A 107,114-nucleotide genomic window follows, 5' to 3' on the forward strand; every position below is an offset into this window, starting at 1 on the left:
TGGCGGCGATCCGCGGTGCCGCCGAGCTGCTGCAGGAGCCGCTGCCGGAGGCCGACCGCGTGCATTTTGCACGCAGCATCGTCGATCAGCAGGAACGGCTGACCGAGACCATCGACAAGCTGCTGGCGCTGGCCGAAGTGGAACAGCACGGCTGGCTGCAGACCCGCGATCCGATCGCGCTGCCAACCCTGCTGGCCGATGCGGCGGCGGCCGCGCAGGTGCGTGCGCAGGCGGCCGGCGTGCAGGTGCGCATCGGCAGCGTACCCGACATGCGCGTGCAGGGTGATGCCTATCTGCTGCGGCAGGCGTTGCACAACCTGATCGACAACGCCATTGCCTTCTCACCGCCCGGCGCGGACATCGCGCTGCAGGCCGAGGTGGACGGGCAGGGCGTACGCCTGCAGGTAGCGGATCGCGGTGCCGGCATTCCCGACTACGCGCGCGAACGGGTGTTCGAACGCTTCTATTCGCTGGCCCGCCCCGGCAGCGGCCGGCGCAGTTCCGGCCTGGGCCTGCCGTTCGTGCAGGAGGTCGCGCGCCTGCACGATGGTCGCGCCAGCCTCGACGCGCGCGACGGCGGTGGCACCGTCGCCAGCCTGTGGCTGCCGTTGTCAGTGCCGGGCCAGCGCCCCCGCCGCTGACTTCACATTCGCTTCAAATTCGCCACAAACCCCGCTCACCGTGGCGGTCCATCCTGCAGTCCTCTCCAACGAGGATGGACCATGAAATCCCTGAAGATGCTGCTGCGCTTCGCCATTGTCGGCGGCCTGATCCTGCTGCTGCTGGTTCCGCTGACGATGATCCGCAGTGTCATCAACGAACGCAGTGCGTACCGCGACGAGGCTTTCTCGCGGGTGGCCGACAGCCGCGCCGGCGCACAGCAGCTGGTGGGCCCGGTGCGGGTGGTGCCATGGGTGGAACGCAAGCAGGTTGAACTGGTCGACCCGCTGGGCGTCAAGAAGACCGAAGTGCAGGTCACCGAGGGGCACTGGCTGCAGATGCCGGCATCGCTGGAGGTGGGCGGCGAAATGCTGCCGAGCCAGCGTGAGGTGGGGCTGTTCAAGGTGCCGGTGTACAGCTGGAACGGCCAGATGAAGGCGACCTTCGCCGCAGACGATTACCCGGTGAAGGCGGGCCGCAGTTACGGCCAGCCGTATGTGGCGGTGGGGGTTTCCGATGTCCGTGGCCTGGTCGGCACGCCGAACCTGCGCGTGGATGGCAAGCAGCTGCGTTTGCTGCCGGGTGTTGGTGCGGCCAGCGAGATCGGGCGGGGCCTGCATGCACCGGTGGCCGGTTTCGATGCGGATCAGGGCGGCACGCTGGCCGCCAGCACCGTTGAACTGGAGCTGCGCCTGGATGGCAGTCGCATGCTGTCGGTGGTGCCGGTGGGCGATGACACCCACATCGCGCTGCGTTCGAGCTGGCCGCATCCGTCGTTCAGCGGAGCTTTCCTGCCCAACGAGCGCCGCGTTGATGCGCAGGGATTCGATGCGCGCTGGGCGGTGTCCTCGCTGGCCTCCGACGCGCAGCGGCAGCTGCGCAATGACGGTTCGGTGGACTCGCAGGCGGTGACGGTGTCGCTGGTCGATCCGGTCGATACCTACACCCAGGCCGACCGTGCCTCGAAGTACGGCGTGCTGTTCGTGCTGCTGACCTTCCTCGGCTTCATCCTGTTCGAGCTGATCAAGTCGCTGCGCATCCACCCGCTGCAGTACCTGATGGTCGGCCTGGCGCTGGCGATCTTCTTCCTGCTGCTGATCAGCCTGTCCGAGCACATCGCGTTCTGGAAGGCCTACCTGGTTTCGGCGGTGGCCTGCATCGGCCTGCAGGCGGTGTACCTGGCCAATGTGCTGGGCCACTGGAAGCGCGGCTTCGGCTTCGCGGCGCTGCTGACCGTGCTGTACGGCGCGCTGTATGGCCTGCTGGTGTCGGAGAACAATGCGCTGCTGATGGGTTCGCTGCTGCTGTTCGTGATCCTGGCGCTGGCGATGTGGGTGACCCGTCGGGTGGACTGGTACGCGCTCGGCGCGGACCTGAAGTAAGGAGCAGGCCATGAGTTGGCGCCAGGGATTGCGGCAACGGGCACGGCAGGGCATTCCGGCCCTGTTGGAAGTGGATGCACTGCTGCAGGCACATGGCGTGCTGGCGGCCCTGCCGGGGGCACGGATCGCCCCCGGCCTGGTCCGCTTCCAGCTGGCGGCGGCGACCTGCCAAGGACTGCGGGGCAAGGGGCTGGGCTGGTTGCAGGGTGCGCGGCAGGGACGTGGCGCAGTGGCCGGACGGGTGCCGCGCTACCGGCCATGGAAGGCCGGGGCGGAAGCGCTGGCCGAAATCGGCATCGACGGCCTGCCCGATGACTGGCCCGCGCATGCGGCGGTGTACGGCTGCTGCAGCGTCGACCGGCGGCACTGGTTGTTGTTGCTGCCGGAGCGGGCGCAGTTGTGGTTGGGGTGGAGGGGGTGATCGGGTTGTTCATCCACGCATGGCGTGGATCTACTGCTGTCCATGACCGATGGGACGGTATCGGCGCGCCCCTGCTGGCTAGACTCGATGGGTTGAAGATCGAGCCGAAGGGCAGGGGTGCGATGTGTTGAAGTGGGGCGTGCTGGCCGCAGCGCTGGTGATGGGTGGCAATGCAGGGGCGCAGCAGCGCGAGACGGTGGACCTGGACATGGTCAGCCGCATCCGCCAGGAGGCCTTCCACCGGTCGCAGGTAATGGACACCTTCAGTTACCTCACCGAACGCATTGGACCGCGGTTGACCAACTCGCCGGCGATGGGCCGCGCCAATGCGTGGACCCGCAGCAAGTTCAACGAATGGAAGCTGGACAACGTCCACGACGAGGCCTTCGATGATTTCGGCCGTGGCTGGGAATTCACCTCGGCGAGCGTGGAAATGCTGGGTGACCGCGTGCAGCCGCTGCATGCGCTGCCCAAGGCCTGGACCCCCGGTACGAAGGGCCCGGTCGAAGGCGAGCTGGTGCAGGTCGACATCAAGAAGCCCGAAGACATAGAGAAGTACCGCGGCAAGCTGCGTGGCAAGATCCTCCTGCTGGGCGAGGCACGCGAATACAAGCGGGGCACCGAGCCCGATTCGCACCGCCACGACGCCACCTCGCTGGAGGGCCTGCAGGAGTTCACCCTGCCCAAGGACAAGGACGCCACCGCCGAGCGCGCCAAGCGGGTCAAGGAATACCAGGAACGCCAGCAGCTGGCGGCCAAGGTCAATGCCTTCTTCGTGGAAGAGGGCGCGCTGGCCTCGATCGGCATCAGCAGCTGGGACAACGGCATCATCCGCGTTGCCGGTGGTGGTTCGCGCAAGGCCGGTGAGTCGGTGGGCATTCCCGAGCTGGCGATGATCAGCGAGCACTTCAATCCGCTGGTACGCGCGCTGGAGGCCAGGCAGACCGTGCGCCTGCGCGTGGATGTGGCCGCACGCTTCACCGACGAGGCCGACCAGCCCGGCTACAACACGCTGGCCGAGATCCGTGGCAGCAGCAGGCCCGATGAAGTGGTGATGATCGGCGCGCACCTGGATTCCTGGCACAGCGGCACCGGTGCGGCCGACAACGCCGCCGGCGTGGCGGTGATGATGGAGGCGATGCGCATCCTCAAGGCCACCGGCGCCAAGCCCAGGCGCACCATCCGCGTGGCGCTGTGGAGCGGCGAGGAGCAGGGCCTGATCGGCTCGCAGGCCTATGTGGCCAAGCACTTCGGCAAGTTCCCGGAGCCGACCGACCCGGCGCAGAAGGCGCTGCCGGCGTCGCTGCGCGAGCCGACCGGCGCACTGCAGAAGACCCGCGACTACGGCAAGTTCCAGGTCTACTTCAACATGGACAACGGCTCGGGCCGCTTCCGTGGCATCTACGCTCAGGAAAACCTGGCGGCCATGCCCATCTTCGAAGCCTGGCTGGCGCCGTTCCATGACGTGGGCGCCACCACCGTGGCCACCCGCAACACTGGCAGCACCGACCACATCAGCTTCGACCGCATCGGCCTGCCGGGCTTCCAGTTCATCCAGGACCGGCTGGACTACTTCACCAATGTCCACCACAGCCACCTGGACACCTGGGACCACGCCGAACCGGAAGACCTGAAGCAGGCCGCCGCCATCGTCGCCTCGTTCGCCTACAACGCCGCGATGCGCGAGCCGTCCTTCCCGCGAAAGGTGGAACCGTAAAAGGGGACGGAGGGGATTAAGTCGTATCTCCCCTCCTTTTCCCGGTTGCAGCACCCATGGGCTGGGCAATCGCGACTTAATCCCCTCCGTCCCCTTTTTCCGTCGGGGGCGGAGGGCTGGTAAAATCGGGGGATTCCCGTTCCTCGAGCCGTCCATGACCTGCCGCACCCGTTTCGCCCCCAGTCCCACCGGCTACCTGCACATCGGTGGTGCCCGCACCGCGCTGTACTGCTGGCTGGAGGCCCGCCACCGTGGCGGCGAGTTCGTGCTGCGCATCGAGGACACCGACCGTGAACGCAGCACCCACGGCGCGATCGACGCCATCCTGGAAGCGATGGAGTGGCTGGGGCTGGACTACGACGAAGGCCCGATCTACCAGACCGACCGCGTTGCCCGTTACCAGGAAGTGGCCGAGCAGCTGATCGCCGAGGGCAAGGCGTACTACGCCTACGAGACCCGCGAAGAGCTGGACGCGATGCGCGAGGCTGCCATGGCCAGGCAGGAGAAGCCGCGCTACAACGGCGCCGCGCGCGATCTGGGCCTGCCCTACAGGGACGACCCGAACCGCGTCATCCGCTTCAAGAATCCGCTGGAAGGCACGGTGGTGTTCGACGACCTGATCAAGGGCCGCATCGAGATCGCCAACAGCGAGCTGGATGACATGGTGATCTTCCGCCCGGACGGCTACCCCACCTACAACTTCGCGGTGGTGGTGGACGACTGGGACATGGGCATCACCGAGGTCATCCGCGGCGACGACCACATCAACAACACCCCGCGCCAGATCAACCTGTACGAAGGCATTGGTGCGCCGGTGCCGAAGTTCGGCCACATGCCGATGATCCTGGACGAGCAGGGCGCCAAGTTGTCCAAGCGCACCGGCGCGGCCGACGTGATGCAGTACAAGGACGCCGGCTACCTGCCCGATGCGCTGCTGAGCTACCTTGCCCGCCTCGGCTGGTCGCACGGTGACCAGGAGCTGTTCAGCCGCCAGGAGCTGATCGAGCTGTTCGACGTGAAGGACTGCAACTCCAAAGCCTCGCGACTGGACATGGCCAAGCTGGGCTGGGTCAACCAGCACTTCCTGAAGACCGAGGATGTGGCCGCGATCGTGCCGCACCTGGTCTACCAGCTGCAGAAGCTGGGGCTGGACGTGGCTGCCGGACCGGCACCGGAGGACGTGGTGATCGCCCTGCGTGAACGCGTGCAGACCCTGAAGGAAATGGCCGAAAAGGCCGTGGTCTGGTACCAGCCGCTGACCGAGTACGACGAAGCGGCGGTGGCCAAGCACTTCAAGGCCGGTGCCGAGGTGGCGCTGGGCAAGGCCCGCGAGCTGCTGGCAGCCCTGCCGGAATGGACCGCCGAGTCGGTGGGCGTGGCCCTGCACGACGTCGCCGCCGCGCTGGAGATCGGCATGGGCAAGGTCGCCCAGCCGTTGCGCGTGGCCATCACCGGTACCCAGGTCAGTCCTGACATTTCCCATACCGTGTACCTGGCTGGCCGCGAGCAGGCCTTGAAACGCATCGATGTGGCCATCACCAAGGTAGCAACGGCCTGAGGCATCCTTGCCAGGCCCGAACCGGAGAACACGCATGCCCGCCAAGACCGCCACTGCCTGTACCGCCCCGCACCACCACGTCCACGACGCATCGGATTTCGTGGCGGTGGTCGAGCGTGTCTCGCGCGAACGCGGGCTGCGCCTGACCCCGATCCGCGCCAATGTGCTGAAGCTGATCGCCGAGGCCGGCAAGCCGGTCAAGGCCTACGAGCTGCTGGAATGGGTGCGCAACGGCAAGGGCGTGGGCGCTGATGCCCCGCCCACCGTGTACCGCGCGCTGGACTTCCTGATGGCCAATGGCTTTGTGCACAAGCTGGAGTCGGTGAATGCCTTCGTGGCCTGCCATCATCCAAGCAGCGCTGCGCATTCGGTGCCATTCCTGATCTGCAACAGCTGCCACAGCGCGGTGGAGCTGGAAGACCGCGAGATCGTCAGCCAGCTGGAGAAGCGGGCCAAGGAACTGGGCTTCCAGCCGCAGGCACAGACCCTGGAAGTGCACGGTCTCTGCGCGCGCTGCGCGGGGTAATGCAATGGTAGTGCCGGCCGCTGGCCGGCATCCTGAGTGGGGTCAGATCCCGTTGCCATTGGCAAAAGGGATCTGACCCCGTTTCATGACAAGGGCTAGTCCTTCGGTTTGCCTGCCGTATCCACCCGCACGATCACCGACATGCCGGGCCGTAGCCGCGCGGCCAGCTTCTGGCCTTCATTGATCGAGATCCGCACCGGCAGCCGCTGCACCACCTTGGTGAAGTTGCCGCTGGCATTGTCCGGGCGCAACACGCTGAACTCCGACCCGGTGGCGGGCGCGATCTCTTCGACACGGCCCTTCAGCACCTGCCCCTGGAACGCGTCCACCGAGAACGTGGCCGGCTGGCCGATCGCCATCCCCCAGGTCTGGCCTTCCTTGTAGTTGGCCACCACCCACAGCGTGTCAGGTACCAGGAACAGCAGCTGCGAGCCGGCCGCGACGTACTGGCCCACGCGTACGCTGGCTTCACTGATCTGGCCGTCGCGCGGTGCGTGGATCACCGTATTGGCCAGATCGATGCGGGCCAGTTCCAGCTGCGCCTGTGCGCTTTCCACCTGGGCCTCCAGGCTTTTGCGCGCGACCTGGGTCGACACCAGAGTTTCCTCGGCGATGCGGATCTGCGCCTGCGACTGCTGTACGCTGGCCTGCGCCGAGGCCTGGCTGGTGCGGAACTTGTCGCGGTCATTGATCGACACGAGTTGCTGTGCGGCCAGTTCCTCGTAGCGCTTCAGCTCGTTGCGCGAGCGCTGCAGTTCGGCCTGGCCGGCCGAGAGCGTGGCGCGCGCCGAGGCGATCTGCGCACGGTTCTGCGCCTGCGACTGGTCGGAGTTGGCCAGCGCCGCACGCGCGCTGTCCAGCGTTGCCTGCGCCTGGGCGACACGCTGCGCATAGATGCGGTCATCGATGCGCAGCAGCGGCTCGCCTTCCTTCACGTGCTGGAAGTCCTTCACCAGCACCTCGGTCACATAGCCGTTCACCTGCGGCGCCATCACCGTGATCTGGCCGCGCACATAGGCGTTGTCGGTCACCATCACGCTGCTGGTGAACGGCCACAGGTGCCAGGCACGCAGGATCAGCGCAATGCCCAGCAGGGCGACAATCACCATCACCGCCACGCTGCGCGCGCTGGGCTTGAGGTACTTCGGCGCGACCGCGGGTTCTACCGGCGTGGACGCGGGCGCCGCGTCGGTGGGCGGCGGCGGGGTGACGTTGTCGGCGTCGTCGGGTCGGGGCGGCACGGGAGGCATGGGGGGACTCAACGGGATGCGGCCGGCGTGGCCGCGGTGGAAACGGGTGGGTGGCGCTTGCGCCATTGCTTCAGTACGGCGGTACGCAGCGACAGCAGCAGCAACCAGCACAGGAAACCGATCGCCAGCCAGCCGCTGAGGGTGAACACATCGTTGAAACCACGCACGTTGGCTTCTCGGCGCGTGGTCTGTGCGAGCTGCGCGCTGCCCTGTGCGCTGCGCAGGACCGGGTCGGTGATCTGGGCGCTGTACAGCTGCTGCTGGAGACGCAGGCGTTGCGCCACCACCGGATCGGCCGGATCGAGCTGGCTGGTCAGCGCGCTGGAATACAGTTGCTCGCGATGCAGCTGGAAGGTGCCCAGCACCGCCGAGCCGGCCAGGCCGCCCAGCGTCTGCGTGATCGACAGCGTCACCAGGAAGGTGATCATGTGGTCCACGCCCTGTTTCAGCGCAGCAGAGATGCCAAGCATGATCAGGGGCCCCATGAACATGCCGGCACCGACCGAGGCCAGGAACTGGCTGGCGTAGAAGTCGTGCGGCCGATCCATGCTGGTGCGGTGCTGGTCGAAGAACGCGGCGGCGCCCAGCAGCAGGATCGCCATCAGCAGCTGGGCGATCAGCCGCTTAGGGCCGAAGGTAAGCGAGGCACCGGCGATTCCGGTGATCACCCCGGCCAGGATCACCACGAACAGCGGCCGCATCTGGTCCGGTCCCATGCCCAGCGTGCGCATCAGGTTGACCACGCCGTAGGACTGCTCGGTGGTCAGGAAGCGGATCAGGAAGGCGCCGACGATGAAATGCAGCACCGGCAGCGTCGACAGCCAGCGGATCTGCAGCAGTGGATTGCGCCGGTAGTGCTCGATGATCAAGGCGGTGGTGGACAGCACGATCGAGGCGATCAGCGCCCAGCCCAGCCACGCTGTGTTGAGCCACCAGCGCGTGTAGCCCTGCGCCAGCACGATCACCAGCAGGGCGACGGCCGGGGCGAGCAGCGCGAACGTGAGGAAGTCTAGTGGCTCGAACGCCTTCACCTGGATGCCTGGCGGCAGCTTCAGCACTACCACCGCGGCGAAGGCGCACAGGGCCAGGCCGGCTTCGAAGGAATACAGCTGGTGCCATTGCCCGGTGTCGACCAGGCCCGGGGAGACGATCCAGGCGATCGGCACCGCCAGCTGGGAAAGGCCGACGCCGACCACCAGCAGATTGCCGGTGAAGCGCCGCGGCAGCGCCTGCAGCATGTACAGCGTGCCCAGCGTTGAACAGGCCGCGCCGGCGAAGCCGCTGGCGGCACGGGTCAGCATCGTGGTCTCGAAGCTGCCGACGAACAGGTGCAGCACCGCCAGCGCCGCATACAGCCCCAGCCCGATTTCGGCGAACAGGCGGATGCCGTACTGCTGGCGGAACTTGAAGGCCAGCAGGTTGGCGGTGACGTTGACCATGGCATAGGCCGCTACCAGCCAGCTGCCCTGGGTCGGGGTCAGCGCCAGCTGGCCCTGCAGGAACGGCAGGTTGGCGGTGACCAGCGCATTGCCGAGGCCGCCGGTGATCGCTACCAGCAACGATACCAGCGCATAGGCCGCACGCCGGTACGGCGGGTGCCAGGGCATCGACGCCGAGCCGGGCATGGTCGGCTTCTCATGCTCCTCCCAATCCGGAACCGGCTTCAGATACGGCTGGACCATCAACGGGCCTCGCTGGCAGCTCCCTGGAGACCCCCACGCAACAGCTGCAGGGCGCGCCCGGCCAACTGGGCGCGCTCGTCGCGGGTCTTGCCGCGCAGGGCCGCACCCAGCATGCCCGAGATCAGTGAAATATCCGTCTTTTCCAGGTCGGCACGGCACAGTCCGGCGGCCTTGGCGCGCGCGATCGGTTCCTCCAGCAGGTCGCGCACGGTCTCGCGCGCAGCGCGCATGGACGGCACGTCCGAATCGACCGCACGCCAGTAATCGGCCAGCGCTGGCGAATCGATGATGCGCTGGGCCATGCCCTCGAACACCTCGAACAGGGCGTCGTCGCGGTCACCGAGCTGTTCGACCTGGCGCCGGATGCGGTCGACCGTGCGCTGCAGCAGCGCCTGGATCAGTGCGGTGCGGTCGGGGAAGTTGCGGTACAGGGTGGCGCGGCCCACCTGGGCACGTTCGACCACCAGGTCCAGCGGGGCGGTGACGCCATGTTGGCCGAACACATGATCGGCGGCATCGAGGATGAGGGCACGGCGGGCAGCAGCATCGGCACGTTGAGCGGTCATGGATTGATTTTCGGACAAGATTGTCCGTTTGGCGAGACAGTGAGTGACGGGATTGTCCGGTTGTTGTCGTACGCACATCTTTGTGATGGATGCGTGATGGTGGCGGAACGCTATGTAGAAAGCCCATGGCTCCCGGAGGGGGCCGTAGATCCACGCCATGCGTGGATGAGTATCTGGAGCGGATGGGAGCCGGCTAGCGGCTCACTGATCCACCTTTCCAGTTTTCTTCCTGCTCTTGATGAAATCAATGAACTCCTTCTTATGGCCCTCAAAAACACGACGGCCGTACTTCCGGTACTGCGGTTCAAATAGTGTGTAGGCCCCATCCAGGTCTCCGGCCTCGAACTCAATCGTTGCAAGGAGCTCGTCCATGTACTCGCTTGAGGCTTCTCCTTGTCCATAAATGCCTCTGGCGACCATCGCCCACGCTCTGGCCTTCTCAAACTGAGCGGTATCGCGATAGAAGACAGCTATTCCATACGAGGTAATCTGGCCGTAGTCATAAGCAGATTTCGCTCTGGAATCATGTCCCGGCTTTCAAGGAAGCGACGCTCTGTCTCCGCAATGTCGCCGGCCAGCCAAGCGGTTCTCCCGCATTTGGCGATTGCAAGGAAGCGTTCTTCCAGTTCGGCATCGAGACTCGGGGCCATGCAAGTCTTTCCGCTCAGTTTGTCTATTGGATTGACACCGGGCTGAGTCTAGTCGTGTAGCAGATGGTGACGCGTCGGTAGTGCGCCGCGTTCACCAGTTCATGCCATATACGACAAAAAAAGGGGGCCTTTCGGCCCCTCAGGTGATGTTCCGACGGCGCAGGCCGATCAGAAGAACGCGCGGATGCCGAATGCGACGCCACGGCCCGGCAGCGGCGAGTAGTCGCGCAGCAGCGAGGTGTGCGGACGCACTTCGCGGTTGGTCAGGTTGCTGCCATCCAGGAACACCTCGTAGCTGTTGCTGGCGTTGCGGTCCCAGCGGTAGGCCAGGTGGGCGTCGGCCAGGGTGTAGCCATCGCTCGGCTCCTCGTTCTGCGCCACGTCCTTCTGGCGGCTGTAGCGCACCGCACCGACCGAGGCGCGCCAGCCGTCCTTCGACCAGCGCAGGTCGGCGCCAACGCGGGCCGGGGCAATACGCGGCAGGTAGCCGGTGTTGGCCAGTTCCACGTTGTAATTGTGGTTGTGGTCGCCGTGCGGCACGGCGATGTCGAGGTTGCGGCTGCCGCTGCCATCCAGCTTGGCCTTCACGTAGTCACCGAACAGGCGCAGATCCCAGTCACCGGCGCCACCTTCGAACAGGTGCACCAGCGCTTCGGCCTCGGCACCGCGGAACACCGCGTCCTGCTGGGTCCAGGCGCGGACCGGCAGGCCTTCGGTAACACCGGTGTCGGCCAGGTAGATGAAGTCCTTGAACCTGGTCTGGTAGACCGACGCGGAGAAGTCCAGGCGCTCACTGTGAGTGTGGATACCCAGTTCCACGCGCTGGCCGCGCTCGGTCTTCAGGTTGGCGTCGCCGATCTCCAGCGAACGGGTGGCGATGTGGGCGCCGGCGGCATACAGCTCCTCGTTGGTGGGTGCACGCTCGGAGCTGTCCACGCCGATACGCAGGTCAACGGCGTCGTTGAGCTTCCAGATGCCGGCGGCAGACAGGTTGGTGGCGCCGAACGTGCGGCGCCGGTAATCACCGGTCGGGTCCAGCTTGACCTGGTCGTGGCGGCCGCCCAGTTCCAGCTTGAACGGTCCGAACTGCTTTTCCTGCAGCACGAACAGGCCGATGTTCTTCGTGCCTGTATCCGGAACGAACGCCTCTTCGCCCTTGGCACCGAAATCACTGTTGCCGAACTGCAGGCCGAAGGCACCGTCCCAGCCACCGATCTGCTGCTGCACCGCTTCCAGGCGCGCTTCGATGCCACGGTTGGTGAAGCGGGTCGACGGCGTGCCGGCCTCCAGCTCCACGTGCTCGTAGTCGGTATAGGCCACGCGTGCGTTGATGTTCTTCAGGAACGAGACCGGGTCGTAGATGCCGGCCTTGGTCTCGAAGCGGTTCTGCACCATGTCGATGCGCACGTCATGCTCGTCGCCGCCTTCCTCTTCGTCGCCATGGTCGTGGCCGTGGTCATGGCCGTGATCGTCGCCATCGGCGTGCACGTGCGCGCCATTGGGAATGCCGTAGTTGGTACGGTAGGTGCTGGCCGATACGCCGAAGTAGCCGCCGTCGCCCAGCCAGGTTGCGCCGACGCCGCCGGCGCGGGTACGGATCGAGCTGTTGTCGAGGCGACCGCGACGCGGCTCTTCACCCTCGGCCGCGTGGTCATGGTCGTGGTCGTCGTGGTGGTCTTCCAGGCTGTCGATCACCGCGTAGCCAGGGATACGGTAGTCGTCGCCATTGCGCACCAGGCCGTCCACATGAAGCACGACATTGCCGCTGACGCCATCGAGGCGGAACATGCCGCTGCGCTCGTTGTTCACCGAATTGCCACGCAGCTCGGCGCGGCCGCTGAGCGGGCGCTCGGGCAGCTCGCGCGCGATGCGGCCGTCGACCACATTGACCGCACCACCAATGGCGCCGCTGCCGAACAGCAGCGTGGCCGGGCCCTTCAGCACTTCGATCTGGTCAGCCAGGAACGGCTCGATGCTGGTGGCATGGTCCGCACTGACGGTGGAGGCATCCATGTTGCCCATGCCGTTGGACAGCACGGCCACACGCGGGCCTTCCTGGCCGCGGATGATCGGGCGGCCGACGCCGGGCCCGAAGAAGGTGCTCTGTACGCCGGGCAGCTTGGCCACGGTATCGCCGAGGGTGCCGGCCTTCTGCTCGTCCAGGCGGTCACCGGCCAGAACCTCCACCGGGCGGGCCAGCGATTCGGCATCGCCCTGCAGTGGCGACGCGGTGACCTGCACCGACGACAGTTCAGTCAGGTGGCGGTCACGATGGGAATCGTCTTCGCTGGCGGCGAAGGCAACGGTCGGAAGCAGGGCGGCGAGGGCCAGGGCCAGGGAATGCGGCTTGAGCAGTGGGGTGTGGGCAGGCATGGATCGGTCCTTTGTTACAATGTATCAATCGCAGGGCGCACGAATCCCGCCGATGGGAGAGGGGGAGGGGAAACCGTGCGGTTCGGGAAGGGATGTTATATTATTCCATAACGATTCGCCGACCCTGCTGGAAGTCATGTCCCTGTCCTCACGCCTGCGCCATCTGCTCGACCGTTTCGGCGCTACCGGTTCGATGCTGTGCGCGGTGCACTGCGCGGTGATTCCCGTACTGCTGGCGGCGGCGCCTTCGCTGGGCCTGTCGTTCTGGCTGAGCGATGGCGTGGAGCAGGCGCTGGTGGTGTTCGTGACCCTGCTCGGGCTGTTCAGCCTGGTATGGGGCTACCGCCGCCACGGCGCGCTGCGCGCGCTGGGCTTCCTGATTCCCGGCCTGGTCGCGTTGTGGGCCGGTGTGCTGTACGACCCGCTGCACCACAACGCCGTGCCGCATGCGGTGGTGATGACCATCGGCGGCCTGCTGGTGGGGGTGGCCCACCTGGTCAATCTTCGCCTCAACCACGGCCACGTGCACGACGCCAGCTGCGCGCACTAGGCGCTCCGTGATAGGATTTTCGATCGTGCGCGGGGGCGCCCAGCAAGGCGGCCCCGCCGAACCCGTGTCAGTACGGGGTAACCAGATTTCACACTTGAGGAGTTGAAGACATGGGTAAGGGTGACCGCAAGACCGCCAAGGGCAAGCGCTACAACGCCAGCTACGGCAACGCCCGTTCGCACACCGCGAGCAAGGTCGCCGTAGGCGCCGCCGCCCCGGTTGCCAAGAAGACCGTGGCCAAGGCTCCGGCGAAGAAGGCTGTGGCGAAGAAGGCCGTCGCCAAGGCCTGATCCGGCCGACCGACCGGTCCAAAGAAAAACGCGGCGCCTGGCGCCGCGTTTTTTTTATGCACGTTTCTGTAGAGCCGAGCCCATGCTCGGCGCAATGCAGCCGAGCGTGGGCTCGGCTCTACAATCGGATCAGCGCAGGGTCTTCTTCAGCGTTTCCGGATTTCCGTCGTTCGGCGCGACCGGCACCCGCAGCAGGTGCGCCAGCAGCGGGTAGACGTCGACATTGTCGAAGCCATCGATCACCAAACCCTGTCGGAATGACGGGCCGCTGGCCACGAACACGGCACGCATGGAGGGCAGGGCATTGTCGTAGCCATGCGAGCCGCGATCCTGATGGTCGCGTTTGGCGATTTTCTCCTGATGCAGGGCATCCCAGCCTTCATCCATGGCACAGACGATGGCCGGAACCCGCGGATGCGTGCCATAGTGCCAGCGTGCCGGCAGGTTCTCCTTCTTCCAGCATTCGTAGTGCGCGTGGCGTCCGAGCAGGGCGCGTTCGGCTTCCGCTTCGCGGCCGGCGACCGGCGCAAAACCCACCGACTGGCCCTGGCTGATATTGCGTGCAATGGCCGGGGCGGCCATCGACTCGGTGGAGATCACCTGGCCGACCGGCACGCTGGCCATGCCATGGTCAGAGACCACGATCACGTTGGTGGTCGCGGCCAGGCCGCGCTGCTGCAGCCCATCGAGCACCTGGCCGACGATCTGGTCGGCGCGCACGATGGCGTCGGCATACTGCTTCGACTCGGGGCCGTAGTTGTGGCCGGCCTTGTCCACGTGTTCCATGTACAGCGTGGTCAGGCGCGGTGCATCGGCGTCGGTCTGCGCCAGCCAGTCGAGCACGATGCCGGCGCGCTGCTCCAGCGGTTCCTTGCCGTCGTAGATGCGCCACTGGCTGGGGCGTACGCCTCGGATCTCCGATTCGCTGCCCGGCCACGACGTGGTGGCCGAACGTACGCCAGCGTTCTCGGCACTGACCCAGATCGGTTCGCCACCCCACCAGCCGCTGGTGGTGACCGCGTCGCGGTTGCTCAGTTCGAAACGGCCCAGGGTTGCATCGTCCATGCTGTTGTTGACGATGCCGTGGTGGTCCGGACGCAGGCCGGTGACGATGGTGTAGTGGTTGGGGAAGGTCAGCGAGGGATAGGACGGCGTCATCCAGCGTGCACGCACGCCGCCGTCGATCAGTCGCTGCAGGTTCGGGGTCAGGCCGCGGTCCAGCGCGTCGGCACGCAGGCCATCGATGGAGATCAGCAGCAGCTTGGGCGGCGCAGCCGCAGCGACGGGTGTGGGAACGGAGGCGGAAGGGGCGGGCGCGGTGGTGCAGGCGGCCAATGGCAGCAGCAGCGCCAGCGCGCAGGTCAGGCGTACGGAAGTCATCCGCGCATGATAGTGCGAGGTAATGACGCGCCCAAGACACGGCGCACTATTGCGCGCGGTGTCCGCGCATTTTCCTTATCCCCGCGCCTGTCGGCGCGCCCCCTTCAACAAGAAGGGGGCTTTCTCCAGACATGTCCCTGATGCTTCCATCCACGCATGGGGTGGATCTACCGTGTCGACCAAGGTCGACACCTACCAACAGTTGCGCAGAATGACGTTCGGACAGATCGCCGGAACCTGTCGAAGGCGGGGTGGCTCCGGTTGCGGGGGTGTCCGCGGTATGGGCCCGAGGCATGCCTCGGGCGGGTTGGGCAGGACGCCCAACCCCGGTCTTGCCGTGTGCGCAGGACAGCGCACACGAGCAAGCCGCGGCCAAGCCCCCATGGACGGGTTGACGGCGTCCCCCGCAGCCGGACCCACCACGCCATGCTTCGGAACGCTGCTGTTGCTTCGGCCGTTGCGGTTGCCTCTGCGGGTGCCGGGCGCAGCCCGGCCAGCCCTCTCAGGCGAACAGCGGGGCCTGGCGTTGTTCCAGCCGCAGCAGCGCGGCCTTGGTTTCCAGGCCGCCGCCGAAACCGGTCAGTGCGCCGTTGCTGCCGATCACGCGGTGGCAGGGCAGGATGATCGGCAGCGGGTTGCGCCCGTTGGCTGCACCGACCGCACGGGTCGCGCTGGGTTGGCCCAGGTGCTGCGCCAGCTGCAGGTAGCTCCAGGTCTGGCCGAACGGAATCAACGCCAGCGCCTGCCACACACGCAGCTGGAACGGCGTGCCGCGTGGTGCCAGCACAAGGTCGAAGCTGCTGCGTTCGCCGTGCAGGAACTGCAGCAGTTGCTCGCGCGCTTCCGGCAGCGCATCCGGTGCGTAGTGCCAGTCATCGCGCCCGCGTGCCGGATGGCGGTTCTCGGGGAAAAGCACATGTGACAGGCCACGTTCGTCACCGGCGATGGTCAACACGCCGATCGGGCTGTCGAAACGGTCGAACAACAGGGTCATGTCGGTTCTCCAACGAACGTGCCGGACAGGTGCCACAGGTGCAGCACCGCGTAGGCGCGCCACGGCCGCCACGGTTGCGAGCGCGCTTCGGTTGCACGTTCGCTCAGGCGCTGGCCCTGCGCGTGGCCGAGCACCTGCTGCAGTACAAGATCGCCGGCCGGGAACGCATCGGGCTGGCCGAGCCCGCGCAGGGCGATGTACTGCGCCGTCCACGGGCCGATGCCGGGCAGCGCGACGCAGCGCGCAACGAATTCCTCCAATGCCTGCCCGGGCGCGAAGTCGAGCTGGCCGCTGGCGCAGGCGGCCGCCAGCGCACGCACGGTGGCGGCGCGGCTGCGCGGCAGGCCGATCGATTCCAGGGGCGCTTCGGCCAGCACCTCGGGCGCCGGGAACTGGCGATCGAATTCCGATGGCATGCCCGGCAGGTGCGCGCCATAGGCGTCGACCAGGCGCCGCGCGAAGGTGGTGGCCGCGGCCACGCTGACCTGCTGTCCGAGCACGGCGCGTACGCCCACCTCGAAGCCATCCCAGCCGCCGGGTACGCGCAGCCCGGGGCGTTCGGCGATACCGCGCGCCAGCAAGGGTTCTTCGCTCAGCGCGGCGTGCACCTGCTGCAGGTCCGCGTCCAGATCAAACACCCGACGCACGCGGCGCACGATGTCGGGGATCAGGCGCGGATCCACCGCGCCCAATTGCAGGCGAAGCTCCGGGCGCTTCGAATCGGCGGTGACGCGCAGCAGGGTGGGGCGCTCCGGCGTGCCCAGTACGCGCTGGTAGCTGTCTTCGCCGATCAGTTCGATGCCGGGCAGGCTGCGTTTGCGCAGGAAGGCCAGCATGCGTGGGAAGTCCAGTGGTGGACGGTAGCCCAGGCGCAGCACCAGGCCGCCATCATCTGCAGCCAACGGTTGATGCTGGCGACGCAGGGCGGTCGGCGCCATCCCACAGCCCTGCAGGAACGCGGTATTGAAGCGGCGCAGGCTGTTGTAGCCGGCAGCCAGCGCGACGTCGGTCACCGCCAGCGTGGTTTCGGTCAGCAACTGTTTGGCCAGCAACAGGCGATGGGTTGCGTGGATCTGCGCCGGCGTCGCGCCCAGGTGTTCAACGAACAGGCGCTGCAGCTGGCGCGCGCTCAGGCCGATCTTCTGCGCGAGGTCCGCGACGGGCTGCTCCTGAAGGAAGCCGCCATGGATCAGCGCCAGTGCACGCTGCACGGTCTGTCCGGCCAGGGCCTGCTGGGCCTGCGGTGCCAATTCCGGGCGGCAGCGCAGGCAGGGGCGGTAGCCGGCAGCTGCGGCCGCAGCGGCGGTGGGGTAGTAGGTGATGTTGCGCGGCTTCGGTGGCGGTGCCGGGCACACCGGGCGGCAGTAGATGCCGGTACTGCGCACGGCGGTGAAGAACACGCCGTCGAAGCGCGCGTCGCGGGCCAGGCGGGCACGGTCGCAGGCGGCGGTGTCGAGGGCGAGGGCGGTATCCATGGCGCCAGTCTAGGCGTGTGCGGCTGGAGATACTCGCCACATTCGGACATGGATGCTGAAGAGGGTTGGGCAGGGCTGCGCCCTGCACCCGCAGAGGCAACAGCAACAGCAGGCTTCCTGCGGGAGGGCGGGGTGGGGCCGGTGGCAGGGGGCGCTGCAAGTCCCCCTCCGGGGCCCGGCCCAGCCGCTGGCGGCTGGGCGTTCGGGCGCTTGCGAAGCAGTGCTTCGCAAACAAAGCGCCCTCACCCTTGTAAGCTCGGTCGCGCCATCCATGGCGCTCACGCCCCTGCCACCGGACCCACCCCGCCTTCGACAGTTTCCCGCGGCCTGCCGGAACGGCATCCCGCTCTGGGTGTCGACCTTGGTCGACACGGTAGATCCACGCCATGCGTGGATGGAGTGGTGCAAGACGCTGTAATGAAAAGGTTGGAGCCAGAGGGTCAGAAGGGGTTCAGTGCCACGCGCTGAACGGGTGCCCCGGACGGGTAGACTGTGGCTCCTGCTCACGTGAAGACTGGTTGCCCGATGTCCGCAAAACGCCGCTGGTTGCCCCTGTTGTGCCTGGCCCTGGCGGGCTGCAGCCAGCTGGAAAATCCGGGCAATGTGACTGCTGCCGACAAGGCGGCGCGGGCACCGGCCAGCGATGGCGAGAACATGGTGTCGATCAATGCGGCCGATGCACCGCCACCGCCAGCGCCGCCGCGCAGCCAGGCGGATCGGCCGTGGCCGCAGGCGCAGCTTGAGAATGGCCGTGCCTGGGTCAGCTGCAGCACGGAATATGCTGGCGATGCCGGCGACGGTGTCGAGCTGGAAGGCCTGCAGCGCGAGCAGATCACCCAGGCGCTGGCGCCGTGCGCCGAGCGCGGCCTGATGCGCGTGCGTTACGCCGGCAAGATCAATCCGGGCTTCGCCGAGATGATGTGGCGGTTGGCGGTGGTCGCCGACCAGCAGAAGATCCACAAGCGCATCCTCGATCTGGATTCCAGCGGCGGCCAGGTGGAATCGGCGATCGTTGCCGGTGACAGCATCGGTGAATCCGGCTGGACCATCTGGGTGCGCGAAGGCTCGATCTGCCACAGCGCCTGCGTGTTCGTGCTGGCCGCCGGTGACAACCGCCTGCTGTCGGGCAAGGTCGGCATCCACCGCATGATGCGGATCAGCTCCAAGGCCACCTCGCGCGCGGAACTCAACCGCGAGCTGCACGAGGTCTACGACAACGTGAAGGACTATCTGCAGCGCAATGGCGTGGCGGTGGGCGTGGCCGATCTGATGATGACCGTGCCCAACCGCAGCCTGCGCCTGCTGACTCCGGACGAGCTGCGCCAGTACGGCCTGGATGGGACCAATGCGGTGCAGGATGATCTGGAACGGATCAAGCAGATGCGTGCCTGCGGCGATGATTTCGTGCAGCGCAAGGACGCGTTCCTGGTCGCCTTCGACCAGCAATGCAAGCGCGAAGGCGCCGACATGGAGTCGATCAACAGCTGCGGCCAGGCGTTGAAACAGCGCTTCGGCTTTCCCGACGCGGTGTGCCCGGACGAAAGCCCGCTGTCGGAGATCGATGTGGCGACGCTGCCCCCGGCACCGCCGGAACCGCCGATGGCCGAGCAGGCAGCCGACGACGCAGGCAAGTCTGCGGCGCAGGCCGATGCGGCGGCGGTGGAAGGCAACGCCCAAGCGCGCTGACGAACCGCTCACCGCGCTGGCGTAGACTGCGGTCCTTTCCTCGAGAACCGGCGGTGTCCATGAAGCGCGCGCTCCTGCTGCTGTCCCTGCTGCCCCTGACCGCATTGGCGCAGGCACCTGCGCCGGCCACGCCGGCACCGGCTCCGGCACGCCCGGCCCCGGCCTCGCCGGCGGCTGCGAAACCAGCCACCGCCGGTGCCCCGGCGTTGACCGCCGCGCAGCAGGCCCAGGTGCAGAAACAGGATGCCGAGATGGGCGCTGCTGCACTGAAAGCCGCGCAGCTGGTCGATGCCAACCGCGCCGGCGAACTGTGGGATGGCGCTTCGGCCGTCGCCCGTCGTGCGGTGCCGAAGGCCGCCTTCGTCAGCCAGCTGACCACCGAGCGTGCGCGCCTGGGTGCGTTGGCCGGGCGTGGCCAGCCCACCATCACCCGGGTCAAGTACAGCGCCGGTGCTGCGGTGCCGGAAGGGCTGTACATCAACGTCAGCTTCCCGACCCGTTTCGCCAACAGCGCACAGCCGGTGCGCGAGCTGGTCTCGTTCCGTTTCGACGAAGACCAGGTGTGGCGCCTGGCCGGTTACAGCCTGCGCGCGTCGGCGCCCTGAGGAGATGAGCGATGGCAACTGAACTGACGATGCTGGCCTGGTCGGTGCTGCTGGGCTTCGTCTACATCTTCGCCACCTCCACCGTGGTCACCCGCGAGCGCGGGATGAAGTGGAATGCCTCGGCACGCGATGGCGATTCAAAGCCGCTCAGCCCGCTGGCCGGCCGCCTGCAGCGTGCCCAGGCCAACTTCCTGGAAACCTTCCCGTTCTTTGCCGCTGCCGCCATCGCAGTGGTCGTGGCCGGGCGCAGCAACGACACCACCGCGCTGGCTGCGCAGGCCTACGTCTGGGCGCGTGTGGTCTCCCTGCCGCTGTATGCCGCGGGCGTGCCCTACGTGCGCAGCCTGGTCTGGCTCGTATCGCTGCTGTCGATCCTGGCGCTGGTGTTCGCACTTCTGTAAGTCGGCCTGATCCAGATCAAGGCCGCTCAGGCGCGCGGCGCTATGCTGGCCCGGACTGAATCAACGGCAGGAGGCGCGCATGCGCAGGATGGACGTGGTGGTGGTCGGCGCCGGACCGGCGGGCCTGTGCTTCGCGCGTGCGCTGGCCGCCAGTGGCCTGCAGGTCGGGCTGGTCGAAGTGCAGCCGCGCCAGGCCCTGGCCGACGCCGCCTTTGATGGCCGCGAGATCGCGTTGACCCATGCCTCGCGGCAGAGCATGGAGCTGCTGGGGCTGTGGCAGCACCTGCCGCATGCCGAAGTCGCCGAGCTGCGCGATGCCAGGGTGATGAACGGCGGCTCGCCGTTCGCGTTGACCTTCGCCAGCAGCCAGGTTGATGGCCAGCCGCTGGGCTGGCTGGTGCCCAACCACCTGATCCGCCGCGCCGCCTGGGATGCCGTGCAGGGCCAGGATGCGCTGGAGCTGTTCGATGGGCGCAAGGTTCTGGGCGTGCAGGCCGATGCGCAGGGCCAGGTGGTCAGACTCGATGACGGCAGTCAACTGCACGCGCGCCTGCTGGTCGCGGCTGACAGCCGCTTCTCCGCCACCCGCCGCATGCTTGGCATCGGTGCGCAGATGCGCGACTTCGGCAAGTCGATGCTGGTATGCCGCATGCAGGTCGAGCGCGACCATCACCATACGGCCTGGGAGTGGTTCGGCTACGGCCGCACCATGGCGCTGCTGCCGCTCAACGAGGGCCAGGCATCGGCGGTGATCACGCTGCCGCCGCGGCAGATCGAAGAACTGCTGGCGATGGACGAGGTGGCTTTCGGTGAGGCCATCAGTGCCTGCTTCGAGCATCGGCTGGGCCGCATGCAGCCGGTGGCCACACCGCAGGCGTATCCGCTGGTGGGGGTGTACGCGCACCGTTTCGTCGGCGAGCGTTCCGCGTTGATCGGCGATGCCGCGGTGGGCATGCACCCGGTCACCGCGCACGGCTTCAATCTGGGACTGGCCAGCGCACAGCGGCTGGCACAGGGCATCGTCGCGCAGCAGCGGCGCGGTGCCGACATTGCTGCCGCCGGCATGCTGACCAGCTACCAGCGGGGCCATCGGCTGGCGTCGCGGCCGCTGTACGAGGCCACCAATGCGATCGCCAGCCTGTACACCGACGACCGTCGCCCGGCGCGCCTGCTGCGTGCGGCTGGCCTGCGCCTGGCGCAGGGCGTGGCACCGTTCAGGCAGCTGATCGCCTCGCACCTGACCCAGCGCGTGGCCTGAACGGCTTCAGATCAGCCGGCAGCCAGCACTCGGATCTGGCTGCCGGAAAATTCGACCACCTGGCCCGCGCGGATCTTGCAGGCCTTGCGCAGCTCGATTTCGCCATCGACCCGCACTTGGCCTTCACTGATGACCATTTTGGCCTCGCCGCCGCTGGTGACCAGGTCGGCCAGCTTGAGCAGCTGCTTGAGTTCGACGTAGTCACCGTCGAGGTCGAATTCGAGAATCTGCATGGAGCGGGTTCCTGGGAAGAGGGCGCAGGCCAGCGGCCGGGCCGGGAAGCGGGCGCGTATTGTGCGCCAGCACGGGCTCGACGGCACGCGCACGGAAAGCTGTACGCCTCGTTCAGGATCAATGCGGTATCATCCCGCTCTGAGCGAGTGAAATCTCCTCCGACCGAGCAGCGCCAGGGCACGCGATAAGAAGGGCGCCCAAAGCGCGGACCATCCCTTTTTTATCGCACTGCCAGGAAGACGGCAGTGCCTTCGGAGTTCCCCATGTCCCAAGATTCCCAAGCGCCGCTGCAGTTCGCGCAGCTCGGCCTGTCCGAGCCCGTGATGCAGGCGGTCACCGCCATCGGCTACGAAACCCCGTCGCCGATCCAGGCCGCTACCATCCCCGCGATGCTGGAAGGCCGCGACGTGCTGGGCCAGGCCCAGACCGGCACCGGCAAGACCGCTGCGTTCGCACTGCCGGTACTGTCCAACATCGACCTGCAGCAGATCAAGCCGCAGGCCCTGATCCTGGCGCCGACCCGCGAACTGGCCATCCAGGTTGCCGAGGCGTTCCAGTCCTATTCGTCGAAGATCCCGGGCTTCCGCGTGCTGCCGGTGTACGGCGGCCAGCCCTACGGCCAGCAGCTGTCGGCGCTGCGCCGTGGCGTGCACATCGTGGTCGGTACCCCCGGCCGCGTGATCGATCACCTGGACCGCAGCACCCTGGACCTGTCCGAGCTGAAGACCCTGGTGCTGGACGAAGCCGATGAAATGCTGCGCATGGGCTTCATCGACGACGTCGAAGCGGTGCTGAAGAAGCTGCCGGAGCAGCGCCAGGTGGCCCTGTTCTCGGCCACCATGCCGCCGCAGATCCGCCGCATCGCGCAGACCTACCTGCAGGATCCGGTGGAAGTGACCATTGCGGCCAAGACCACCACCTCGGCCAACATCCGCCAGCGTTACTGGTGGGTGAGCGGCATGCACAAGCTGGATGCGCTGACCCGCATCCTGGAAGTCGAGCCGTTCGACGCGATGATCATCTTCGCGCGCACCAAGGCCGGCACCGAAGAACTGGCCAGCAAGCTGCAGGCCCGTGGCCTGGCCGCTGCCGCCATCAACGGCGACATGCAGCAGGCCCAGCGTGAGCGCACCATCGCCATGCTGAAGGAAGGCAAGCTGGACATCCTGGTTGCCACCGACGTGGCCGCGCGCGGCCTGGACGTGGAGCGCATCAGCCACGTGCTGAACTACGACATCCCGTACGACACCGAAAGCTACGTGCACCGCATCGGCCGTACCGGTCGTGCCGGCCGCAGCGGCGAGGCGATCCTGTTCGCGACCCCGCGCGAGAAGGGCATGCTGCGCCAGATCGAGCGCGCCCCCCGCCAGCCGATCGAAGAGATGCAGCTGCCGAGCGTGGAAGCGGTCAACGACACCCGCATCAACAAGTTCACCTCGCGCATCAGCGAAACCCTGGGTGCCGGTGGCCTGGATTTCTACCGCCAGCTGCTGGAGCGCTTCGAGAACGAGCAGAACGTGCCGGCCATCGAGATCGCCGCCGCGCTGGCCAGGATGCTGCAGGGTGACACCCCGTTCCTGCTGCAGCCGCCGGTGCGTGCCCCGCGTGAAGAGCGCGCCCCGCGCGAGCGTTTCGACCGTGGCGACCGTCCGGAGCGTGGCGATCGCTTCGACCGCAACGAGCGCGGTCCGCGCTTCGAGCGTGGCCCGCGTCGCGACGACGCCGAAGGTGGTTTCGAGCAGCGTCCGCGCCGTGAGGTTCCGCCGCGTGGTGCACCGGAGCAGGGCATGGAGACCTATCGCATTTCGGTGGGCCATCAGCATGGCGTGAAGCCGGCCAACATTGTCGGCGCCATCGCCAACGAAGCAGGCCTGGAAAGCCGCTTCATCGGCCGCATCGACATCCACGACGACTTCTCGCTGCTGGACCTGCCGGCACAGATGCCGCCGGACGTGCTGTCGCACCTGCAGAAGGTGTGGGTGTCCGGCCAGCAGCTGCAGATGCGTGCGCTGGCTCCGGGTGAAGACACCAACCCGGCCCCGCGTCCGTTCAAGCCGCGCTTCGACAAGCGTGGCCCGGGCGGCCCGGGTGGCCCGCGTCGTGGTGGCCCGGGTGGTCCGGGTGGCCATGGTGGCGACCGCGGCGGTGACCGCGACAGCCGCCCGCCGCGTCGTGACGGCTTCAAGCCGCGCGGCCCGCGCAGCTTCTAAGCCGCACCCGCAGCCGTCCATAACAACGCCAGCCCCCGGGCTGGCGTACAGGAAAAGGGGACGGAGGGGATTAAGTCGTAAATGGCAGGCCATGCGCTTATGCCGAAAACGACTTAATCCCCTCCGTCCCCTTTTTCGCATGGCCCACACATTGCCGGTCATAGGCTGGGCCGGTTCCAAGGCAGGTTGTCACCGCAGCACATTCGGGGGGATCCGGGATGGGTAGAAGTGGCACGGACCAGCAGAGCCGGCGTGTGCCGATGACCCGTGGGCTGGGATTGCGCTTTGCGTTGTTGACGGGCATGGCGATCGGGCTGGTCGCGTTGTCCGCGTTGATCCAGGAACTGCAGGCGGCTTCGACGGCCTGGATCGCCGGGCAGGGTTACTGGTCACGCGGGCAGCAGGATGCCACTGCTGCGCTGAGCCGCTACCTGGCGCGCGGCCATGCCCGGGACCTGGAGGACGCGCGCCAGGCCCTGCGGATTCCGTTGGGAGATCTGCAGGCCCGGTTGGCGCTGGAACAGGCCGTACCGGACGAGGAGAAGGCCCGGCAGGGCTTCCTGCAGGGTGGCAACGCGCATGCCGATATCCCGCGTCTGGTGTTCTCGTTCCGCTATGCACGCGACATCGGCGCCTTCCGCGAAGCAACCGCGTTGTGGCGGCAGACCGACGATGACCTGTTGGCGGTGCAGCGGCTGGTCGCCGAGCTGCAGTCGGCGCACGCCGAAGGCACGCTGCCAGTGGCCGACCGCGACCGTTACCTGCAACAGCTGCGCGATCTGGACCGGCGGCTGCAGGTGCAGGCGCAGTCGTTTTCCCGAGCGTTGCTGCGCATGGCCACGATGGTGCGGATCGCCACGCTCGTGGTTGGTGGGCTGTCGGTGCTTGCGATCAGCCTGATGGCGGTGGCCCTCGCGCGCCGCGTCGGCAAGGACCTGACCGAACATGAAAGCCGCTTCCGCGCCGCCTTCTATCAGGCCAATGTCGGCATGCTCAAGCTCGACACCGAAGGCAAGGTGATCGAAGCCAACCAGGCGATGGCCGATATCCTCGACTACCGGCGCGACGTGCTGCTGCAGATGTCGTTGGGCGATCTGCTGATGGACGGCGAGCTGGTCATCGATGGGGTGGGCCGTATCGACTGGGACCGGCAGCTGCGGCCGAGCGAACTGCGCTTCCGCCGTCGCGATGGCAGCCTGGTCTGGGGCCGCTGGAGCGGCACCGGCGTGCGCAGCGCCGCCGGTGGCCTGTCGGTGTTCGCGATCATCGAGGACGTCAGCCAGAACCATGCACTGGCGCGCGAGATCGAGCACCACGCCAGCCATGACCCGCTGACCGGCCTGATCAACCGCCGCGAGATCGAACGGCTGCTGGAACGCGCGCTGTTGCAGGTGCGCAGCGAAGGCGGCACGCACGCGCTGTGCTACATCAACCTGGACCACTTCAAGCTGGTCAACGACAGCTTCGGCCATGCCGCCGGTGACCAGATGCTGCGCAGTTTCGCCGACTATCTGGTGGCGGCGGTGCGTGATGGTGACTGGGTCGGCCGGCTGGGTGCGGACGAGTTCGCGGTGTTCCTCGCCCATGCCGGGCAGGACGAGGCCAAGCGCGTGCTGCAGCGGGTGATCCGCAACCTGGGCCAGGCCACGTTTCCGATCAGCGAGGGCAGCCCGCAGCTGAGCTGCAGCATCGGCGTGGTCGAGGTCAGTGCAGATGCGCCGGACGTGAACTGGTTGATGAGTGCCGCCGACAGCGCCTGCTATGCCGCCAAGCAGGCCGGGCGCAACCGCGTGCACTGCTTCAATGAGAACCGCATGGCGCTGGAGGAGCGGCGGCAGGAGGCCGAGCGCCTGCAGGGCGTCAGCTTGGCGATGGCCGAGAATCGCATGCTGCTGTATGCACAGCGCATCGCCCGCGTGGGGGATCCGTCTTACCTGCACTACGAGGTGCTGGTGCGCATGCGTGGCACCGATGGCAGCCTGCATCTGCCCGGCCAGTTCATGCCAGCGGTGGAGCGCTATGGCATGGCGGTGGCGCTGGACCGGCACGTGCTCGGGCTGCTGTTCCGCCACCTGCAGGTGTGCCCGGCGCACGTGCGCCAGCTGGGCCTGTGCAACGTCAACGTGTCCGCGCAGTCGATCGCCGAGCCGGGATTCCTCGCCTTCGTCTGCGACCTGCTCGAGCGCAACCGCGCGCTGGCCTCCAAGCTGTGCTTCGAGATCACCGAGACTGCGGCGATCAGCAACCTCAGCCAGGCCCGCGCCTTCATCGATGCGGTGAAGGCACGGGGGTGCCGGATGGCGCTGGATGACTTCGGCTCCGGCCTGTCTTCCTTCGGCTACCTGCGCCAGTTGCCGGCGGACATCCTGAAGATCGACGGCGCCTTCGTGCGCGACATGGATACCGACCCTGTCAGCCACGCCACGGTGCGCGCGATCAGCGAGCTCGGGCGCGAGCTGCAGATGGAAGTGGTGGCCGAGTGGGTGGAGACCGCCGAGGTTGCCGGTGCGCTGACCCGGCTTGGCGTACAGGGGCTGCAGGGCTATGCCATCGAACGGCCGCAGCCGCTGGAGCGGCTGACCCTGGTCGATCTGCGCCCGGTACGGCTGGTCGCGGTGAAGGGGCCGCCGGCGGCTGGCTGAACCGCGGGCGCCGACTTTGGTGTACACATGCGTGGCGTGCCCGGCTGCGATAATGCGCGCCAGGGGCGGCGCGCATTGGGCGCGGACGTAAGCAGGAACAGGACGTGGCGTGGGCGGCAGGCAGTGGCGGTATGGAACAGGAGCGGTGCTGGCCGTCCTGATGGCGTGGTTGGCGTTGCCGTGGCCGCTTCAGGCTGCAGAGGCCGTGCCGGGCCATGATTATCTCCTGGTCGGCGGCGCTACCGACGAGCCGACGCCGCACCGCGCATGCACGCCGCAGATGCTGTCCGGCGCCCGCCAGCAGGTGCTGGTACCGGCTCCGCCGCAGGGCTGGTCAGGCCAACCGCAGGCGCTGGACGTGTTCAACGTCTTTGCCGGTGAAGTGCGCGTCCAGCATGGCGACCGCGAGATCTGCGGCAACATGCACGATGCGCGCACCCGCGATTCACGTTTCCGGGCTGGCATCGGCCTGGTGGCCGTGCCGCCGGCCGGCAGCCATGAGCCGTTCCTGGTCTCCTGGCAGACACCGCTGAAGGCACGTTGGGTACCGACCCTGCGGCTGGGCGCGCCCAGCCCGGTGCAGCAGAACGACACCGCCCGCCTGCTGGTGCGTGCGGCCTGCATCGCGGTGGCGATTGCGCTGGCGCTGTCGGCGTTGATGGCCTTCCTGACCACCCGGGACCGCAGTTTCCTAGTCTACATCGCCGGCACCACCGTGATGGTGCTGTGGCAGGCCATCCTCGGCGGGCTGAGCGGCTATCCGGAACCTTGGCTGCCGGTGGGCGAGCACGGCGCCTGGTGGCTGCTGGCGCTGACCGCTGCGACCCAGGCACTGGTGCTGCCGGCGCTGTGGCGGCTGAACGGAGGCGACCGCGTGCTGCCTCGATCGCGCCCGGCCCAACTGGTGGTGTTGTGGGCCCTGATGGCGCTGGCCGTGCTGGTGCCGTGGCTGCGCTGGGAGCATCTGGCGTGGGTCGCGAAGGGCTTGCAGGTGTCCTATCTGTCCGGATGTGGCCTGGCACTGATGGTCGGCGTCTGGGCACGCTGGCGCGGCGACCGTTGGGCGCAGGCGGGTCTGGCCGCGCTGGCACCGATGCTGGTACTGATCATCGCCGATGCCTGTGGTGCGGCGTGGCTGCTGGAATACCGGGTGGAGGCGCTGCAGCTGGCGGTGACCTGGCTGTTGATGATGGCCGCGTATGCGTTGAACCAGCGGCTGGGCCGGCTGCGCCAGCAGCGTGATGAACTTCGCCAGCTGGCCGAGACCGACGGCCTGACCGGGCTTCCCAACCGTCGCGCCGGACTGCAGCAGCTGGCCCACCATCTGGAACGGGTGGACCGTGAGCGCGGCCCGTTGGTGATCGGCTTCCTCGATATCGACCTGTTCAAGGACATCAACGACCGCCATGGTCACGCCGTGGGCGACCTGGTGCTGGTGGCGGTGTCGCGTGCCCTGCGCGCGGCGGTGCGCAGCCAGGACGAAGTGGTGCGGATGGGCGGCGAAGAGTTCCTGCTGCTGATGCCCGGCATGCCGCGCGAGGCGGCGTCGGCGCGGCTCGACCGCCTGCGCCAGCGCATCACCGAGGCTGGCCAGGCCCTGCAGGTGCCGGGGCTGGAGGTGACCGCCAGCATCGGCCTGGCGCAGTGGCGACCGGGCGAGGACGATCTGGCCGGGCTGCTGCGGCGCGCCGACCATGCCATGTACGTGGCAAAGCGGGCGGGCCGCAACCGGGTGTTCGACGGCGAGGAGCTCGATCCGCCCGCCCTGGCATGAAGCGCAGCGGGCGGCGATGCCGGATAATGGGCCGATGACCACCCGACTCAACAAACATATCGCCGACACCGGCTTCTGCTCCCGCCGCGAGGCCGATCGCCTGATCGCCGCGCGCCGCGTTACCGTCAACGGCCATCCGGCCGGTACCGGCGCGGTGGTGGGCGAGGAAGACCAGGTGCTGGTCGACGGCCAGCCGCTGCGCGCCCGCGTGGCACGCAAGCCCGGCGCCCGCCGCCACGTCTACATCGCACTGAACAAGCCGGTAGGCGTCACCTGCACGACCGAAACTTCGGTCAAGGGCAACATCGTCGACTTCGTCGGCCACGAACAGCGCATCTTCCCGATCGGCCGCCTGGACAAGGACTCCGAAGGCCTGATCCTGATGACCAGCAACGGCGACATCGTCAACCAGATCCTGCGCGCCGAAAATGGCCACCAGAAGGAGTACCTGGTGGCGGTGAACAAGCCGGTCACCGATGAGTTCCTGCGCGGCATGGCGCGCGGCGTGCGCATCCACGACCAGATGACGCTGCCGTGCAAGACCTCGCGCATCGCCAAGTTCGGCTTCCGTATCACCCTGCAGCAGGGCCTGAACCGGCAGATCCGCCTGATGGCCGCCGAATTCGGCTATCGCGTGACCCAGCTGCGCCGCGTGCGCATCGACAACATCAAGATCGGCGCGCTGAAGCCGGGCCAGTGGCGCAACCTGACCGGGCAGGAACTGCAGGGCCTGCTGCCGAAGCAGCTGGACTGGTAACGCGCGGTAGTGCCGGCCGCTGGCCGGCGGCTCCAGGCATAGAATGCGCGCGGGATGCCGGCCAGCGGCCGGCACTACCCATTGTGCGGATTACGCGTCGGCATCAGCTAGACTTTGCAGTGACCTGCCGGAACGTGACGCTGCATGATCAAGCCCGACAAGCCTGCCAACGAAGCCCTTCGGCTCGAGGCGCTGTACCGCTACCGGATCCTTGATTCGCAGCGCGAGAAGTCATTCGACGACCTGGTGGCGATCGCCAAGGCGGTCTGCGGTACCTCGATGGCGGCGGTGACCCTGATTGACGTCGAACGGCAGTGGTTCAAGTCGATCCAGGGCATCGACGCGGCGGAAAACCTGCGCAGCGAATCGATGTGTGGCCACGCCATCCTGCAGCCGCACGAAATCATGGTGGTCGAGGATGCGTTGCAGGACATCCGCTTCCACGACAACCCGGTGGTGACCGGCGACCCGCACATCCGCTTCTACGCCGGTGCGCCGCTGATCAGTTCCGATGGCCTGCCGCTGGGTACGCTGTGCGTGTTCGATGCACAGCCGCAGCACCTGCCCAGCGACAAGGCCGAGGCGCTGGCCGCGCTGTCGCGGCAGGTGATGCTGGTGATGGAGCTGCGCCGTTTCGCGCTCGACATCCAGAACCACATGCTGGAACGCGATGATTACGAGCGCCTGCTGTCGGAGTACCACGACGTGCTGCTGGCGCAGAACGCCGACCTGGCCGAGCAGAGCCGCACCGATGCGCTGACCGGCCTGCCGAACCGCCGCGCGATGGCGGCGGCGCTGGACGAGGCAGTGGCGGTGACCGGGGATCAGCCCGCTGTGGCCTGCGTCGCGCTGCTGGACATCGACCACTTCAAGCACATCAACGATTTCCAGGGCCACGCCACCGGCGACCGGGTGCTGGCCGAGCTGGGCACGCTGCTGCGCTCGCACTTCGCCGGCCGTGGCATGGCCGCGCGCTATGGCGGCGAGGAGTTCGTGGCGGTGATGCCGGCGACCGACCTGCAAACCGCCGAACTTCAGTGCGAGTTCCTGCGCCTGGCCGTTGCTGATCTGCCGCTGGGGTTCCCGGTCACGATCAGTATTGGAGTGGCCCAGCACCAGCCCGGTGAAAGCGTGGATGAGACGCTGGCACGTGCCGACAAGGCGCTGTACCGGGCCAAGGGCAAAGGTCGCAACCGGGTGGAACGGGCGGACTGAAACACGGCGGTTCGCGCGTTGAACGCATGCGACGCGCGGATGATTCGATGCCGCTCCAGTGGATCCACGCCATGCTTGGATGCTCTTCCCGTTTCATTTGGCGTCGCAGCTCCTGCGATCAGAACCGGCCAGCATGACGCCCTGTTTCCCCGGACGCCGCCCATGCTGCAGACCCTGGCCATCGCCCACTATCGTTCGCTGCACGGGCTCGTACTGCCGCTGCAGCAGTTGAATGTGGTGACCGGTGACAACGGCAGTGGCAAGTCCAGCCTGTACCGTGCCCTGCGCCTGCTGGCCGAGACCGCGCAGGGCGGCGTCGCGGCGGTGCTGGCCCGCGAAGGCGGGCTGGGCTCGGCGCTGTGGGCGGGTCCGGAAAAAATGGACCGTCGGGTTGCTGCCGGCGAAATCCCCTTGCAGGGCGGCCCACGCCAGGAATCGGTGGGATTGAAGCTGGGCTTCGCCACTGACGAATTCGGCTACGCCATCGATCTGGGCTACCCGCCGCCCAGTCGATCGGCCTTCGCACTGGACCCGCAGATCAAGGCCGAGGCGATCTGGGCCGGCCCGTTCCTGCGCAGCGCCAACCTGCTGGTCGACCGTCGTGGAGCGATGGTGCGGCAACGTCATGCGCGCGGTTGGGATCTGGTGGATGACAGGTTGTCGCTGTTCGACAGCCTGTTCACCCAGGTCGGCGATCCGCAGCGCCTGCCGGAAACCATCGCCCTGCGCGAGTACATCCGGCGTTGGCGCTTCTACGATCATTTCCGCAGCGATGCCGATGCCCCGGCGCGGCAACCGGCGATGGCCACGCGCACGCCGGTGCTGCATCACGACGGCCGGGATCTGGCCGCGGCCTGGGTCACCATCCTCGAGATCGGTGACCCGGTCGCGTTGGCACGCAGCGTCGACGATGCGTTCCCCGGTGCCACGGTCGGCTTCGAGGAGCTGGACGGTCGACTGGCCCTGCGCTTCCACCAGCCGGGGTTGCTGCGGCCGTTGTCGATGGCCGAGCTGTCCGACGGTACGCTGCGCTTCCTGCTGCTGGCTGCTGCGCTGCACACGCCGCGTCCACCGCCGCTGCTGGTGCTCAACGAGCCGGAGACGAGCCTGCATCCGGACCTGCTGCCGGCGCTGGCGCGGCTGATCATCGCAGCCAGTTCGCGCAGCCAGGTATGGGTGGTGTCACACGCCAGCCGCCTGATCGCGGCGCTGGAACAGGCGCCAGGGTGCCATTCGCTGCATCTGTACAAGGAACAGGGCCGCACGCTGTTGAGCGGGCAGGGCCTGCTGGATGCGCCGGCCTGGCATTGGCCGCAGCGTTGATACGGGCGTCCACGCCATGCGTGGATGCATTCAATCGGCGATGTTGCGCGCCTCGGCCGTGCCAAGAATCTCCGGATGCTGCACCGGCTTGCGGCGGTTCAGCAGCGGATGCAGGAACACCGCGCCGACGATGATCGCCACGCCCAGGTAGAACCACGGGGTGACCTCGTGCTGCTCGCGCAGCAGCACCACCGCCAGCACCACCGCATAGACCGGCTCCAGGTTGGTCACCAGTTGCACCGTGTAGGCGCTCAGGTGGCGCAGTGCGACCAGGGCTAGGGCAAACGGCAGCAGCGTGCAGAACCCGGCCAGCACCAGCAGCAGGATGCCGTCGTGCAGGTCCGGGACCACCCACAACGGGCTGGCCAGCGCAGGAAGCAGGTAGGGCATCAGCGGCGCCAGCAGGGTCAGGGTGAGGGTGCCCGCACCCAGCTCCAGCGCGGTGACCGTGAGCGGATCGGCGTGGCTGACCATGCGCTTGTTGAGCGAGCCGAACACCGCCACCAGCAGCGCTGAGATCGCGCCGATCAACACACCCAGGCGCATGCCATCGGGCACGCCACCGACAACCAGCGCAACACCCGGCAGCACCGCCAGGCCGAACGCCAGCTCACGCAGCTGGAACGGCCGCTTGGCCACCCACGGTTCGATGATCGAGGTGAACACCGGCGCCAGTGCGATGCAGGTGGCAGCCACCGAGGCATTGGCCAGCTTCACCGCGCCATAGAAGGTCAGCCAATGCAGGGCGACCAGCGCGCCAATGCCGGCGTAGCCGGCGACCAGCCGCAGGGGCAGGGTGCGCAACCCGCGCCAGACCCGTGGCAGCAGGGCCAGCATCGCCGTCACCAGCAGCATGCGCCACCACACCAGCGGCAGTGCGGGCAGGGTGATCAGCTTGCCGAGGATGGCGGTGATGCCCCACAGCAGGACACAGAAGTGGATCTGCCACAGCGCTTTGCGGGTGTCGGGTGTGCTCATCGGCCTATTGTGAGGCAATCGCGCGGCCGTCGGCGATGACTGCGGCATGCTCGCGGCATCGACCCAGAGAACCGAGCCATGGCAGCCGATTGCTCCCTTCTGCGCGGATGGGCCGCACTGACTGCCCTGATGGCGGCAGCCTCGCTGCTGTTGCAGTACCTGTTGCTGGTGCAGGGGCCGGGGGCGGCGGCCGGGATCGGCGTGGCGACGCTGCGTTTCTTCGGCTATTTCACCATTCTCAGCAACCTGGCTGTCTGCGTCGGATGTGGGTGGGTGGTCCTTGGCAGAGTGCTCAAGCCGGTGGTGGCGGCGAGCCTGGCGCTGTGCATCGGTGTGACCGCGTGCGTCTACGTGCTTGCATTGCAGGGGCTGTGGCAACCGACCGGGCTGCAATGGTGGGTCGATGCGGGCCTGCACTATGTCGTGCCTGCCCTGTTCCTGCTGGGGTGGCTGCTGCTGTTGCCGCACGGTGAGATGCGCTGGCGCGCGCTGGGCGGCGTGCTGCTGGTACCGCTGGCCTACCTTGGCTGGGCGATGCTGGTCGCTGCAATGACCGGACAGGCGCCGTATCCATTCCTCGAACTGCAACGCCTGGGCCTGGCGGCCTTCCTGCTCAACGTGCTGCGCGTTGCGGGCGTGTTCGTGGTGGGCTGGACCCTGCTGTGGGGGCTGGACCGCTGGCGCCGTCGATGAGGCGCTGCAGGGCCATCGCTGCCGCCGGGTTGCGGGCCTTGCCGGCACCGATGCACAGCAGGTAGACCTCGCGCGGGGTTTCCGGGGCGTGCCCGGCCAGACAGGGCAGGTCGTCCACCGGCTCGCCGCGTGACCAGCGTCGCGCGCGTTCAGCCCAGCGCTGCTGCACGGGCGCAGGCAGGCCCTCTTTCAAGCGGGCCTGGCTGCGCTTGATCCGCGCGTAGACGAAGCCCGAACTGACGTCGCCGTGCAGCGGCGCCTCGTCGCTGTCCTCGATCACCAGTGCCACGCCGTGGCGGCGCGCGGCGGCGACCAGTGCGGGGCCATGTGCTGCGGCATTGCGGACCTCCAGCGCATGCTGCAGCGGCACCCCTTCCAGCTGCTTCGGCAGCTGCGCCATCAGCGCGTCCAGTGCATCGGCGTCGGCCGGGTGGCGTGGATCGAACTGCCACAACAACGGGCCAAGCCGGTCACCGAGCGCGATCGCTGCCTGCAGGAAGGGCGCGGCTGCCTCCACCGTGCTGGACAGGTCGCGGCGCTGCACCAGGTAGCGTGGTGCCTTCATCGCAAAGCGGAAGCCTTCCGGCGTCTGCGCGGCCCACTGCGCGCACTGTGCGACGGTGGGCGTGCGGTAGAAGGTGCCGTTGATTTCGATGCAGCGCAGGGCACGGCTGGCATGGGCCAGCTCTTCACGCTGCGGCAGGCCCACGGGGTAGAAAACGCCGCCGCGCCATTCGGGAAACACCCAGCCACCGATGCCGCAGCGGATCTCCGCCTGCCGGGCGGTCGCGGTCACTGGCCGTGGTCCGCGCGCCACGGGTCGTAGCTGCCGAACCACCACAGATAGCCTTCCGGGTCGGCGCAGGCATAGCCACGGCCGCCGTAGTCCTGGTCGGCGATGTCGATGACGATGCGGGCACCGGCGGCCTTGGCCCGGGCGTAGTGCGCGTCGGCATCGGTGACGATCACGCAGGCACTCTGCGTCTGGCGGCCGCCGACCTCATCAGGCAACGCCGCATGCTCGCTCCACGCGCTCTGGTTGCTGGCCGAGCCGAGCATGATCATGCCGGTGCCGAAGGTCAGCTGCGCGTGGAACACCGTGTCGCCGTCGGCGTAGACGGCCTGGGCATGGAAGCCGAAGGCGCGCTGCAGCCAGTCGATGGCGGCCTGCGCGTCGCGATAGCGCAGGCACGGAATGATGGTGGAGCCGTTGCTCGGTTGGCCGTTTCCGCCCATGACACCCCTCCTATGGCACAGGGCAGGGTGCGCCGCAGACCGTTACCATCCCGCGAAACCCCGGTGACGGCCTGCACATGGCCGCCACCCCTGTTCGGAGATCGTGCTGGATGAAACCCTGGATTGGAGGAGCCGTGCTGCTGGCGTGCACGACCATGGCGAGCGCTGCCACCCCGGCGCAGTTGCAGGGGCTGGATGCGACCGTCGAGCGCGTGCGCGCGCAGTTCGACGTGCCCGGTATTGCGGTGGCGGTGGTCAAGGATGGCGAGGTGGTGCTGGAGCGCGGCTGGGGCGTGCGCGAGCAGGGCAAGCCGGAACCGGTGCAGGCCGATACGCTGTTTGCCATTGCGTCCAACACCAAGGCGTTCACCGCCACTTCGCTGAACCTGCTGGCCGAGGACGGCAAGCTGAAGATGGATGACAAGGTGATCGACCACCTGCCGTCGTTCCGCATGTCCGATCCGTTCGTGACCGGGCAGATGACGATCCGCGACCTGCTGTCGCACCGCAGCGGGCTGAGCCTGGGTGCCGGCGACCTGCTGTTCTGGCCGGCCACCTCCTACAGCAATGCCGAAGTAGTCGAACGGCTGGGCAGGGTGCCGCTGAAGGGCGGTTTCCGCGAGAGCTATGCCTACGACAACATCCTGTACGCGGTTGCCCAGCAGGTGATCGAGCATGTCTCGGGCATGAGTTACCAGCAGTTCCTGCAGACGCGCATCTTCGACAAGGTGGGCATGACCGGCACGCGCTACAACGCCGATCACCTGAAGCCGGGCGACAAGGCCGCGGTCGGCCACGCCAAGTACGATTTCAGGGACCTGCGCACCGTTGCGCCGCTGACCTGGTCGAACAATGCCGGCGCCGGCGGCATCTATTCCAGCGCGCACGACATGGCGCGCTGGATGCAGGTGCAGCTGGCTGAAGGCAAGCTGGCCGACGGCACGCCGTTGTTCAGCGAGAAGAGCCAGCAGCAGATGTGGCGGATGATCACGCCGCAGTCGATCCCGGCGCCGAGCGTGCCGGAGCTGGCACCTGCGCGGGCCAACTTCGCCGGCTATGGCGAAGGCTGGAGCCTGAGCGACTACCGTGGGCAGAAGCTGGTCTGGCATACCGGTGGCTGGCCGGGCATGGTTTCGCGGCTGACCCTGGTACCGGGCGAGAAACTGGGCGTGGTGGTGCTGACCAATCAGGAAGTGGGCGCGGCGTTCAATGCGATCACCCTGAGCGTGCTCGATGCCTACCTGGGCGGTGAGAAGCATGACTGGGTGGACGCCTATGCCAAGGCCGTGGCCAAGGGAAAGGACAAGGCCGACGAGGCCTGGGCCAAGCACCAGAGCGCACGCGACAAGGGCAGCAGGCCATCGCTGGCGCTGGCCGGCTACACCGGCAGCTTCCGTGACCGCTGGTATGGCGACATGCAGATCAGCGCCGAAGGCAAGGGCCTGCGCCTGCGCTTTGCGAAGACCGCGCAGCTGAGCGGGCGCCTGGAGCACTGGCAGCAGGACACCTTCATCGTGCGCTGGGACGACCGTTCGCTCAACGCCGACGCGTTCGTGAACTTCAGCCTGGACCCGGACGGCAAGGTACGCGAGGTGCGCATGCAGTCGATCTCCGACCTGACCGATTTCAGCTTCGATTTCCAGGACCTGCTGTTCACCCCGGTCAAAGAATGAGGGTAGTGCCGGCCGCTGGCCGGCAACCTCATGATCTCTGGAAACGTAGCGAGGTTGCCGGCCAGCGGCCGGCACGACCGCAGCCGCAGCGATCGTCGGCCGGCGTACACATGCGGCGTGGGATACTCCGCCGGCTAAGATGGCGAGGGAATGCGATGTTCCGTTGGTTTGAATCCCTGATTCCGGTGTTCCCGCCCGTGGATGGGCGCATGCCACCGCGCAAGGTGCTGCCGTTCTACCTGCACTACCTGCGCCCGGTGTGGCCGGTGCTGCTGGCCACGCTCATCGCCGGCCTGCTCCTGGCGCTGGTGGAAGTGGCCATGTTCGATTACCTGGGCCGCATCGTCGACATGGTCGCCGAGCAACCCGGTGCCGATTTCTTCAAGCGCCATGCCAATGAACTGGGCTGGATGCTGTTCATCACGGTCATCGCGCGGCCGATCCTGGTCGGCCTGCACAACCTGCTGGTCAACCAGGCCATCGTGCCCGGCCTGAGCAACCGCTCGCGCTGGCTGATGCACAACTACGTGGTTCGGCAGAGCCTGAGCTTCTTCCAGAACGACTTCGCCGGCAGCGTCGCCAACCGGGTGATGCAGACCGGTACCTCGCTGCGCGAGTCGGCGGTGCAGATGGTCGACTCGCTCTGGTACATCGTGGTCTATACCGGCACCGCGCTGTACCTGTTCGCGCAGGCCGACTGGCGGCTGATGGTGCCGCTGATCCTGTGGCTGCTGGCCTACGTGGTGATCATGGTCTACTTCGTGCCGCGCGCGAAGGAGCGGGCCTGGATCGCCTCGGAAGCACGTTCGAAGGCAATGGGCCGCATCGTCGATGGCTACACCAACATTCCCACGCTGAAACTGTTCGCCCATGGCGGGCGCGAGCAGGCCTACGTGGCCGAGTCGATCCAGGAGCTGGCAGTCAAGCACCGCGCGCAGACCCGGGTGACCACCGGCATGGACCTGACCATCGCCATCGTCAACGGTTTCCTGATTGCCGGTACCTGTGGGCTCGCGCTGTGGCTGTGGAATGGCGGCCATATCACCGTGGGCGCGATCACCCTGGCGACCGGCCTGGTGATCCGCATCCACAACATGTCCGGCTGGATCATGTGGACCATCAACGGCATCTTCGAGGACATCGGCACGGTGCAGGATGGCATCACCACCATCGCACAGCCGCTGACCGTGCAGGACCGCGAGGACGCGGTGCCGCTGCAGGTGACCCGTGGCGGCGTGCATTTCCAGGACATCCACTTCCACTACGGCAAGAAGGGCGGCGTGATCGCCGGCCTCGACCTGGTGGTGAGGCCGGGCGAGAAGATCGGCCTGGTCGGTCCTTCCGGTGCCGGCAAGTCGACCCTGGTGAACGTGCTGCTGCGCCTGTACGACCTGGAAAGCGGCCGCATCCTGATCGACGACCAGGACATTGCCTACGTCACCCAGGAGAGCCTGCGCCAGCAGATCGGCGTGGTCACCCAGGACACCTCGCTGCTGCATCGCTCGATCCGCGACAACCTGCTGTACGGCCGCCCGGATGCGACCGATGAGCAGTTGCGCGCTGCGGTGGCCAAAGCACGTGCCGAGGCCTTCATCGATACGCTGGTGGACGGGCAGGGGCGTCGTGGCTACGACGCGCATGTCGGCGAGCGCGGCGTGAAGCTGTCCGGCGGCCAGCGCCAACGCATCGCCATTGCCCGCGTGCTGCTGAAGGACGCACCGATCCTGGTGCTGGACGAAGCGACCTCGGCGCTGGACTCGGAAGTGGAAGCGGCGATCCAAGACAGCCTGGATGAGCTGATGGGCGGCAAGACGGTGATCGCGATCGCGCACCGGCTGTCGACCATCGCGCGCATGGACCGGCTGGTGGTGATGGACCAGGGCCGCATCGTCGAGACCGGCAGCCACGCCGAGCTGATTGCTGCCGGTGGCCTGTATGCGCGCTTGTGGGCGCGGCAGACCGGTGGCTTTGTGGCTGCCGATCAGTGACTTCGCTGTGACCGCGTTGCAAGGTGCCAAGTTACATCGTCACCCGTCCGGATGATTTGAGGTTTCACTTGCTCCGATGTTTGGAGGTCGTGGCTGATCGCCAAAGAACACCCTGGCATCGGGGATGTATCCCTCGTCCACGAGTACCGCGGCCATGCCTCTTGAATGCAGAAGATCATCCAAGGGCAGAGTGGTGAAAACCGTACTGTGCCGCGAAGTAGTTGAGCGGAGCACTGCAACCCAGTGAGTTCGTCTCTGGATATCAAGGTCAATATTCATCGTAGTGGCGATCGCGTCGTTGGTCAGACGAGCCCAGCACCGGGAGGGCGATGGAGGGGCATGCAGGAGCGCGCCCGATTCAATATCTCCCTCTGCCCACGCATGACCTAGCTCATCTAGGTTATCGAGCCAGGGCCGCAGGCTTGATGTGGCATCCGAGAAGCATTTGCGGTCTTTCACGGAGTCAATGTGAAAATTCTGGATAGTTTCCCTGGCGCCTCTCACCCGAATCGGGAAGCGGGCGTTGATCATCGGGATCCCATGATCGCGGGCCATGCGGTCAATGGCTCGAGAAAGTGGCTCACCGGCTCGGGCTCCACTGAATTGCAGTGCAGCATCATGAATTTTCCAAGCCGCGTACATTGGGCGCATCCTCTCAATGCTCGCGTCATGCAGGCCATAGAGAATCTTGAGATCGCTCAATCGCGTGTACTCTTCTTCGGTGAGCTCGTCACGAAGCGTTCTTCTACCTGAAAGGAACTTGAGCTTGCGGATGGCGGGCCACAGAATGAGGCTGCGAAATACCCCGCCATCGTGCTCCACGGTCACGCCCGGAGGGCTCAGAATTGCATCAGACGTCGAGATTGCTGCTTCAACGCTGCGAGTATCGATGGATAGGCTCTTTCTTAGGGGTTGAATCGTGCCCAGTACAAGCAGCGTTGAAGAGCCTTTTCTGAACTGCCAGATGCGCGGGCCGGGGGCTGAGTGGACCGCGTGGATCGCAGGAAGATGAGTTGCATCGGCATTCTCTTGATCCGTTGCGTATCCATTGATGGGCGCCATCGCCATCAGGGCGATGGCCGCCAAGGTAATGGAAGGAGAATGAAATCTATCCATGTTCAATCCAGGCATGCCGTATAACGCGTGTGTGGCTTGGTTCGCGGGTCATTGGAGAACATGTGCCAAGCTTCATCGATTGTTTCGGGGTGGAACATCGGGAACTTGGAGGATTTCATGAAGTGTTGCCTGATGTACTGCCAATAGATGGCCTGAGGTCCCATTGCACGGTCAAGGAAACGATAGACTTCAGCCATCGTCCAGTAGTCAGCTACTTCAGATGGAAGCGATGCTCGCGTCTGTATAGGCTCGATGGCATCTCCGAAAGTAATAGTTGCTCGAAGATCCCGGTCAACGACGGAGATGGCTGGCAATATGCAACTTCCGGTTTTGCGCGCCATTGCGGCGGTTCCCAGCATGATGTCCAGGGGGCGCCCCAAAAATGGAATGCAATAGGTTTCTTCGCGAAAGCGGTGGACATCGGGCATCATGATGACTGCAGCTCTATTTTTCAGTGCGCGAAGCGCTATGCCTATCCCTCTGGCATTCGAGTGGATGATGCTCGCGCGGCATCCGGCGTGATTGAAGAGCCGGTGGTACAGGTCGTCGAACAATTCGTTGCCTGCATGGTTCTTTGGGTCGCCATAGAAGATGTAGATGTCACGCAGATGGCGAATGTGCTCCATCAGACGGACCGCAGACAGGATATAGTGGCCGTGATGCGGCAGTGCGATCACAACTCCCCTGTCGGCAGGGAGCTTTCCATCGATTGAGGAGTAGTCGGAACGGTCGATGCAGTGGACCGCCTCCAACAGTGACGGGCGGCAAAGGTCCGCCAACTGGGAGCTGATGGAGGCTTTCGATTGATACCAGCTGTAGTAGGAATCCATATCGAGTCCGCTGACTTCGCATGCGGAGAGGATGGCTTTCCTTTCCCTGTCGGAAAGGGTCAATCCAAGCTGTTGCTCTGTCTGGACGCTGTGCCGAAAGGTGGCCTCCGGGGCAGGCTGACGACTCTCATGTGCTTGACTTTCGTGCATCCTGGACCTCCTTTGCTGGCTGCGATGCGCGGTAGAGGTTCTTGAGTTGTCCATGGAGCCAATCGAAATGCTTGGGATTGAAGTCAGGATGCTTCCAGTACATGTGCATCAGAGCTGAGTGAAAGACACGCTGACGGAATCTGCTCTCGGCTAGCCGTGTAGCAGGCCATCGCTTTGTCTGAACGGGTTGCGCGAGCCAGTCTCCTCCAAGCTTCTGGTTGGAATCCAGATGGTTCGAAATAGTGCGCAGAACGGAAGTGATGGGTGAGCAGGGTGGCAATGTGATCGTGTCATCGCATGTGCCTGTCATGATTTGAAATTCGTGGATGCTGTTGAGGACTCCTTCCACCAGAGGCAGGTAGCGCTGCTGCCCGTGGTGGGTCGTCAAGACAGGAGCGTCAAGGCTGGATGTAAGCTGGTCACTGAACACGATAATGGTGTGAATTCCCGCATCACCCTCCAGTTTGCGAAGCGCGTCGGATGGCGTTGTCGAGTAAGCGGGATCTGTGCCAATAATCTCGGTGATCAATCCCCTTCTGCGGAGTTCGATAGCGCGATTAATATTGGATCGAGTCGTCGCGGCAATGATTGCGGTCGATGATGATGTGTCGTTTGGTAAGGGGAATGTTCCATCGCATCGCATGCGGCTTTGTTCTGGGCTTTGTGCTATTCGGCTCATGCCGTCATGACTGCGAGTCATCGTGATTCTGATCCTGTTTGATAGTGTTGATGACACGCATCCACGCCGCGTGCCATCAACGGAGTCTGTCAGCGCTCTTCGTAATTGTTCGATCCGCAGCAGTCACTGCTGAATGCGGCTACTTTGATTTCGTCCGCCTCGGTTTCAAACACTGCGTCGAGGGATCTTGCATTTGCGCTGGATGATTTCATCCATGCGGCGACGGCGTTTGGATCTGAAATGGTTGCGGATGCGTGCATGACGTATTTCCTTTTATAGGTGTGTGTTGATGACCAGGGCACATCCCTAGGTCGGCATCAAGAATGCGCCGTCCGTATGGCTACTTGCTGTCAGTGGTAGCGGGTTCGTTGCGTAGGACTTCTCTTTTAATTTCTGCATCAGTCTCGTAGTCGAGCAAGCTGCTCTGCGCGTTGTGTCCGTGGCTTGTTCTGATGCCTGGAGCTTCTCTTGAATGTCGGGGCCGGGCATGTAGCGCAGGGCGGCGTCGAGATCCTGGATCGGTTCGGCGCTCGCGTGTATCAATCAGACGAGGACGTGACTCAGGGAGCATCCTCGAGTCGGAGGCGATCACTGGATATTTCACGACTGGATGCGTTTGCATCGCGTGTCGGGGAGGTCATGGGTTGACGGTGCTACCATCCCCATTCGGTAGCTCGGAGAACGGTCTGTTCACCGTTTTGACATTGCCGTGCCGACCGTTGATCAGCAGACATGGGCTCGAGACTCTATCTGCACTATAGGAGCAGGTGATGCAGGTTCAATCGTGCTCAAAGACTCGGATGCACTTCCGTATCTTTCGTTGCCTATCGCTGGTGACGAGCCTTGTGACCGCTGTTCCAGCCATGGCGGACAATGGCGAGGTGAGCGGAACACGTGAGGGCTCACTTGAGCAGGTCATCCTGCTCAGCCGCCACAACCTGCGCGCGCCGGTGGTGGCGTCGGGCGCGCTGGCCAATGCCACTCCGGAGCGCTGGCCAGGCTGGGACGTGGGCGCAGGCGAGCTCACCACCAAAGGCGGCGTGCTGGAGGTCTACATGGGCCGTTACATGGGCCAGTGGCTGCGTCAGGCGCAGCTGTTGCCGGCTTCGGGTTGCCCGCAGCTGGCTGACTTCCACGCCCATGCCAACAGCCTTCAGCGCACCCAGGCCACCGCGCAGTTCTTCGTTGCCGGTGCCTTCCCGGGCTGTCATGTCGCGGTCGAGCAGCGCATGGCGCTGGGCACGATGGATCCGTTGTTCAATCCGGTGATCCACAACAGAGAGACGGTCTTCCGCGAGCGCGCACTGTCGGCAATGCAGCGAGCGCTGGCCGAATCGGAACTGGCACCGGCACTGTCCGTGGTGGAGCAGATCACCCGCTACCCGCAGTCGGCGGCCTGTGCGGGGCACAGCGAGTGCCATCTGATGCTGGCCGACACGATCTTCAATGCGGAACCGGGCAAGGAACCACGCGCGTCCGGTTCGCTGGCCCTGGCCAGCGGGTTGGTCGATGCCTTGTTGATGGAGCACTACCAGGGCAGTGGCATCCCCCGCGAAGGCTGGGGCCGGTTGACCACCGAGGCGCAATGGCAGGCGCTGGCGCAGATCCGCAACCGCTACCAGGACATCCTGTTCGGAACGCCCGAAGTGGCGCGCGATGTGGCCGCCCCGCTGCTGGCAAGAGTGAATGCGTTGTTCGAGGACCCGGCATCGCCAAAGGTGAGCCTGCTGGTCGGCCACGATTCCAACATCGGTTCAGTGCTGGTGGCGTTGGGAATCACGGACTACAGCCTACCGGGGCAGTACGAGAAGACGCCGATCGGCGGCCTGCTGCAGTTCGAGCGCTGGCGTGATCGTGGGGCCGGTGAAGTGCGTTACCGGTTGGTGTATGTCTATCCCACGCGCGAGCAGCTACGTGGTGCGATCCCGTTGACCGACGCACAGCCGCCGGGCCGGGTGGAGCTGATGCTGCCGGGCTGCGCGCAGTCGGGTTGCAGTGAAGCGCAGTTCAACAACCTGTTGCATTCACCTTGAATCCGGGATGGATGGTGGCGTCGCAGTTTGATGAGACGGAAGCAGCTTCGCGCCCCTTATGCTCGGATTCGAGTAGTCTCCAGCAATCACCCAAGCGATCCCGGTGAATCATGAACATCACGGACTTTCTTGTAATGGACGGCGATGGAGATGAAATATGGGCCGACCCCCATGGCAGCAACATTGCCTTTACGTTTTGATTGTGGATATCCGGTGGTGGCTGATGCCTCGGAGAACCAACGTGGGAGCGATGAGGATTGTCCCGCTGCGTGCCGCGGGTGTGGTGTGGAGTACTTCCTCGATTTGAGACTGGACTCGAGGAAGCTGTATATCCACATCGTCTGATTGAGTGGCGGCAGAAGCGGTGCGAACCAAGGTTCGCACCCACCAGGATGGCAGTTCGCAACCGCCAGAACAGAAAACGGCCCGGGTTTCCCCGAGCCGTTATCATTCAGCTCACACCGGCGCGATCACTCGATCGGCTGGTCCAGCATCAGCTGGCGGGCGAAACGCACCGGCGGTGCGCCGTAGGACAGCATCTGGTCGTGGTAGGTCTTGAGGTTGAACTTGTCGCCCAGCTTGTCCTGCATCGCCTTGCGGGTGTCGAAGTGTTCCTGCGCACCGACAAAGTAGGTCGGCAGCTGCGCCGAGGTCAGCTGTGCACGCACCCACTTGCCCGCCGCCTCGCTCTCTTGCTGGAACGCATCGTGGGTCATCAGGTGCATCGCCTTCTCGCGATCCCAGTTGTCCACGTGCACGCCCTGGTCGAGGATCGCGTTGGAGATCGTGCGCAGGTAGAACTTCAGCTGCACCAGGTGGAACAGCGGGTCGTTGTTGAGGTAGCCCTGCTCCTGCATCATGCGCTCGGTGTAGACCGCCCAGCCCTCGGCGAACAGGCCTGAACGCAGTACCGCACGCAGGGTGGAGGGGAACTTGGCCGAATGCCAGCCTTCCAGGTAATGGCCCGGGGTGCCTTCGTGGATGCTCAGCAGGTGGATCATGCGCGAGTTGTACTCACGCAGGAACGAGTCGACCTGCTTGTCGTTCCAGTCGTCCGGAATCGGCGACACGGCGTAGAAGGTCTTCAGGTTCTTGTCCAGCGGGCCCGGTGAATCGCAGTAGGCCACGGCCACGCCGCGCTGGAATTCCGGCATCAGGATGATGTCCACCGGCGCATCGGGCAGCGTCATCAGGTCGTGCTCGCGCACGAACGCGGTGGACTGCTCCAGTGCGGCCTTGGCATCGTCGACCACCTTGTCGCGTGCCGGCTTGTCGGCGTAGGCCAGTTCCAGCGCGGCCTCGATCGCCTTCTGCTGCTGCTCGTCGGTCGGCTGCGCCGGTATTTCCGGCGCACCCGGCTTGTCCTTCAGCACGGTCTGCGCGATGCCGTACATGTCTTCGCGCACGCGCTTGAGTTCGGCACGTGCACGCTCACCGATCTCCTGGCGCGACAGCGACGAGCTCAGCGCGAACTTCAGCTTCTGGTCGTACTTTTCCGCACCGATGCGGAAATCGCCCTTTGCGTTCGGCACCAGGGTCTTGTCCAGCCAGGTCTGCTGCTCGTCCACCGCCTTCTTCAGGCCGTCGATGGCCGCCTGCAGGCGCTGCTGGTCGGCCTGCGGCAGTTCACCGATGTGCGGGGTGATGAAGGTATCGACGATGCTGAGGATGCCCTTGTTCTGCTTGGCCACCGTCTCGGCGTGGATCTTCGGCACGCGCGCCGGATCCAGGTTCTCGCGGGCCTGGGCGAAGATCGCCGGCAGCTTTTCCATGCGCGCGGTGGCCGACTTCAGGCGCTCCGGCAGTGGCGCGAACTCGCGCGCCATCAGGCCGTAGATCGCGCTGCCGGCGATGCCGTTGTACAGCTGCGGGTCCCACTTGCCGGACTGAAGCACTTCGGCGTTCCAGATTTCCGACTGCAGCTGGTTGCGCAGGATCGCCGCGTCCACCTGGTTCTCGCGGCCCAGCTTGGCCACGTCGATCTTGTCCAGCTCGCCCAGCAGCGCCTTGTAGGCGGCCACGGTCTTCTGCTGGCCGGCGGCACTGAGGTCGTCCAGTTCGCTGTCGTAGCGGTGGTCACCGATCTGGGTGGCGCTGACCGGCGACAGCTGCATCCAGGTATCCAGCGCGCGCTTGGAGAGATCGGCGAAGGCGGCGTCGACCGCCGCGTCGCCGGCCTGCTGGCTGGCGGCCGGGGTGGAAGCGGTGGTCGGGGCGTCGGCCGGCTGGCAACCGGCCAGCGCGGCGACCAGGGCGAGGGCAAGAAGATGCGGGCGCATCGGCGTTCCTGTACGGGGTCAAACCCTGAGCATAGGGCCGCGTGGCTGCTTTGTCCCCGTGCCATAGGATTACCATGGGCGCAGACAAGGACCCTCCAAAGGAGCGCAGAACATGGAATACCAGGGAAGCTGCCATTGCGGCAGGATCGCATTCACGGTACATGCCGAGGCGCCGATCAGGGACGTCATCGACTGCAACTGCTCGATGTGCCGGCGTCGCGGCAGCCTGCTGTGGTTTGCCCCGCGTGCAGCGTTCCAGCTGACCACCGATCCGGCTGACGTGGCCACCTACCACTTCAACAAGGCCCACATCGACCATCACCACTGCCGCGAATGTGGCGTCGCCCCCTACAGCGAAGCGGTCGATCCGCGTAGCGGCACACCGATGGTGGCGGTGAACGTGCGCTGCGTGCCGCAAGTCGATCTGGCTGGCCTTTCGGTGACCTCCTACGACGGAGCCGCACTGTGACGGGCGCGCGCGCCTGGACGCGCAGCCTGGCGATGCCGGTGGTGCTGCTGGCATTGGCGGGCTGCGCCAAGCAGGGCGACATGGCCGCGGATGCGGGCGCCCCGGCCGCCGAAGCGGCCGTCGCGTCGCCAGAAGGTGCGTTCCTCGCCTATGAACATGACGTGCAGGTGCAGCTGGAGGCGGCAAAGATCGCGCCGCGCATCCAGCAGATCGCCCAAGCCTGCCAGAGCGCGAAGTTCGGCGACTGCGCGGTATTGCAGGTCGACCAGCGCAGTGGCGAGCAACCCAGCGGTGAGGTCAAGGTGCGCATCGCGCCGAAGGGCGCCGAGCCGCTGATCGCGATGGCCGGTGAGGGCGGAACGCTGCAGTCGCGCACCACCCGCGCCGAGGATCTGGCACAGGCCGTGGCAGACACGGCGCTGACCAAGGCGCGGCTTGAAAAGGAGCACGCCCGCCTGCTGTCCTACCAGGACCGCAAGGACCAGAAGATCGAAGATCTGATGGCGATCACCACGCGCCTGTCAGAGATCGAGGCGGGTGTCGAGCAGGCCAACAAGGACGCCGCGCAGCAGCGCCGGCGCATCGATACCCAGCTGGTGACGCTGCACTTCGAGACCACTTCGGGCCAACGCAGCCGAAGTGAGATCGGCGAGGCGCTGAGCGAGTCGGGCAGCATTCTCAGCACCAGCGTGGCGTTCCTGATTCGTGCTGTTGCCGCGCTGCTGCCGGTGGCGGTGCTGGCCCTGGTCGCAGCCTGGGGCGTGCGCGCATGGTGGCGTCGCCACCGTCGCAAGCTGCCGCCCAACCGCTGAGGTCAAGGCTGATGCCGGCAGCCCGCCGGCATCAGCCCTCGTCGGTTTCGTACTCGACGAACACATCCAGTTCCAGCGCCAGATCCTGCACGGCGTCGCGCACCTTCTGCGCGGTGCTTTCATTGCCCACTTCCACTTCCAGCTCGTGGATGCCCGGGCCGATGTCATCGGACAGCCCGGCCGAGCTGGAGTCGTCGTCGTCCATGTGCGGCATCAGGTCGTCGGTTTCCTCGACATGCTCGATGCCATCCAGGCCGAGCAGCAGGTCGCTGATGGCACGGGCGTCGTCTTCGGTTCCGGTAATGCGCAGTCGCAGCATGGCCATGGCGTAGGTACGTTGTGGAGTTGCCTGCAGCCTAGCCAGCATCGGGCAAAGAATGGGTGAGGGCGAAGTCAGGTGGGCGTGGCCGAGCGCCCGAGCAGGCTGTCCGGCAATGCCGGAATCGGTGTGCGTTCGTCCTGCGCCTGCTCCAGCAGCCAGTCGATGAACAGGCGTGCGGCCCGGCTGGGCGGTTGTCCTTCGGCATGCACTACGTGATACGCATAGCGCGCCTTCAGCGCCGGGCCGGGCAGGCGCACCACCTCGTAGCGCTGCAGGTAGGGCTGGGCGATGTGGGTGCGCGCCAGCACCGCGCCCATGCCATACACCGCTGCACGCATCGCGTCGGTGCTGTCGGCGAAGGTGTGCATGGGTGGCAGCGGCGACGGCGTGCGCACGCCGGCGTGGCGGAACCAGTCGCGCCAGCCCTGCGGCGACAGGTCGGTGAGCAGCGGCAGGTCGGCGATGCGCGCCGGATCGACCAGCGTTTCGACGCCGGCCAGTGCCGGTGAGGCGACCGGGAACAGGTAGTCATCCATCAGGTGCTGCGCACGCAGGCCGGGCCATTGGCCCAGGCCGTAGCGGATGCCCACTTCCGGGCCGTTGTCGTCATAGCGATCCAGCCCGCTGCCGGTATGCAGCTCGATGCGGATGTGCGGGTAGGCCTGGGTGAAGCGCGGCAGCCGTGGCAGCAGCCAGCAGTAGGACAGCGAGCGCAGCGTGGTGATGCGCAGCGGCACGCTGTCGGCATCCGGCTGCAGGTGATGGGCGACGGCCGCGACATCGGTGAAGGCGGCGCTGGCAGCGTCGGCCAGTTGCCGGCCCTCGGCAGTCAGGCGCACGCCGCGGGCGTGGCGCAGGAACAGCCGGGTTTCCAGCACTTCTTCCAGGCGGCGGACGTGGTGGCTGACCGCGCTGGCGGTCAGGTGCAGCTCCTGCGCGGCCTGGGCGAAGTTCTGGTGGCGCGCCGCGACCGCGAACACGGCCAGTGCGGGTAGCAGGGAAGGGCGTAGCAGCATGTCGAGCCTCAAACCATATTTGTGGCTGGCAGCGATACTACGCGCTTGTGCCGCGGGCGTCTGCGCCTGATCCTGTCCGCCTTGGCGAAGAATTGACGATGTACGGAGGCAAGGCATGAATGCGGTCCCACAGGCGGCCGAGCGCGATTGGCGCACGCCGCTGGAATTGACCCTGCTGGGCGCCATCTGGGGCTGCTCGTTCCTGTTCATGCGGGTGGCGGTGCCGTCGTTCGGCCCGTTCGCGCTGGTCGAGGTGCGGCTGGTGCTGGGTGCGCTGGTGCTGCTGCCGTTCCTGTGGCGCGCCCGCGCGCAGTTCCCGCCGCGGCGCTGGCTGTGGCTGGCGCCGATCGGCCTGATCAATTCGGCGCTGCCGTTCGTGCTGTTTGCCTATGCCGCCGAGCAGGCGCCGGCTGCGATCGGTGCGATCTGCAATGCGATGACGGTGCTGTTCGCCGCGCTGATCGCGTTCCTGTTCTTCGGCGAGAAGATCGGCATGCGCCGTGCCGGGGCGCTGCTGGTCGGCTTCGCCGGCGTGGTGGTGCTGGCCACGGCCAAGGTTTCCGGCCTGAGCATCGGCACCGCAGTGCTGGCCGGTGCGGCGGCATCGCTGCTGTACGGCCTGGGCGTGAACCTGGTGAAGCGGCACATGACCGGGTTGCCGTCGGCCGCCGCCGCGGCGGCAACGCTGTCCTGCGCCTCGCTGTGGATGCTGCCGATGGCGGTCAGCCACTGGCCGCAGGCGGCGATTCCGGCCAAGGCCTGGGGCGCGGCGATCGCCCTCGGCGTGGCCTGCACCGGGCTGGCGTTCCTGATGTTCTATCGCCTGATCGGCCGTATCGGCCCGTCGCGTGCGTCGACGGTGACCTACCTGATTCCGCTGTTCGGCGCGGCGTTCGCGTGGTTGTTCCTGGGGGAGGCGGTGACGGTACAGATGTTGGTGGCGGGGGCGTTGATTCTGGGGAGCGTGGCGGTGAGTCAGAAGGGCTGAGGCGTTGGCGTTTTGCGCGTGGCGCGTGCTGAAGGTGCTTCATTGTTCATGGGCGTCACTTTTCTTTTCGCGCGAAAAGAAAAGTAACCAAAAGAAACGCGCCGCCAGGTCGCGAGCCGCCGCGCTTCGCACGTCGGTCCCCTGCGCTTCTCGGTGAATCAGGGGACGGTGCCGAACTCGCTGCGCTCAGACATCGGCACCTCTTCGCCCCTGATTCCCCTGCGATGCTCGGCTTGCTCAAGGCGGATTCAAGATCAAGAGCCACAGCTGCACGACGATGCTTGGTAGTGCCGGGCCGGGCCCGGCGAGCGAAGCGAGCGCTTCTGCCTTTGATCTTGGATCCGCCTTGAGCGAGCCGAGCACCGCAGGTCCGGCGAGGGCGAAGAGGCGTGGGTGTCTGAGCGCAGCGAGTTCCCGCGCCGTCCCTCGACGGGCCGAGGAGCGCAGGGCACCGGTGCGCAGCACCGGCTCGCGGCCGGCGGAACGTTTCTTTTGGTTACTTTTCTTTGCGTACAAAGAAAAGTAACGCCCATGAACAGTGAAGCACCTTCAGCACGCGTCAAGCGCAGGAAACCATCAGCGCACCGGCACCGGAATATTGCACAGATCGATATGCCCGGCCGGACGCTTGTAGAAATCATCCACGCGATTGCGCCGCGCCTCCACCGTATCGGCGAAGGTCTTCGAATCGGTGCGCAGTACCTGGATCGGCGTGCGCTCGGCCGCCGGTACGTCGCTGGCGCGGCGGATCGATACGATCGGCGTGCGCAGCTTCGGGTCGGTGTAGAAGCCCATCGGCGCCGGTCCGCGCGGCGTTGCGCTCAGCAGCTCCATGCCCTTCAGCACGCGACCAACCAGCGTGATGTTGCGGTCCAGCTGGCGGGGTGACTGGCCGGTCACCACGTACAGTTCGGCGCCGATGCTGCTGTCTTCCTCGTTGCTGCGGCCGGCACCGAGCATGCCGTAGCAGTGCGCCAGCCAGGTCTTGCCGGCCTGCGGGTCTTGGCCGACCGGGAAGCCGTCGACGAAACCGGTCTGCGCGGCCCAGCCATCGCGGTCCGGCAGCACGCTCACCTTCAGGCCGGCGCTGGCGCGTTCGAACTCGGCCGGCAGCTTGCGCGCGGCGCTGCCGAACGGCTTGGCCTTGGCCGCGTCATCGGCGTCGGCATCGCCGAACTGCACCACGAAGTTGTCCTGCGAGCGGTAGATGCTGGTGCTGTCCCAGAAGTGCTCGTGGGCGAAGGTCTGGATGTTGGCGACATGGCGCGGGGCGAACTGCGGCGCCAGCTCGATGATCACCCGCCCAGCCGGCAGGTCCATGTACAGAAGGTTGGCCGGATCCGGCGTGCGCCAGTCGCTGGCGGCCGAAGCATCGAGGATCTGCTGCGGGCTGCGGTAGGGCGTGGCCGCGCTGGCCATGGCGGGCAACAGGCAGGCCAGGGCGAGGGCGGTCAGGGCAAGGCGGCGACGGTGCGGCATGGGAACCCCGGAACATGAACAAGGCTTCGATTCTGCGCGAGCCGCGCAGCCGCGCCAACCGGCAGAGTGACTAACGACACATTCGCTATACCGAACTTCGCACTACTGTGGACTTCAACGTAGTGGAGGGCCGGTCATGTCCGAGGACGATGTCCACCTGAAGAAGTTCCAGAAGGAGCTCAGCGCCGGAACGGTGTCGCTGGCCCTGCTGGCGGTGCTGGCCCGGGCCGGGGAGCCGCTGTACGGCTATCTCATTGCCAAGGAGCTGGAGCGGGTGGGCGAGGGCGTGCTGAGCGGCAAGCAGAGCGCGCTGTACCCGGTGCTGCGCAACCTGGAGGGCGCCGGGCTGCTGGAAAGCCATGTGGAGCCATCCAGCAGTGGTCCGCCCCGGCGCTACTACCGCATCAATGAACGTGGCCGCGAGGTGCTGGCGCAGTGGCGCCAAGCTTGGCAGGCCACCCGTGATTCCGTCGATTCCGTGTTGGAGGGGGTACCGCAATGAACGACCCGAGCCTGGCAGGCCCAGCCCTGCCGACCACCATCCCGCAGTATCTGGCGCAGTTGCGCGCGGCGCTGGAAGGTGCCGATCCGGCGATGGTGCAGGACGCGTTGTACGACGCCGAGGAATACCTGCGCTCGGAGCTGGCGGCGCAGCCCGGCCGCAGCGAAGCCGAGGTCATCGCCGACGTGGCCGGCAGCTATGGCGCCCCGGACGAAGTGGCCGAGATCTACCGCGAGACCGAAGTGACGGTGAACCGCGCGCTGCGTACGCCGCGTGCGGATACCGCGCCGGTGCTGCGTGCAGCGGCCGAAGCCAGTGGCGTCGAGCCGGCCTCACCGCCGCAGGCGCCGGTGCAGCGTTCGCTGCTGGCGCGCTTCTTCGGCGTGGTGACCGATCCGCACACCTACGGTGCGCTGTTCTACATGCTGCTGTCGCTGGCCACCGGCATCTTCTTCTTCACCTGGGTGGTGACCGGCCTGTCATTGTCGCTGGGCCTGCTGATCCTGATCATCGGCATTCCGCTGACCGTGCTGTTCTTCGGCTCGGTGCGCGGGCTGGCGCTGCTGGAAGGACGGCTGGTGGAAGCGCTGCTGGGCGAGCGCATGCCGCGCCGCCCGCGTTACACCGACCGCAGCCGCACCTGGCTGCAGCGCATCGGCGACATGTTCACCGATGGCCGTACCTGGCTGACCCTGCTGTACTTCGTGCTGATGCTGCCGCTGGGCGTGGTCTACTTCACCATCGCGGTGACGTTGCTGTCGCTGTCCCTGGGGTTCATCTGGGCACCGGTGGCCGCACTGTTCAGTGGTGACATTCCGGGCGTGTACGTCGACGGCGTGAACGTGTTGCCGATGGCCGCTTCGCCGCTGGTGGGCATCGTGATCGCCGCCGTGGGCGTACTGCTGCTGTTGTTGACCATGCACCTGGCACGCGGCATCGGCAAACTGCATGGTCTGATCGCCAAGAACCTGCTGGTGCGGTTGTAAGCGGGAGCCCAGGCTTCGGTAGGTGCCAACCTTGGTTGGCACGATCGATCAGATGCCGGGATCCATGGTAGAGCGCCAACCAAGGTTGGCATCTCCCCGGCCTGGTTACCCCGCCTTTCGCCGCAACGGGGTGACGTTGCTCTTCTTCTTCGTAGCCTTCGCCGCCGGGGTTTCGGCATGCGCGGCGAAGAAGTCGCGCACCTTCGGGTACACCAGTTCGCGCCAGCGACGGCCGCTGAAGATGCCGTAGTGGCCGGCGCCTTCGACGATGAAATGCTCGCGGCGGTCAGCAGCAATGCCGGTGCACAGCGCCTGCGCTGCTTCGGTCTGGCCGAGGCCGGCGATGTCGTCCAGTTCGCCCTCGATGCTCAGCAGCGCGGTATCGCGGATCGCCGACGGGTCGACCTTCTCGCCATTGACCACCCACTCGCCACGCGGCAGCAGGAAGTCCTGGAACACCACGCGGATGGTGTCCAGGTAGTACTTGGCCGGCATGTCCAGCACCGCGTTGTACTCGTCGTAGAAGCGACGGTGCGCGTCGGCGTCTTCCAGGTCGCCCTTGACCAGATCGGTGTAGAAATCCCAGTGCGAGCTGAAGTGGCGGCTCGGGTTCATCGACAGGAAGCCGGCGTGCTGCAGGAAGCCCGGATACACGCGGCGGCCGGCGCCGGGGTAACTGGCCGGCACGGTGTGGATGACGTTGTTCTCGAACCACGACAGCGGGTTCTGCGTGGCCAGGTTGTTCACTGCGGTCGGGCTGCAGCGTGCATCGATCGGGCCGCCCATCATCACCAGCGTGCGCGGCGTCGGCTCGCCACGGCTGGCCATCAGTGAAACCGCGGCCAGCACCGGCACGGTGGGCTGGCACACGCTGACCACGTGCAGGCGCTCGACACCCAGGTGGCGGATGAACTCCTGGATATAGGCGATGTAGTCGTCCAGGCCGAACTCGCCTTCGCTGGCCGGTACCATGCGCGCGTCAACCCAGTCGGTGACGTACACGCGGTGGTCGCGCAGCAGCGTGCGCACGGTATCGCGCAGCAGCGTGGCATGGTGGCCGGACAGCGGTGCCACCACCAGCACGAACGGCTGGTTGAGCATGGTGTGCAGCTGGTCGGCTTCATTGCTGTGGCGCTTGAAGCGCAGCAGCTTGCAGAACGGCTTGCTTACTTCCTCGTGCACGACGATCGGCACGCGCTCGCCTTCGACCTCGATTTCGTTGATGCCCCACTCGGGCTTCTCGTAATCCTTGCCGATGCGATGGAACAACTCGTTGACCGCCGCCAGGCGATCGGCACCCGGCATCTGCGACCACCAGTGGCCCGGGTTGGCGAAGAACTTGGCGTTGGCCTGGGCCTGGTGCACCCAGGGGGCAAGCAGGTTGCGGGTCAGTTCGTGCAGTTGATAGAGCATGACGACCGAATATGTATGGTCATATGTTGCCGCGCAGCATATCCGATCCGGGTGTCCCGCAGGTTAAGTTGCCTGAAAATAATGAATCCGGATTCACATCCGTTCCAGCGCGGCGGCATCGCCTGCCAGGGCGGGGCCGAGCCAGCAGTGCGACCCCACCGGCTGCAGGCCGTGCCGGGCCAGCGTGCGGCTGTACCAGCGCGCCGGGCGGGCGTGGAAGCCCTCGTGGTCGCCGTCGAATTCATCCTCGGCGGCGAAGGTCTCCAGGAAGGCCACGCCACCGGTCAGCTCGGCCACCCCGGCCAGGCCGGCGCGCAGTTCACGGTCGGGCACGTAGTGCATCACGTCCGAGCACACCAGCAGGTCGACCGGGGCGCAGGGCCGCAGCCAGGCGAAATCACCGAAGGCGGCCAGGTGCAGGTTGCGGGTCCTGCCGTAGCGGCGCACAGCGTACTCGCTGCTGTCGAAGCCGAGATATTCGACCTTCGGACGCAGCTTCAGCAGCGGCGCGCGCCAGGCGCCTTCACCGCAGCCGATATCCAGCACGCTGCGGATCGGCCGCTCCAGGTAGTACTCGGCGCTGGCCACGGCCAACGCAACCTTGCGCGCCAGGCGGGCGCTTCCGCCGATGTCGGCACGGCGGTACCAGCGTTGGAAGTAGGCAGCGTCGTAGGTCTTGTCCATGGGGCGGTGCGCGATCGGGAAAACGGCGCCTATCGTACGGTGTTGCGCCCCCGGGTGTGGCGGACCCGCAGTAGAGCCACGCCATGCGTGGCTGTCCTGATGCGGCGATTGGACGCGGCAGCCACCCAGGAGGTGGCTCTACTGCGACAATAGGCGCCCATCTACGCCAGCCGCCGGAGCGAGCGCATGCAGAGCTACTACTGGGTCAAGACCTTCCACATCGTGTTCGTGGTGGCGTGGATGGCCACGGTGTTCTACCTGCCGCGCATCCTGGTGAACCTGGCCGAGACCGCGGGCCAGCCGGCGGTGAGCGAGCGCCTGCAGCTGATGGGCCTGCGCCTGTACCGCTTCGGCCACTCGATGTTCGGCCTGGCATTCCTGCTGGGCCTGTTGCTGTGGCTGGGCTACAAGGTCATCCCCGATTTCCCGACCATGGTCGCGCCTGGCGGCGCCGGCTGGCTGCATGCCAAGCTGGTGCTGGTGGTGCTGCTGCTGGTGTACTTCGGCTGGATCGGCCGCCTGCTCAAAGGCGTGGCCAAGGGCAGGGCGCTGCCGTCGTCGCGCGCGCTGCGCTGGATCAACGAGATCCCGCTGCTGGCGTTCATTCCGATCGTGTGGCTGGTGCTGGCCAAGCCGTTCTGAACGGGGGCGCGCTGCGCGCGCGGCGCATCGCACAGATGCATCCACGCATGGCGTGGATCTACTGGGTGCAGCTGTGGCTTTTGATGTCCAGGTCCGCCATGAGCGAGCCGAGCATCGCAGGTGAAACAGGGGCGAAGAGGCGCCGATGTCTGAGCGCAGCGAGTTCGGCGCCGTCCCCTGATTCACCGAGAAGCGCAGGGAACCGGTGCATAGCACCGGTTCGCGTTCGGCGGCGTGTTCTTTGGTTACTTTCTTGCACGAGCAGGAAAATAACAAGCCGATGAATCAGGCTGCCTCGTACGTACCGTAACTGCGCAGGCGCGTGTAGCGCTGTTCCAGCAGCTGTTCGGTGGACAGCTTGTCCAGCGCGTCCAGCTCGTTCAGCAGCACGGCCTTCAGGCGCTTGGCCATCTGGGTCGGGTTGCGGTGGGCGCCACCGGTCGGCTCGCGCACGACCTTGTCGACCAGGCCCAGGCTCTTCAGGCGCGGGGCAGTCAGGCCCAGTTGTTCGGCCGCTTCCTTGGCCTTGCCCGCGTCCTTCCACAGGATCGAGGCGCAGCCTTCCGGCGTGATGGTCGAGTACACCGCGTATTCCAGCATCACGGTGCGGTCGCCCACACCCAGTGCCAACGCACCGCCGGAGCCGCCTTCACCGATCACGGTGCAGATGATCGGCACCTTCAGCTCGGCCATCTCGATCAGGTTGCGCGCGATCGCTTCGGACTGGCCGCGCGACTCGGCGTCGATGCCCGGCCAGGCGCCGGCGGTGTCGATCAGGGTCAGCACCGGCAGGCCGAAGCGCTCTGCCATCTTCATCAGGCGCAGTGCCTTGCGATAGCCCTCCGGCTTGGGCATGCCGAAGTTGCGCTTGATCTTTTCCTTGGTGTCGCGGCCCTTCTGGTGGCCGATCACCATTACTGCGCGGCCATTGATGCGGGCCAGGCCGCCCATGATCGCCTTGTCGTCAGCGAAGGCGCGGTCACCGGCCAGCTCCTGGAACTCATCGAACATGACGCGGATGTAGTCGGCGGTGTACGGACGCGATGGGTGCCGGGCCAGCTGCAGCACCTGCCACGAGGTCAGGTTGCGGAAGATCTGCGCGGTGCGCATGCGCAGCTTGTCCTGCAGCGCGTGCACTTCCGCCTCGACATTGACCGCCGGCCCGGCACTGGCGTTGCGCAGTTCCTGGATCTTGGCTTCCAGGTCGGCGATGGGTTGCTCGAAGTCGAGGTAGTTCGGATTCATCGGAAGCCGTCGTGTAAAGAAGGGGGCAATTCTAGCCGAATGCGTGCAAACCACCCGTACGCCTTCGTCTGGAAGGCGACGGTAACGCAGCCGGGCAGGCGGCGCCAGTCAGCTCAGGGCACCACCAGGGCGCTGCGGCCCATCAACTGGCTGCGCTGGGAAACGAAGTCGTTGTAGGCCTCGTTGGCCTCCCGGCCCAGGCCGCTGCCCAGGGTGGCGGTAGCCGAGGTGAAGGCCATCTGCGCGTCGAAGTCCTGCTTGCGCAGGGCCTTCTGTTCATCGGCGGTGGTGGCTTTCAGCCAGCGCGCATAGACCTCGCGCAGCAGCGCGGCATGCGCCTCGAAGGCCGGCACCAGCGCCGGCAGGCTGGCCGGGGCCGGTTCCAGGCTGAACGCCGGGGCCACGTAGCCGGCCGGCTGTTCGCGCTTGAATGCACCGGGTTCGCCCATGCCTTCTTCGACGTAGGCGATGAAATCCGGGGCCGTGAACACCTTGGCCACGATCTGGCCGCCGCTGGCGTCGACGTGGGCCACCACCTTTTCCTTCGGGAAGGGTTCGCGCACGCCGTAGGTCCAGGTCTTGTCGATGAACAGGTCGTGGGTCTTCTCGAACGGGCCCTCGAAGTCGACGCCGCCCAGCTCGATGCCGGCCTTGCCGGTGCCGAAGTTCTTCAGCTTGCTCTCGTCGGTGACATAGACCTCGCGTGCGATCACGTACTCGCTCAGGGTCGGGTTGATCAGGCCGCCGCGGCCATCGACGTAGACGATGAAGCGCACATCGCCGAGCGCGTCGGTGTGCAGGCGATGCTCGCCAATGGCCAGCGAGACCGGGCGCGAGCCGTGCGCGGCCACTGGAAGGTCCTGGCCGTCGATGCTCAGCGCCAGCGGCGCGTCGGTCGGGTTATCGATCTGGAACTCGATCTTCGACGGCGAGCAGGCGGCCAAGGCCAGAGCGGCAGCGAACGGGAACAGCAGGGTCTTCATCGGCAATCGTCCTTGATGACTGGAACGGGAAAACAGGAACACGAAGCAGCCAGCCTCAGCTGGCCCACGGCGGGCTGTAGCGCACCTTCAGCGTGCGTACGGCCGGGTCGGCGCGCAGCGCCTCCATCAGCTTGGAATCGATGCGCACTGCGCTCTGCCCGGAGACATCGAGCATGCCGGCGACACCGCCGTGCGGGCCCTTCAGCAGCAGGTCCAGGCGCAGCGGCGTCCGCCCCGGGCGATGGCGGTCGAGCAGGGCATTGATGCGCTCCCAGACCGGGCGCTGCTGGCGCAGGTCCAGGCGCAGCGACAGCCGCGTGGCGTAGTTGGCGCAGACTTCGTCGAAGTCCCAGCACTGGCGGATGCGCAGCGCGTAGCCACCGTTGAACTCGTCCTCGCGCAGGCCGCCCTTGACCACCAGGATGCGGTCCTTGGTCATCAGGTGGCCGAACTCGGCCATTGCATCGGAGAACGCACTGCACTCGACGCGGCCGCGGCCATCCTCCAGCTGGATGAAGATCTGGCTTTCGCCCTTGCGGCGCACACCGACCACCTGGCCTGCCAGCACGGTCTGCACCTCCGGGCGCCAGCGCTTCTCGCCGCCACCGCCGCCACCGCTGTTGGCGCTCCAGATTTTCTCCACCGAACCCAGGTCGTTGCCTACCAGATCGCGCACATCGTCGCGCCAGGGATCGAACGGGTGGCCGCTGAGGTAGAAGCCCAGCGTATCGCGCTCGCCGTTGAGGCGCTGCAGCAGCGGCCATTCTTCGGCTTCCGGCAGGTCCAGCTGGATCGAAACGGTGCTCGGATCGGGCCCGCCAAACAGCGAATTCTGCCCGGACGCACGCTCGCGTGCCATCTGGTCGGTGGCCTTGATCACTTCCGGCAGCTGCAGCATCAGCGAGGCACGGTTGCGGCCGAGTTCATCGAGCGCGCCACAGTTGATCATCGCTTCCAGCGTGCGCCGGTTGAGCTTGGCCGAGCCGACGCGGGTGCAGAAGTCCAGCAGATCCTTGAACGGGCCGCCCTTCAGCCGTTCCTCGACCACCGCTTCGCAGGCGCCCTGGCCCACGCCCTTGATCGCGCCCAGGCCGTACTGGATCGTGTCCGGGGTGACCGCTTCGAACATGAAGGCCGACTGGTTCACCTTCGGCGGCAGCACGGTCAGGCCGAGGTTGTGCACCTCGTCGAGGAAGCCGACCACCTTGTCGGTGTTGTCCAGGTCCGAAGACAGCGTGGCCGCCATGAATTCGGCCGGATAATGGCGCTTCAGCCACGCGGTCTGGTAGCTGACCAGTGCGTATGCAGCGGCGTGTGACTTGTTGAAGCCATAGCCGGCGAACTTCTCCATCAGGTCGAAGATCTCGTCGGCCTTGGGGCCATCGACGCCGCCCTTGGCTGCACCTTCGCGGAAGATCTCGCGATGCTTGGCCATTTCCGCCGGCACCTTCTTGCCCATCGCGCGGCGCAGCAGGTCAGCGCCGCCCAGCGAGTAGCCGCCGACGATCTGCGCCATCTGCATCACCTGCTCCTGGTACACCATGATGCCGTAGGTGTCCTTCAGGATCGCTTCGGTGCGCGGATCGGGATAGATGATCTCTTCCTGGCCGTGCTTGCGCGCGTTGAAGGAGGGAATCAGGTCCATCGGGCCGGGGCGATACAGCGACACCAGCGCGATCAGGTCTTCGAAGCGGTCGGGGCGCGCGTCCTTCAGCAGGCGGCGCATGCCCGAGGATTCGAACTGGAACACCGCGCCGGTGTTGCCGTTGGCGAAGATGTCCTTGTAGGTGGGCGCATCGTCGAGCGGGATCGCGGCAATGTCGACCGGCGGAATGCCCGCGCGTTCGTGGCGCTTGTTGATCGCCTTCACTGCCCAGTCGATGATGGTCAGCGTGCGCAGGCCGAGGAAGTCGAACTTCACCAGGCCCACTTCTTCCACGTCGTTCTTGTCGAACTGGGTGACCGGGTTCTTGCCGAGCCCATTTTCGTCGTGTTCGGCGTACAGCGGGCAGAACTCGCTCAGCGGCTCGGGCCCGATCACCACGCCACCGGCGTGCTTGCCGGCGTTGCGGGTCAGGTCTTCCAGCTGCAGCGCCAGGTCGATCAGGTCGCGGACATCGTCCTCTGTCTCGTAGCGCTGGATCAGTTCCGGCGACGCCATTTCCGAGGTCGGGCCTTCCTTGCCCTTGCCCAGCGCATCCTTCAGGTGGATGCCCAGGATGTTCGGGATCAACTTGGAAACGCCGTCGACCAGGCCGTACGGGAACCCGAGCACGCGGCCGGAGTCGCGCACCACCGCCTTGGCGGCCATGGTGCCGTAGGTGATGATCTGGCTGACGCGCTCGCGCCCATACTTGCGCGCGACGTAGTCGATCACCTCGTCGCGGCGGTCCATGCAGAAGTCGATGTCGAAGTCGGGCATCGACACGCGTTCCGGATTGAGGAAGCGCTCGAACAGCAGGTTGTACGGCAGCGGATCCAGGTCGGTGATCTTCAGCGCCCACGCCACCAGTGAACCGGCACCCGAGCCGCGGCCGGGGCCGATCGGAATGCCCTGGTTCTTGCCCCATTGGATGAAGTCGGCCACGATCAGGAAGTAGCCGGGGAAGCCCATCTTGATGATGGTGTTGAGCTCGAACTCCAGGCGTTCGAAGTACTCTTCCCGGGTCTTGCCCGGCGCCAGCGGATTCTTCTCCAGGCGCTCTTCCAGGCCCTCGCGCGACATCTTCTGGATCCAGGTATCCAGCGTTTCGTCGTCGGGCACCGGGTAGTTGGGCAGGAAGTAGGTGCCCAGCCGCATCTCGATGTTGCAGCGCTCGGCCAGCGCCAGCGTGTTGTCGATCGCGTCGGGGATGTCGGCGAACAGCGCGCACATCTCCTCGGCCGACTTCAGGTACTGCTGGTCGCTGTACTCGCGCGGACGCTTGGGATCGTCCAGCACGCGGCCGGTGGAAATGCACACGCGCGCCTCATGCGCGCTGAAATCGGAGGGCGACAGGAAGCGCACGTCATTGCTGGCCACCACCGGCAGGCCACGCTGGCCCGCAGCCATCAGCGCGAACTGGTTGAAGGTTTCCTCGCCCTCGCGGCCGGTGCGGGTCAGCTCCAAGTGCAGGCCATCGCCGAACACCCGTTGCCAGTCGGCCAGCTGCTGCTCGGCCAGCTCATGCTTGCCGTCCAGCGCCAGGCGTCCGGCCAGGCTCTGCCGGCCGGCCAGCGCGAACAGGTTGGCGTTGCCGGCCTTCAGCCAGTCCGGGTGGATGGCTACGCCGCCTTCGGGGCGATGGCCTTCCATCCAGGCGCGGGTCAGCAGCCGCGACAGGCTCAGGTAGCCTTCGCGATCACGGCACAGCAGGGTCATCCGCCACGGGTCCTGGCCTTCCTCGGCGATCAGCACGTCGGCACCGGCGATCGGCTTGATGCCCACGCCTTCGGCGGCCTTGTAGAACTTGACCAGGGCGAACAGGTTGTTGAGGTCGGTCACCGCCAGCGCCGGCAGGCCGAGCTCGACCGAGCGCGACAGCAGGTTGGCCTGCTTGGCCTTCTTCGGGTCCGCCTGGTCCGGCTTGGCCGGCACACGGATGGTGGAGTCCGCCAGCGAGAACTCGGTGTGGACGTGGAGATGTACGAAGCGGGAGTTGGACATGCCGGACCAGGTTGGAGCGCGCGGGCCCCGGGTGCTGACGGAGGTTCGTCGCCGGGGTCGGGAAGCGCTGGAATGCCCGGTCAGGGTAGCGAGGGCAGGGGGTTGCCACAAGGCTTGACAGGGGCACGGCGTGGCGCCGGATTCAGGCGTGCGGGAGGTCGCCTTCTGTAGAGCCGAGCCCATGCTCGGCTGTCCACAGCAGCCGAGCATGGGCTCGGCTCTACGACTCCAGCAGGCTCAGGCGATGGCCACGACAGCCGGCGCTTCCAGGCACTCGCGCACTGGCGCGAAGCTGCGGCGGTGCTCCATGCAGGGGCCGTGCTCGCGCAGGGCGGCCAGGTGGGCCGGGGTGCCGTAGCCCTTGTGCTGTTCGAAGCCGTACTTCGGATGGCGGGCATGCACCTCCTGCATGTAGCGGTCGCGCGAGACCTTGGCCAGGATCGAGGCGGCCATGATCGCGCGGTCGATGCCATCGCCGCCGACCAGCGCCTGCGCCGGTAGTGCCAGGCCCTTGGGCACTACGTTGCCGTCGATGCGCGCGAAGCCGGCCACATGGGCGACCGCTGCAACGACGTCACGCATGCCCTGCAGGGTGGCCTGGTAGATGTTCAGGCGGTCGATGGTGTCCACGTCCACCAGCACCACATGCCAGGCCAGGGCGCGCTCGATGATGCGGTCATGCAGCTGCTCGCGGCGGGCCGCGGTCAGCTGCTTGGAGTCATCCAGGCCGTTGATCCGTGGTCGCGACGGGTCGAACACCACCGCTGCCACCGCGACCGGCCCAGCCAGTGGGCCACGGCCTGCCTCGTCGACGCCAGCGACCAGGCGCTCCGGCTCGACCACGGGCGCACCGTCGAACAGGGTCAGGCTGGCTGCGGCGGCGTGACGGCGGCTCATGCCTGTGCCTGGTCGCGCATCAGCAGTTCGCCAACGGCGTCGGCGGCACGCGCCGAGGCGTTGCGGCGCAGCCGCTCGTGCAGGCGCACGTAGGCATCCTGCAGATCGGTCACCCGCTGCGGGTGGTCGAACCACTGCTGGATGGCCGCGGCCAGCTTGTCCGGCGTGCAGTCGTGCTGCATCAGTTCCGGTGCCAGGTCCTGCCCGGCCAGGATGTTGGGCAGGGCGAAGCGGTCGACCTTGATCAGGCCGAGCGCCTTCACCAGTCGATAGGTCAGTTCGTTGACGCGGTAACCGACCACCATCGGCCGCTTCACCAGCATGGCCTCCAGGGTCGCGGTACCGGAGGCCAGCACCACCACGTCGGCGGCGATCATCGCGTTGCGCGCCTGGCCATCCAGCACATGCGAATAGGCCACCGGCAGCGCCGAGCGCGACAGCTGTTCCTCGATCAGTTCCCTGCAGGCCGGGTTGGCGGCAGGCACCACCACATGCAGGCCCGGAATGCGTTCGGAGACCTGCCAGGCGGCTTCGAAGAACGGTTCGCCCAGGCGCGAGATCTCGCCCAGGCGGCTGCCCGGCAACACTGCCAGCACCTTGGCCGAGGCCGGCAGTCCGAGCGCGGCGCGTGCTTCCTCGCGATTGCCCTGCAGCGGAATGTCATCGGCCATCGGGTGGCCGACGAAGCGCGCGTCGATGCCGTGCCTGGCATAGATCGGTGGCTCCATCGGGAACAGGCACAGCACCAGGTCGGCGCTGCTGCCGATCTTCTCGGCGCGCTTTTCGCGCCAGGCCCAGACCGAGGGACTGACGTAATGCACGGTGCGCACGCCACGCTGCTTCAGCCAACGCTCGATACCCAGGTTGAAGTCGGGGGCGTCGATGCCGATGAACACGTCCGGCTGCCAGTCAAGCGCACGCTGGCGGAACGCCGAACGCAGCTTGAGCAGGCGCGGCAGGTGGCGCAGCACTTCGGTCAGGCCCATCACCGCCAGCTCGCTGGCATCGTGCCAGGTCTGGCAGCCCGCGCTGCGCATGGCGTCGCCACCGATGCCGGCGAACTCGGCATTCGGGAAGCGCGCTTTCAGTTCGCGGACCAGGCCCGCACCGAGCAGATCGCCGGAGGCCTCGCCGGCCACCAGCGCGATCCGCAACGGGCGCTCGCTGAGCACCCGTTGCGCCGGGACGCTGCCGGTCATCGAGGCCAGCGGGATCACTGCGGCGCCGGCCGGCGCCTGGCCGGTCGTGCTGCTCATCGCAGCAGGGGCCTCTCGGCGTGCTCGATGAAGTCCAGCATCGCCTTTACGTCGTCGCTGTCACGCGCCTGCTCGGTCAGCTGCACCTTGGCCTCTGCCAGCGGCAGGCCCGCCACGTACAGCGTGCGGTAGGCACGCTTGATGGCCGAAATGCGGTCAGCGTCGAAGCCACGTCGCTTCAGGCCTTCGCTGTTGATGCCGCGCGGGCGTCCCAGCGAATCAGTACCGACCATGGTGAACGGCGGTACGTCACCATTGGTCAGCGCGCCCATGCCGAGGAAGGCATGCGCGCCGATGCGGCAGAACTGGTGGGCACCGGCGAAGCCGCTGATGATCACGTAGTCGCCCACGGTCACATGGCCGGCCAGGGTGGTGTTGTTGGAGAACACGCAGAAATTGCCGACATGGCAGTCGTGCGCCACGTGCGTGTAGGCCAGCATCCAGTTGTCGTTGCCGATGGTGGTGATGCCGCCGCCGCCGCCGGTGCCACGGTTCAGGGTGACGAACTCGCGGAACACGTTGCGGTCGCCGATCACCAGTTCGGTGCGCTCGCGGCCGAACTTCTTGTCCTGCGGCTCCCCCCCGATCGCGGCATGGCCGACGAAGCGGTTGTCGCGGCCGATCCGGGTCGGGCCTTGGATGCTGCAATGGGGGCCCACCACCGTGCCGGCACCGATTTCAACGTCGGGGCCGATCAGGGTGAAGGCGCCCACCTGGACATCGTCGGCCAGGCGTGCGGCCGGGTCGATGACGGCGGTGGGGTGGATCCGCGGTGCGTTGTCAGTCATTGCTGCCTCCAGTGGATCAGCCCTTGGCGCCGGCACACATGACCTCGGCCGACGCGACGACTTCGCCGTTGACCTTGGCTTCGCCGTAGTACCAGCCCATGTTGCGGATCAGGCGCTTCATCTGCACGTCCAGCATCAGCACGTCGCCGGGGACGACCTGCTTGTTGAAGCGGGCGTTTTCCACCTTGACCATGTAGAACAGCTTGGACTGCGCATCGCGGCCAAGCGTGAGCTGGGTCATCACGCCGCCGGCCTGCGCCAGCGCTTCGATGATCAGTACGCCGGGCATGATCGGGCGGCCCGGGAAGTGGCCCTGGAAGAACGGCTCGTTGATGCTGACGTTCTTCTGCGCGAGGATCCGCTTGGCCTCGACGTCGAGTTCAAGCACCCGGTCCACCAGCAGGAACGGGTAGCGGTGTGGAAGCAGTTCCTGGATCTGGCAGACGTCGATCGGAAGCTGCAGCGAATCGTTCATTCTTTCTCCTTGCCAGCAGCCAGGACGCGGCGAGCCAATGCGTCCAGCTGCTTGAAACGCGCGGCGTTCTTGCGCCACGTACGGTTGTCGGTCAACGGGGTGCCGGATGAGTACTCGCCCGGCTCATGGATGGAATTGCGGACCACGGACTTGCCGGTGATCACGACCTTGTCGCAGATCTCCAGGTGGCCGACAACGCCGACGTGGCCGCCGAGCAGGCAATAGCGGCCGATCTTGGCGCTGCCGGCGATGCCGGTGCAACCGGCGATGGCCGAATGCGCACCGATCTGCACGTTGTGCGCGATCTGCACCAGGTTGTCCAGGCGCACGTCTTCGTCCAGCACGGTGTCTTCCAGCGCGCCACGGTCGACGCAGGTGTTGGCGCCGATTTCGCAATCGTCGCCGATGCGCACGCCGCCGAGCTGCGGCACCTTGATCCACTTGCCGGCGTCCATCGCCAGGCCAAAGCCGTCGGCGCCGAGCACGGCACCGGGATGCACGCGCACGCGCTTGCCCAGCCTGACCCGGGTGACCAGGGTGACCCGGGCGATCAGCTCACAGCCGGAATCCAGGCTGCAGTCCTCGCCGATCACGCTGCCGGCGCCGATGATGCAGTTCTCGCCGACCACGCTGCGCGCACCGACGGAGACGAACGGACCGATGTGCGCGCTGGCCGCAACCTGGGCACTGGGGTCGATCACCGCGCTGGGGTGGATGCCCGGCGGACGGGTCGGCGCGATGTCGAACAGCGCGGCGATCTTGGCGAAGGTGGTGTACGGGTCCTTGGCGACGAGCGCGGCGCCGGGAGCGGACTCGGCGTCTTCGGTACGCAGCACCACCAGCGAGGCCTGGCTGTCGGCCAGCTGGGCGCGGTAGCGCGGGTTGGCAAGGAAGGTCAGCTGGCCAGGACCGGCATGGGCGAGGGTGGCCACGCCATGGATGGCGGTGGCGGGGTCGCCATGGACCTGCAGGCCGAACTGCTCGGCGAGTTGCTGGGCGGTGTAGGTGGGAGTATTCACGGCGGGAGTTTAACGTGTGACGCCATTGCGGTCATGCGGGGTCAAAAGCGGCGCCTGCCTGATGTCCCGGGGTGATGGCGCAGGGGGCTGCCCAGGACACGCCGTAGACCCATCTCTGGGGGCTCGATGGCGCCTTGCTCGTGCGCGCTGTCCTGCGCACACGGCAAGACCGGGGTTGGGCGTCCTGCCCAACCCGCCCGAGGCATGCCTCGGGCCCATGGCGCCAACGGTCCTGGTCAGCCCCCTGCGCCATCACCAGATGATTTCACGCGAGCGCGGGAAGTAGCGGCGGCGAGCAAGTAAAACGAAAACGCCGGGCAATGCCCGGCGCTTCGCGCCCCGTCTGGTGGAGAGCCCCCCTTCTGTTAAGGGGGGGCGCGCCAATGGCGCGGGGGATAGGAGGTAGGTCGGGACCCGCTGCTTGCGCAGCAAGCCGCGGCGCACCTTCGGTGGTCAGTTCTTAGAACTGACCGCCGAAGGTAAATTGCAGGCGTTCGATCTTGTCATCGTCTTCCTTCTTCAGCGGGAAGGCGTAGCTGATCGAGATCGGGCCGACCGGGGCGCGCCACAGCAGGGCCACACCGGTGGACACGCGCAGCTCGTTGGCCTTGAAGTTGTCCACGCCGGTATACACGTTACCGAAGTCGACGAAGGCCGACACACGCGCCGACGGGCTGTCGAACAGGCGCGGGAAGTAGGCCTCCACCGACCCAACGGTCTTCAGCGAACCACCCAGCGGCTGGCCTTCCGGATAACCGGTGGTGACTTCGCGCGGGCCGAGTGTGTTGTCCTCGAAGCCGCGCACCGAGTTGGTACCACCGGCGTAGAAGTTCTCGAAGAACGGCAGGCCGCTGGCGGTGACGGTGCGGGTGGTGCCATCCGGATTGGTCAGCGTACGGGTGTAGTCGTTGCCGTAGGCATCGCCGTAGCCGATTTCGGCGCGGGTGTTGATCACCAGCGACGGCATGATCGGCCAGTACTTGCTGATCTGGTAGTTCAGCTTGTAGTACTCGATGGTCGAACCCGGCAGCGTGGTTTCCAGGCCGATGCGCTGGTAGGTACCGCGCGTGGGCATGAAGTAGTCGTTGCGCGAGTCGCGCGCCCAGCCCAGCTCGGTGCGCCATGCGTGGAAGGTGCGCTTACCGACTGCGTTGATGTAGTCGATGATCGACTGCGGGGTCGAGCCCTGGTACGTGGTGATCTGGTTGCTGTCGATGCCGAACATCAGCGAGACGGTATCGGTCTCGGTCAGCGGCACGCCAAACACCACCTGCGCGGCACCGTTGGTGCTGTTGTACTGCGCGGTGTTGAAGTCGGAGTAGTCCAGTTCGCGCCAGGACAGGTTGTAGCCCAGCGAGACGCCGTCATCGGTGAAGTACGGGTTGGTGTAGCTGAAGCCGTAACGCTGCAGGTAGCTGCTGCGCGAGGCTTCGACCGACACGCGGTTGCCGCCGCCGAGGAAGTTGTTCTGCGACAGCTGCACCGACGTGGTCATGCCGTAGGACTGCGAGTAACCCAGGCCGAACACGAAGCTGCCCGAGGTGGTTTCCTTGACGTTGTAGACGACGTCGACCTGGTCGTTGCTGCCGCTGACGGCCGGGGTCTCGACGTCCACCGATTCGAAGTAGCCCAAGCGCTGCAGGCGGATCTTGGAGCGGTCGATCGCGGCCTGCGAGTACCAGCTGTTCTCGAACTGGCGCATTTCGCGACGCATCACTTCGTCGGACGTACGCGTGTTCCCGCGGAACAGGATGCGGCGCACCGACACGCGCGGGCCGGGCACGACCTGCATGTTGATGGCCACGGTCTGCTCGGCGCGGTTGGTGGTCGGGATCGGGTTCACCTTGGCGAACGCGTAGCCGATGTTGGACAGCGAATTGGTGATGGTGTCCGAGCTGAACTCCAGCAGCGCACGCGAGAACGTATCGCCGGACTTCTGGATCACCATGCGCTCGACGTCCTCCTGCGGGAGGATGGTGTCGCCGCTGACCTTGATCTCGGAGATCTTGTACTGCGCACCTTCGGTCACGCCGGCGGTGAGGAACATGTCGCGCTTGTCGGGGCTGATCGACACCTGGGTCGAATCGATGCTGAAGTCGACATAGCCGCGGTCCAGGTACCAGGAATTGAGCTTTTCCAGGTCGCCGGACAGCTTTTCCTTGGAGTACTGGTCGTCACGGCGGTACCAGGACGCCCAGTTGTGCTCCTTGGACTCCCAGGTTTCCAGGATGTCCTTGCTCTCGAACTTTTCGGTGCCCACCAGGTTGACGTGGCGGATCTTGGCCGCCTTGCCTTCCTTGATGGCGATGGCGATGTCCACGCGGTTGCGGTCCAGCGGGCTCACCGTGGGGGTGATCTCGACGTTGTACTTGCCGCGGTCGTTGTACTGGCGGCGAAGTTCCTGGGTCACGCGGTCCAGGCTCAGCCGATCAAAGGTGCCGCCCTCGGTCAGGCCGATGTCGGACAGGCCCTTGAGCAGCTGCTCGGACTTGATGTCCTTGTTGCCGGTCACGGTCAGCTTGTTGATCGCCGGGCGTTCCTTGACGGTCACGACCAGGATGCTGCCCTGGCGGTCCAGCTGCACATCCTCGAAGAAGCCGGTCTTGTACAGGGCGCGGATCGTCTCGCCGACCTTGCTGTCGGTGACCGTCTCGCCACGTTCCACCGGCAGGTAGGTGAACACCGTGCCCGAGCTGATGCGCTGCAGGCCGTCGACGCGGATGTCGCTGACAGTGAAGGGCTCGGCTGCCTGGGCCAGGGCGGGGGCGCCGGTGACGGCGGCAAGGGCGAGGGCCAGCAGGCGGCGATTGGGGAGTCGCGTCATGTCACGTCCGGTAGGAAGGTCGATTTCATTGGTGCGGGATGCCGACGCTGTAGACGGCAACAACGTGGAAAAGTTCATCGCGGGACCAGGCCGAGGATGTCGTTGTAGAACGCCAACCCCATCAGCCCGGCCAGCAACGCCAGGCCGATGTACTGGCCGGCGGCGATGGCACGCTCGCTCAGCGGGCTGCCCTTGACCAACTCGATAAGGTAATACAGCAGGTGGCCGCCGTCCAAGATCGGGATCGGCAGCAGGTTGATGATGCACAGGCTGAGGGACAGCAGGGCAAGGAACTGCAGGAACCAGTCGAGGCCGCGCTTGGCCGAGACATTGGCCACCCGGGCGATGGTGACTGGCCCGGACACGTTCTGTAGCGAGGCCTTGCCGGTGACGATTCGGCCCATCATGCCCAGCGAATCTGCCGCCAGGCGGCCGGTTTCGCGCACGGCCACGGTGACCGCGTCGAGCGGGCCATAGCGAAGCAGGGTGTCGTAGGGAGGGCTGAACGAAGTCGGGAACTGCACGCCGATCTGCCAGGTCGGTTCACCCCTGGAATCCTTGCCCTGGCGCGGGGTGACTTCCAGCGCCAGGCGTTCACCGCCGCGCAGGACCTCGATCATGCCAGGGCCGCCGGCGCGGCCCAGCGTCCGGATCTCGCCGATGACCTGATCGGCACCATCGATGCGCTGGCCATCAATGGCCACGATCAGGTCCCCCGGCTGCAGCTGCCCGGCCACCACCGAATCCGGCGTCAGCGAGTCGACCAGCGCCGGCTGCAGCCACGACTGCCAGTACAGGCCGGCCAGGATCGGCACCCGCCGCTCATCGAAACCTGCCGGCAGCTGCGACAGCGGCAGAGTGCGCATGCGTACCTGGTCAGCCGTATCCAGCACCTCCAGCCTCACGTCGCGGCGGTCCATCGCGGCCGCGGTCAGCGCCATGCTGGCTTCACCGAGGGTAACGACCGGGCGCTCGTCCACGCGCAGCACGCGGTCACCGCTGGCCAGCCCGGCACTGGCAGCGATGCCGCTGACACGGCCGATCGTCGGCGAATAATCCTGCTTGCCGATCACGAACATCGCCCACAGCAGCAGGATGCACAGCAGCAGGTTGGCGATCGGGCCGGCGGCAACGATGGCAATGCGCTGCCAGACGCTCTTGTGGTTGAAGGCCTGGCCGCGCTCGTGGGGGTGGACTTCAACCTCGCGTTCGTCGAGGAACTTCACGTAGCCGCCGAGCGGGATGGCGGCAATGGCGAACTCGGTGCCGTGCCTGTCCCGGCGCGACCACAGCGGCCGGCCGAAGCCGACCGAGAAGCGCAGGATCTTGACCCCGCACAGGCGCCCGACCCAGTAATGCCCGAACTCGTGGAACGTGACCAGCAGCCCGAGGCTGACAATCATCCACCAGACCGATCCGATGAAGTCAGTCATGCAGGCTCACAATGGCGGGCAGGGGCGGCGGCGTCATGCTGGGCGAGGCAATCGTTCAGGCGGCGTCGATGGCGTTCAGGGTGAGCTGGCGTGCCCGCTGGTCGGCGCACAACAGGACCTCCAGTGTATCGGCTGGCTGGGTCGGCAGTGTTGAAAGAGCGTTAGCAACCAGCTTCGGGATGGTCAGGAAACCGATCCGGCCCTGAAGAAACGCTGAAACCGCCTCTTCATTGGCGGCGTTCAGCACCGCCGGTGCGGTGCCGCCGGCCTGCATGGCCTGCCAAGCCAGCGCCAGACAGGGGAACGCGTCCGTGTCCGGGGCCTCGAAATCCAGCCGGCCCTGGGCCAGCAGATCCAGCCCGGCCACGCCCGATTCGATGCGTTGCGGCCAGCCCAGGCCAACGGCGAGGGTGGTGCGCATGTCCGGCAGGCCCATCTGTGCCAGGGTCGAACCGTCAACGAACTCGACCAGCGAATGGACCAGGCTCTGCGGGTGCACCAGTACCTCGATGCGTTCGCCGGGTACGCCGAACAGGTGGTGGGCCTCGATGACTTCCAGGCCCTTGTTCATCAACGTCGCCGAATCGACCGAGATCTTCGGCCCCATCGACCATTTCGGGTGGGCAACGGCCTGGGCCGGGGTGACCTGGGCCAGTTCGTCGCGGCTGCGGCCACGGAATGGGCCGCCGGAGGCGGTCAGCAGGATCCGGCGCACGCCGGCGCCATCAACGCTGGCATCGCGTGAGCGCAGGCACTGGAAGATTGCGCTGTGTTCGCTGTCGATCGGGATGATCTCGGCGCCCGCGCGTTCAGCGGTGCGGGTCAGCAGCTCACCGGCCAGTACCAGTGATTCCTTGTTGGCCAGCAGGATGCGCTTGCCCGCGGCGGCTGCGGCCAGGGTGGAAGACAGCCCGGCCGCGCCAACGATCGCGGCGACCACGGTGTCGCAGGCGTCACTGGCGGCCAACTGGTCCAGCGCGGCATGGCCGGCATGCGCCTCGGTGGACAGCCCCGCATCGCGGAGGCCGTCGCGCAGTTCGGTGAACAGCGCTTCGTCGGCGATGACCGCGTGCGCTGGCCTGTGCTGGCGGCACAGTGCCAGCAGCGCCTGCACCTGGCGGCCGGCAGCGAGCACCGTGGCCTGGTAGCGGTGCGGGTGGCGGGCGATCACGTCCAGCGTGGAAGCACCGATCGAGCCGGTGGCGCCGAACACGGCGACCCGGCGCAGGTCTGCGACAGCATTCATGGTCAGAATCCGAAGATTTCCTTGCCGAGTGCGAACACCGGCACGGCAGCCAGGACACCGTCGACACGATCGAGCACACCACCATGGCCCGGAATCAGGTTTCCGGAGTCCTTGGCGCCGGCGTGGCGCTTGATCAGGCTTTCGAACAGGTCACCCAGCACCGAGGCGAACACGGCCACCACCGAGGTGATCAGCAGGCCTGGCAGGTGCCCGGCGTCGATGCCGGCAAGCCAGCCCAGGCCGAGGGCCACGGCGACACCGGCCAGCAGGCCGCCGAACAGGCCTTCCCAGGTCTTGTTGGGGCTGATCCGTGGGGCCAGCTTGTGCTTGCCGAAGTGACGACCGGCGAAATAGGCGCCCGAATCGGCCGCCCAGACCAGTGCCAGCGCAGCCAGCAGCCACAGGTGGCCCTGCCTGCCCGGCGGATCGCCGCCGGCATGGATCAGCACCAGCGCAGCCCAGGCCGGAACGATGGCCAGCGTACCGGCCAGCATCTTCACGATGCGCGAGGGTGCCGACGGCTGCGCACCGAAGTCGAAGAAGCGCAACCAGACCAGCGCGGCCAGCCACCAGGCCACGCCGGCCAGGGTGGTGATCTGGAACAGCACCAGCGTGCTGCCATCGGCCCAGACCAGCAGCACCATCAGCAGCAGGTTCAGTACCAGCAGCACGGTACGCGCCAGGGTGTCTTCGATGCCGGCCAGCTTCAGCCATTCCCACAGGCCGATCAGCAGCACCGCAGCGGCCGCCGCTGCCAGCCACTGGGTCGGCAGCAGCAGGATCGCGGCAATGGCGACCGGCGCCATGATCAGCGCGGCAAGGACTCGGATCTTGGTCATGGGCTGGAAGTCTCGGTGGCCAGTGCGGCGATCTGGGCGCTGGTCAGGCCGAAACGACGCTCACGTCTGCCATAGGCGTCCAGCGCCTGCTGCAGCTGCCCGGCATCGAAGTCCGGCCACAGGGCATCGGTGAACCACAGCTCGGTATAGGCCAGCTGCCACAGCAGGAAGTTGCTGATGCGGGTGTCGCCACCGGTGCGGATGAACAGGTCCGGCGGTGGCAGGTCGGCCAGGGCCACCTGGCTGCCCAGCAGCGATTCATCGATCTGCTCGGGCAGAAGGCGACCGGCCGCCACTTCGACGGCCAGGGCGCGCGCGGCGCGGGCGATGTCCTGGCGGCCGCCGTAGCTGGCGGCGATCGACAGGGTCAGGGTGGTGTTGTCGGCGGTGCGCTGCTCGGCCAGCTGCATGCGGCTGACCAGCCCTGCACCGAAGCGCTCGCGTTCGCCGATGAAGCGAACGCGCACGCCACGCCGATGCAGCTCGTCCACTTCACGGTCGAGCGCGCCGAGGAACAGCTTCATCAGGGCATCGACTTCTTCCTGCGGCCGGCCCCAGTTCTCGCTGGAAAACGCGAACAGGGTCAGCGCCGGTATGCCCAGTTCAAGGCAGCGCTCGATGGTGCGGTTGACCGCGCGCGCGCCGGCCCGGTGGCCGATCACGCGCGGACGACGGCGCTGCTGTGCCCAGCGCCCATTGCCATCCATGATGATGGCGATGTGGCGGGGCAGGGCGGCCGGCAACGGAGGTGGGACTGAAGGCATCGACTTCAGACCGACAGCAGTTCTTTTTCCTTGTCGGCAACGACCTTGTCGACGTCCTTGATGTTGGTGTCGGTCAACTTCTGGATGTCGTCTTCACCGCGCTTCTTCTCGTCTTCGCTGATCGCCTTGTCCTTGACCAGCTTGGCGATTTCCTTGTTCGCGTCCTGGCGGATGTTGCGGATCGCGATCTTCGCGCCTTCGCCTTCCTTCTGCACCTGCTTGACCAGCTCCTTGCGGCGCTCTTCGGTCGGCGGCGGCATGTTGATGCGGATCGCAGTGCCCAGCGTGTTCGGGGTGAATTCGGCGTTGTAGAGCCCCTTTTCGATCTCCTTGATCATGCCCTTGTCGAACGGCGTGACCAGCAGCGAGTGCGCGTCGGCGTTGGAGATCGACGCGACCTGGTTCAGTGGGGTGCTGGCGTTGCCATAGGCGCTGACCGTGACACGGTCCAGCAGGGCCGGGGTGGCGCGGCCGGTGCGGATCGAGGTGAGGGTGTGCTTCAGAGCGTCGATGCTCTTGGCCATGCGCGTCTGCGCGTTGTTCTTGATGTCGTTGAGCATCGCCGGGTCCTGGGTGTAACTGGAATCGGGCGATTATAGGCGAATACGGGACGCTGCCGGGCCTGAATCGGCCCGGAGCTCGCCTGGCGCTCAGGCTCAGGCCGGGTCGCGGCCCTGGACCAGGGTGCCGATGTTCGCGCCGCTGAGGATCTTCAGCAGCTCACCCGGCTGGCCCATGTCGAACACGCGCATCGGCAGGTCGCTGTCGCGGGCCAGCGCGAAGGCCGCCGTATCCATCACTTCCAGGCCGCGGCGGATGACTTCGTCGTAGCTCAGGCTGTCGAAGCGGACCGCGTCGCTGTGCTTGTTCGGGTCCTTGTCGTACACGCCATCGACCTTGGTGGCCTTCAGCAGCAGGTCGGCGCCGATCTCGATCGCGCGCAGCGCGGCGCCGGAGTCGGTGGTGAAGAACGGGCTGCCGACGCCAGCGGCGAAAATCACCAGGCGGCCCTTTTCCAGATGGCGGATGGCGCGGCGGCGGATGTAGTCCTCGCACACGTCGTTGATCTTGATCGCGCTCATCACGCGGGCCTTGGCGCCCAGTTTCTCGAGGGCGTCCTGCATGGCCAGGGCGTTGATGACCGTGGCCAGCATGCCCATCTGGTCGCCGGTGACCCGGTCCATGCCGCCAGCGGCCAGGCCGGCGCCGCGGAAGATGTTGCCGCCGCCGATCACCAGTGCCACTTCGGCACCGGCCTGCTGGGCTTCGATGACCTCACGGGCCAGGCGGTTGATGACCTTCGGGTCGATGCCGTAGTCCTCATCTCCCATCAGCGCCTCCCCGGACAGTTTCAGGAGGATGCGGCGATAGGCGAGCTTGGACATGGGGACCTCGGGTGCGTGGAAATCGCGGGGGATTCTACGCGCATGCGGCGTAGGGCCAAAGTGTTTTGTGCACTGCGGCGCGAAATCCTGCCATCCGCCCCGGTCATGCAGGGCGTCCCGTTCAGCCCAGCTCGGCGCCGGCGGTGGCTGAAAGCTCGTCGTGGCCGAGCGCACCGGGGGAGCGGGCGATCACCCGGTTACGGCCCAGGTTCTTCGAGCGGTACAGCACGTCGTCGGCGGCGCGCAGCAGGTCCTGCACGTCGGCAAAGCGCTCGTAGCCGCCCTGGGTAGCCACGCCGGCGGAGAAGGTGACGAACAGCGGCCCTCCCTCCAGTTCGGCCATCGGCGTGGCGACGATGTTGGCCAGTACGCGCCGGATTACGTCAAGGGCCACGGACTCACTGGTATTGGGCAGCAGCGCGACGAATTCCTCGCCGCCGAAGCGGGCCACGGTATCGCTATGGCGCAGCTGGCCCTGCAGCTTGCCGGCAAAGGCGCGCAGCACCTCGTCGCCGGTCAGGTGGCCGTGGGCGTCGTTGATCTTCTTGAAGTCATCCAGGTCGATGAAGGCCACCGACAGCGGCCAGCCCTGACGCCCGGCGCGCAGGAACTCCTGCTCGAGCACCGCCTCCAGCTGGCGCCGGTTGAGCACGCCGGTCAGGGCGTCGCGGTGGGCCTGGTCGGCCAGGCGCTTGGCCCGCGCCTCGAATTCGTCGGCGCGGCGGCGTGCCTGCTCGGCATCCTGCAGCTCGCGCAGGTTGCGCAGGGTGGCCAGCTCCTGCGCGTGGTCGATCAGCTCGCGGACCCGCGAGGGCGAGTTCAGGCCGGCCTCGAACAGGCTGGCGATATCCGGCAGGGCCTCGCTGATGCGGGTCAGCACCTGGTCGAAACGGGCGCTGTCGAGTTCCAGCCGCTCATGCACCTGGTGCAGGGCGCGCTCGCGGGCGGCATCGGCGTCATCGTCCAGCCAGATGTCGGCAACGGCGCCGGACAGCTGCACACAGGCCTGGAACGGCGAATCGGCGGCGTCGTCGTCCTCGCTGTGGCTGATGCTCTCAATCAGATAGCGTGGCAGGCCCCATTGCTCGGCCACCCAGGCGCCGACATCGGCGTGGCTGCAGCCGAGCGCGTCGCGTTCGCGGGCGACCAGGTCCGTGTTGTCACGGGCTTCGCGCAGCAGCGGCAGGTAGCGCTCCGATTCGGCCTGGGCCAGGCACAGCACGCCCAGGTCCTGCAGCAGCCCGGCCAGCATCAGTTCCTCCAGCCGGCGCAGGCCGCGGGCCTGGCCCAGCTGGCTGGCGGCCAGTGCACTGAGAATGCTGCGCTTCCACGCACGCTGGCGCAGGTCGTGGTCGGCGCCTGCGCCGCCGGTCAGGCCCTGGGTCACGGTGAAACCCAGGGCAAGGCTGATTGTGGCGTTAAGGCCGAGCATGGTCAGTGCCTGGCCAAGGTTCTCGATGCGGCGGCGGCTGGCGTACAGCGGCGAATTGGCGATGCGCAGCATGCGAGCGCTCAGCGCCATGTCGATGGCGATGATGTCGGCGGCGGTGGCGATATCCGCTTCCGGGTCCTGTGCCAGCTCGATGATGCGCAGGGCAATACCGGGCGGCGAGGGCAGGTTGCGGCAGAGCGCCAGGGCAGCTGTCAGCTCGGGAGGCATGTCGGGTCGTTCAATTCCATTAGGACAAGAATACCTAGGAATGCATCACAGTCCGCGATTTTCCTTCCTGCTACGCGACTGTGGATTCCCTGCGCCGAGTATCGGCTTGATTCGCGCGCAACGCAAAGAGCCCTGATATCGGGCTGTGCCTGGCGTCAGTGCGCGCACCAACGGTGCCCACCCACCGATGCAGTGGGTACAAAAAAAGAGCCGCGGTTTCCCGCGGCTCCTTCTGGTCGCTTCACAGCCGGAGGGCTGGAATCAGACCTGCATCGCCTTGGCAACTTCGGCGGCGTAGTCTTCCACCACCTTCTCGATGCCTTCGCCGACGATCAGCAGCTTGAAGCCAGCCACATCGGCGCCAGCGGCCTTGACCACCTGCTCGACGGTGGTGTCGCCCAGCACGTAGGTCTGGCCGTACAGGGTCACGTCGCTGACGATCTTGTTGATCTTGCCGCTGATGATCTTTTCCAGGATCTCGGCCGGCTTGGCCTTGTCCTTCTCGGACATCTTGGCCAGCTCGATTTCCTTTTCCTTTTCGACGAAGTCGGCCGGAACGTCCGCAGCCTTGTTGTGCGGCGGCTTCAGCGCGGCCACGTGCATGGCCAGGCCGCGGGCCAGCTCGACGTCGCCGCCGATCAGGTCAACCAGCACGCCGACCTTGCCGTTGGTGTGGACGTAGGCGCCGATGTTGCCGGTGGTGTCGACCTTGACCATGCGGCGGATCTGGATGTTCTCACCCAGGGTCTGCACGGCGGTGGCGCGGGCTTCTTCAACGGTGCGGCCATCGGCCAGCGTGGCAGCCTTCACGGCTTCCACGTCGTTGGCGCCCGATGCCAGGGCGGCAGCGGCGACGGCGTTGACGAAGGTCTTGAAGTTGTCGTCGTTGGCGACGAAGTCGGTTTCCGAGTTGACTTCGACCAGCACGGCCTTGCCGCCATCCTGGGCCAGGCCCAGGCGGCCTTCGGCGGCCACGCGGTCAGCCTTCTTGTCGGCCTTGGCAGCGCCGGACTTGCGCATGGCTTCAGCAGCGGCGTTGATGTCGCCGTTGGCTTCGGTAAGCGCCTTCTTGCATTCCATCATGCCGGCGCCGGTGCGCTCGCGCAGTTCCTTGACCAGGGAAGCAGTGATTTCCACGGGATTACCTCACGAAAGAAAGGGGTTGGGCCGGCATGGTGGCCGGCCCGTGTGACACGGTCCTGTCACGCGCCAAGGGCTGCGTGCAGGAGGGTGGACGCCGGGCGTCCACCCTGTGGCCTGGATCAGGCCTGGGCGTCGTCGCCCTTCCTGGCAGCCTTCTTGGCCGGAGCGCGGCGGGCCGGCTTCTCTTCGCCTTCGGCAGCGGCTTCAGCGAACTCTTCCTCACGCACCGAAGCGGCGTGCGGAGCAGCAGCCTTGCCTTCCAGCACGGCGTCGGCAGCGGCGCGGGCGTACAGCTGCACAGCGCGGATGGCGTCGTCGTTGCCCGGGATGGCGTAATCAACCAGTTCCGGGTTGTAGTTGGTGTCGACCACGGCGATGACCGGGATGCCCAGCTTCTTGGCTTCCTTGATCGCGATGTCTTCGTGGCCGATGTCGATCACGAAGATCGCGTCCGGCAGGCGGTTCATGTCCTTGATGCCGCCCAGCGAGGCTTCCAGCTTGTCGCGCTCGCGACGCAGGCCCAGCACTTCGTGCTTGACCAGCTTCTCGAAGGTGCCGTCGGTTTCACCGGCTTCCAGTTCCTTCAGGCGGGCAACCGACTGCTTGACGGTACGGAAGTTGGTCAGGGTGCCGCCCAGCCAGCGCTGGTTCATGAACGGCATGCCGCAACGCTCGGCTTCTTCCTTGATGGTTTCGCGGGCGCTGCGCTTGGTGCCCAGGAACAGGACGGTGCCGCGCTTCTGGGCAACCGACGAGATGAAGTTCATCGCGTCATTGAACAGCGGGACGGTCTTTTCCAGGTTGATGATGTGGATCTTGCCGCGGGCGCCGAAGATGTACGGAGCCATCTTGGGGTTCCAGTAGCGGGTCTGGTGGCCGAAGTGGACGCCGGCTTCCAGCATCTGACGCATGGTGACCTGGGGCATTGCAATACTCCTGATATGGAACCAGCGATTCCGCCCGCGGGAATAGGTATGCGGGACGCGTGGAAGCGCGATCGGTTCCGGGGTTGGGCTTCCCTGTTGCCTCCGTGGCCGAACTCCTTGCGGAGCACCCCGGCACGGATGGGGGCAGCAGGTGTGGATTCACCGGTGACGTCCGGTGTGGACGGGTTCCCGCGCACGCAGGCGGCAGGAATCCGGACGATTATAGCCCGCTGCGGGCGCTCGCTGCAATTGCGGGGTCAGATGCGGCCAGATCGACCTCGCGGCCGTCCTGCAGGCGTGCCCGGAAGCGGCCACCTGCGTAACTGTCCGCGCGGGCGGGCAGGGGCCAGCGTCGTTCATGGCCGGCGAGGATGTAGCCGGCCAGCCCGCCCACCAGCACTGTCGATTGGCCGTCCGCCGCGGTGAAGCGCAGGTCGTGCAGGCGGCCGTGCAGCGTACCGCAGTTGCTGAGTCGCAACGCAGGCTGCGACCCCAGGGCCTCGATCCGACCCTGCAGGCGGGCGTGCAGCACTGGCGCCGCGGCGCCCCGGAACAGCGGTAGCGAGTAGCGCGGCAGTCCTGCCAGCGCCGGCGTCAGCACGATCCTGTAGGCCTGTTCACCCATTGCCGCGGCCGGATCGCGTGGCAGCAGCCAGACGCGCTGCGTACCGCCCGGGGCGAGATCCAGCCGCGCCGGGCTGACCCGGATCTGGTCGCTGGGCTGCAGTCGTTCGGCGTCCAGCTGCTGATCCCAGGCCAGCACCTGCACGTGGCCCTGCCAGCGGCCGGGCCCGGGATTGCGTAGCCACAGCTCGGCGCGGCCGCCTTCGGCCGGCAGCTGCAGGGTGGTAGGCAACACCTCAAGCGCCGCAGCCGGCTGCGCCAGCAGTGCAAGCAGGATCAGCAGCGCGCGCATCAGTACATGAGGGTCACGGCGGGTGTTGGGTTCTCGTCCGTCGCCGGTGGTGCGAGCTCGCGCACCTGGGATGGCAGCTGGGGTGTATCGCTGCGCTGGTGCGGCGCCGTACAGCGCGCGCCACCGGTGTCGTCGCTGCAGGAGTCGACCACGGTCAGCCGGATCTGCAGGGAGCTGCTGGGTTCGGCCAAGGCCGGCGTACTGGCGACCAGCATCGCCGCGATCGAAAATGTGCGAACCACCTGCCATCCACCATGCTGAAAGACTTGCTGCGCGGTATCGGCGGGATGTGCCGGAACTGTAGCGCCGAGCCGGCGCTCGGCACGGCCTTCGTCCGGTGGGTGCCGACCGTTGGTCGGCACGCCGGTCAATAGGTGATCGTCACCGTCACCAGGTCGTTGTAGGTACCAGCCGGGGGCTGGCCGGTGACCGGCGGCACCCGGCCGTAGATGGTCAGCTGCTGTGCGCTGCCGGTGCCGGTGCCGCTGGCCGTGTCGACAGTCAACGTATTGCCCCAGCGCAGGCTCCGAGCCGAGTCCCGGTACAGCTCGTAGGGAAGGTAGTAGGTACTGCCGCCGATGGTGGTGGCCATGCGCCGGATGCTGGTCGCGGCAGGGTTGTTCCGGCCGTTGTTGAGTCCGACCTGGAAGGCGGTGTTCTTCAGGCAGGTCAGTGTCAGCGTGGCGGTCCGGTCGATGTTGGCGGGAATGCTGCCGGTGACGTTGCCGAAGTTCATGTCGGTGGTGACGTAGCTGCCGCACTGCGGCAGCACATTGGCGGTGGCGGTGAAACTGAAGGCTGCGCTTGCGCTGTTGGTGCCGGTGGCGCCGCCGTTGCAGGTGGCGGGCACTGTGGCATTGCCGAGCAGGACCTCGTTCCAGGCCCAGGTCAACACCACGTCGGCGCCGCTGAAGGTGCTGCTGTAGGCGCCGGAGGCCAGGATCTGGTTGGCCGGAATCTGCCCGAACAGCTGCACGGACTGCGCACCGCTGCCGCCGGCGACCAGCGGCACGCTGTAGGTCATGGTCAATTCCTGTGCCGGGGGCGTGCCGCGCGGGACCAACCCCGTCACCTGGCTGAAGTTCGAGGTGTTGTAGAGCTGGAAGTTCATGCTGTCGCTGCTGCTGGTCTTCATCGTCCGCCAGCTTGAACTGCTGCCGCCACCACTGCCTGCGCCGATGCCGACGCAGACGCGCACACCGGTTGTGGCCAGCGCGCTCAGCGCGGCGGTGGTGCAGGTCACCGTGATGTTGAGGTTGGCCGTGCTCGGGCCAGGCGCATTGCTGTTGATGTTGCCGAACGGCAGCGTTGGATTGGCGACCGCGGTGCAGACCGCGACAGCGCGGGCCGGTGCTGCCGCCAGCAGGCCAGCGAACAGCAGCAGGCCGAGCAGCAACGTCCTCATGGCGCCACCTCCGGAATGCACTGCAGCGGCGCCGTTTTCGGCCGCGCACCGGTCGCCACCACCCTGGGCAGGGCGGGGACCTTCACCCGGCAGGGGCCGCGGCTGGTCGTGACGTACAGCACGCTGCCGGCGGCAACGTCTTCCAGGTACAGCAGGCCGTCATAGCCGACCGTGGCCTGGCGGCCATCGGGCAGCTGCACCTCGCTGCCCACCTCCAGCGGCTGCCCGTCCATTGCCAGCAGGGTCAGGCTCAGCGACGGTCGCGAGCGCAGCTGGAAGGCGATCCGGGTGCCGGCGCGTTGGCGAGGCGTCACCCAATCCTCGATGCGGTCGGCACGCATGTCCTCGGGCAGGTCCAGGGTGTCGATCGAGACCCGGTTGCGCTGCCAGGACAGCAACGGGCTGACCAGCAGCAGGCCGCGATCATCGGTGACGCCGATCAGGCGGTTTTCCAGCCGCACCGGCACGCCGCCGACGCCACTGGTGCTGATCACCGCGAACGCGTCCGACACTTCGCGCGTGGCGAAGGTGTGGCCACCCATCCACACCACGCTGCCGCTGGCGCTGGCGTAGGCATAGTTCAGCCCGCCCTGGCGCGAGGCGCCGAACGAATAGCGGCCGGTATCGTTGAGGATGCCGACCTCGGCCAGGCCGCCATTGCCGTCCTCGCCATGGCGCAGCTGTGCGCGCCAGCCGACGCCGCCGGCACTGCCATCGCCGGGCACCGGCTGGGTCACGTCCGCGACCCAGCTCTGGCTGTCGCCGTTGCGTTGGCTCGAGAGGCTGGCCTGGCGGTTGTTGCCCAGACTGGCGGTCAGCGACAGGTAGATGCTGCGGTCGTCGCTGTGGTCCAGGTTCTGGTTCAGCGACAGGTAGGCCGACCAGCGCTGGCTCCAGCTGCGCGACCAGAACAGGCTGGCGTAGCGGTTGTCGTCGCCGTCGGGGTAGCGCAGGCGCAGGTAGCTTGCGCTGAGCGTGCCCAGCCGCAGCAGGTCCAGGCCGAGGGTGGCCTGCTCGCTGATGCTCGGTGGCAGGTTGCCCTGCAGTGCGCCCAGGTCGCGGTAGTCGCCGTGGCTGCGCACGCTGCGCAGATTGACGTTGAAGCGGCGGTTGTTCCAGCTGTAGCCCAGCGCCCATTGCCCGCCCTGCAGCCCGTGGTAATCACTGCGTGCATAGGCCGCATTGAACACGCCGGCAGCGCCGAGCAGCCACCAGCCGCCGATGCCGGCCTGGGCCAGGCCGCCGCCGCCTTCGGCATGCGCCTCGCCAGTGAAGGCATTGCTGATGCCGCCGCGCCAGCTGGCACTGGCCACCGTGCGATCGTCGTAGCCGAAGGAGCGCTGGCCGAAGTCCTCGCGCAGCTGGCCGACGCCGACCGACCAGTCCGAAAGGCCCTTGGCCAGCAGTTGCTGGGTGCCATAGAAACTGAAATCCAGTGTCTGCATGCGGCCGAACGCATCGGTTACCACCACCTGCGCGATGCCGGTGCCGCTGATACCAGGCTGTGCCGCCAGCTGGAACGGACCGACCGGGACCTGTCCGCTGTACTGGCGCAGGCCATCCACGTACAGCTCGACCGTGGAGGGCACCACGGCCTGGCCGAGGAAGCTCGGCGTGGGCGTCAGTACGCGATAGGGCTGCAGCCCGTAGTTGCGACCGATCTGCACGCCACCCAGGCGCACTGGCCGGGTCCAATCGACGAAGCCGCTGTAGAAGTCGCCGACCTCCAGCGTCGTTGCACTGTCGGGGAAGTCCAGGCTCCATCGGGTGTCCAGGCGCATGCTCTCGCCGCGCCACTGGCGGTCGCCGGGTTGTTGGTAGCGGCGGCTGATGGCGGTGTTTTCGAACGTGCCGTTGCCGATGCCGAACACGCGTAGTTCCGAGCTCAGGCTGAGGTTGCCGAGCGTGTCCACCCGGCTGCCGTATACGTCGTAGTTGAGCAGCACGCCCGGCGAGGCATTGCCGGTCGGCGCACGCGCCTGCGGCCGGCTGAGCACCGTGGTCGGCAGGGTCAGCTGGTCCAGCGGCACATCCAGCGCCAGGGTCTGCATGTGCGCGTCGTAGCGCACCACCGCGCCACTGATCTGGTCCAGGTAGACCGGTACCTCGCCGCTGGCATTGAAGCCGAGCTGGCGCAACACCTCGGGGCTGGCCTGAAGCCGACCGCGGTTCTCGATGAACGGCAGCAGGCCGCGTGGCGTGCTGTTGAGCGACACATCCAGGTACAGCGTCTGGCTGGCGGTCAGTGGGGTCGGGGGCGGCAGGGTGGCATCGGCCGACACGCCGGAGACATCAACGGCCGCGCCGGACGCATCGGCGGCCTCGGTCGCCGCGGGAGCCAGGGCAGCCAGCAACGCGCCCATCAAGGCCTCAGCGAGCCGGTGGGGGCGACAGCGGCGTCTGTTCCGACTCGCCATTGAGCTTGGCCGTGATCTGGTCGTTGTCGCGGTCGATCGCCACGCGCTCGATCGGCCAGCGCATCACCTGGCCCGGCAGCACGTAGCCCAGCAATCCGGGATGGACGATGCGCGGACGCGTGGCGCTGCCCAGCGCAAGATCGGCGATCTGCGCGTAGCTGTCACCCGTATTGGCCACCTCCACGCCATTGCGGCCATCCGCCAGTGTCACCAGGCGGGCCTGCAACTGTGGGGCGAGGGCGCCGGCCGAAGGCTGCACGAACACGGGGATTGAATAGCGCAGGACGAACTGCATGCCCTCGGCACGCGTGGCCAGGTCCGGGATCTGGTCCACGATCAACCGGTAGTGCCGTTGTGCAGGCGGTGGCTCGTTGTCCGGACGCATCACCCGCACCAGTTGCTGCTGGCCCGCGGCCAGTTCCTGCATGGGCGGTGTGGCCATCAGCTCATCGGTGGGCAGCAGCCGTTCCTGGCCGTCCTGCTGCACCCAGCGGAACACGCGCACCTGCAGCTTCACCGGCGCGGTGCCGCTGTTGGTCAGCCATAGCTCAGCCGCACGCTGGCGCGCCTCCAGCTGCAGGCTGGTCGGCGCGACCTGCAGGCTGGTGGCGCCGGCGGTGGCGGTGGCCAGCAGGCACAGGGCGAGCAGCGCCACGCCGGTGGCGCGCCACGGGCGGGGTCCGGCCATGCGGGCGTGCTCCATCAATAGGTGATCGTGGCGGTAACCGTATCCAGGTAGCTGCCGGTGGCCGGGTTGTTGGTGCTCAGGTTCAGGATCTGGCCGTAGACGACGTACGGCACGGCCAGGCCGGTGCCGATGCCGGCCTGGGTATTGGTGCCGGTTGTGGATCCCCAGACCAGGGTATGCGCGGCATCCTGGTAGAGCTGGTAGCCGACATAGTTGTTGGCGGTCACGGCGGCATTGGTGTTCTTCATGCGCCGCGTGGTGACGTCGTTGGCGGTGCCCGCGTTGGCGCCCGCATTCAGCGCGATCGTGTACGGCGTCAGCGCCGAGCACTGCGCGGTGACCGTGCCCTGGCCGAGGGTGGGCGTGGCGGTGGTCGACGCCGCCGTGCCGAAGTCGACGTTGGTAGCGGCCGCGGCCGTGATGGTGCAGGCCTTGGTGACCACCAGTGTGACGTTGAAGGTGGTGGTATCTGCGGCCAGGGCCGGGCTGGACAGCAGGAGGCCGGCGAAGGCCCAGGCAAGCGGAGAACGAAGCGCGGATCGCATGGACAACCTCCCTGACCCGAAGGTCCGTTGAACAAGGCGAAGGCGGCACGATCGGCACCGCTTCGGCGACGGTGACCCAGCTTAGGTGGCGTAAGTGTCTGTAATCCGTGATAAACAGGCGGGCGAAAGGGTGGAGGGCATCACGCTTTCATTTCCCTTGCCGAAAGCGTGCATGGCCCGGTGCATGGCCCGGAATGCCAGTTGGGTGGCGTTCGTTCAGATTGCGGCCGGATCGGCGATAATGGGTGCCATGAGCGTGAATCTGAAAACCCCGCAGGAAATCGAGATGATGCGTATCGCCGGCCGCCTGGCCAGCGAAGTGCTGGACATCGTCACCCCCCACGTCAAGCCCGGTGTCACCACCGAGGAGCTGGACCGCATCTGCCACGAGCACATCGTCAACGTGCAGGGCGCCATTCCGGCCAACGTCGGCTACCGCGGCTTCCCGAAGACCGTGTGCACCTCGGTCAACAATGTCATCTGCCACGGCATCCCCAGTGAAGGGAAGGTGCTCAAGGATGGCGACATCATCAATATCGATGTCACCGTCATCAAGGACGGTTGGCACGGCGACACCAGCCGCATGTACTTCGTCGGCACGCCGTCGGTGATGGCCCGCCGCCTGGTGGAAACCACCTACGAAGCCATGTGGCGCGGCATCCGCGCCGTGCGTCCGGGCGCCACCCTGGGCGACATCGGTCATGCCATCCAGAGCTATGCCGAAGGCGAGCGTTTCAGCGTGGTGCGCGAGTACTGCGGCCACGGCATCGGCAAGGTCTACCACGATGAGCCGCAGGTGGTGCATTACGGCCGCCCGGGCCAGGGCCTGGTGCTGCAGCCGGGCATGACCTTCACCATCGAACCGATGATCAACGAGGGCACCCGCTACAACAAGGTGCTGCCGGATGGCTGGACCGTGGTGACCAAGGACCGCAAGCTGTCGGCGCAGTGGGAGCACATGGTCGCGGTCACCGAGACCGGCGTCGACGTGCTGACCCTGTCGCCGGGCGAGTCGCAGGTTTCCTGACGATGCTGCCGGCGAGTTCGCTGCTGGACACGCCGGCCGCGTCGCTCAACGACCCGGACTGGGCTGCTGCGGCGCGGCAGGCGCTGCAGCAGGCCGACGCACGCCTGTACCGCCGTTTCGACCAGGGCGACAACATCGAGCGCCTGCTGGCGTTGCGTGCGCGCGCTGCCGACCACTTGATCCGCCTGGCGTGGCAGCGTTGCCTGCCGGCCGGCAGCGGCCTGTCGCTGTTCGCGGTGGGCGGCTATGGCCGCGGTGAACTGTTCCCGCGATCGGACATCGACCTGCTGGTGTTCGGCGATCCGCCGGCGCAACTGGCGCACGAAGCGGCCCTGGCGCGGCTGTTCGCGCTGCTGTGGGACTGCGGGTTGGCGGTCAGCCATGCGGTGCGTTCTGCATTGCAGTGCCGCGAGGCGGCGGCTGACCAGACCGTGCTGACCGCGCTGATCGAGGCGCGTCCGATCCTGGCCGATGACGCCGCCCGCCGCGCGCTGCGCGAGGCCATCGACGATCGCGAACTGTGGCCGGCACGCACTTTCTTCCTGGCCAAGCTGGAAGAGCTGCGCAACCGTCACCAGCGCTTCGGTGATACCGCCGACAACCTGGAGCCGGATCTCAAGGATGGTCCCGGCGGCCTGCGCGATCTCAACACGCTGGGCTGGATGGCGCTGCGCGCCTTTGGCGTACGCGACCTGGAAGCGCTGGTCGGCCTAGGCCACCTGGGTGCCGACGAAGCGGCCGCGCTGAAGCGCGAGCGTGCGGTGCTGGCGCGGCTGCGCTTCGGCCTGCACCTGGTCGCGCGCCGCCCGGAAGAGCGCCTGCGTTTCGATTACCAGAAGACCCTGGCCGCGCGCCTGGGCTTCGAAGACGATGCCGAGAATCTCGGTGTCGAAAAAATGATGCAGGGCTTCTACCGCGCCGCGCTGGTGGTGCGCCGGATCAGCGACCGCCTGCTGCAGCGCTTCGAGGAACAGTTCGATGGCGAGGCCCAGCCGGAACCGCTGACCGTGGGCTTCTCCCTGCGCCGCGGCTACCTGGCCGCCAACGAGGCCGACTGGCCGCGCGGTGACATCGGCCAGGTGTTCGCCCTGTTTTCCAGCTGGGCCAACAATCCACAGGTGCGAGGCCTGCATTCGCTGACCGCGCGCGCGCTGGCCGAAGCGCTGCCGTTGTTGCCGGCCTACGACCAGGCCGATGCCGATGCACGCGAGCAGTTCCTGTCCCTGCTGCGCGGCCAGCGTCCGGTCGACACGCTTTCGCGCATGGCGCGGCTGGGCGTGCTTGGCCAGTGGATCCCCGCGTTTGCCCAAGTCAGCGGGCGCATGCAGTTCGACCTGTTCCATGTCTATACGGTCGACCAGCACACACTGATGGTCCTGCGCAACATCGGCCAGTTCGCCAGCAGCCGTGCCGACGAGCGCTTCTCGATCGCGCACGAAGTGTGGCCACGCCTGCGCAAGCCGGAACTGCTGCTGCTGGCCGGCCTGTTCCATGACATCGCCAAGGGCCGCGGCGGCGACCACTCCGAGCTGGGTGCGGTGGACGCGCGCGCGTTCTGCCAGGCACATGCGCTCAGTGGCACCGATACCGAACTGGTCGCCTGGCTGGTCGAACAGCACCTGCGCATGTCGGTGACCGCGCAGAAGCAGGACATTGCCGACCCGGTGGTGATCCATCGCTTCGCCACCCTGGTCGGCAGCCGCGACCGCCTGGACTACCTGTATCTGCTGACCTGTGCCGATATTGCCGGCACCAGCCCGAAACTGTGGAACGCCTGGAAGGATCGCCTGCTGGCCGACCTTTACTTCGCCACCCGGCGCGCGTTGCGCGAAGGGCTGGAGCATCCGGTGCCCGCCGCCGAGCGTGTGGCCGAGGCGCGTGACAGCGTGCGCGCACTGGTGCGCGAGCAGGGTTACGACGATGCCACCATCGACCGCCAGTTCGCGGTGATGCCCGATGAGGGCTTCATCCGCCTGCGCCCCGAGCAGCTGGCCTGGCAGGCCGCTGCGCTGGTGCCGGTGAAGCAGGGCCAGACCCTGGTCAAGGTCCGCCGGATCAGTGTCGACGACCCCGCGCTGGAAGTGTTCGTGCACTCGCCCGACCGCGACGGCCTGTTCGCCGCGATCGTAATGACCCTGGACCGCAAGGGCTACGGGATCCACCGTGCACGCGTGCTGGACGGCCCGGCCGACACCATCTTCGATACCTTCGAAGTGAACCCGGCCGACACGTTTGCCGATGGCAACAGTGCCAATCTGGAAGCGGCGCTGCGCGAGGCCCTGAGTGGCGACCTTGCGCGGCTTCGGCCGTCACGCCGGGTGGTGCCGCGGCAGCTGCGTCATTTCCGTTTTGCGCCGCGCATCGAATTCCGCGATGAACCGGGCGCAACCCGTTTTGCCCTGGTCGCCCCCGACCGTCCCGGCCTGCTGGCCGATGTGGCGTTCGTGCTGCGCAACCAGGGCCTGCGCGTGCATGATGCGCGCATTGCGACATTCGGCGAACGCGCCGAAGACACCTTCGTGATCAGTGACGAACACGACCTCCCCCTGACTGAACCTGCCCGGCAGCAGCTGCATGACGCGATGCTGGCCTGCCTGGACCCTGATCGAAACGCCGGAGACCCCGCCTGATGGCCACCAAGCCTGTTAAGAAGACTGCTGCCACCGCCAAGAGCGCAGCGGCCAAGAAAACTGCCGCCGTGCCGGCCGCGAAGAAGGCTGCCGCGCCGAAGAAAGCCGCGGTGGTGAAGGCGCCGGCGAAGAAGGTGGCGGCACCGAAGAAGGCCCCGGCCAAGAGCGCAGAAGCCGCACGCGCCGAAACCATCGCCCGCAAGTCGCTGCGCAAGCCGGCCGCGCCGGGCGTGGAAGAACTGAAGTTCGGCATCGAAAGTGCCTTCGAACGCCGCGCCACGCTGACCCTGCACGAACTGGAAGGCTCGACCAGGCCGCTGGTCAACCGTGTGATCGACGGCCTGGAGAGCGGTGAATTCCGCGTCGCCGAGCCGGACGGCCAGGGCGGCTGGAAGGTCAACGAGTGGCTGAAGAAGGCGGTGCTGCTGTATTTCCGTGTCAACGACATGGCGGTGGTCGATGCACGCCCGGCACCGTTCTGGGACAAGGTCGAATCGCGCTTCGCCGGCTATGACGAAGCGAAGTTCCGCCGAGGCGGCGTGCGCGTGGTGCCGGGCGCGATTGCTCGCCGTGGCACGTATTTCGGCAAGGATGTGGTGCTGATGCCGAGCTTCACCAACATCGGCGCCTATGTCGGCGAAGGCACCATGGTGGACACCTGGGCCACCGTCGGTTCCTGCGCGCAGATCGGCCAGCACTGTCATCTGTCCGGCGGTGCCGGCATCGGCGGCGTGCTGGAGCCGCTGCAGGCCAGCCCGACCATCATCGAGGACCATTGCTTCATCGGTGCCCGCTCGGAAGTGGTGGAGGGTGTGGTGGTCGGCCACCACAGCGTGATCGGCATGGGCGTGTTCCTCAGCCAGAGCACCCGCATTTACAACCGCGCTACCGGTGAGATCAGCTACGGCTACATCCCGCCGTACAGCGTGGTGGTGTCCGGCTCGCTGCCGAGCAAGGACGGTACCCATTCGCTGTACTGCGCGGTGATCGTCAAGCAGGTCGATGCCAGGACCCGCAGCAAGACCAGCGTCAACGACCTGCTGCGCGGCCTGGCCGACTGAAGGTGACTGCGCCGGAGGGTCCGGCGCAGTACGCGAGCTACCGGCATCCTCCCGACGTCCTGTTCGGGCGGATGCTGCCGCGCCTGCCGCTGCGGCAGGCGCCCCACCGTGCCGTGCCGTTCAGGGTCGTGCCCGAACGCCTGTTGTGAGATTCTGCCGCTCTGTTTTCCAGCATCACAGATGGCCATGAGCACCACTGTCTACGGTTTGAAGAACTGCGATACCTGCAAGAAGGCGACCAAGTGGCTGGACCGCTTCGGCGTGCCGTACACCTTCGTCGACTACCGCGACAACAAGCCCAGCCCGGAAACGCTGCTGGAATGGGCCGCGCAGCTGGGGGGGCTGGCGGCGATGGTGAACAAGTCCTCCACCACCTGGCGGCAGCTGCCGGACAACCGCAAGGCCGCCGCTTCCGAGGCCGAATGGAAACTGCTGCTGCGTGAGTACCCGCAGTTGATCAAGCGCCCGCTGGTGGTCACCGCCGACGGCAAGGCCAGCCAGGGTTTCAGTGACAACGGCTTCAAGGCCCGCTTCGGCGTGGGCCAGTCATGAGTGCCGTCCTCGACCTGGCCTGCGAGCTGATCGCGCGCCCCTCGGTTACCCCGGACGACGCCGGTTGCCAGGCACTGCTGGCGGCGCGGTTGAAGCAGGCAGGGTTCCACTGTGACCACCTGCGTCTGGGTGAGGTCGACAACCTGTGGGCGACCCACGGCCAGGGTGCGCCGGTGCTGGTGCTGCTGGGCCATACCGACGTGGTGCCGACCGGTCCGCGCGAGGCCTGGACCAGCGACCCGTTCACCCCGCAGATCCGCGACGGCGTGCTGTATGGCCGTGGCGCCGCCGACATGAAAGGCAGCGTGGCCGCGTTCGTGGTGGCCGCCGAGCAGTTCGTCGCCGCGCATCCCGATCACCCCGGCACGCTGGCGGTGCTGCTGACCAGCGACGAGGAAGGCGACGCGATCGATGGCGTGCGCCACGTCGCGCGCCTGTTCGCCGAGCGCGGCCAGCGCATCGACTGGTGCATTACCGGCGAGCCATCATCGACAGCGGCGCTGGGCGACCTGCTGCGCGTCGGGCGTCGCGGCAGCCTGTCGGCCAAGCTGCGCGTGCAGGGCGTGCAGGGTCACGTGGCGTATCCGGAGAAGGCACGCAACCCGATCCACCAGGCGGCGCCGGCCCTGGCCGAGCTGACGGCGCGACGCTGGGACGAGGGGTACGAGAGTTTTCCGCCGACCAGCCTGCAGATCTCCAACATCCGTGCCGGCACCGGCGCCAACAACGTGATTCCCGGGGAGCTGGAGGTCGATTTCAACATCCGCTACAACCCGCACTGGGATGCACCGAAGCTGGAAACGGAGATCACCGCGCTGCTGGACCGGCACGGCCTGCAGTACGCGCTGAAGTGGCATCGCAGCGGCGAGCCGTTCTACACCCCGGAAGGCACGCTGCGCGCCACCGCACGCGCGGTGCTGGCCGAGCACATCGGTCGTGCCCCTGAGGAAAGCACCGGTGGCGGCACCTCCGATGCCCGCTTCATCGCGCCGCTGGGGGCGCAGTGCATCGAAGTGGGGCCAGTCAACGCCAGCATCCACCAGGTGGATGAGAACGTGCGCGTGGATGATCTGGAAGCGTTGCCGGGGCTTTACCAGCACCTGGTGGAACGGCTGCTGGCGTGAGGCATGGCGCCGGGCACGGTCCGGCGCTCCCCCTGTGAGTGCCGACTGCTGGGTGCCGACCGTTGGTCGGCACACCTTCACCTGGTTGCCAATGCAACGGTTGCGCAGCGCCGGAATCCGGGGTAGGGTCGATGCCATGTCGATCCGCCCGGCCACCGCCGTCAATAACAACAACCGCAATAATCTGCGCGCGAATAATCGTGCGCGGCCGATGCGGGACTGCGCCCTGGGTAGATAGACAGCAACACACGCCCGGACACCAGAAAACCCGCATCGGTCGATGCGGGTTTTTTTGTGCCCGGGCGCAGCCTGCCCGGGCCTGGATGGCCGGTCGAACACCTCCCACCCGTGAAATTCCCCCAACAGGAGCTCCCCCATGTGTTCGATCTTCGGAATCTTCGGCCTGCAGGCCGGTGACGATCTTCCGGCCCTGCGCCGCCACGCGCTGGAACTGTCGCAGCGCCAGCGCCACCGTGGCCCGGACTGGAGCGGCGTGTATCTCGACGAAGGCGCGCTGCTGGTCCACGAACGGCTGGCCATTGTCGACCCGGCCGGTGGTTCGCAGCCGCTGCTGTCGGCCGACGGGCAGCTGGCACTGGCGGTGAACGGCGAGATCTACAACCACCAGGCATTGAAGGCGGCGCTGACCGCCGCCTACGACTTCCAGACCGGATCGGACTGCGAGGTGATCAACGCGCTGTACCGCCAGGGCGCTTCGCCGGCGCAGTGGCTGGAACAGCTCAATGGCATCTTCGCGTTCGCGCTGTGGGACCGCGACAGTGGGCGTGTACTGGTGGCGCGCGACCCGGTCGGCGTGGTGCCGTTGTACTGGGGCCATGATGCCCAGGGCCGCCTGCGCGTGGCCTCGGAAATGAAGGCGCTGGTCGATACCTGTGCCGATGTCGCGCAGTTCCCGCCGGGCCACTACTTCGACAGCGCCAGTGGAGAGCTGGTGCGCTACTACCAGCAACCGTGGCGCGACTATGCCGACGTGCAGGGTCGCCAGGCCGACCTGGCCGAACTGCGCCAGGCGTTCGAGCACGCGGTGGAACGCCAGCTGATGAGCGATGTGCCGTACGGCGTGCTGCTGTCCGGTGGCCTGGACTCGTCGCTGGTGGCGGCGGTGGCCGCACGCTATGCGCGTCGCCGCATCGAGGATGGCGGGCAGACCGAAGCCTGGTGGCCGCGGCTGCACTCGTTCGCGATCGGATTGAAGGGCTCGCCCGACCTGGCTGCCGCCGCGATCGCCGCCGAAGCACTGGGCACCGTGCATCACGGCTTCGAGTACACGTTCGAGGAAGGCCTTGATGCGCTGCCGGAAGTGATCCGCCACATCGAGACCTACGACGTCACCACCATCCGTGCATCGACGCCGATGTTCCTGCTGGCGCGACGTATCAAGGCGATGGGAGTGAAGATGGTGCTGTCCGGCGAGGGCAGCGACGAGATCTTCGGTGGCTACCTGTATTTCCACAAGGCACCGGATGCGCGTGAATTCCACGAGGAGCTGGTGCGCAAGCTCGACGCCCTGCACAACTACGACTGCCTGCGTGCCAACAAGTCGATGATGGCCTGGGGCGTGGAGCCACGCGTGCCGTTCCTCGACCGCGAATTCCTTGATGTGGCGATGCGCTTCGATGCCGCGCACAAGATGGTCGGTGCCGGTTTTGGCGGCCGTCGCATCGAGAAGGCCGTGCTGCGCGAGGCGTTCGATGGCTACCTGCCGGACAGCATCCTGTGGCGGCAGAAGGAACAGTTCAGCGATGGCGTGGGCTATGGCTGGATCGATGGGCTGAAGGCACATGCCGAGGCGCAGGTGAGCGACCGTGTACTGGCGGCCGCCGACAAGCGCTTCCCGCACAACCCGCCGCAGACCAAGGAGGCGTACTACTACCGCCACCTGTTCGAGCAGTTCTTCCCGAGCCGGGCAGCGGCCGAGACCGTGCCGGGGGGCAAGTCGATCGCCTGTTCGTCGCCCGCGGCCATCGCGTGGGACGCCAGTTTTGCCGCGGCGGCGGATCCGTCGGGTCGGGCGATCGCCGGAGTGCACGAGCAGGCACTGGCCTAGGCGCGAGAAAGGGGAGGGAGGAGCGCACGTCGTATGTGCCACAAACGTCTTAATCCCCTCCGTCCCCTTTTTTGTATGATCGCCCCCCGTACATTGGGGAATGTTCATGGACGCACAGCGCGGGGGGCACCCGTCGCCGACGAAGTGGGGATGGCGCTACCTGGCCTGGGCTGGGGTGCCGTTGCTGGCCGGCGTGCTGCTGGCGCGCTATGCCGGGCCGGCCGCCCCCGAGGCGGTTGCGCGTACCACGGTCGCTGCCGAAGGCAGCTGGGCACGGCATCTGGCGTCACCGCTGGGCCTGTTCCTGCTGCAGCTGCTGGTGCTGTTGCTGGTGGCCAAGGGCGCGGGGGCGCTGCTCAAGCGTCTGGGGCAGCCGGCGGTGATCGGCGAGATGGCGGCCGGCCTGATGATGGGGCCGCTGGTGCTCGGCAGCCTGCTGCCGCAGCTGCAGGGTGCGCTGTTCCCGGCCAGTTCACTGGGCCCTCTGGGCATGCTCAGCCAGCTGGGCGTGCTGATGTTTCTGCTGGTGGCCGGTGCCGAACTGGACCTGGCGGCACTGCGCGGCCGCCGGCGTTTCGCCTTCACGGTCAGCCATGCCGGCATCGCGGTGCCGTTCGTGCTCGGCGTCGCGTTGGCGATCTGGCTGTACCCGCAGCACGGCCCGCAGGGCGTGGGCTTCACCGCATTCGCGCTTTTCGTTGGCATATCGATGAGCATCACCGCGTTCCCGGTGCTGCTGCGCATCCTCGCCGACCGTGGCATCACGCAGACGCCGCTGGGCCAGACCGCCATCGCCTGCGCGGCTTTGGGCGATGCCACCGCATGGTGCCTGCTGGCACTGATCGTGGCGGCGGCACAGGCCAGCGGCTGGCTGCCGGCCAGTCTCAATCTGCTGTGCGTGGTCGCCTTCGTGGTGCTGATGCTGGGGCTGGTGAAGCCGTGGTTCGCTCGCCAGCAGGTCGCGCCGGGCCGTGAGGGGCGCTGGCTGCTCGGCGTCCTGCTGCTGTCGCTGGGTAGTGCCCTGATCACCGAGATGCTCGGCATCCACGCGCTGTTCGGTGCGTTTGCCGCAGGCGTGGCGGTGTCGTCCAACGCGCAGCTGCGTGACCTGTTGATGGCCCGCGTCGAACCGTTCGCGGTGACGCTGCTGCTGCCGTTGTTCTTCGCCATGACCGGGCTGCGCATGCGCGCCGATGCGCTGCAGGCCAGCGACATCGTGCTGTGCGTAGTGGTGATCGCGGTTGCCACGACCGGCAAGCTGCTGGGCACCTTCAGTGCCGCGCGCAGTGCCGGCATGCCCACGCGCGAGGCGTGGCGGTTGGGCGCGCTGATGAACACCCGCGGCCTGATGGAACTGATCGTGCTCAACCTGGGTTACGAGCTGGGCCTGCTCGGCGACCGCCTGTTCGCGGTGCTGGTGATCATGGCGCTGGTGACCACGGCGATAACCGGGCCGCTGCTGAACCTGATCGAGCGGCGCAGGGGCTGACCGTCGAACGGTAGTGCCGGCACCAGCGTCATCGTGTGCTGCGGCTTGCCCGGCAGGAACGGCGTCGGCCGCCCATGCACCCAGTCTTCGTGGCCGGCGCCCCAGTACGGCGACAGCGGGTGCCCGCTCTGGCCGCCGGGCACATGCACGATGCCGTCGGCCTCGTGCCCGGGCGAAACCACCATGCGCTCGGAAGCACCGAAGCCCGGAGTCTGCACGCGCGGCATGTCGCGGTCGCCGGGCAGGCGGTCGGCCGGCATGCACAGCCAGTGTTTGGCGATGTCCGGCAGCGCCCGTGCGATGGGGTGGCAGATCGCCGCCGTATTGCGTTCGCCCCAGCTGCGCTTGGCCAGTGGGCCCTGCCTGGCCAGCTCGCTCTCGGTGCGGCGTGCGGCGTCGATCAGCAGCGCATCCCAGCTGTCGAAGGCCGGTGGCAGCAGATTGGCCGGACGCTGCTGCAGCATCGGCCAGGCCACGCCTTCCAGCTGCGCCAGGCGCGGCTCCAGATAGTCATCGCCCAGCTGCGCATTGGCCGGTGCCAGCAGTGCATTGGACAGTGTTGTCATCACCTGCGTACGGAACTCGCGCACCACCCGGTAGCTGACCGAGCTGGCCGAGGCACGGCCGCCCCATTGATGACTGGCCTCCTTCAAACGCTTCAGGGCAGGGTCGTCACTGCGTTCGATGACGTCGTGCAGCAGGGCCCACCAGCGCTGCAGGAACACGGCGCGGTCGTCGAGCTGGATCGCCAGCAGGTCGTGCTCGTCGAAGCGGTCCTGGATGGCGAGCAGGTCGCGGATCTGCCGCGCGCGGGCGCCCAGGTCATATCCACCGTTGCCGACATTGGCCAATGCCTCGCCGTCGAGGACGCGGCCGTTGGCGGTCCACAGGCGATGGTTCGGTGGGTCGATCAATGCCGGCGAGGCGTCGCTGCGGATCGGCCAGGGGGCGCAGTCCTGGTTGCTGGCGGCGGTGAAGCCAGCCGGTGCACAGCCCGGACCGCGGTCGGGGCGGGCACCGATCAGGCGCCAGGCGATGCGTCCGCTGCGGTCGCCGACCACCAGGTTCTGTGCGGGAATGCCGGCGTGGTCGGCGAACTGCAGGGCACTGTCCAGGTCACCGACGCGGGCCAGGTCACCGAAGTCCAGCCGCACCGCGCCGGGTAGGTGGGCGACCCAGCGCAGCGCATCACCGCTGCCATCGGCGTGGGTATGCAGGATCGGCCCCCAGGCGGTTTCGCGTACCGGGAACCGCACATCGGCCTGGCCGGCCACGGCGATGCGTTCTTCATGCACGGTCACCGTGGCGTTTGCCGGTTCTGTGCGGTAGTCCGCGGTGTCGATGTAGCTGTTGGTGAAACCCCAGGCGACGTGCCCGTTGCTCCCGACGATCACGGCCGGCAGGCCCGGCAGCGAGAAGCCGGTGACGTCGACCTGGCCGCCAGCGGCCTGTGGATCGGGGTAGCGCAGGCGCACGCGGAACCACAGGCCCGGCGCGCGCAGGCCCAGGTGCATGTCGTCGGCGACGATCGCGCGGCCGTCGGCGGTAAGCGCCCCGGCCACCGCGAAGTTGTTGCTGCCGACGGCGTCCACCTCTTCCTGCGCGGTGCCGGATTTTCCCTTCAATGTGCGCAGGTCGAGCTGGCTGGCATCGGGCAGGGCGGCGTTGCCGGTGGGGTCGCCGAACAGCGGTGCATCCCATTCGGTGCCGTCGTGGGCGATCAATCCGTACAGCGCTGGCGGTACCACCGTGCGGATGCGGCTCAGTGCAAGCTCGGTCTGGTTGCCGGGGTCCTGCAGGTCGGCGTACATGGCCAGCCCGGTCAACACGCTGTCGCTGGCCTGCCAGGGCTGCGGTGACTGCCGCAGCAGCAGGTAGGCCCACGGGCGCACGGAGAGATCGGCCAGGCCCTGATTGACCCCACCGACATAGGCGCTCACCGCTTCGATGTTGTCGCCCAGCGCAGCCTGCATGTTCGCCTCGGTGCGCGCGCGCAGCCGATGCACGCGCATGCGCTTGTCGGCGTCGATGGCCTTCGGCCCGAACAGCGCCGACAGCTCCCCGGCGGCACTGCGGCGCATCAGGTCCATTTCGAAATAACGTTCCTGCGCGTGCACGCGGCCGAGTGCGCGCATCGCATCGGCCTGGCTGCCGGCGGTGATGGTGACCACGCCCAGCGCATCGCGCTCGAGGGTGACCGGCGCGGCCAGCCCCGGCAAGGCATGCTCGCCGTCCAGGTCGGCCAGGCTGCCCCGCAGCAGGAACCACAGGACCAGTGCGGCGATCAGCACGATGGCGATCACTACGCCCAGCACCCAACGCCATGTACGTCGCATCGCACGTCCTTTCCGAACTCGTGGGCCGATTGTAGCCGCAGGCGCAACTGCGACTGATTCCGATTAGATCACCGTACTTTGAAATGCGGCACCCTATGCCGCATCGATTCACAGGAGCCCCCCCATGAAAGGCAACCCGGACGTCATCGCCTGCCTGAAGGAACTGCTGCGCGGCGAGCTCGCTGCCCGCGACCAGTACTTCATCCATTCCCGCCGCTACGAGGACCAGGGCCTGTTCGCGCTGTACGAACGCCTGAACCACGAGATGGAAGAGGAAACCCAGCACGCCGATGCGCTGCTGCGCCGGATCCTGTTCCTGGGCGGGGACCCGGACATGCGCCCGCACGCCACCGAGCCGGGCAAGACCGTGGAAGAGATGCTGCAGAAGGATCTCGACACTGAATACACGGTTCGGAACAATCTGGCCGCCGGCATGAAGCTGTGCGAGGAGAAGGGCGATTACGTGAGCCGCGACATCCTGCTGGCACAGCTGAAGGACACCGAGGAAGACCATGCCTGGTGGCTGGAACAGCAGCTGGGCCTGATCAAGCGCATCGGCCTGGAGCTGTACCAGCTGAGCAAGATCGACGGCAACGGCGCCCCGGCGCACTGAGCCACAGGTGGCGCTGGGTAATTCCCGGCGACCACCCGGTAGAGCCGACCGCTGGTCGGCTGGTTTTCGTTGGAGCAGCCGACTAACAGTCGGCTCTACCAGGAGCCAAAGGCAGCCGACCAGCGGTCGGCTCTACCAGAAGCACGGCGTTCTGTCGCCCGCCAGCACCGGAGCATCGCCAGCCAGCCTTCGCCAGCGAGCTGCTCCACCGCCCGCCAGCCGACAACGAAAAAGCCGGGGAATGCCCCGGCTTTTTTCGTGTCTGATCTCCGGCAAGGCGTGTCAACCAAGGTTGACACCTACCAGGAGCGGTGCCTCACTCCACCGACAGCCCTTCCACCTTCTGCCAGCCGCGCGGCAGCAGGTGGCCACGGGTGGCGCGGGCGCCGAGATAGGCGTCGAGCTCGTTGAACTTCAGGCCCATGGTGCGCTGGCCGCTGCGCACCTGCAGGGTCTGCCCCGGGCTGATCGCCACGATGGCGACCACGCGTTCGGTGGCGAGCTTGGCCTTCGGGATCTCGATGATCTTGTTGCCCTTGCCCTTGTCCAGTTCCGGCAGGTCGTTGGCGGCGATCGCCAACAGGTTGCCCGAACTGGTCACCGCCACGATGCGGTCGGTGGCGACGTTGGCGACCACCGACGGGGTCAGCACCGACGAGCCTGCCGACAGGTTCAGCATCGCCTTGCCGGCCTTGTTGCGGCCGATCAGGTTCTCGAAGCGGGTGACGAAGCCATAGCCGTGGCTGGAAGCCAGCACGAAGCGGGTGTCCGGTTCGGCGCTGGCCAGGGTCACGAAGCTGGTGCCCGGTGCCGGCGAGAAGCGGCCGGTCAGCGGTTCGCCATTGCCACGCGCGGAGGGCAGGGTGTGCACCGGCGTCGAGTAGGCGCGGCCTTCGCTGTCGAGGAACGCGACCTGCTGGGTGCTGCGTGCGCGCACCGCGCCCTGCAGCCCGTCGCCTTCACGGTACGACAGTGCGGATGCATCGACGTCGTGGCCCTTGGCGGCGCGGATCCAGCCCTTCTCCGACAGCACCACGGTCATCGGTTCGCTCGGCACCAGCTCGGTCTCGTCGATGGCCTGCGCCGCCTGGCGCTGCACCAGCGGCGAACGGCGTGCGTCGCCGAACTTCCTGGCGTCGGCGGTCAGTTCATCGCGGATCAGCTTCTTCAGCTTGGCCTTGCTGTCCAGGATGCCGAGGATCTTCTCGCGCTCCTTGGCCAGTTCATCCTGCTCGCCGCGGATCTTCATTTCCTCCAGGCGGGCCAGCTGCTTCAGCTTGGTTTCCAGGATGTACTCGGCCTGTTCCTCGGACAGGCCGAAGCGCGCGATCAGCGCGGCCTTCGGCTCGTCTTCGGTACGGATGATGTGGATCACCTCGTCCAGGTTGAGGAAGGCGACCAGCAGGCCTTCCAGCAGGTGCAGGCGACGCTCGACCTTCTGCAGGCGGTGCTGCAGGCGGCGGGTGACGGTGTTGCTGCGGAAGGTCAGCCATTCGCTGAGCAGCATCTTCAGGTTCTTCACCTGCGGACGGCCGTCCAGCCCGATCACGTTGAGGTTGACGCGGTAGCTGCGCTCCAGGTCCGTGGTGGCGAACAGGTGGCCCATCAGCTGGTCGGCGTCGACGCGGTTGGAACGCGGCACCAGCACCACGCGCACCGGATTGGCGTGGTCGGATTCATCACGGATGTCCTCCAGCCACGGCAGCTTCTTGGCGCGCATCTGCGCGGCGATCTGCTCGATCACCTTCGACGGCGACACCTGGAACGGCAGCGCCGTGATCACGATGTTGCTGGCTTCCTTGGTGAAGGTCGCGCGTGCACGCACGCTGCCGTTGCCAGTCTCGTAGATGTTGCGCAGGTCATTGGCCGCGGTGATGATCTCGGCGCTGGACGGGTAGTCCGGGCCCCGCACGTGTTCGCACAGGTCGCGCACGGTGGCGTCGGGGTTGTCCAGCAGGTGCAGCAGCGCACTGACGATCTCGTTGAGATTGTGCGGCGGCACGTCGGTGGCCATGCCCACGGCGATGCCGGTGGTGCCGTTGAGCAGCAGGTGCGGAAGCCGCGCCGGCATCCAGGTTGGTTCCTGCAGGGTGCCGTCGAAGTTCGGTGCCCAGTCGGTGGTGCCCTGGCCCAGTTCGCCCAGCAGCACTTCGGCGATCGGGGTCAGCTTGGATTCGGTGTAACGCATCGCCGCGAACGACTTGGGGTCGTCGCTGGAGCCGAAGTTGCCCTGGCCCTCGATCAGCGGGTAGCGGTACGAGAACGGCTGTGCCATCAGCACCAGCGCCTCGTAGCACGCGCTGTCGCCGTGCGGGTGGTACTTACCGATGACGTCGCCGACGGTGCGCGCGGACTTCTTCGGCTTGGACGCGGCATTCAGGCCCAGCTCGCTCATCGAATAGATGATGCGGCGCTGCACCGGCTTCAGGCCGTCGCCGATGAACGGCAGGGCGCGGTCCAGGACCACGTACATCGAGTAGTCGAGGTAGGCGCGTTCGGCGTACTCGCGCAGCGGCAGTTGTTCGAATCCGTGGAACACGGGACGGGCAAGTTCGGTCATGCGGCGTTGTTACCTATGTCGGGAGGCGGCGACGGCGGTCGCCGCTCGCAATCCTGTGATTATCCGGATGCGGCGGGGGATGCCAAGCCGCGTGCAGGGTCCAGCCCGGTTTCCAGGCCATGCCCGGCCCGCGCCAGGTAGCGCCCAGGCGGCAACCCGAAGTGACGGCGGAACACGGTGACGAACGCGCTGGCGCTGCTGAAGCCCAGTGCGTGGGCGATGTCGGCCACGCTGCGGCCCTCGGTCAGCTGGCGCAACGCCTCGGACAGGCGGGCCTGTTGCCGCCACTGGGCGAAGCTGAGCGTGGTCTCGTCGCGGAAGTGACGGGTCAGGCTGCGCGGCGACAGGCCGGCCCAGTGGGCCCATTCGGCCAGGCTGCGCTCGTCGGACGGGTCGGCCAGCAGCTGCGAGGCGATCTTCAGCAGGCGCCGGTCGTGGGGCATCGGCAGATGCATGCGCTGACGCGGCGCGGTGCGGATCTCGTCCAGCAGCACCTCGATGATGTGCTGGCGCTCGGGCGTGGTGTCATAGCCCAGCGGCCATTCGCAGATGCGCTCGGCCAGCGCCTGCGCCAGCTTGGACAGGCCCAGCACGCAGGGGTCGGCGGGCAGGGTGGCACAGGCGGGTGCGGCCAGCGCCATGCCCCAGCCACGCAGCGGCCCGTCGAGGGTGACCGTGTGCGGCTCCAGCGGCGGCATCCAGCCGGCCGAACCCGGCGCCAGCGACCAGGTGCCGTGCGAGGTGCGGGTGGTCAGCAGGCCACGCTCCACATAGATCAGTTGCGCGCGCTGGTGATGGTGCCAGTCCACCTCACGGACCAGTCCCTGCGGGCTGTCGAAGCGGTAGGCGACCACCGATGGGCCGTCGTTGCGCTCGAACCAGTCCAGCGCGTCGTCGCGCAGCAGGCGCTTGGGAGGGGGAATTTCTGCCTTGTTCATCATATCCGCTGGCTGAAATGTGTCATCCATTGGCTGAATTGTACTACCGGGCCAGCTGACCAGGTCATTAAGGTAGGCGCCTTCACCGATCCAGCCCATTGCTGCAACACAGCATTCGATGCCAGATCGAATATTTCCATTGAGAAATATTTTTTTTGGAAGAGAATGCTCCCCCATGATCTGTCCTGCAACCACTCCCCCCAGCTTCGGCCTGCTGCTGCGCCAGGTGCGCGACGGGCTGGTCCGCCAACTCGACGCGTCCATGGCGGAAGAAGACCTGGGCATCGGCTTCACCCACTACATCGGGTTGAAGGTGCTTTCCAACATGGCGCCGTGCACCGCCAACGAACTGGCCCAGGCCATCGACCAGGTGCCCAGCGCCGTGACCCGGCTGCTGGACAAGCTGGAGGCACTGGGCTGCGTCCGTCGCCAACCGCATGCCCAGGACCGTCGTGCGCTGCAGATCGTGCTGACCGATGAAGGCCGCGCGTTGTGGGCGCGGCTGAAGCTGCGCGGCGACGCGGTGATGGATTACGCCCTGCGTGATCTCTCAACCGACGAGCGCACGCTGCTGCTGTCCCTCCTTACCCGAATCCGCGATTCCTTGACGACCCCATGAACCCGATCCCGCATTTCACTTTCCGCCGGTCCGGGCGCACGCTGCTGGTGTCAGCGCTGGCCCTGGCCCTGGCCGCCTGTGCCAGCAGTCGTGGCCTCAATCCGCAGGGCCACGTGCTGGATGTGGACAGCCTGCACAGCGAACGCACCCTGGCCGACACCGACCTGAGCGCCACCGGCTTCCCGGCGCAGGACTGGTGGAAGGCGCTGGGCGATGCGCAGCTGGACGCGCTGGTCGCCGAGGGCCTGGCCGGCCACCCGAGCCTGGACGCCGCCGACGCGCGCCTGCGCCAGGCCCAGGCCCAGGTCGGCACTGCGCGTGCCGACGAACTGCCCAGCCTGTCGGTATCCGGTGGCTACACCGGCCTGCGCCTGCCTGAGTCGATGGCAGGCAGCGAGATCGGTGGCCATTACGCCGGCAGCAGCCAGGTCGCCTTCGACTTCAGCTACGGCGTGGACCTGTGGGGCGGCAAGCGCGCCGCCTGGGAAGCCGCCGTGGACGGTGCGCACGCCGCCACCGTTGAAGCGCAGGCCGCCCGCCTGAACCTGTCCACTGGCATCACCCAGGCCTATGCCGACCTGGCCTACGCGTGGCAGCTCAACGACGTGGCCGAGGAAGAGCTGAGCCGTTCGCAGAAGTCACTTGAGCTGACCCGCCAGCGCCGCCGCGCCGGCATCGACAGTGATCTGCAGGTGCGCCAGGCCGAGGCCCGCGTGCCGGCCGCGCAGCAGCAGGTGCAGGCCGCCCAGCAGCGTATCGACGCCGCCCGCACCGCACTGGCCGCGCTGGTCGGCAAGGGCCCGGACCGTGGCCTGTCGATCCAGCGCCCGCGGCCGCTGAATCCGGTGGCACTGCAGCTGCCGGGCGTGCTGCCCAGCGAACTGCTTGGCCGCCGCCCCGACATCGTGGCCGCACGCTGGCGCGTTGAAGCAGCCGACAAGCAGATCAAGGTTGCCAAGACCAAGTTCTACCCGAGCTTCAACCTGACCGCGCTGGCCGGCGTGGTCGCCCCGAATGTGGGCGACCTGCTGAAGAGCAGTTCCACCTTCGCCTACATCGGCCCTGCGCTGAGCCTGCCGATCTTCGAAGGCGGCAAGCTGCGCGCCAACCTGGCCAATACCGATGCGCAGTACGACCTGGCGGTGGCCAACTACAACCAGACCGTGCTCGATGCGCTGCGTGATGTGGCCGACCAGGTCAACGCGGTGCGCTCGCTGGCACAGCAGGCGCAGTCGCAGCAGCAGGCGGTGGACACCGCACGCGCTGCCTTCGACCTGGCCCAGCAGCGCTACCGCGCCGGCATCGGCAGCTACCTGGACGTGCTGACCGCGCAGTCCACCCTGCTGCAGTCGCAGCAGCAGCTGGCCGGCCTGCAGTCGCAGCAGGTGCAGTCCTCGGTGCGCCTGAGCAAGGCGCTGGGCGGTGGTTTCCAGCCCACTGACGCCGACCGCGCACCGATCGCCTCCCATTCCGATTCCTCGCATTCCTGAAGATCTCCGACATGAGCCAGACCCAAGACACCGCGGCCCCGGCCGCCCCCAACCGCCGCGGCAACCTGCTGCGCGGCCTGTTCGTGATCGTCGTGCTGCTGCTTGCCGCTTTGGCGCTGTGGTACTTCATGTTCGGCCGTTGGTTCGAAGAGACCGACGATGCCTACGTGCAGGGCAACCAGGTGCAGATCACCCCGCTGGTGGCCGGCACCGTGGTCGCCATCAATGCCGATGACGGCATGCGCGTGGAGCGCGGCCAGCTGCTGGTGCAGCTGGACCCGTCCGACACCGCAGTGGCGCTGCAGCAGGCCGAAGCCAACCTGGCCAAGACCGTGCGCCAGACCCGCGGCCTGTACCGCAGCGTGGAAGGCGCGCAGGCGGACCTGAACGCCCGCCAGGTGACCCTGAAGCGCGTGCGCGAAGACTACGCCCGCCGCAAGGACCTGGCCGCCACCGGCGCCATCTCCAACGAAGAACTGGCCCACGCCCGCGACGAGCTGGCCGCGGCCGAAGCGGCCGTGGCCGGTTCGCGCGAGACCGTCGAGCGCAACCGCGCGCTGGTCGACGACACCGTGATCGCCACCCAGCCGGACGTGCAGGCCGCCGCCGCACAGCTGCGCCAGGCCTTCCTCAACAACGCCCGCGCCGGCATTGTCGCGCCGGTCTCCGGCTACGTCGCCCGTCGTTCGGTGCAGGTCGGCCAGCGCGTGCAGCCGGGCAATGCCCTGATGGCCGTGGTGCCGACCGAGCAGATGTGGGTCGAGGCCAACTTCAAGGAAACCCAGCTGCGCCACATGCGCCTGGGCCAGGAAGTGGAGCTGAAGTCGGACCTGTACGCCGGCGACGTGAAGTACAAGGGCCGCATCCAGAGCCTGGGCCTGGGCACCGGCTCCGCGTTCTCGCTGCTGCCGGCGCAGAACGCCAGTGGCAACTGGATCAAGATCGTGCAGCGCGTGCCGGTGCGCATCGCCATCGATGCCAAGCAGCTGGCCGAACACCCGCTGCGCATCGGCCTGTCGATGAAGGCCGAAGTGAGCCTGCGCGACCAGAAGGGCGAAGTGCTGCCGAGTACCCCGGCCAAGGGCACGGTGTTCGACACCGACGTGTATGCCAAGCAGCTGCATGATGCCGATGAGGTGATCCACACGATCATCCAGGGCAACCTGCCGCAGCAACAGGCGAAGGTGGGCTGAGGTCGCCATGTCCGCACAAGCTCCAGCCGCGCCCGGCGCTCCGGGCGCACCGGCGGCGCCGGGTGCGGCCTCCGGGTTCCTGCCGCCCAGCGTCGCCCTGTGCACGGTGGGCCTGGCGATGGCGTCGTTCATGCAGGTGCTCGACACCACCATCGCCAACGTCTCGCTGCCGACCATCGCCGGTAACCTCGGTGCCAGTTCGCAGCAGGCGACCTGGGTCATCACCTCGTTCGCGGTCAGCACGGCCATCGCGCTGCCGCTGACCGGCTGGCTCAGCCGCCGCTTCGGTGAACGCAAGCTGTTCGTCTGGGCCACGCTGGCCTTCGTCATCACCTCGCTGCTGTGCGGCCTGGCGCAGAGCATGGGCATGCTGGTGGTGTCGCGTGCGCTGCAGGGCTTCGTGGCCGGCCCGATGTACCCGATCACGCAGTCGCTGCTGGTTTCGATCTACCCGCGCGAGAAACGCGGGCAGGCATTGGCGCTGCTGGCGATGATCACGGTGGTCGCGCCGATATGCGGGCCGATCCTCGGTGGCTGGATCACCGACAACTACAGCTGGGAATGGATCTTCCTGATCAACGTGCCGCTGGGCATCTTCGCTGCCTTGGTGGTCGGCAACCAGCTGAAGGGGCGGCCGGAGCAGATCGAGAAGCCGAAGATGGACTACGTCGGCCTGATCACCCTCGTGATCGGCGTCGGTGCGCTGCAGCTGGTGCTCGACCTGGGCAACGACGAGGACTGGTTTGCGTCGATGAAGATCGTGGTGCTGGCCTGCGTGGCCGTGGTGACACTGACGGTGTTCCTGATCTGGGAACTGACCGACAAGGATCCGATTGTCGACCTGAAGCTGTTCCGGCACCGCAACTTCCGCGCCGGCACGCTGGCGATGGTGGTGGCCTACGCGGCGTTCTTCAGCGTGGCGCTGCTGATCCCGCAGTGGCTGCAGCGTGACATGGGCTACACCGCGATCTGGGCGGGCCTGGCAACGGCGCCAATCGGCATCCTGCCGGTGATCATGACCCCGTTCGTGGGCAAGTATGCATCGCGCTTCGACATGCGCATGCTGGCCACGATCGCCTTCATCGTGCTGTCGATGACCAGTTTCCTGCGCTCGAACTTCAACCTGCAGGTGGACTACATGCACGTGGCCGGCGTACAGCTGATCATGGGCATCGGCGTGGCACTGTTCTTCATGCCGGTGCTGCAGATCCTGCTGTCGGACCTGGATGGGCGCGAGATCGCGGCGGGCTCCGGCCTGGCCACGTTCCTGCGTACGCTGGGCGGCAGCTTCGCGGCGTCGCTGACGACGTGGCTGTGGGCGCGGCGCACCCAGGTGCACCATGCCGACCTGACCGAGCATATCTCGGCCTATCAGCCGGGCATGCAGGACCAGGTCACGGCGATGGGGCAGGGCGACCTGCAGCACGGCGCAGCGGTACTGAACAACATGATCAACCACCAGGCATCGCAGATGGGCTTCAACGACATCTTCTTCCTGCTGGGCTGGATCTTCCTGGCGATCATTACGTTCCTGTGGCTGGCCAAGCCGCCATTCGGCGCAGGTGCGGGTGCGGCTGCCGGTGGCGGGCACTGAAAACTCCCTGGAAACACGTGCTGTATTTTGACCCCGCCGCAAGGCGGGGTTTTTTGTTTGTGCAACGTGGGTCGCACGGGCCCTGCCGTTGGGGGAGTGCAGCGGCGCAGGTTCAGCGCGTGCGATAGACGCGCTTGAACACCACCCGATCACGGAACAATCGGAAATGGCCCACATTCCCGCCACAAGTACGGCGCCGCACGTGATCCAGCCGGCAGTGGCCTGCAATCGGCTGCCGACCAGTGCGCCGCAGATGATGGCGGCGACAAAGACGAACATTACGGCCTCCTTCGATGCGCCGTAGTGGACCTCGGCCTGGCATCCCACGCATACGCGTACGCCGTGGTTCGAGCCGGTGTGGCAGTGAGGGCAGATGATGCTGCGCTGCATTGGGGCGTCCTTTGGGGAAAGGGGGGGGCGCTGGTCCGGTCGTGTCGATAGACCTGCAACCGGCTCCGGTAAATCTGCCTCCCACCGAAAAGGAATCGGGTGGATCTCGACTAGGAAAAGTACGAATTGAACGGGGAACGTGAAATGCGCCCCAAAAGGGGGGCGTTCAAGGTCTGGTGACGGCGCGCCGGGAGGAGGTATACACCCGCAGGCGACGCCCGGGTGGTGCGAGATACGACAGTCCGAGTGGCGGTTGCGATGCCACGCTCGCCAGGCCCCGGAAACGAAAAAACCCGCTTTCGCGGGTTTGATCATCTTGAGTCGTGGTGCCCAGGAGAGGACTCGAACCTCCACGGTTTTACCCGCTAGTACCTGAAACTAGTGCGTCTACCAATTCCGCCACCTGGGCGACTCAGGAGATGAATTGTGCGGGACGGCAGAGGATGTGTCAACAACATTTCACAGTTTTTTCTGCGGCTGCACGCCCAGGTGAAGCAGCAGGCTGCGCATTGCCGATGACAACTGCGCCCACTCGGCAAAACAGGCGCACAGGCGACGCTGTGCCCACGCATCGGCGAGCGGTACGGCGACGGTATGCGTGCTGCGCCGGTGCTGGCGGGCGATGGTCCGCGGCACGATGCCGATACCAATGTCGTGGCCGACCATGATGCACACCCCTTCGAAGGTCTTCATGCGGATGCGCACGTCCAGGCGCCGCCCGATGTCGCGCGCCTGGTCTTCGATGTAGGCCTGCAGTGCATTGCCGTCGGCCAGCGCGACGAAGGTCTCGCCGGCAACATCGGCGAAGGCCAGGCTGCGCCGCGATGCGAGGCGATGGTCTGCGGGCAGCAGCATCACCAGTGGATCTTCGGCGACCACGTGCTGCTGCAGGCCGGCAGCGTCGACCGCATCACTGATGATGCCGGCCTCGGCCTGGCCAGCGTTGATCGCACGCACGACTTCGGGGCTGGTGCGCTCCAGCAGTTCCACGTGCAGGCGCGGGCGTTCGGCCAGCCACGGTGCCAGCCGCGAGGGCAGGTAGTTGGTCAGCGCAGCGGTATTGGCATACAGGTGCAGGGTACCGCGCGCGCCATGCGCGAATGCCTGCAGTTCGCCGCGAAGCTGCGCCTGCTGCTGCAGGATCAGGCGTGCATGGTGGGCGAGGGCGGCGCCGGCTTCAGTCAGGCTGACGCCACGCGGATGGCGGTTCAGCAGCACGGTGCCGGCATCGGCTTCGATCGTGCGCAGGCGTTCGCTGGCCGACGCCAGTGCCAGGTTCGCCTGCGCTGCGCCGGCCGTGATGCTGCCCGCCTCGGCAATCGCCAGGAACAGGCGCAGGTCGGCGATATCCATTCGCATGTGATGCCCTCATCGCAACGGCTGCGCCTTCGGATCAGCCGAAGGCAAGGCCGGAAACACCGCATTGTGCGCCGAGCGGCCGGCCGATCCAATGAAGGCATGAATGAATCGATGTACTTCTACGTGCTGCTGGTGGTGGTGTTCGTGCTGGCCGGTGTGGTCAAGGGTGTGACTGGGATGGGGTTGCCGACGGTGGCGATGGGGCTGCTGGGCAGCACGCTGTCGCCGGTGTCGGCGGCGTCGATGCTGTTCATTCCCACTTTCGTCACCAATGCGTGGCAGCTGTTGTCCGGGCCGTCACTGGACCGCATCGTGCGGCGCCTGTGGCCGATGATGCTGGCCGTGGTGGTGGTGACGCTGGGCTCGGCGGCGCTGCTGGTGCGGGTCGATCGCACTTGGTCGCGCGTTGCGCTGGGCGTGGCATTGGTGGTCTATGCCGCCTATGCGTTGCTTGCGCCGGTGTTCCGCGTGCAGCAGCGGCGCGAGCGTTGGCTGGGGCCGCTGGTGGGGGCGTTGTCGGGCGTGGTGACCGGCGCCACCGGCGTGTTCGTGATGCCGGCGGTGCCATACCTGCAGTCGCTGGGGTTGCAGCGCGAGGAGCTGGTGCAGGCGCTGGGGCTGGCGTTCACGGTGTCAACGATTTCGCTGACCGCCGGCCTGGTGCTGCACGGCGCATTCGGCATCCAGCAGCTGGGGCTGAGTGCGCTGGCGGTGCTGCCGGCATTGCTGGGCATGTGGCTGGGGCAGGTGATCCGGCAGCGCATCAGTGCGCGGGTGTTCCGGGGCTGCTTCCTGGGTTTCCTGCTGTTGCTCGGGCTGGAACTGGCGCTGCGGCCGCTGCTCTGATGCCGGACTCCGGGCATGAAAAAACCCGCTCTCGCGGGTTTTTCTCATTCTCGACGTGGTGCCCAGGAGAGGACTCGAACCTCCACGGTTTTACCCGCTAGTACCTGAAACTAGTGCGTCTACCAATTCCGCCACCTGGGCGTCGAGGAGCGAGATTATGGGGCGTTGTTATGGGGGT

General features: G+C 66.8%; 90 protein-coding genes, 2 tRNA genes and 1 pseudogene (1 of these 93 cut by a window edge). 42 read left to right on the forward strand and 51 right to left on the reverse strand.

Annotated features, from left to right (window positions below):
- The 6 genes from creC to BN1263_RS18840 form a co-directional block, all read left to right on the forward strand.
- Positions 1-641, forward strand: the end of a protein-coding gene (gene creC, locus BN1263_RS18815; RefSeq protein WP_058983349.1) for a two-component system sensor histidine kinase CreC. It extends 820 nt beyond the left edge of the window; the window shows 641 of its 1,461 coding nt (coding positions 821-1,461); its start codon lies beyond the left edge, outside the window; its stop codon occupies positions 639-641.
- An 81-nt stretch (positions 642-722) separates the two neighbouring features.
- A complete protein-coding gene (creD, locus tag BN1263_RS18820) occupies positions 723-2,042 on the forward strand; it encodes a cell envelope integrity protein CreD (RefSeq protein ID WP_058983351.1) in 1,320 nt (439 codons plus the stop codon).
- Positions 2,043-2,052: 10 nt separating this feature from the next.
- Complete coding sequence (locus tag BN1263_RS18825) at positions 2,053-2,463, forward strand: hypothetical protein (RefSeq protein WP_019659172.1); 411 nt, start codon at positions 2,053-2,055, stop codon at positions 2,461-2,463.
- A gap of 124 nt (positions 2,464-2,587) precedes the next feature.
- Entirely contained in the window at positions 2,588-4,180 is a 1,593-nt protein-coding gene (locus BN1263_RS18830) for a M20/M25/M40 family metallo-hydrolase (protein ID WP_058983353.1), read from the forward strand.
- Between the two features lie 154 nt (positions 4,181-4,334).
- Entirely contained in the window at positions 4,335-5,738 is a 1,404-nt protein-coding gene (gene gltX, locus BN1263_RS18835) for a glutamate--tRNA ligase (RefSeq protein ID WP_058983354.1), read from the forward strand.
- 34 nt (positions 5,739-5,772) lie between these two features.
- Entirely contained in the window at positions 5,773-6,264 is a 492-nt protein-coding gene (locus BN1263_RS18840) for a Fur family transcriptional regulator (protein WP_005415799.1), read from the forward strand.
- Between the two features lie 95 nt (positions 6,265-6,359).
- On the opposite strand, the gene BN1263_RS18845 is transcribed toward BN1263_RS18840, so the two are convergent.
- The 5 genes from BN1263_RS18845 to BN1263_RS18860 form a co-directional block, all read right to left on the reverse strand.
- Positions 6,360-7,514, reverse strand: coding sequence for an HlyD family secretion protein (locus BN1263_RS18845; protein WP_058983356.1), 1,155 nt, complete (start codon positions 7,512-7,514; stop codon positions 6,360-6,362).
- Positions 7,515-7,522: 8 nt separating this feature from the next.
- Positions 7,523-9,196, reverse strand: coding sequence for an MFS transporter (locus tag BN1263_RS18850; protein WP_021202515.1), 1,674 nt, complete (start codon positions 9,194-9,196; stop codon positions 7,523-7,525).
- The gene (locus tag BN1263_RS18855; protein WP_019659167.1) at positions 9,196-9,762 is read right to left on the reverse strand and encodes a TetR/AcrR family transcriptional regulator; all 567 of its coding nucleotides are present in this window, start codon (positions 9,760-9,762) and stop codon (positions 9,196-9,198) included. Before BN1263_RS18855 ends, BN1263_RS18850 begins: the two co-directional genes overlap by 1 nt.
- Positions 9,763-9,963: 201 nt before the next feature.
- Positions 9,964-10,134 carry a hypothetical protein gene (locus BN1263_RS20755; RefSeq protein ID WP_186008988.1) on the reverse strand — a complete coding sequence of 57 codons (171 nt, stop codon included), beginning with the start codon at positions 10,132-10,134 and terminating at the stop codon, positions 9,964-9,966.
- 446 nt (positions 10,135-10,580) lie between these two features.
- Complete coding sequence (locus BN1263_RS18860; protein ID WP_058983359.1) at positions 10,581-12,785, reverse strand: TonB-dependent receptor; 2,205 nt, start codon at positions 12,783-12,785, stop codon at positions 10,581-10,583.
- 136 nt (positions 12,786-12,921) lie between these two features.
- Between BN1263_RS18860 and BN1263_RS18865 the strand changes: the two genes are divergently transcribed.
- Both BN1263_RS18865 and BN1263_RS18870 read left to right on the forward strand, forming a co-directional pair.
- On the forward strand, positions 12,922-13,335 hold the full coding sequence (locus BN1263_RS18865; RefSeq protein WP_008264835.1) for a MerC domain-containing protein: 414 nt from the start codon (positions 12,922-12,924) through the stop codon (positions 13,333-13,335).
- A gap of 110 nt (positions 13,336-13,445) precedes the next feature.
- Positions 13,446-13,625: a 30S ribosomal protein THX gene (locus BN1263_RS18870; RefSeq protein WP_004150462.1), complete on the forward strand. Its 180-nt coding sequence runs from the start codon at positions 13,446-13,448 to the stop codon at positions 13,623-13,625.
- 129 nt (positions 13,626-13,754) lie between these two features.
- Here the strand turns inward: BN1263_RS18870 and BN1263_RS18875 are convergent, their stop codons facing one another.
- From BN1263_RS18875 to BN1263_RS18885, 3 genes are all read right to left on the reverse strand, one after another.
- Positions 13,755-15,005, reverse strand: a complete 1,251-nt coding sequence (locus BN1263_RS18875; protein WP_058983361.1) for an alkaline phosphatase family protein — start codon at positions 15,003-15,005, stop codon at positions 13,755-13,757.
- 502 nt (positions 15,006-15,507) lie between these two features.
- Positions 15,508-15,999 carry a methylated-DNA--[protein]-cysteine S-methyltransferase gene (locus tag BN1263_RS18880; protein ID WP_021202265.1) on the reverse strand — a complete coding sequence of 164 codons (492 nt, stop codon included), beginning with the start codon at positions 15,997-15,999 and terminating at the stop codon, positions 15,508-15,510.
- Positions 15,996-17,474 carry a DNA-3-methyladenine glycosylase 2 family protein gene (locus BN1263_RS18885; RefSeq protein ID WP_058983364.1) on the reverse strand — a complete coding sequence of 493 codons (1,479 nt, stop codon included), beginning with the start codon at positions 17,472-17,474 and terminating at the stop codon, positions 15,996-15,998. Before BN1263_RS18885 ends, BN1263_RS18880 begins: the two co-directional genes overlap by 4 nt.
- Positions 17,475-17,999: 525 nt before the next feature.
- Here BN1263_RS18885 and BN1263_RS18895 point away from each other — a divergent pair.
- From BN1263_RS18895 to ubiM, 4 genes are all read left to right on the forward strand, one after another.
- Complete coding sequence (locus BN1263_RS18895) at positions 18,000-19,160, forward strand: COG3904 family protein (protein ID WP_058983367.1); 1,161 nt, start codon at positions 18,000-18,002, stop codon at positions 19,158-19,160.
- Positions 19,161-19,219: 59 nt separating this feature from the next.
- Entirely contained in the window at positions 19,220-19,765 is a 546-nt protein-coding gene (locus tag BN1263_RS18900; RefSeq protein ID WP_019659159.1) for a DUF4019 domain-containing protein, read from the forward strand.
- A gap of 11 nt (positions 19,766-19,776) precedes the next feature.
- The gene (locus tag BN1263_RS18905; protein ID WP_058983369.1) at positions 19,777-20,166 is read left to right on the forward strand and encodes an MAPEG family protein; all 390 of its coding nucleotides are present in this window, start codon (positions 19,777-19,779) and stop codon (positions 20,164-20,166) included.
- Positions 20,167-20,245: 79 nt separating this feature from the next.
- Entirely contained in the window at positions 20,246-21,424 is a 1,179-nt protein-coding gene (gene ubiM / locus BN1263_RS18910; RefSeq protein ID WP_058983371.1) for a 5-demethoxyubiquinol-8 5-hydroxylase UbiM, read from the forward strand.
- 11 nt (positions 21,425-21,435) lie between these two features.
- Here the strand turns inward: ubiM and BN1263_RS18915 are convergent, their stop codons facing one another.
- Positions 21,436-21,657: an RNA-binding S4 domain-containing protein gene (locus BN1263_RS18915; protein ID WP_019659156.1), complete on the reverse strand. Its 222-nt coding sequence runs from the start codon at positions 21,655-21,657 to the stop codon at positions 21,436-21,438.
- Positions 21,658-21,921: 264 nt separating this feature from the next.
- On the opposite strand from BN1263_RS18915, the gene BN1263_RS18920 reads away from it, so the two are divergent.
- The 6 genes from BN1263_RS18920 (at position 21,922) to BN1263_RS18945 (ending at position 31,579) form a co-directional block, all read left to right on the forward strand.
- Positions 21,922-23,868 carry a DEAD/DEAH box helicase gene (locus BN1263_RS18920; protein ID WP_058983373.1) on the forward strand — a complete coding sequence of 649 codons (1,947 nt, stop codon included), beginning with the start codon at positions 21,922-21,924 and terminating at the stop codon, positions 23,866-23,868.
- Positions 23,869-24,086: 218 nt separating this feature from the next.
- Positions 24,087-26,510, forward strand: coding sequence for a putative bifunctional diguanylate cyclase/phosphodiesterase (locus BN1263_RS18925; RefSeq protein WP_058983375.1), 2,424 nt, complete (start codon positions 24,087-24,089; stop codon positions 26,508-26,510).
- 109 nt (positions 26,511-26,619) lie between these two features.
- Positions 26,620-28,284: a sensor domain-containing diguanylate cyclase gene (locus tag BN1263_RS18930; protein ID WP_058983377.1), complete on the forward strand. Its 1,665-nt coding sequence runs from the start codon at positions 26,620-26,622 to the stop codon at positions 28,282-28,284.
- Positions 28,285-28,318: 34 nt separating this feature from the next.
- Complete coding sequence (locus BN1263_RS18935) at positions 28,319-29,041, forward strand: pseudouridine synthase (protein ID WP_058983378.1); 723 nt, start codon at positions 28,319-28,321, stop codon at positions 29,039-29,041.
- Between the two features lie 144 nt (positions 29,042-29,185).
- Positions 29,186-30,256, forward strand: coding sequence for a sensor domain-containing diguanylate cyclase (locus tag BN1263_RS18940; RefSeq protein ID WP_058983380.1), 1,071 nt, complete (start codon positions 29,186-29,188; stop codon positions 30,254-30,256).
- A 162-nt stretch (positions 30,257-30,418) separates the two neighbouring features.
- Positions 30,419-31,579 (forward strand): AAA family ATPase, encoded by a 1,161-nt coding sequence (locus tag BN1263_RS18945; protein WP_058983382.1) that lies wholly within the window; start codon positions 30,419-30,421, stop codon positions 31,577-31,579.
- A gap of 30 nt (positions 31,580-31,609) precedes the next feature.
- On the opposite strand, the gene BN1263_RS18950 is transcribed toward BN1263_RS18945, so the two are convergent.
- Positions 31,610-32,557 carry a DMT family transporter gene (locus tag BN1263_RS18950; RefSeq protein WP_010486385.1) on the reverse strand — a complete coding sequence of 316 codons (948 nt, stop codon included), beginning with the start codon at positions 32,555-32,557 and terminating at the stop codon, positions 31,610-31,612.
- A gap of 78 nt (positions 32,558-32,635) precedes the next feature.
- On the opposite strand from BN1263_RS18950, the gene BN1263_RS18955 reads away from it, so the two are divergent.
- A complete protein-coding gene (locus BN1263_RS18955; RefSeq protein ID WP_058983383.1) occupies positions 32,636-33,250 on the forward strand; it encodes a Pr6Pr family membrane protein in 615 nt (204 codons plus the stop codon).
- Here BN1263_RS18955 and BN1263_RS18960 read toward each other — a convergent pair.
- Both BN1263_RS18960 and BN1263_RS18965 read right to left on the reverse strand, forming a co-directional pair.
- On the reverse strand, positions 33,171-34,046 hold the full coding sequence (locus BN1263_RS18960; protein WP_058983385.1) for a DUF72 domain-containing protein: 876 nt from the start codon (positions 34,044-34,046) through the stop codon (positions 33,171-33,173). The two genes, BN1263_RS18955 and BN1263_RS18960, sit on opposite strands and share 80 nt — an antisense overlap.
- Entirely contained in the window at positions 34,043-34,486 is a 444-nt protein-coding gene (locus BN1263_RS18965) for a VOC family protein (RefSeq protein WP_058983387.1), read from the reverse strand. The genes BN1263_RS18960 and BN1263_RS18965 overlap by 4 nt, the downstream gene beginning before the upstream one ends.
- A gap of 110 nt (positions 34,487-34,596) precedes the next feature.
- Here BN1263_RS18965 and BN1263_RS18970 point away from each other — a divergent pair, with 110 nt between their 5' ends.
- Positions 34,597-36,159, forward strand: coding sequence for a serine hydrolase (locus BN1263_RS18970; protein ID WP_058983389.1), 1,563 nt, complete (start codon positions 34,597-34,599; stop codon positions 36,157-36,159).
- A gap of 155 nt (positions 36,160-36,314) precedes the next feature.
- Positions 36,315-38,147, forward strand: a complete 1,833-nt coding sequence (gene smrA, locus BN1263_RS18975) for a multidrug efflux ABC transporter SmrA (RefSeq protein WP_058983391.1) — start codon at positions 36,315-36,317, stop codon at positions 38,145-38,147.
- Between the two features lie 39 nt (positions 38,148-38,186).
- On the opposite strand, the gene BN1263_RS20305 is transcribed toward smrA, so the two are convergent.
- From BN1263_RS20305 to BN1263_RS20765, 4 genes are all read right to left on the reverse strand, one after another.
- Positions 38,187-39,263 carry a TraB/GumN family protein gene (locus BN1263_RS20305; RefSeq protein ID WP_186008989.1) on the reverse strand — a complete coding sequence of 359 codons (1,077 nt, stop codon included), beginning with the start codon at positions 39,261-39,263 and terminating at the stop codon, positions 38,187-38,189.
- A gap of 2 nt (positions 39,264-39,265) precedes the next feature.
- Entirely contained in the window at positions 39,266-40,243 is a 978-nt protein-coding gene (locus BN1263_RS18980) for an LpxL/LpxP family acyltransferase (RefSeq protein ID WP_058983393.1), read from the reverse strand.
- The gene (locus BN1263_RS20760) at positions 40,221-40,943 is read right to left on the reverse strand and encodes a hypothetical protein (RefSeq protein WP_186008990.1); all 723 of its coding nucleotides are present in this window, start codon (positions 40,941-40,943) and stop codon (positions 40,221-40,223) included. The genes BN1263_RS18980 and BN1263_RS20760 overlap by 23 nt, the downstream gene beginning before the upstream one ends.
- A gap of 68 nt (positions 40,944-41,011) precedes the next feature.
- Positions 41,012-41,182: a hypothetical protein gene (locus BN1263_RS20765; protein ID WP_157999904.1), complete on the reverse strand. Its 171-nt coding sequence runs from the start codon at positions 41,180-41,182 to the stop codon at positions 41,012-41,014.
- Between the two features lie 603 nt (positions 41,183-41,785).
- On the opposite strand from BN1263_RS20765, the gene agp reads away from it, so the two are divergent.
- Positions 41,786-42,955, forward strand: coding sequence for a bifunctional glucose-1-phosphatase/inositol phosphatase (gene agp, locus BN1263_RS18985; protein WP_144435393.1), 1,170 nt, complete (start codon positions 41,786-41,788; stop codon positions 42,953-42,955).
- 470 nt (positions 42,956-43,425) lie between these two features.
- Here agp and BN1263_RS18990 read toward each other — a convergent pair whose 3' ends face one another.
- A complete protein-coding gene (locus BN1263_RS18990; protein WP_058983397.1) occupies positions 43,426-45,234 on the reverse strand; it encodes a DUF885 domain-containing protein in 1,809 nt (602 codons plus the stop codon).
- Positions 45,235-45,346: 112 nt separating this feature from the next.
- Here BN1263_RS18990 and BN1263_RS18995 point away from each other — a divergent pair, with 112 nt between their 5' ends.
- Positions 45,347-45,703 (forward strand): GFA family protein, encoded by a 357-nt coding sequence (locus tag BN1263_RS18995; RefSeq protein WP_058983399.1) that lies wholly within the window; start codon positions 45,347-45,349, stop codon positions 45,701-45,703.
- Positions 45,704-45,735: 32 nt separating this feature from the next.
- Complete coding sequence (locus BN1263_RS19000; protein ID WP_058983462.1) at positions 45,736-46,515, forward strand: DUF4349 domain-containing protein; 780 nt, start codon at positions 45,736-45,738, stop codon at positions 46,513-46,515.
- A 31-nt stretch (positions 46,516-46,546) separates the two neighbouring features.
- Here BN1263_RS19000 and BN1263_RS19005 read toward each other — a convergent pair whose 3' ends face one another.
- Entirely contained in the window at positions 46,547-46,840 is a 294-nt protein-coding gene (locus BN1263_RS19005) for a hypothetical protein (RefSeq protein ID WP_021203661.1), read from the reverse strand.
- A 68-nt stretch (positions 46,841-46,908) separates the two neighbouring features.
- Positions 46,909-47,853 carry a LysR substrate-binding domain-containing protein gene (locus BN1263_RS19010; protein WP_058983402.1) on the reverse strand — a complete coding sequence of 315 codons (945 nt, stop codon included), beginning with the start codon at positions 47,851-47,853 and terminating at the stop codon, positions 46,909-46,911.
- Between the two features lie 115 nt (positions 47,854-47,968).
- Here BN1263_RS19010 and BN1263_RS19015 point away from each other — a divergent pair, with 115 nt between their 5' ends.
- Complete coding sequence (locus tag BN1263_RS19015; RefSeq protein WP_058983404.1) at positions 47,969-48,841, forward strand: DMT family transporter; 873 nt, start codon at positions 47,969-47,971, stop codon at positions 48,839-48,841.
- A 576-nt stretch (positions 48,842-49,417) separates the two neighbouring features.
- Here BN1263_RS19015 and BN1263_RS19020 read toward each other — a convergent pair.
- Positions 49,418-50,320 (reverse strand): peptidylprolyl isomerase, encoded by a 903-nt coding sequence (locus BN1263_RS19020; protein ID WP_058983406.1) that lies wholly within the window; start codon positions 50,318-50,320, stop codon positions 49,418-49,420.
- Positions 50,321-50,456: 136 nt separating this feature from the next.
- On the opposite strand from BN1263_RS19020, the gene BN1263_RS19025 reads away from it, so the two are divergent.
- Together BN1263_RS19025 and BN1263_RS19030 are read left to right on the forward strand one after the other, a co-directional pair.
- Positions 50,457-50,822, forward strand: coding sequence for a PadR family transcriptional regulator (locus tag BN1263_RS19025; protein WP_004150914.1), 366 nt, complete (start codon positions 50,457-50,459; stop codon positions 50,820-50,822).
- A complete protein-coding gene (locus tag BN1263_RS19030; RefSeq protein ID WP_058983407.1) occupies positions 50,819-51,808 on the forward strand; it encodes a sensor domain-containing protein in 990 nt (329 codons plus the stop codon). Before BN1263_RS19025 ends, BN1263_RS19030 begins: the two co-directional genes overlap by 4 nt.
- Before the next feature lie 105 nt (positions 51,809-51,913).
- Here the strand turns inward: BN1263_RS19030 and BN1263_RS19035 are convergent, their stop codons facing one another.
- Positions 51,914-53,221, reverse strand: coding sequence for a polyhydroxyalkanoate depolymerase (locus tag BN1263_RS19035; protein ID WP_058983409.1), 1,308 nt, complete (start codon positions 53,219-53,221; stop codon positions 51,914-51,916).
- Positions 53,222-53,314: 93 nt separating this feature from the next.
- Positions 53,315-53,905, reverse strand: a complete 591-nt coding sequence (locus BN1263_RS19040; RefSeq protein WP_058983411.1) for a class I SAM-dependent DNA methyltransferase — start codon at positions 53,903-53,905, stop codon at positions 53,315-53,317.
- Between the two features lie 186 nt (positions 53,906-54,091).
- Between BN1263_RS19040 and BN1263_RS19045 the strand changes: the two genes are divergently transcribed.
- The gene (locus BN1263_RS19045; RefSeq protein ID WP_058983414.1) at positions 54,092-54,547 is read left to right on the forward strand and encodes a CopD family protein; all 456 of its coding nucleotides are present in this window, start codon (positions 54,092-54,094) and stop codon (positions 54,545-54,547) included.
- Positions 54,548-54,832: 285 nt separating this feature from the next.
- Here BN1263_RS19045 and BN1263_RS19050 read toward each other — a convergent pair whose 3' ends face one another.
- The 19 genes from BN1263_RS19050 to BN1263_RS19140 form a co-directional block, all read right to left on the reverse strand.
- Positions 54,833-55,792 carry an acetyl-CoA carboxylase carboxyltransferase subunit alpha gene (locus BN1263_RS19050; protein ID WP_019659134.1) on the reverse strand — a complete coding sequence of 320 codons (960 nt, stop codon included), beginning with the start codon at positions 55,790-55,792 and terminating at the stop codon, positions 54,833-54,835.
- 113 nt (positions 55,793-55,905) lie between these two features.
- The gene (locus tag BN1263_RS19055) at positions 55,906-56,775 is read right to left on the reverse strand and encodes a hypothetical protein (RefSeq protein ID WP_058983416.1); all 870 of its coding nucleotides are present in this window, start codon (positions 56,773-56,775) and stop codon (positions 55,906-55,908) included.
- 55 nt (positions 56,776-56,830) lie between these two features.
- On the reverse strand, positions 56,831-60,421 hold the full coding sequence (dnaE, locus tag BN1263_RS19060; RefSeq protein WP_058983418.1) for a DNA polymerase III subunit alpha: 3,591 nt from the start codon (positions 60,419-60,421) through the stop codon (positions 56,831-56,833).
- Positions 60,422-60,658: 237 nt separating this feature from the next.
- Positions 60,659-61,318, reverse strand: coding sequence for a ribonuclease HII (gene rnhB, locus BN1263_RS19065; RefSeq protein WP_058983419.1), 660 nt, complete (start codon positions 61,316-61,318; stop codon positions 60,659-60,661).
- Positions 61,315-62,517, reverse strand: coding sequence for a lipid-A-disaccharide synthase (gene lpxB, locus BN1263_RS19070; RefSeq protein ID WP_233654152.1), 1,203 nt, complete (start codon positions 62,515-62,517; stop codon positions 61,315-61,317). The genes rnhB and lpxB overlap by 4 nt, the downstream gene beginning before the upstream one ends.
- Positions 62,518-62,570: 53 nt before the next feature.
- On the reverse strand, positions 62,571-63,362 hold the full coding sequence (lpxA, locus tag BN1263_RS19075; protein ID WP_058983421.1) for an acyl-ACP--UDP-N-acetylglucosamine O-acyltransferase: 792 nt from the start codon (positions 63,360-63,362) through the stop codon (positions 62,571-62,573).
- A 16-nt stretch (positions 63,363-63,378) separates the two neighbouring features.
- Positions 63,379-63,837, reverse strand: a complete 459-nt coding sequence (gene fabZ, locus BN1263_RS19080; protein ID WP_005415845.1) for a 3-hydroxyacyl-ACP dehydratase FabZ — start codon at positions 63,835-63,837, stop codon at positions 63,379-63,381.
- Positions 63,834-64,856, reverse strand: a complete 1,023-nt coding sequence (gene lpxD / locus BN1263_RS19085) for a UDP-3-O-(3-hydroxymyristoyl)glucosamine N-acyltransferase (RefSeq protein WP_058983423.1) — start codon at positions 64,854-64,856, stop codon at positions 63,834-63,836. The genes fabZ and lpxD overlap by 4 nt, the downstream gene beginning before the upstream one ends.
- 460 nt (positions 64,857-65,316) lie before the next feature.
- Positions 65,317-67,680, reverse strand: a complete 2,364-nt coding sequence (bamA, locus tag BN1263_RS19090; RefSeq protein ID WP_021204147.1) for an outer membrane protein assembly factor BamA — start codon at positions 67,678-67,680, stop codon at positions 65,317-65,319.
- 74 nt (positions 67,681-67,754) lie between these two features.
- Complete coding sequence (gene rseP, locus BN1263_RS19095; protein WP_058983425.1) at positions 67,755-69,113, reverse strand: RIP metalloprotease RseP; 1,359 nt, start codon at positions 69,111-69,113, stop codon at positions 67,755-67,757.
- A gap of 55 nt (positions 69,114-69,168) precedes the next feature.
- The gene (locus BN1263_RS19100) at positions 69,169-70,359 is read right to left on the reverse strand and encodes a 1-deoxy-D-xylulose-5-phosphate reductoisomerase (protein ID WP_021204145.1); all 1,191 of its coding nucleotides are present in this window, start codon (positions 70,357-70,359) and stop codon (positions 69,169-69,171) included.
- A 2-nt stretch (positions 70,360-70,361) separates the two neighbouring features.
- Positions 70,362-71,198 carry a phosphatidate cytidylyltransferase gene (locus BN1263_RS19105; protein WP_058983427.1) on the reverse strand — a complete coding sequence of 279 codons (837 nt, stop codon included), beginning with the start codon at positions 71,196-71,198 and terminating at the stop codon, positions 70,362-70,364.
- Complete coding sequence (gene uppS, locus BN1263_RS19110; protein WP_019659124.1) at positions 71,195-71,962, reverse strand: polyprenyl diphosphate synthase; 768 nt, start codon at positions 71,960-71,962, stop codon at positions 71,195-71,197. Before uppS ends, BN1263_RS19105 begins: the two co-directional genes overlap by 4 nt.
- A gap of 5 nt (positions 71,963-71,967) precedes the next feature.
- Positions 71,968-72,522, reverse strand: coding sequence for a ribosome recycling factor (gene frr / locus BN1263_RS19115; RefSeq protein WP_019659123.1), 555 nt, complete (start codon positions 72,520-72,522; stop codon positions 71,968-71,970).
- Positions 72,523-72,618: 96 nt separating this feature from the next.
- A complete protein-coding gene (pyrH, locus tag BN1263_RS19120) occupies positions 72,619-73,347 on the reverse strand; it encodes a UMP kinase (RefSeq protein ID WP_019659122.1) in 729 nt (242 codons plus the stop codon).
- Positions 73,348-73,468: 121 nt separating this feature from the next.
- The gene (locus BN1263_RS19125) at positions 73,469-75,007 is read right to left on the reverse strand and encodes a sensor domain-containing diguanylate cyclase (protein WP_058983429.1); all 1,539 of its coding nucleotides are present in this window, start codon (positions 75,005-75,007) and stop codon (positions 73,469-73,471) included.
- Between the two features lie 261 nt (positions 75,008-75,268).
- A complete protein-coding gene (tsf, locus tag BN1263_RS19130; protein ID WP_019659120.1) occupies positions 75,269-76,144 on the reverse strand; it encodes a translation elongation factor Ts in 876 nt (291 codons plus the stop codon).
- A gap of 125 nt (positions 76,145-76,269) precedes the next feature.
- On the reverse strand, positions 76,270-77,076 hold the full coding sequence (rpsB, locus tag BN1263_RS19135; protein WP_058983431.1) for a 30S ribosomal protein S2: 807 nt from the start codon (positions 77,074-77,076) through the stop codon (positions 76,270-76,272).
- Between the two features lie 220 nt (positions 77,077-77,296).
- Positions 77,297-77,992 carry a fimbrial biogenesis chaperone gene (locus tag BN1263_RS19140; RefSeq protein ID WP_058983433.1) on the reverse strand — a complete coding sequence of 232 codons (696 nt, stop codon included), beginning with the start codon at positions 77,990-77,992 and terminating at the stop codon, positions 77,297-77,299.
- Between the two features lie 6 nt (positions 77,993-77,998).
- On the opposite strand from BN1263_RS19140, the gene BN1263_RS20770 reads away from it, so the two are divergent.
- Entirely contained in the window at positions 77,999-78,253 is a 255-nt protein-coding gene (locus BN1263_RS20770) for a hypothetical protein (protein WP_186008991.1), read from the forward strand.
- A 106-nt stretch (positions 78,254-78,359) separates the two neighbouring features.
- On the opposite strand, the gene BN1263_RS19150 is transcribed toward BN1263_RS20770, so the two are convergent.
- The 4 genes from BN1263_RS19150 to BN1263_RS19165 are packed head-to-tail and all read right to left on the reverse strand — an operon-like array spanning position 78,360 to position 83,047.
- Positions 78,360-79,397 (reverse strand): Csu type fimbrial protein, encoded by a 1,038-nt coding sequence (locus BN1263_RS19150; protein WP_058983436.1) that lies wholly within the window; start codon positions 79,395-79,397, stop codon positions 78,360-78,362.
- On the reverse strand, positions 79,394-81,760 hold the full coding sequence (locus BN1263_RS19155) for a fimbria/pilus outer membrane usher protein (RefSeq protein WP_058983438.1): 2,367 nt from the start codon (positions 81,758-81,760) through the stop codon (positions 79,394-79,396). The genes BN1263_RS19150 and BN1263_RS19155 overlap by 4 nt, the downstream gene beginning before the upstream one ends.
- A 7-nt stretch (positions 81,761-81,767) precedes the next feature.
- Positions 81,768-82,517, reverse strand: coding sequence for a fimbrial biogenesis chaperone (locus BN1263_RS19160; RefSeq protein ID WP_019659114.1), 750 nt, complete (start codon positions 82,515-82,517; stop codon positions 81,768-81,770).
- Complete coding sequence (locus BN1263_RS19165) at positions 82,517-83,047, reverse strand: Csu type fimbrial protein (protein ID WP_019659113.1); 531 nt, start codon at positions 83,045-83,047, stop codon at positions 82,517-82,519. Before BN1263_RS19165 ends, BN1263_RS19160 begins: the two co-directional genes overlap by 1 nt.
- A gap of 241 nt (positions 83,048-83,288) precedes the next feature.
- Here BN1263_RS19165 and map point away from each other — a divergent pair, with 241 nt between their 5' ends.
- The 7 genes from map (at position 83,289) to BN1263_RS19200 (ending at position 92,998) form a co-directional block, all read left to right on the forward strand.
- Positions 83,289-84,074, forward strand: coding sequence for a type I methionyl aminopeptidase (map, locus tag BN1263_RS19170; protein WP_058983439.1), 786 nt, complete (start codon positions 83,289-83,291; stop codon positions 84,072-84,074).
- Between the two features lie 20 nt (positions 84,075-84,094).
- Positions 84,095-86,704, forward strand: coding sequence for a [protein-PII] uridylyltransferase (locus BN1263_RS19175; RefSeq protein WP_448226393.1), 2,610 nt, complete (start codon positions 84,095-84,097; stop codon positions 86,702-86,704).
- A complete protein-coding gene (dapD, locus tag BN1263_RS19180) occupies positions 86,704-87,765 on the forward strand; it encodes a 2,3,4,5-tetrahydropyridine-2,6-dicarboxylate N-succinyltransferase (protein WP_019659110.1) in 1,062 nt (353 codons plus the stop codon). Before BN1263_RS19175 ends, dapD begins: the two co-directional genes overlap by 1 nt.
- Positions 87,766-87,945: 180 nt before the next feature.
- Entirely contained in the window at positions 87,946-88,317 is a 372-nt protein-coding gene (locus tag BN1263_RS19185) for an arsenate reductase (RefSeq protein WP_186008992.1), read from the forward strand.
- Entirely contained in the window at positions 88,314-89,441 is a 1,128-nt protein-coding gene (dapE, locus tag BN1263_RS19190) for a succinyl-diaminopimelate desuccinylase (RefSeq protein ID WP_058983443.1), read from the forward strand. Before BN1263_RS19185 ends, dapE begins: the two co-directional genes overlap by 4 nt.
- A 376-nt stretch (positions 89,442-89,817) precedes the next feature.
- Positions 89,818-91,509 (forward strand): asparagine synthase B, encoded by a 1,692-nt coding sequence (asnB, locus tag BN1263_RS19195; protein WP_058983445.1) that lies wholly within the window; start codon positions 89,818-89,820, stop codon positions 91,507-91,509.
- A gap of 100 nt (positions 91,510-91,609) precedes the next feature.
- Positions 91,610-92,998 carry a cation:proton antiporter domain-containing protein gene (locus BN1263_RS19200; protein ID WP_058983448.1) on the forward strand — a complete coding sequence of 463 codons (1,389 nt, stop codon included), beginning with the start codon at positions 91,610-91,612 and terminating at the stop codon, positions 92,996-92,998.
- A 17-nt stretch (positions 92,999-93,015) separates the two neighbouring features.
- On the opposite strand, the pseudogene BN1263_RS19205 reads toward BN1263_RS19200, so the two are convergent.
- A pseudogene (locus tag BN1263_RS19205) lies at positions 93,016-95,334 on the reverse strand (penicillin acylase family protein); the annotation flags it as partial.
- A 124-nt stretch (positions 95,335-95,458) separates the two neighbouring features.
- Here BN1263_RS19205 and bfr point away from each other — a divergent pair.
- Positions 95,459-95,947, forward strand: a complete 489-nt coding sequence (gene bfr / locus BN1263_RS19210) for a bacterioferritin (RefSeq protein WP_058983450.1) — start codon at positions 95,459-95,461, stop codon at positions 95,945-95,947.
- Positions 95,948-96,263: 316 nt separating this feature from the next.
- Here bfr and parC read toward each other — a convergent pair whose 3' ends face one another.
- Together parC and BN1263_RS19220 are read right to left on the reverse strand one after the other, a co-directional pair.
- Positions 96,264-98,507 carry a DNA topoisomerase IV subunit A gene (gene parC, locus BN1263_RS19215; protein WP_058983452.1) on the reverse strand — a complete coding sequence of 748 codons (2,244 nt, stop codon included), beginning with the start codon at positions 98,505-98,507 and terminating at the stop codon, positions 96,264-96,266.
- 59 nt (positions 98,508-98,566) lie between these two features.
- Entirely contained in the window at positions 98,567-99,448 is an 882-nt protein-coding gene (locus tag BN1263_RS19220; RefSeq protein WP_026346921.1) for a helix-turn-helix domain-containing protein, read from the reverse strand.
- A gap of 172 nt (positions 99,449-99,620) precedes the next feature.
- On the opposite strand from BN1263_RS19220, the gene emrR reads away from it, so the two are divergent.
- The 4 genes from emrR to emrB are packed head-to-tail and all read left to right on the forward strand — an operon-like array spanning position 99,621 to position 104,341.
- Positions 99,621-100,064: a multidrug efflux system transcriptional regulator EmrR gene (gene emrR, locus BN1263_RS19225; RefSeq protein WP_019659100.1), complete on the forward strand. Its 444-nt coding sequence runs from the start codon at positions 99,621-99,623 to the stop codon at positions 100,062-100,064.
- Positions 100,061-101,554, forward strand: a complete 1,494-nt coding sequence (emrC, locus tag BN1263_RS19230) for a multidrug efflux transporter outer membrane subunit EmrC (RefSeq protein WP_058983454.1) — start codon at positions 100,061-100,063, stop codon at positions 101,552-101,554. Before emrR ends, emrC begins: the two co-directional genes overlap by 4 nt.
- 11 nt (positions 101,555-101,565) lie before the next feature.
- Positions 101,566-102,747 (forward strand): multidrug efflux MFS transporter periplasmic adaptor subunit EmrA, encoded by a 1,182-nt coding sequence (emrA, locus tag BN1263_RS19235; protein ID WP_021204129.1) that lies wholly within the window; start codon positions 101,566-101,568, stop codon positions 102,745-102,747.
- Between the two features lie 7 nt (positions 102,748-102,754).
- Complete coding sequence (gene emrB / locus BN1263_RS19240; RefSeq protein ID WP_019659097.1) at positions 102,755-104,341, forward strand: multidrug efflux MFS transporter permease subunit EmrB; 1,587 nt, start codon at positions 102,755-102,757, stop codon at positions 104,339-104,341.
- A 714-nt stretch (positions 104,342-105,055) separates the two neighbouring features.
- Here the strand turns inward: emrB and BN1263_RS19245 are convergent.
- Both BN1263_RS19245 and BN1263_RS19250 read right to left on the reverse strand, forming a co-directional pair.
- Positions 105,056-105,140: transfer RNA gene (locus tag BN1263_RS19245), tRNA-Leu, on the reverse strand.
- 50 nt (positions 105,141-105,190) lie between these two features.
- Complete coding sequence (locus BN1263_RS19250) at positions 105,191-106,090, reverse strand: LysR family transcriptional regulator (RefSeq protein ID WP_058983455.1); 900 nt, start codon at positions 106,088-106,090, stop codon at positions 105,191-105,193.
- 99 nt (positions 106,091-106,189) lie between these two features.
- Between BN1263_RS19250 and BN1263_RS19255 the strand changes: the two genes are divergently transcribed.
- A complete protein-coding gene (locus BN1263_RS19255) occupies positions 106,190-106,936 on the forward strand; it encodes a sulfite exporter TauE/SafE family protein (protein WP_058983458.1) in 747 nt (248 codons plus the stop codon).
- 56 nt (positions 106,937-106,992) lie between these two features.
- Here BN1263_RS19255 and BN1263_RS19260 read toward each other — a convergent pair.
- A tRNA-Leu gene (locus BN1263_RS19260) sits at positions 106,993-107,077 on the reverse strand.
- Between the last annotated feature and the right edge of the window lie 37 nt (positions 107,078-107,114).

The organism is Stenotrophomonas thermophila, assembly GCF_001499715.1.
GTDB lineage: Bacteria > Pseudomonadota > Gammaproteobacteria > Xanthomonadales > Xanthomonadaceae > Stenotrophomonas > Stenotrophomonas hibiscicola.

What these genes read in the sequence shown, in the direction of transcription:
- creD (WP_058983351.1), top strand. Translation starts at nt 723, where the DNA reads ATGAAATCCCTGAAGATGCTGCTGCGCTTCGCCATTGTCGGCGGCCTG.
- BN1263_RS18825 (WP_019659172.1), top strand. Translation starts at nt 2,053, where the DNA reads ATGAGTTGGCGCCAGGGATTGCGGCAACGGGCACGGCAGGGCATTCCG.
- gltX (WP_058983354.1), top strand. Translation starts at nt 4,335, where the DNA reads ATGACCTGCCGCACCCGTTTCGCCCCCAGTCCCACCGGCTACCTGCAC.
- BN1263_RS18840 (WP_005415799.1), top strand. Translation starts at nt 5,773, where the DNA reads ATGCCCGCCAAGACCGCCACTGCCTGTACCGCCCCGCACCACCACGTC.
- BN1263_RS18845 (WP_058983356.1), bottom strand. Translation starts at nt 7,514, where the DNA reads ATGCCTCCCGTGCCGCCCCGACCCGACGACGCCGACAACGTCACCCCG.
- BN1263_RS18850 (WP_021202515.1), bottom strand. Translation starts at nt 9,196, where the DNA reads ATGGTCCAGCCGTATCTGAAGCCGGTTCCGGATTGGGAGGAGCATGAG.
- BN1263_RS18855 (WP_019659167.1), bottom strand. Translation starts at nt 9,762, where the DNA reads ATGACCGCTCAACGTGCCGATGCTGCTGCCCGCCGTGCCCTCATCCTC.
- BN1263_RS20755 (WP_186008988.1), bottom strand. Translation starts at nt 10,134, where the DNA reads ATGGACGAGCTCCTTGCAACGATTGAGTTCGAGGCCGGAGACCTGGAT.
- BN1263_RS18860 (WP_058983359.1), bottom strand. Translation starts at nt 12,785, where the DNA reads ATGCCTGCCCACACCCCACTGCTCAAGCCGCATTCCCTGGCCCTGGCC.
- BN1263_RS18865 (WP_008264835.1), top strand. Translation starts at nt 12,922, where the DNA reads ATGTCCCTGTCCTCACGCCTGCGCCATCTGCTCGACCGTTTCGGCGCT.
- BN1263_RS18870 (WP_004150462.1), top strand. Translation starts at nt 13,446, where the DNA reads ATGGGTAAGGGTGACCGCAAGACCGCCAAGGGCAAGCGCTACAACGCC.
- BN1263_RS18875 (WP_058983361.1), bottom strand. Translation starts at nt 15,005, where the DNA reads ATGACTTCCGTACGCCTGACCTGCGCGCTGGCGCTGCTGCTGCCATTG.
- BN1263_RS18880 (WP_021202265.1), bottom strand. Translation starts at nt 15,999, where the DNA reads ATGACCCTGTTGTTCGACCGTTTCGACAGCCCGATCGGCGTGTTGACC.
- BN1263_RS18885 (WP_058983364.1), bottom strand. Translation starts at nt 17,474, where the DNA reads ATGGATACCGCCCTCGCCCTCGACACCGCCGCCTGCGACCGTGCCCGC.
- BN1263_RS18895 (WP_058983367.1), top strand. Translation starts at nt 18,000, where the DNA reads ATGTCCGCAAAACGCCGCTGGTTGCCCCTGTTGTGCCTGGCCCTGGCG.
- BN1263_RS18900 (WP_019659159.1), top strand. Translation starts at nt 19,220, where the DNA reads ATGAAGCGCGCGCTCCTGCTGCTGTCCCTGCTGCCCCTGACCGCATTG.
- BN1263_RS18905 (WP_058983369.1), top strand. Translation starts at nt 19,777, where the DNA reads ATGGCAACTGAACTGACGATGCTGGCCTGGTCGGTGCTGCTGGGCTTC.
- ubiM (WP_058983371.1), top strand. Translation starts at nt 20,246, where the DNA reads ATGCGCAGGATGGACGTGGTGGTGGTCGGCGCCGGACCGGCGGGCCTG.
- BN1263_RS18915 (WP_019659156.1), bottom strand. Translation starts at nt 21,657, where the DNA reads ATGCAGATTCTCGAATTCGACCTCGACGGTGACTACGTCGAACTCAAG.
- BN1263_RS18920 (WP_058983373.1), top strand. Translation starts at nt 21,922, where the DNA reads ATGTCCCAAGATTCCCAAGCGCCGCTGCAGTTCGCGCAGCTCGGCCTG.
- BN1263_RS18925 (WP_058983375.1), top strand. Translation starts at nt 24,087, where the DNA reads ATGGGTAGAAGTGGCACGGACCAGCAGAGCCGGCGTGTGCCGATGACC.
- BN1263_RS18935 (WP_058983378.1), top strand. Translation starts at nt 28,319, where the DNA reads ATGACCACCCGACTCAACAAACATATCGCCGACACCGGCTTCTGCTCC.
- BN1263_RS18940 (WP_058983380.1), top strand. Translation starts at nt 29,186, where the DNA reads ATGATCAAGCCCGACAAGCCTGCCAACGAAGCCCTTCGGCTCGAGGCG.
- BN1263_RS18945 (WP_058983382.1), top strand. Translation starts at nt 30,419, where the DNA reads ATGCTGCAGACCCTGGCCATCGCCCACTATCGTTCGCTGCACGGGCTC.
- BN1263_RS18950 (WP_010486385.1), bottom strand. Translation starts at nt 32,557, where the DNA reads ATGAGCACACCCGACACCCGCAAAGCGCTGTGGCAGATCCACTTCTGT.
- BN1263_RS18955 (WP_058983383.1), top strand. Translation starts at nt 32,636, where the DNA reads ATGGCAGCCGATTGCTCCCTTCTGCGCGGATGGGCCGCACTGACTGCC.
- BN1263_RS18965 (WP_058983387.1), bottom strand. Translation starts at nt 34,486, where the DNA reads ATGGGCGGAAACGGCCAACCGAGCAACGGCTCCACCATCATTCCGTGC.
- BN1263_RS18970 (WP_058983389.1), top strand. Translation starts at nt 34,597, where the DNA reads ATGAAACCCTGGATTGGAGGAGCCGTGCTGCTGGCGTGCACGACCATG.
- smrA (WP_058983391.1), top strand. Translation starts at nt 36,315, where the DNA reads ATGTTCCGTTGGTTTGAATCCCTGATTCCGGTGTTCCCGCCCGTGGAT.
- BN1263_RS20305 (WP_186008989.1), bottom strand. Translation starts at nt 39,263, where the DNA reads ATGGATAGATTTCATTCTCCTTCCATTACCTTGGCGGCCATCGCCCTG.
- BN1263_RS18980 (WP_058983393.1), bottom strand. Translation starts at nt 40,243, where the DNA reads ATGCACGAAAGTCAAGCACATGAGAGTCGTCAGCCTGCCCCGGAGGCC.
- BN1263_RS20760 (WP_186008990.1), bottom strand. Translation starts at nt 40,943, where the DNA reads ATGACTCGCAGTCATGACGGCATGAGCCGAATAGCACAAAGCCCAGAA.
- BN1263_RS20765 (WP_157999904.1), bottom strand. Translation starts at nt 41,182, where the DNA reads ATGCACGCATCCGCAACCATTTCAGATCCAAACGCCGTCGCCGCATGG.
- agp (WP_144435393.1), top strand. Translation starts at nt 41,786, where the DNA reads ATGGCGGACAATGGCGAGGTGAGCGGAACACGTGAGGGCTCACTTGAG.
- BN1263_RS18990 (WP_058983397.1), bottom strand. Translation starts at nt 45,234, where the DNA reads ATGCGCCCGCATCTTCTTGCCCTCGCCCTGGTCGCCGCGCTGGCCGGT.
- BN1263_RS18995 (WP_058983399.1), top strand. Translation starts at nt 45,347, where the DNA reads ATGGAATACCAGGGAAGCTGCCATTGCGGCAGGATCGCATTCACGGTA.
- BN1263_RS19000 (WP_058983462.1), top strand. Translation starts at nt 45,736, where the DNA reads ATGCCGGTGGTGCTGCTGGCATTGGCGGGCTGCGCCAAGCAGGGCGAC.
- BN1263_RS19005 (WP_021203661.1), bottom strand. Translation starts at nt 46,840, where the DNA reads ATGGCCATGCTGCGACTGCGCATTACCGGAACCGAAGACGACGCCCGT.
- BN1263_RS19010 (WP_058983402.1), bottom strand. Translation starts at nt 47,853, where the DNA reads ATGCTGCTACGCCCTTCCCTGCTACCCGCACTGGCCGTGTTCGCGGTC.
- BN1263_RS19015 (WP_058983404.1), top strand. Translation starts at nt 47,969, where the DNA reads ATGAATGCGGTCCCACAGGCGGCCGAGCGCGATTGGCGCACGCCGCTG.
- BN1263_RS19020 (WP_058983406.1), bottom strand. Translation starts at nt 50,320, where the DNA reads ATGCCGCACCGTCGCCGCCTTGCCCTGACCGCCCTCGCCCTGGCCTGC.
- BN1263_RS19025 (WP_004150914.1), top strand. Translation starts at nt 50,457, where the DNA reads ATGTCCGAGGACGATGTCCACCTGAAGAAGTTCCAGAAGGAGCTCAGC.
- BN1263_RS19030 (WP_058983407.1), top strand. Translation starts at nt 50,819, where the DNA reads ATGAACGACCCGAGCCTGGCAGGCCCAGCCCTGCCGACCACCATCCCG.
- BN1263_RS19035 (WP_058983409.1), bottom strand. Translation starts at nt 53,221, where the DNA reads ATGCTCTATCAACTGCACGAACTGACCCGCAACCTGCTTGCCCCCTGG.
- BN1263_RS19040 (WP_058983411.1), bottom strand. Translation starts at nt 53,905, where the DNA reads ATGGACAAGACCTACGACGCTGCCTACTTCCAACGCTGGTACCGCCGT.
- BN1263_RS19045 (WP_058983414.1), top strand. Translation starts at nt 54,092, where the DNA reads ATGCAGAGCTACTACTGGGTCAAGACCTTCCACATCGTGTTCGTGGTG.
- BN1263_RS19050 (WP_019659134.1), bottom strand. Translation starts at nt 55,792, where the DNA reads ATGAATCCGAACTACCTCGACTTCGAGCAACCCATCGCCGACCTGGAA.
- BN1263_RS19055 (WP_058983416.1), bottom strand. Translation starts at nt 56,775, where the DNA reads ATGAAGACCCTGCTGTTCCCGTTCGCTGCCGCTCTGGCCTTGGCCGCC.
- dnaE (WP_058983418.1), bottom strand. Translation starts at nt 60,421, where the DNA reads ATGTCCAACTCCCGCTTCGTACATCTCCACGTCCACACCGAGTTCTCG.
- rnhB (WP_058983419.1), bottom strand. Translation starts at nt 61,318, where the DNA reads ATGAGCCGCCGTCACGCCGCCGCAGCCAGCCTGACCCTGTTCGACGGT.
- lpxB (WP_233654152.1), bottom strand. Translation starts at nt 62,517, where the DNA reads ATGACCGGCAGCGTCCCGGCGCAACGGGTGCTCAGCGAGCGCCCGTTG.
- lpxA (WP_058983421.1), bottom strand. Translation starts at nt 63,362, where the DNA reads ATGACTGACAACGCACCGCGGATCCACCCCACCGCCGTCATCGACCCG.
- fabZ (WP_005415845.1), bottom strand. Translation starts at nt 63,837, where the DNA reads ATGAACGATTCGCTGCAGCTTCCGATCGACGTCTGCCAGATCCAGGAA.
- bamA (WP_021204147.1), bottom strand. Translation starts at nt 67,680, where the DNA reads ATGACGCGACTCCCCAATCGCCGCCTGCTGGCCCTCGCCCTTGCCGCC.
- rseP (WP_058983425.1), bottom strand. Translation starts at nt 69,113, where the DNA reads ATGACTGACTTCATCGGATCGGTCTGGTGGATGATTGTCAGCCTCGGG.
- BN1263_RS19100 (WP_021204145.1), bottom strand. Translation starts at nt 70,359, where the DNA reads ATGAATGCTGTCGCAGACCTGCGCCGGGTCGCCGTGTTCGGCGCCACC.
- BN1263_RS19105 (WP_058983427.1), bottom strand. Translation starts at nt 71,198, where the DNA reads ATGACCAAGATCCGAGTCCTTGCCGCGCTGATCATGGCGCCGGTCGCC.
- uppS (WP_019659124.1), bottom strand. Translation starts at nt 71,962, where the DNA reads ATGCCTTCAGTCCCACCTCCGTTGCCGGCCGCCCTGCCCCGCCACATC.
- frr (WP_019659123.1), bottom strand. Translation starts at nt 72,522, where the DNA reads ATGCTCAACGACATCAAGAACAACGCGCAGACGCGCATGGCCAAGAGC.
- pyrH (WP_019659122.1), bottom strand. Translation starts at nt 73,347, where the DNA reads ATGTCCAAGCTCGCCTATCGCCGCATCCTCCTGAAACTGTCCGGGGAG.
- BN1263_RS19125 (WP_058983429.1), bottom strand. Translation starts at nt 75,007, where the DNA reads ATGCCTCCCGAGCTGACAGCTGCCCTGGCGCTCTGCCGCAACCTGCCC.
- rpsB (WP_058983431.1), bottom strand. Translation starts at nt 77,076, where the DNA reads ATGCCCCAGGTCACCATGCGTCAGATGCTGGAAGCCGGCGTCCACTTC.
- BN1263_RS19140 (WP_058983433.1), bottom strand. Translation starts at nt 77,992, where the DNA reads ATGCGCGCGCTGCTGATCCTGCTTGCACTGCTGGCGCAGCCGGCTGCG.
- BN1263_RS20770 (WP_186008991.1), top strand. Translation starts at nt 77,999, where the DNA reads ATGAGGGTCACGGCGGGTGTTGGGTTCTCGTCCGTCGCCGGTGGTGCG.
- BN1263_RS19150 (WP_058983436.1), bottom strand. Translation starts at nt 79,397, where the DNA reads ATGAGGACGTTGCTGCTCGGCCTGCTGCTGTTCGCTGGCCTGCTGGCG.
- BN1263_RS19155 (WP_058983438.1), bottom strand. Translation starts at nt 81,760, where the DNA reads ATGGGCGCGTTGCTGGCTGCCCTGGCTCCCGCGGCGACCGAGGCCGCC.
- BN1263_RS19160 (WP_019659114.1), bottom strand. Translation starts at nt 82,517, where the DNA reads ATGGAGCACGCCCGCATGGCCGGACCCCGCCCGTGGCGCGCCACCGGC.
- BN1263_RS19165 (WP_019659113.1), bottom strand. Translation starts at nt 83,047, where the DNA reads ATGCGATCCGCGCTTCGTTCTCCGCTTGCCTGGGCCTTCGCCGGCCTC.
- map (WP_058983439.1), top strand. Translation starts at nt 83,289, where the DNA reads ATGGGTGCCATGAGCGTGAATCTGAAAACCCCGCAGGAAATCGAGATG.
- dapD (WP_019659110.1), top strand. Translation starts at nt 86,704, where the DNA reads ATGGCCACCAAGCCTGTTAAGAAGACTGCTGCCACCGCCAAGAGCGCA.
- BN1263_RS19185 (WP_186008992.1), top strand. Translation starts at nt 87,946, where the DNA reads ATGGCCATGAGCACCACTGTCTACGGTTTGAAGAACTGCGATACCTGC.
- dapE (WP_058983443.1), top strand. Translation starts at nt 88,314, where the DNA reads ATGAGTGCCGTCCTCGACCTGGCCTGCGAGCTGATCGCGCGCCCCTCG.
- asnB (WP_058983445.1), top strand. Translation starts at nt 89,818, where the DNA reads ATGTGTTCGATCTTCGGAATCTTCGGCCTGCAGGCCGGTGACGATCTT.
- BN1263_RS19200 (WP_058983448.1), top strand. Translation starts at nt 91,610, where the DNA reads ATGTTCATGGACGCACAGCGCGGGGGGCACCCGTCGCCGACGAAGTGG.
- bfr (WP_058983450.1), top strand. Translation starts at nt 95,459, where the DNA reads ATGAAAGGCAACCCGGACGTCATCGCCTGCCTGAAGGAACTGCTGCGC.
- parC (WP_058983452.1), bottom strand. Translation starts at nt 98,507, where the DNA reads ATGACCGAACTTGCCCGTCCCGTGTTCCACGGATTCGAACAACTGCCG.
- BN1263_RS19220 (WP_026346921.1), bottom strand. Translation starts at nt 99,448, where the DNA reads ATGATGAACAAGGCAGAAATTCCCCCTCCCAAGCGCCTGCTGCGCGAC.
- emrR (WP_019659100.1), top strand. Translation starts at nt 99,621, where the DNA reads ATGATCTGTCCTGCAACCACTCCCCCCAGCTTCGGCCTGCTGCTGCGC.
- emrC (WP_058983454.1), top strand. Translation starts at nt 100,061, where the DNA reads ATGAACCCGATCCCGCATTTCACTTTCCGCCGGTCCGGGCGCACGCTG.
- emrA (WP_021204129.1), top strand. Translation starts at nt 101,566, where the DNA reads ATGAGCCAGACCCAAGACACCGCGGCCCCGGCCGCCCCCAACCGCCGC.
- emrB (WP_019659097.1), top strand. Translation starts at nt 102,755, where the DNA reads ATGTCCGCACAAGCTCCAGCCGCGCCCGGCGCTCCGGGCGCACCGGCG.
- BN1263_RS19250 (WP_058983455.1), bottom strand. Translation starts at nt 106,090, where the DNA reads ATGCGAATGGATATCGCCGACCTGCGCCTGTTCCTGGCGATTGCCGAG.
- BN1263_RS19255 (WP_058983458.1), top strand. Translation starts at nt 106,190, where the DNA reads ATGAATGAATCGATGTACTTCTACGTGCTGCTGGTGGTGGTGTTCGTG.